Source organism: Modestobacter sp. I12A-02662, from assembly GCF_041028325.1.
GTDB lineage: Bacteria > Actinomycetota > Actinomycetes > Mycobacteriales > Geodermatophilaceae > Modestobacter.
The window spans coordinates 55719-171061 of record NZ_JABGDE010000003.1 but is presented as its reverse complement, the minus strand read 5'-3'; the positions used below and the strand labels follow the sequence as shown (position 1 = coordinate 171061).

Here is a 115343-nt window from a genome sequence, read left to right as displayed (position 1 = left end):
CGGCGGTCCGGCACCTGATGGACCGCGAGTCGGTGCGCGCCGCCCGGGCCCAGCTGACCAGCTCGCTGGCGCTCTTCGTCGTCGCGGACCTGCTGCTGGTCCACAGCGTCCTCCGGCTGACCGTCGCCGACCCCGCCCTGCTGTCGGCGACGCAGACAGGGACGATGTTCGCCCTGCTGCTGAGCACCGCCGTCGGCACCGGTCTGGCGCTGGTGCTGATCTCGGTGGGCTCCGCCGCCGACCGGCGGGTGGGGCTGCTGGTCCTGGCGGCCCAGCTGTCCGCGACAGTCGCCGGCGCGCTCTGCTCGATCACCGCCGGCCCCCGCGGGCTGCACCTGCTGGCCTCCGGCGTGAGCGTCCTCGGGCTGGGCCTGCTCGCCGTCGCCTGCTGCGGTGACCGGCCGGGCGAGGGGCGGCGGGTCCCCGCCCCCGGCACCGGCGGCTCGGAGCTGGCCGCCCTGCTCCCGCACGTCACCGCCATGCTCGCGGGCTCGCTGCTGCTGGTCAGCGTGTGGCGCACCGGCCAGCTGCACCCGTCCGCCGTCCTGCTCGGCGTGCTCGGCCTGGTCGTGCTGGCCCTCCACCAGGGGCTGTCGGGGCGGGCCCAGCGGCGGCTGACCGCCGAGCTGCAGCGCAGCGAGGCGGCGTTCCGCACCCTGGTGCGGGGCAGCGCCGACCCGGTGGTGATCCTCGACGAGGAGCTGCGCGTCCAGTGGGTCTCCCCGGCGATCACCGGGATGCTGGGCGTGGACCCGGCGGGCGCCGTCGGGCTCTCGATCGCCGACGTCGTCCACGCCGACGACACGCGCGACCTGCTGCACCCGGCGCCCGCCACCCCGGACGGGGAGGGCTCCGCGGCCAGGACCCGCACCGTCCGGGTGCGGCACGTGGACGGCCGCTGGCGGCTGGTCCAGGCCCGGGTGCACGACCTGCGCAGCGACCCGGACGTCGGCGCGCTCGTCGTCTACTGCCGCGACGTGACCCCCACCGGGCCGCGGGCCACCGATCCCGACCTCGCCGTCCTCACCACCGTCGACCCGGCCACCGGGCTGCCCAACCGCGCCGCGCTCACGCAGCGGCTGGCCGCGGTCCTGCGCGGACCGGCGCCGCACGGCACCTCACTGGTCGTCCTCGGCGTCGACGGGCTGCCCGGCTCCGGCGACGGCGCGGCCGCGCCGGTCCTCGCCGAGCTCACCACCCGCTTCGCCCGGGCACTGCGCGGCGACGACTGGCTGGCCCGCACCGGTGGGGACCAGTTCGCCGTGCTGGTGACCGGCACCGTGGCCGACGCCGAGGTGGTCGCCACCCGGCTGGTCACCGCGGTGGAGGGACAGCCCGCCGGAGGCGTCCGGCTCACCGCGGGTGCCGGGGTCACCGCCCTGGCCGCCGACGTCGACGCCGGCGAGGCGCTGCGCTGGGGGGACCTCGCGCTGCGCAGCGCCATCTCCGCCGGGCCCGGCCGGGTCCGCCGCCACTCCGACGCGCTGCACCTCACCCGGCGCCGGGAGGAGGCCCTGCGCGCCGACCTGGAGCAGGCTCTCCCCGACGGCCAGCTGCACCTGGTGTTCCAGCCGGTCGTCGACCTGGCGCTGCGGCGCACCACCTCCGTCGAGGCGTTGCTCCGCTGGACGCACCCGGTCTACGGCAGGATCTCCCCGGTCGAGTTCATCCCCCTCGCCGAGGAGTCCCCGCTGATCAACGAGGTCGGTCGCTGGGTGCTCGCCCAGGCCACCGCGACGGTCGCCGCCCTGCCGCACCCGGACCTGGTCGTGGCGGTCAACATCTCGGCGCGGCACGTGCGCAGCGGGGAGCTGGTGGACGACGTCCTCGCCGCGCTGGCCGCCAGCGGGCTGCCCGCCGGCCGGCTGGTCCTGGAGATCACCGAGTCCGTGCTCCTCGACGACGGCCACGTCGTCGCCGACCTGGAGCGGCTGCGCCGGCTGGGTGTGCGGATCGCGGTCGACGACTTCGGCACCGGCTGGTCGTCGCTGGCCTACCTGGCCGGGCTGCCGATCGACGTGCTCAAGATGGACCGGCACTTCCTCGCCGACGTGGAACACGACCGGCAGCGCCGTGCGTTGTGCGCCTCGGTCCTGCACCTGGGCACCAGCCTGGGCCTGGCCGTGGTCGTGGAGGGCGTGGAGACGGAGGCGGAGCTGCAGCTGCTGCGCGACATGGGGCACCGGTTCGTCCAGGGCTTTCTGCTCGCCCGCCCCCTGCCGGCTCCCGCGCTGGTCTCCGACCTGCCCGGACGTCCCGCGCCGGACGCCGTCCCGCCCGTGCACCGCGGTGCCGGGGGTGCGTCGTGAGCGGCCCGATGCGGCACGCCGTGCTGACGACGCTGGCCGGGCTGCTGGCCCTGGCGGCCGCGGCGGCCGGCCCCGCCGACGCCCCGTGGGGCAACCTGGTCCTCACCGCCGTGTCCGGCTGGACCGCCTGGCGCGTGCACCGGCTCACCCGCCGGCTGGACGGCGGCCACCGGCCGTGGCAGGTGCTGTCGGTCGCCTCGCTGCTCTTCGCCCTCACCAACCTGCTCAGCGCCACCGGGCTGGACGGCGAGAACGGGGGCCCGGCCACCGGGGACCTCGTCCTGGTGCTGGCCACGCTGGGCCTGTCGCTGAGCTGCGTGCTGCTGGCCGGGCACGGCACCGGCGGCCGCTGGCACGTGCTCGCGCTCGACGGCGCCACCGTGGTCGCGGCGCTCATCGTGATGGCCGACGTCCTGCTCATCGCCCCCGCCTTCCGCACCGACCCGGTCGACAGCACGCTGCTGCTCGCCTACGGCGCGTACCCCGCGTTCTCCGTCGGGCTGGCCGCCGCGCTGTGCACCGTCTCGGCCACCGCGCTGCGCCGCTCGGCCACCGCGCTGGCCGTGATGATCACGCTGCTGGGCCTGGCCTCCGCGCTGTTCTCCGTGGCCGTCGCGCAGGGCGGGCGGGCGTGGGAGCTGGCCGCGGACGTCGCCGTCCTGCTGGCCATGGTCAGCGGGGTGCTGGCCGTCGAGCTGGTCCCACCCGGCCGGGACGGCGACCCCGCCGCCAGCCGGCCCACCGTGAACCCGGTCGGCCTGGTGCTCCAGGTCGGCGCGCTCGTGGGCGTGCCGGCCACCCTCGTGGCCGCGGTCGTCTTCGACCTGCCCGTCGGCCCGGTCGCGATCATCGGCACGGCGGTCCTGCTGGGCCTGCTGGTGGTGCGGCTGTTCGACCGGATCCGGGACAGCGGGCGCATCCGCGACGACCTGCTCCGCAGCGAGGAGGACTTCCGCGGGCTGGTGGAGGCCAGCACCGACGGCGTGGCGATCGTCGACGCCGACCTGCGGCTGGAGTTCACCTCGCCGGCCGCGCGCACCCTGCTGGGCATCGACCCGGACGGCGACCGCCACCCTGGCCTGCTGGACCTGCTGCCCCCGGAGGACCGGGCCCGCGTGCTCCGGGAGCTCACCGCGGCCGGCGGCGAGGCGCACCCGGTCGTCTCCCTGCGGGTGCCGCGGGCGTCCGGCGAGTTCGGCGACCTCGAGGTCACCCACCACGAGCGGCCCGGCAGCGACCGGCGGGTCCTGCAGCTGCGCGACGTCAGCACCCGCCGGCGCCGCGAGCGCGAGCTCGAGCGGATGGCCTTCACCGACCACCTGACCCGGCTGCCCAACCGGGCCATGCTCTTCCGGGAGCTCGCCACGCTGAGCGCGGCCTCGGGCGAGCGGAGCCTGCTGGTGCTCGACCTGGACGGCTTCAAGGCGGTCAACGACACCGCCGGGCACGAGGCCGGTGACCTGCTGCTGATCGAGGTCGCCCGGCGCCTGCAGGGGCTGCTGCGCAGCGAGGACCTGGTCGCCCGGCTCGGCGGTGACGAGTTCGCCGTCCTGGTCGTCGGGGACGAGGAGGCGGCGGTGGAGGCCGCCCGGCGCATCGTCGAGGTGATCGCCCAGCCCTGCCGGGTGGGCGACCGGACCTTCATCGTCGGCGCGAGCGTCGGCGTCGCCGACGTGCAGCCCGGCGGCGGGCAGCTGGCCTTCCGTGAGGCGGGCACCGCGCTGCGGACGGCCAAGGAGGCCGGCAAGGGCTGCTGGCGGGTGCACACCGCCGACCTGGTCGGGCAGGCCGCGGCCAGCCGGGACGTCGCGTCCGCCCTGGCCGCCGGTGAGGTGCAGCTGCGGTTCGACGCGATCGCCAACGGCGACACCGGGGTCATCTCCGCGGTGCGCGCCCAGCCGGTGTGGGTGCACCCCGGGCTCGGGGTGCTGCCGGCGCCGGAGCTGTGGGCGGCGGCCGAGCGGCAGGGCCACACGGCCACGCTGCAGCAGTGGGTGGTCCGCACCGCGTGCCGCGAGGCGGTCGCGCTCGACCGGGAGCTGCTGGTGACCGTCGACCTGCCGGCCGGTCTGGTGCACGCCGACGAGCTGCCCGGCGAGGTCGCGGCGGCGCTGGCCCTCAGCGGGCTGGCCTCCTCCCGGCTGGTGCTCTCCTTCACCGAGGAGGTGCTGCAGACGTCCTCGGCCGCGCTCATCCCCGCCCTGCAGACGCTGCACGAGGCCGGGGTCCGGCTGGCGCTGGACGACTACGGCATGGGGTCCACCCTCTGGGCGCTGCTGGCCCGGGTGCCGCTGGACGTCGTCATGGTGGACATGCGGGCGCTCGACGTCCCCCGCCACCCCGAGCGCAGCCTGCAGGTGCTCACCGCGATCGAGCGCAGCGCCACCGGGTTCGGCCTGGAGACCGTGGCGACCGAGGTCGACACCCCGGAGATGCTGGCCGACGTGCGCGCCGGCGGGCTCGTGTCGATCACCGGCGCGGTGCTGCCGACCGCGCAGACCGCCGCCCAGCTGGCGGTGCTGCTCCGGCACCCGTCCTCGGCGGTCGCGCTGCCGGCGTCCCGGTCGCACGCGGAAGTCTGATGACCCGGGCGCTCGCCCGCGCCGATACTGGTCCGGTGAGCCTCCCGTCCCTGCGGTTCCTCGGCCACTCGACCGTCCGGGTAGAGCTGGCCGGCCGGACGGTCCTCACCGACCCGCTGCTCACGCCGGGGGTCGGCGCGCTGCGCCGGGTCGCCGCGGTGCCGTCCCAGGAGACGTGCACCGGCGTGGACCTGGTGGTCGTGTCCCACCTGCACACCGACCACCTGCACCTGCCGTCGCTGCGCCGGCTGGGCCGGTCCACCCCGGTCGTGGTGCCGCGCGGAGCCGGTCGCTGGCTGCGCGGCAAGGGCTTCACCGCCGTCGAGGAGCTGGCGCCCGGGGAGTCCCTGTCCGACGGCGGGCTCACGGTCACCGCCACCGAGGCCCGGCACAGCGCCCACCGCTGGGGCCCGCGGCTCACCTCCGGTCCGCACGCGCCCGCGGTCGGGCACCTGCTGCGCGGCGACGACGTCACCGTGTACGCCGCCGGCGACACCGACCTGTTCCCCGGGCTGGCCGACCTCGGCGCGGACGGCGTCGACGTCGCCCTCCTGCCGGTGTGGGGCTGGGGCCCCGACCTCGGCCCGGGCCACCTCGACCCGCTCCGGGCCGCCGAGGCGGTCCGGATGCTGCGCCCCCGGGTCGTCGTCCCGGTGCACTGGGGGACGCTCGCCCCGGCCGGCATGACCCGGCTCCCCAACCCCTGGCGCGACCGGATGCGCCGGCTGCTCAGCGAGCCTCCCCGGCGCTTCGCCGCCGCCGTGGCCGCCCACGCCCCGCTGACCCAGGTGGCGCTGACCGAGCCCGGCGCGCCGGTCGCCCTCCCCCAGCCCGGCCGGTGGCCGGCCGGGCTGCCCCGCCTCGAGGAGGCGCCGTGACCGGCGGCGCGACGGCGCTCGCCGCGAGCTGGACCGACTCCGCCTCGCTCGGCTACCCGCTCGTCTTCGGCGGTGTGCTGCTGGGCTCCATCGTCCCGGTGGTGCCGACCGGGGCGGTCGTGGGCGCCGGCGCCGCGGTCGCGGTGACCACCGACGAGCTCTCGCTGTCCCTGGTCCTGCTGCTGGCGACGCTGGCCGCCTTCCTCGGCGACGTCACCACCTTCGGCATCTGCCGGTTCGGCGGCCCGGCCGCCGTGCGCTGGGTGGCCCGGGGCCAGCACGCCGAGCGGATCGAGGAGGTGCGCGACCAGTTCCGGCGGCACGGCTGGCAGATCGTCGTCGTCGGCCGGCTGCTGCCCGCCGGCCGCATCCCCGTGCTGCTGGCCGCGGGCGCGCTGGCCTACCCCTGGCGCCGGCTGCTGCCGGCGTCCCTGGCCGCCGCGGCCGTCTGGGCCGCCGCCTACGCCGCGCTCGGGGTGCTCAGCGGCGGCATCTTCGACTCCCCGCTGCTCGCGACGCTGATCGCCACCCTGCTGGTGCTGCTGGTCGGGCTGCTGCTCAACCTGCTCCCCCGCCGCGGCCACCGCAGCGGCGAGGGCGACCCCGACCCGGACCCCGCGCCGTCCCCCGCGGGGTGCGAGCGGCCGTGACCGGGAGCCCCACGACCGGGCGGGTGCTGCGCACCGGCCGGACCCTCGCCCGGCTGCTGCTGGTCTGGGCCGCGGTCACCGGCGCGCTGGTCTGGCTGGACTCCCTGCTGAACGGCTTCGCCATGCGCGCGTGGTGGCACCCGCCGGTCGCGGCGCTGCTGCTGGGCGTCTCGGCCGCGGTGGTCTGGCCGCTGGTCATGCGCGTGGCGCTGCCGATCGCCTTCTTCACCCTGGGTCTGGGCAGCTTCCTGCTCATGGGTGCGGGCGTGCTCGCGGTCTTCTACGCCATCCCCGGTGTGGAGGTGCGCTCCTTCGCCACCTCGGTGGTCGTCGCGGTGGCGATGGCCGGGACAGCCGGGGTCATCAGCAGCGTGCTGGCGGTCAACGAGGACGAGCTGTTCTTCCGCCGGGCCCGCCGCCGGGCCACCGCCCGGCTCGTCGACTGCCCGCCCGGGGTGCTGTTCCTGCAGATAGACGGGCTCGGCCACGACGTCGCCCGGCGCGCGGTCCGCGACGGCACCATGCCCACCTTCGCCGCCTGGCTGCGCGCCGAGAGCCACGTGCTGCGGTCCTGGCACACCGACTGGAGCTCCCAGACCGGGGCGAGCGTCTGCGGCATCCTGCAGGGCTCCAACCACGACATCCTCGGCTTCCGCTGGTACGAGAAGGACCGCGACGCGGTGGTGGCCGTCTCCCATCCCGTGGACGCCGCCGAGGTGGAGCGGCGGCACTCCGACGGGCGCGGCCTGCTGGCCGGCGGGGGCGCCGGGCGGGGCAACCTGTTCACCGGCGACGCGCCGCACGTCTCGCTGACCATGAGCTCGATCGCAGTCGTGGTGCCCCGCCGCTCCCGGCGGGAACGGCGCGCCCGGGACCGGGTCGGCGCCGGCTACTACGCCTACTTCGCCAACCCCGTCAACGCGCTGCGGACGATCGTCGTCTCCCTCGTCGACGTGTACCGGGAGCTGTCGGCGGCGGCCCGGCAGCGCCGGGCCGACGTGCGGCCCCGGGTCAAGCGCGGGGGGATCTACCCGCTCACCCGGCCGGGGACGACGGTGATCTCCCGGGACGTCGTGGTCAACGCCCTGCTCGAGGACATGATGGCCGGCCGCCCGGTCGTCTACGCGGACTTCCTGGGCTACGACGAGGTCGCCCACCACTCCGGCATCGAGCGCTTCGACACCCTCGAGGTGCTCCGCAGCATCGACCAGCAGATCGGCCGGCTCTGGCGGGCCGCGCAGCTGGCGCCCCGGCCCTACCACCTGGTGTGCCTGTCCGACCACGGCCAGACCCAGGGCCAGACGTTCACCGGCCGGTTCGGCGAGTCGGTCGAGGCGCTGGTCGGCCGGCTCTGCGGCGGCCCGGGCGCGCCTGCTCCGCGGCGCCGGCTGTTCGGGTTGCGGCGGCCCGACCCGGCCGCGGACAGCCGGCGTCCGGCCGAGTCCTGGCAGGTGACCTCCGCGCTGGCCGAGGGTGGCGGGCTGATCGCCCGCCGCCTGCGGGAGCGGACCGCGCGGGCCGGCGCCCTCACCGCGGCCACCCCGGCCGCGGAGCACGGCGCGGTCGCCCGGGTGGCCCCGGGCGTCGTCGTCACCGTCTCCGGCCACATGGCGCACGTGTCGTTCACCGACGTCCCCGGGCGCGTGCCGCTGGAGACCATCGAGCGGCGCTGGCCGCACCTGCTGCCGTCCCTGGTCGACCACCCGGGGATCGGCTTCCTGCTCGTGCACTCCGCCGAGTTCGGTCCCGTGGTGCTGGGCCGGGACGGGCTGCGGCGGCTGCACACCGGTGTGGTGATCGGCGAGGACCCGCTGGCGCCCTACGGGGAGCACGCCGCCGGGCTGGTCGCCCGGGCGTCCTCGTTCCCGCACTGCCCCGACGTCGTGGTCAACAGCCGCTACGACCCGTACACCGACGAGGCGTCCCCGTTCGAGCCGCACGTCGGCTCGCACGGCGGCCTCGGCGGGCCCCAGCAGCGCGGCTTCCTGCTGCACCCCCGCTCCTTCGCCGACCCCGGGGAGATCGTCGGGGCCGAGCGCCTGCACCGGGTGCTGCGCGGCTGGCTGACCGACCTGGGGCACCCGGAGCCGGACGGCGACCGGCGTCCCTCCCGGACCCACTCGGCGGACGGGGTGGCCGCGCAGGCCTGACCTGCCGCACCGGCGGGCCTCCGCGCGGCACGCCGGACCGGTTCGCCCGACGCTTGCCGCGGAGCCCGCTCCCCGCCACCCTGTGGCCCAGGGGAGACGTGAAGTTCATGTGAACGACGCCCCGCCGACGTGCAGGAGGTGGGGCTGGTGATCGAGAGTGGGCCGATGCGACCTGATGCCCGGGCCTGGTTCGAGCACCGCACCACGTCGGCCACCTCACTGGCCGAGATCGACGTCAACGCCCTCCTGCTGGCCAAGCGCCGCGGCGGGCACCGGGTGAGCCTCGTCCTCCCGGCACGCGACGAGGAGGCCACCGTCGGCGTCCTGGTCCGCGACCTCGCCGACTGCTGGGTGCGCGCGGTGCCCCTGGTCGACGAGCTGATCGTCATGGACTCCGACTCGACCGACCGGACCGCCGAGGTCGCCCGCGCCGCGGGCGCCGAGGTCGTCGCCACCCGCGACGTGCTGCCCGGCCACGGCACGCGCCCCGGCAAGGGCGAGGCGCTGTGGAAGGCGCTGGCCGTCACCTCCGGCGACCTGGTCCTGTTCATGGACGCCGACCTGCTGGGCGACGTCTCCCACTACGTGCCCGGCCTGCTCGCCCCCCTGCTGACCGACCCGCGGGTCGACTACGTGAAGGGCTGCTACACCCGCCCGCTCACCGTCGACGGCCAGCACCGGCCCGCCGGCGGGGGCCGGGTCACCGAGCTGACCGCCCGGCCGCTGCTCAACGCGCTGTGGCCGGAGCTTGCGGGCTTCGTCCAGCCGCTGGGCGGCGAGTACGCCGGCCGCCGGTCCGCCCTGGAGCAGGTCCCCTTCGTCTCCGGCTACGGCGTGGAGGTGGGGCTGCTGGTCGACCTGCTCACCGTCTGCGGGCTCTCCGGGCTGGCCCAGGTGGACCTCGGCGTCCGCCAGCACTCGCACCAGACCGAGGAGGCGCTGGGCCGGATGGCCGGCCAGATCGTCTCCACCGTGCTGGCCCGGGCCGAGCGCGGGCGGCCGGGCCGTCGGCGGCTGCAGCCCGGCGGGCTGCTCACCCAGTTCGCGCACGACGGGCAGCGTTTCGTCCCGAGCGGCACGACGGTCGCCGTCGACGAGCGGCCGCCGCTGTGCACGGTGGCGGAGTACATGGCGGAGCGCGCCGAGATCGTCGGGTAGCACCGCGCCTCCGGGCGGTGTGCGCGGAGGGCGCAGCACCTCGGCCGGGACGCCGGGCAGCAGGTGCGGGGTCCGCAGGGCGAGGGTCGCGACGCAACCGCGGGGCACCGCCACCGGCGCGAGCGCCCAGGCCCCGACGTGGCCGGCCGCCCGCACCGGGGTGTCGACCGAGCCGGGCGGACGGCGCAGCCCCACGCCCATCCCCTTCAGCACGGCCTCCTTCTGCGTCCAGCACCGGGTGACCGCGACCAGCCGCTCCGCCGCGGGCAGCGCGGCCAGCGCGGCCCGCTCGGCGGCGCTCAGCCAGTCCTCCGTGAACGCCCGCCGGGCCTCCGCGGGATCGTGCCGCTGCACGTCCAGGCCGACCGGGACCCCCGCGGAGACCGCGACCAGCCCGACGTCCCCGCCGGCCGAGCAGGACACGTGCAGGCCGACCGCGCGGGCCAGGACGGGACGGCCGTCGACCGTCTCCAGCGGGACCCGCTCGGCCGGCAGGTCGAGCAGCCCGCCCAGGACCCGGCGCAGCGCGGCCCGCAGCAGCACCCGGCGGGCCCGCACGGCCGGCACACCGAGCTCCGCCCGGGCGCGCTCGGCCGGCGCGAGGACCGCTGCCTCCTGCTCGACGTCCCACCCCGGATCGGTCAGGTCGACCCGCCAGATCCGGAGGAGCGGGACGGACCGGTCCGCCACGCGCCGTCCCGTCAGTCGGGCCGGGGCAGGCTCGCCGCGAGCGCGGCCGCCAGACCCGGGGCGTGCTGCTGCCCGAGCATGTCGTGGTGCGCGCCCGGGACGTCGACCACCCGCAGCTGGGGCACCAGCCGCCGCCACGTGTAGAGCAGCTCGGTGAACAGCGGGATCCGGCGCCGCGCCCGGAAGTAGGTGACCGGACCGGCGTACGGGGCCGGGCGGTAGTCGTTGTACGCGGTCTCCGCGTCGGCCAGCGCCCGCTCGTCCGCGGCCGGGCGGGAGAGTCCCCGCGCGCCGGCCAGGGCCTGGGCGAGGGTCCGGTTCGACATGCCCGGCACCAGCATCGCCGCCGCGCCGGCAGCCTTGCGCACCAGCTGCTGACCCCTGGTCAGCGAGCCGTACGGCGGCAGCACGTCGACCAGGCCGAGGAAGGCCACCTCCCGCCCCAGGCCGGTGAGCAGCTGGGCCATGTGGAAGGCCACCATCCCGCCGAAGGAGTAGCCGGCGAGCAGCACCGGCCCGGTCGGGCGCTCGGCGACCAGGCGCGCCACGTGCGCCCGGGCGATCTCCGGGATCGAGCAGCTCTCGCCGTCGGGACCGAGGACCCGGCCCGACACCCCGACGACCGGCCGGGGCGTGCGGAGGTGCTCGACCAGGTACGTGTAGCTGTCGACGTCCCCGTAGGCGCCGTGCACCAGGTGGAGCGGCGGCAGCGCGACGTCGCCCGCCCGCAGGACGGGCAGCGCGGCCGGCTCACTCGACGGGGCGGCGAGCGCCCCGGTCACCCCGCGCACGGTCGGGTCGGCGAGGAACTCCTCCATGCTGATCGATCTCCCGGTCTCCAGGCGCAGGCGGCGCAGCAGGGTCATGGACTGGCGTGAGGTCCCGCCGGCGTCGGAGAAGTCGACCTCCGGGGGGACGTCCTCGCCGAGCACGTCCCGGAAGGCCCGCGCGACGACCGCGCCCAGGTCGGACCCGGCCACGGGGACCGGCTCGGGCCGCGGCGAGGGAGCGTGCGCTGCGGCCGCCGCGGCCAGCTCCGCCAGGACCTCGGGGTTCCGCAGCGCACCGGTGTTCCGCACCGGCACGCCGTCCAGCGTGTCCCGGGCCGCCCGCTCGGAGAGCTTGCCGCTGTGCGTCGTGGGCAGCCCGCTGACGGCCAGGACGACGGAGGGCACGTGCGCCGCCGACCCCTCGCGCGCCAGGACCGACCGGATGCGCCGGACCAGCGCGTCGTCCAGCGCCGGCCCCGGGCGGAGCACCACGACGAGCACGAGACGGGTGCGGCCGGGCACGGTCGGGTGCCGCTGCTCGAGGGCCATCGACTCGGCCACCTCGGGGACCCGGTGCAGGATCGACCGGATCTCCGCGGGACCGATCCGGATGCCGTCGACGTTGAGCACGCCGTCCGACCGGCCGTGCATCCGGGCGGATCCGTCCGCGTCGACCTCGATGAGGTCGCCGTGGGTCCACACGCCCGGGTGCTGGCTGAAGTAGGCCTCGTGGAATCGGGCGCCGTCGGGGTCGTCGAGGAACCCGACCGGCCGGGAGGGGAACGGCTGCCGGCAGACGAGCTCGCCCACCTGCCCGAGCACCGGGCGGCCGTCCTCGTCGAGCGCGGCGACGTCCAGGCCGAGGCTGAGCGACTGGCACCGGCCACGCCGGACCGGGGCCTCGGGGTGGCCGAGCACGAAGCAGCCCATCAGGTCCGTCCCGCCGGAGATGGACTGCAGCGGGAGGTCGCCGACGGCGTCGGCCACCCAGTCGAACTGCCAGTCGTGCAGCACCGAGCCGGTGGACAGGACGGCGCGCAGCGACCCCAGGTCGACGGCGTCCCGCGGCCGGTAGCCCTCGTCCTCGCACAGCTGCAGGTAGGCGGGGCTCGTGCCGAAGACGGTGACGCCGTGGGCCGCGACCAGCTCCCACAGCGTCCCCGGCCCGTCGACCACACCGTCGTAGAGCACGACGTGCGCGCCCACGGCCAGGGCCGAGAGCTGCCAGTGCCACATCATCCAGGCGGTCGTGGTGTGGAAGTAGAGCGTGTCCGCGCTGCTCAGGTCCAGGTGCAGCCGGTGCTCCTTCACGTGCTCCAGCAGGCACCCCCCGGTGCCGTGCACGATGCCCTTCGGCGGCCCGGTGGTGCCCGAGGAGGCCATCACCCACAGCGGGTGGTCGAAGGGCACCCGGCGCCAGGACGGCGGCGCGGCGTCGTCCGGGAGGGCGGCGACCAGGTCGGCCAGCCGGGTCACGGGGACGCCGTCCGCGGCCGGCAGCGGCAGGTCGTCCAGCAGCACCACCCGGCGCACGGTGGGGAGCTCCGCCAGCAGGGCGCCGAGGACGTCGTCCGCCCCGGCCGTCCGGTGCACCAGGAGGGTCTCCGGGCGCAGCGGGGTGAACCGGCCGAGCAGCGCGCGCGGCCCCATCGCGGGCATGGCGGTGGCGAGCGGAGCCCCCAGGGCGGCGACCGCCAGGGCGGCGACCGCGGTGGCCGGCCGGTTCGGGGCCACCGCCGCCACGGGTCCGCCGGAGCCGACGCCCAGCGCGGCCAGCGCCCGGGCGGTCCGGGCCACCAGGTCCCTCAGCTCACCGCGGGTGTACCGGACGACCGCCCCGTCCCCCTGCACGCCGGTGAGGGCGGGCCGCCCGTCGTCGACCCCGGGCAGCGGCCGCAGCAGGTTCTCCGCGTAGTTCAGCCGGACGCCGGGGAAGAACGCCGCGGTCTCGACGTCGTCGCCGGTGCGCACCGGCTCCGGCGAGCCCTCCCAGGCGAGGTCGGCCCAGTCCAGGAAGGTCCGCCAGAACTCCCGCGGCCGGGCCACCGAGAGGCGGTGGAGGTCGGCCGGCGACCCCAGCGCCTGCTCACCGGATCCGGCGAACCGCAGCCGGAAGTCGGTGAGCTGCGGGCGCCGCCCCGGGTGTCCCGCGGCCAGCGGGTGCGCCGCGATGCCGGCGCTCACGCCGTGCTCCTGCCGCGTCGAGACCACCGTCGCGCCACGGGCACCTCGCCTGACTCAGGGTCGTTGGGGGCCACAACGTAGGACCGGCCAGGTCCGCCGCCAAAGGGCAGCGGCCGGGATTCACTCAGGCGAGTGGCGTGCCGTCCAGGGCGGCGACGAGGTCGCCGGGGGTGTCGTAGAGGGCGACCGCCCCTGCGTCGCGGAGCTCGTCGTCCCCGAAGCCACCGGACCGGACGACGATCGCCGGCATCCCGGCCCGCTTGGCCGCCTCGACGTCCCACACCGAGTCGCCGACGACCACCGCCGGCGCGTCGGGCGCCGCGCCGAGCTTCTGCAGCGCGACCTGCAGCAGGTCGGGGTTGGGCTTGGTCGCCTCGGCGTCCTGGCTGGAGGTGACGGCATCGGCGATGTCCCCCGCGTCGAGCAGGTCGACGAACGCCTCGACGTGCTGCGGCTTGCCGGAGCTGGCGAGCACCAGCCGGTGCCCGCGCTCCTTGACCGCCAGCAGCAGGTCCCGGGCGCCGGGCAGCGGCGCGATCTCGTCGATCAGCTGGTCGACCTCCTCGACCCACCGCTCCCGGGCCGCGTCGCCGATCCGCTCCTCCACGTCGTCCCCGCCCAGCGCGGCGACCAGCTTGTCCCCGCCCATCCCGATCAGCCGGTGGATGCGCCAGACGGGGAAGGTCTCGCCGAGCGAGCGGAACGCCCGGTACCAGGCCAGGGCGTGCTGGTAGTTCGAGTCGACGAGGGTGCCGTCGACGTCCAGGACGGCGATCGTGGGTTCGGGCATGGGCTGGGGCTGCCCAGCCGGACGCCCGCTCACCCCTCCCGCTCCCGGCACGGCGGGCGGCGCGGGACCGGGGCGGCGGTCGGTGTCGCGGCGGGCGTCCGGCCCGGCGGTGCGGCACGATCGGACGCCATGACCGACACCGACGCCCGTGCTGCCCGCACCGGCGCACTCGGACCGGTCGCCACCGCCCCCGGTGCCGCGCCGCCGGACACCTCCGCCTGCCCCGGCTGCGGCGCCGTCCTGGTGGTCGTCCCGGGGCTGGCCGGTGCCCACCCCGGCGCCTCCGCCGGCTGCGCCGAGCTGTTCCGGGTGTCGGTACGCGGGCTGCGGGACGAGGCCGCGCGGGACGCCGGGGCCGCCGGGCTGCTGCGGCTGGCCACGACCGCGTACGACGCCCAGCACCAGGTCCGGGACGCCGTCCCGGTGGCACCCGTGCGGCTGTGCCTGCTCCTGGAGCGCGGCGACGACCCCCGCTCGGCCGCGGTGCCGGACGACCGCCTGGCCGAGGTGGCGCCGCGGTCGGTGACCCCGCCCCCGCGCTGGACGACGACGGTCGCCGACCTGGCCGCCGACCTGGACGTCGTGGACCTGCCGACCCTCGTGCGGTCCTGGGCGGGCGCGGTCTGGACCGACTGGTCGCCGGCCGCCGGGCCGCTCCGCGCCGCGGCCGGGAGGGCCCTCTCCGGCTGACCGCCGGCACCGGGACCTAGATCGTCCCCGTGGACGACGCCACGGGGGGCGGCCGTCGGGAGCTGCGCAAGGCGCAGACCCGGGCCGAGGTGCGGGCCGCCGCGCTGCTCCTCGCCACCGGCCGGGTGCTCGTCCTGGAGCACCGCCGGCTGCTGCTGGAGGGCGGCTCGGAGGAGTCCCGCCAGGCGGTCCGGCAGCTGACCACCGCGGCCCTCAGCATGGCGCAGGTGGGCGTGCAGGACCTCGCCCGGCAGCTGCTGGACCCGCCCGCCGAGCGGCCGCGCTGACCCCTCCCGGCCGGCTCAGACGTGCGCCACCGCGTCCGGCTCGATGATCGGCAGCAGCGCCTCGCGCACCAGCTGGTGGACCTCAGCGGTGGTCATCGGTGCCGCGGCGAAGCTGGTGTAGCGCTGCCACCACAGGGCCTGCAGCACCGACTCGAGCAGCCCGACCCGCGACTCCGGCAGCGGACGGCCCCGCCGCGCCTCCCGCGCGGCCAGCTCCCGTACCGCCCGCGCCAGGGGCCGCACCAGGGCCTCGTCCAGGCCCGCGCGCAGCTCCTCGTCGTGCCGGGCGGCGCCGATCAGGCTGGCGGCCGCCCGCTCGAGCCGGTCCAGCGGCCGGGTCCAGGGCTGCAGCAGCTGGCACAGGTCACCGAGCAGCGACCCGGAGTCCTCCGGCACCCGGACGAGGGTGGCGGTGCTGAGCGCGTGCCGGGCGAGCGCCGACATCGTCGGCCAGCGCCGGTAGATGCCGGCCTTCCCGGCCCGGGCCCGCGCGGCGACGCGGTCGCTGTTCAGCCGGCCCCAGCCCTCGTCGGCCAGGATGTCCAGGGCCACGGACACCAGCTGCCCCGAGAGCTCGGTGGAGAGCGGCCGGCCCGGCGAACGGGGTCCGGCCGGCTGGGCAGAGGCGTCGGTGGTGGTCACCGTGCAATCGTTCCCCAGAGAGTGGATTGACCACAACAAGTGCTCCGACGCACAGTGAACTCACATGCCGGGAACGCCCGCTCATGCACCGGCGGCCGGCTCCACGTGCGCCTTCAGACTGGCCCCGTCGTCGGAGACCCAGCCCCGCGTCCGGGCCTGCTCCACCATCCCGTCCCACTGCTGCGCCCAGCCGTCGGCGGTGGCCCTCGACTCGGCGGCCGACCGCAGGGCGGCCACGTCGAGCCAGGCGGTGCCGTCCTCGAGCCGGCCCAGGCCCGCGGCCCGCAACGCCGCGTCGGCCTCCTCGTCGGTGACCGCGCCCACGGCCATGTGCAGCCGGGTCAGGTCGTCGACGTCGGCCACCTGCACCTCCGGCACCTCATCAGCGCCCCCGATCACCTCGACGATCATCCGATCTCTCCTCCGTTCGTTGGGACTCGTGGCCGACCCTGGAAGGCCCCGTTGCAGGAGCCCACGCTGAGCCTGCGAAGCGTGGGGGGCAACGGGGTCCTTCAGACATGCCACGGGAACCTGGTGAAGTCGGCCGGCCGCTTCTCCAGGAACGCGTCCCGGCCCTCGACCGCCTCCTCCGCCATGTAGGCCAGCCGGGTGGTCTCACCGGCGAACAGCTGCTGCCCGACGAGGCCGTCGTCGACGAGGTTGAACGAGTACTTCAGCATCCGCTGCGCCGTGGGGCTCTTGGCGACGATCCGGCGCCCCCAGTCCAGCGCGGTGCGCTCCAGCTCGGCGTGCGGCACCACCTTGTTGACCATGCCCATGCGGTGCGCGTCCTCGGCGGAGTACTCGTCGCCGAGGAAGAAGATCTCCCGGGCGAACTTCTGCCCCACCTGGCGGGCCAGGTAGGCCGAGCCGAAGCCGCCGTCGAAGCTGCCGACGTCGGCGTCGGTCTGCTTGAACCGGGCGTGCTCGGCGCTGGCCAGGGTGAGGTCGGCGACGACGTGCAGGCTGTGCCCGCCACCGGCCGCCCAGCCGGGGACGACGCAGATGACGACCTTCGGCATGAACCGGATCAGCCGCTGCACCTCCAGGATGTGCAGCCGCCCTCGCGCGCCCTCGCCGGCCTCGTAGCCGTACCGGCCGCGCACCCGCTGGTCGCCGCCGGAGCAGAAGGCCCAGCCGCCGTCCTTGGGGCTGGGCCCGTTGCCGGTGAGCAGCACGCAGCCCACGTCGGTGGACAGCCGCGCGTGGTCGAGGACGGCGAGGAGCTGGTCGACGGTCTGCGGCCGGAAGGCGTTGCGCAGCTCCGGCCGGTCCAGCGCGACCCGGACGACACCGGCGTCCACGGCCCGGTGGTAGGTGACGTCGGTGAGCTGCTCGAAGCCCTCGACCGGCGCCCAGGCGGAGGGGTCGAAGATCTCCGAGACCTCGGCGCGCGCACTCACGCTGCGAACCTAGCCGCCGCCCGGTCCACCCGCTCCCCCGGCCGCCGGCCGCCTTTCCTGCTGGAATGGCGGGGTGATCCGGGTCGGGACGCTCAACCTCGCCTCCGGCCGGGACGCCGGGGGCCGGCCCCTGGACGCGCCCGCGCTCGCCGCGGCGCTGGCCGAGGTGGACGTCGACGTGCTCGCCGTGCAGGAGGTCGACGTCGCCCAGCCCCGGTCGCACTCCGTCGACCAGCCGGCGACGCTGGCCGCGGCGCTCGGCGCGGTGGACTGGCGGTTCGCCGCGACGGTGGCCGGTACCCCGGACCCCTTCCGCAGCTGGCGGCCGGCCGACCCGCCCCTGCTGCGCGGCCCGGACGACGCGCAGGCGGCCGGCCCGCACTACGGCGTCGCCCTCTTCTCCCGGCTGCCCGTGCGGCGGTGGGCGGTGCGGTCGCTGGGCGCCGGGCGGGCGCGGCTGCCGCTGCAGGCACCCGACCCGCGCACCGGGCGGTCGCGGTGGTGGTGGTTCCCGGACGAGCCCCGGATCGCCGTCGCCGCGGAGCTGCGGCCGGCCGGCGGCAGCGGGTGCACCGTCGTCGCCACCCACCTGTCCTTCGCCCCGCACACGGCGCTGCGGCAGCTGGCCCGGCTGCGCCGGTGGGCGCGGTCGCTGCCCGGGCCGGTCCTGCTGGCCGGCGACCTGAACCTGGTGGGGCCGGTCCCCGGGCGGGTGTTCGGCGCCGGCCGGCTGGTGCGCGCCCCCAGCTACCCCGCCGACCGGCCGCGGGTGCAGTTCGACCACGTGCTGGGACCGGCGTCGCTGGCGGCGCACGACCCGCGGGCGCGGCGGCTGCCCCTGGGGGACCACCGGCTGGTGACGGTGACGGTGGCGCCCGCGCTCAGGTGAGCAGCGGTCGCAGCACGGGGAGGGACGCCGCCAGGCCCGGGTGCAGCGGCACCTCCGGGAGCCCGTCCACCGGGAACCAGCCGACGCCGGAGCTCTCCTCGTCCAGCCGCAGGTCGGCCGGCTCCAGCGGGCGGGCGGGGACGGCGAGCACGGTCGTGTAGCTCCAGCCGCCGTGGTCGTCGACGGACGCTCGACCGAGGACGACGTCCTCGCGGACCAGCCCGAGCTCCTCCCCCGCCTCCCGCAGCGCACCGTCGGCCGCGGACTCCGCCGGGTGCAGCGCCCCGCCGGGCGTGCCCCAGGTGCCGCCGTGGTGCGACCAGTCCGCGCGCAGCTGCAGCAGCACCTCGGTGCCCGTGGGCCCGGGCCGGTGCAGCAGCAGCCCCGCCGCGCCGGCCAGCCCCCAGTGGCGGTGCCCGCGCCGGCACGTCGTCCAGCCGTCCGTCGGGGAACGCACCCGCCGTCCTCCCTCGTCGTCGGCGCCTGGGTCCGCCAGTCTCCCCCGTCCGGCCGGAGCTTGCGCCGCGCCGGGCAGACTGGCGGCATGGCAACCGTGCAGCTGCGCCGTTACGTGATGGAGCCGGGCCGGCTGGCGGACTTCGTGGCCTGGTTCCCCTCGCTGGTCCCGGCCCGGGAGCAGTACGGGTTCCGGCTGCTGTTCGCCCTGGCCGACGACGAGCGGGAGACGTTCACCTGGGCGGTGGCCTCCGACGGGGACGAGGCGGCGTTCCTGGCGGCGGAGGCCGAGTACGACCGCTCGCCCGAGCGCGCCCGGGTGTTCGAGACCTTCCCCGACGGGATCGCGGCCAAGGAGATCGGGTTCGCACGACCCGTGGTCTGAGCCGCTGGCAGGATGCGGCGCGCTCGACCTGACGCCCCGGAGGAGACGCCTTGACCGCACCGTCGCGGACCACCACGACCATCGCCGGGTTGCCCGCCCTGCTGGGGCAGGAGCTGGGCGCCAGCGAGTGGTTCGAGGTCACGCAGGAGCGGGTCGACACGTTCGCCGACGCGACCGACGACCACCAGTGGATCCACGTCGACGTCGAGCGGGCGCGGCGGGAGAGCCCGTTCGGCGGCCCGATCGCCCACGGCTACCTGACCCTGTCGCTGCTGACCCCCATGTACAAGCAGGTGCTGCAGGTCAGCGACGCGGTCATGGGCCTGAACTACGGCGTGAACAAGGTGCGTTTCCCCGCCCCGGTGCCGGTGGGCGCGCGGATCCGGCTGGCCGCGACGCTCACCGGCGTCACCGCGATCGCCGGCGGGCTGCAGCTGACCGTCGGCGCGGTGGTCCAGCGGGAGGGCGGCGGCAAGCCGGTCTGCATCGCCGAGCTGGTGTACCGCGTCTACGGCGCCCCGGCGCAAGGGGCCTCCTAGGCTCGACGGCGTGCGCATCGCCGTCTTCACCGGTTCCCAGCTCGGCCCGGAGTCCCACCGCCGGGCCGCCGCCGCGTTCGCCGCCGACCTGGCCCGGGCCGGGGTCGGCATCGTCTACGGCGGCGGGGACGTCGGCCTGATGGGTCTGGTCGCCGACGCGGCGCTGGCCGCCGGCGGCGAGGTCGTCGGGGTGATCCCGCAGCACCTCCTCGACGACGAGGTGGCCCACCGCGGGCTGCCCCGGCTGGACGTCGTCGCCACGATGCACGAGCGCAAGGCCCGGATGGCCGAGCTCGCCGACGCCTTCGTGGCGCTGCCCGGCGCCGCCGGGACGCTGGAGGAGCTCTTCGAGGCGTGGACCTGGGGGATGCTCGGGCTGCACGCCAAGCCGACGGCGCTGCTGGACGTCGAGGGCTTCTGGCAGCCGCAGCTGGCCCAGCTGCGACGGATGGTGGACGACGGCTACCTCGCCGCCGACCGGCTCGCGGCGCTCGGCGTGGTGCACGACGCCGCCGGGCTGCTCGCCTTCGTCGCGGGCTACCGGCACCCGGCCCGGAAGTGGACCCGGCCTCCGGCGGCCTGACCGGTTGGCGGAGGGGCGCGCTGGGCACGGGCACCCCATGCGCCTGAAGAACACCGCGGTGGCCGTCCTCATCGCCGCCAGCACCGCCCTTACCGGCTGCGCGGGGTCCAACACCGACGTCGAGCGGGGCGAGACCAACTGCGACGGCGGATCGGGCAACTCCCAGGACGAGAACTGCGCCGAGACCAGCACCCCGACCCCGGCGGACAACACCTGACCGGCCCCGCGGGCCCACGGTGGAGCACGCGGACGTGCTGGTCGTCGGCGGCGGTCCGGCGGGGGCCGCCTGCGCCGCGGCGGTCCGCCGGGCCCGGCCGGACGCCGACGTCCTGGTGCTCGACCGGGCCGGCTTCCCGCGGGACAAGGTGTGCGGCGACGGGATCGCCCCGGAGGCGCTCGACGTGCTCGCCGGGCTCGGGGTCGACGTCCCCGCGCTGACCGAGGGGTACCCCGCCGTTCCGCGGCTGCGGCTGACCGGCCCCCGCGGGACGACGGTGGAGCGGGACACCGCCCGGCCCTCGGTCGTCGTGCCCCGCGCCGTCCTCGACGGGCGGCTGCTCGCGCAGGTGCTCGCCACCGGGGTGCGGTTCGCCCGGCACACCGTCCGGCGGGTCACCGCGCACCCCGGGCACGTCGAGGTGGACGGCCGGTTCCGCGCCTCGGCGCTGGTCGGCGCGGACGGCGCGGAGTCCGTCGTCCGCCGGTCGCTGGGCGTGCCGCCGAACCGTGCGGACCGGCTGGCCGTGGCGATCCGCGGCTACGCGCCGGTGCTGCCCGGGCCGGCCGGCGTGCAGGTGGTCACGACCACCGGGCAGCGGTGGCCGGCCTACGCCTGGTCCTTCCCGCTCGGGGACGGCCGCGCCAACGTGGGCTACGGGGAGCTGGTCTCCGGCGGGGTCACCCGGTCCGGGCTGGTCGAAGGCCTGCACCGGCTGCTGCCGGGAGTGGAGCCCGCCGGACTGCGGGCGCACCGGCTGCCGCTGTCGACCGGGCGGCCGCGGGTGCCCGACGGGCGGGTGCTGCTGGCGGGCGACGCGCGCTCGCTGGTCAACCCGCTGACCGGGGAGGGCATCTTCTACGCCGTGCTGTCCGGCGCGCTCGCCGGGCGGGCGGCCCTGCACGGGGCCGGCGCCGGCCGGGTGCACCGGCGGCTGCTGGGCCGCCGCCTGGGACGGCACCTGCGGTCGGCGGCCGTGGCGGCGCAGCTGAGCCGGTGGCCGGCCCTGATGGACGCCGCGGTGCGGGCCGCCGCCGACGACCAGCGGGCGTTCGACGACGTCGTCCGGCTCGGGCTCTCCGACGGCACGCTCGGCGCGCGGACCCTGGCCGCGACCGCGCGCCGGCTGCGCTGACCCGCCGGGTGGAGGGCTCGCCTGCTGTCACTGAGCCGGGTGATCGGCGGCCCCGCCGGCACCGAACACCCGGCCATCGATGAGATGATCTCCCGGGTGCGGAGGCGGGACCGGGGACGGTGCCGCTGACGGCGCCACCGGCGCGGGGCTCCTGGGGCCCGGGCCGCCGGGATCCACGCGCGCCGGGACGGCGCGGACGCGCAGCAGACGAGGGAGGTACGGCACGGTGTCCAGCGTGCTCATCACGGGGGGTGCGGGCTTCATCGGCTCGCGGCTGAGCGCCGCCCTCCTCCGGGACGGCCACCGCGTGGACGTGCTCGACGTGCTGCACCCCCAGGTCCACGCCGACGGCGAGTGGCCGGCCGACCTCGCTCCCGCGGCCGGCCGGCACCGCGTCGACGTCACCGACCTCGACGGTCTGGAGGACGTGCTGCGCGAGGTGCGCCCGGAGGTCGTCGTCCACCTCGCCGCGGAGACCGGCACCGGCCAGTCGCTGACCGAGGCCAGCCGGCACGGCCGGGTCAACGTGGTGGGCACCACCACGCTGCTGGACGCGATGACCCGGACCGGGCACGTCCCGCAGCACCTGCTGCTCGCCTCGTCCCGGGCCGTCTACGGCGAGGGCCGGTGGCGCGAGCAGGGCGGCGAGCCGTTCTACGCGCCGGTGCGGGGCGCCGCGGAGCTGGCGCTCGGGCGCTGGGACCCGATCGGCCCCTCCGGCCCGGACGTCCCGGTGACCCCCGAACCGCAGCTGGCCGGGACGGTCGAGCCACGACCGGCCAGCGTGTACGCGGCGACCAAGCTGGCGCAGGAGCACCTGCTGCACGCCTGGGCCTCGGCGATGGGGGTGCGCCTGTCGGTGCTGCGCCTGCAGAACGTGTACGGGGCAGGGCAGTCCCTGGCCAACCCCTACACCGGCGTCCTCACCGTCTTCGCCCAGGAGGCGCTCGCCGGCAACGTCCTCGACGTCTACGAGGACGGCCGGATCCTCCGCGACTTCGTCCACGTCTCCGACGTCGTGGCGGCCTTCCGCTGCGCGCTGCGGCGGGAGGCGTCCGGTCCGCTGCTGGTCGACATCGGCTCCGGGCAGCCGACCACGCTGCTCGAGGTGGCCACGCTGATCGCCGAGCTCGCCGGGGCACCGGAGCCGGTCGTGTCCGGCCGCTACCGGCTCGGCGACGTCCGGGCGGCCTGCACCGACGTGTCGGCGGCCGGCGAGCACCTGGGCTGGGCGCCGCAGACCGCCCTGCGGTCCGGTGCCGACGAGCTGATCAGCTGGGTCCGCGGCGCGCGGGCAGCCCATGTACCGACCCGGGCCTGAGGAACGGGATCCCCGCACGCCCGTCGCCGACCGCCGTCCCCGGGGAGCAGCCGGATGAGCGGCGCGCCCGACGAGCCGGCCGCGGTCCCGCCGGGGACCGCCGGGAGGATGCGCTGGTCCGCGGTCCTGTCGCTGTGCTCCGGGGTCGTCAACCAGCTCGCCCTCCTCGTGACCGGGATCCTCGCCGCCCGGGCGCTCGGCCCCGACGGCCGGGGCACCCAGGCGCTGCTCACCCTGCTGCCGATCATGCTCTCGCAGGTCGGGACCCTCGGGCTGCCCAGCGCCGTCGTCTACTTCGTCGGGGCGTCCGGGGTGTCACCACGGAGCCTGGCCCGGCTGCTGCGCCGGCCGGCGGCCGTGCAGTCGGCCGTCGCCGCGCTCGTGCAGGTGGCGGTGCTGCTGGTCATCGCGCAGTTCTTCTCCGTCACCGACTGGGGCGCGGCGCTGGTCACCGTCGTCCTCCTGCCGATGCTGATCGCCCACGAGTACGCGACCGCCCTGATGCAGGGCCAGCACCGGCTGGTCGCCTTCCAGGTGCTGCGCAGCACGCCGAACGTGCTCTACGCGCTCGCGCTCGGCCACGTGGTCACCTCAGGGGTCGACATCGGCCTGCTGGACGTGATCGTCACCTGGATCGTCGCGCTCGCCGCCGGCACGGCGCTCTCCTGCTTCGTCGCGTGGCGCGGCCTGTCGCGCGACGGGCGGGACGGCGATGCCCGGCTGGTGGCCCGGATGCGCTCGTTCGGGCGGCGCTCCTTCCTGGGCGCCATCTCCCCGCTGGAGAACCTGCGGATCGACCAGCTCGTCGCCGGCTTCTTCCTCGGCCCGGCGGCGCTGGGCCTGTACGTCAGCGCCGCGGCGTTCACCGGGCTCACCCGGACGATGTCGCAGAGCGTCGGCGTCCTCGCCTACCCCGACGTGGCCCGCCGCCACCGGGCCGGCGAGGGCAGCGGCGCGGCGCGCCGGGGGGTGGCCTACCTGGCGCTCATCACGGTGGCGACGGCGGCGATCGCGCTGGTCGTCATCCTCACGGCGCCGTGGCTGGTGACGGTCACGTTCGGGCCCGAGTTCGCCGACGCGGCCGGCGCGGCCCGGATCCTCATCGTCGCCGGGGCGCTGCTCGCGGTGCGGCGGGTGGCCGGCGACGTCGCGCGCGGCATGGGCCGGGCCGCGGTCAACTCGTGGGCCGAGGGGGCGACGCTGGCCGCGCTGCTGATCGCCTTCCTCACCTTCGGCAACCACGGCTCGGCCGAGGCGGCCGCCTGGGCGGTCCTCGTGGCCGCGGGCTGCGGGCTGCTGGTCCTCGCCCTCCAGGTGGCGCGCCGCCCCGGCCGCCCGGCCGGGGCCGGGTCCGCGCCGGACCGTTCGACCACCGGATCACCGACCGCAGGAGAGCCCCGATGAGGGTCGTGTACCTGGCCACCGCGCCGCTCCCGTACGACACGCCCATCCTGAACGAGCTGAGCCGCCGGGTGGACCTGCACGTCGTCTACCTGGGCCGGTCGCACGCCATGTCCAGCTTCGTCGACGACTTCGGCACCCCACCGGAGTTCGACTGGTCGACCCACCGGTCGGTCTCGGTGCGGCTGCCCGGGCTGGACTTCTGGACCCAGGTGACGATCGGGCTGACCGGGAGGCTGGAGCGGCTGCGCCCCGACGTGATCATGTCGAAGAGCTGGAACCCGTTCATCCTCGAGGCGCTGGCCTGGAAGACCGTGCGGCGCCGGTCGTTCCTCATGTGGTCGGAGAGCAGCCGGTCCAGCGGGCTGCTGCGCGGGCGGGTCAGCCAGCTGCTGCGGCGGGCGGTGCTGCGGTCCTCGGACCGGATCGTCACCATCGGCTCCCAGGCCACCTCGTGGATCACCGAGGACCTCGGGGTGCCGGCGGACAAGGTGACCACCTCCTGCCTGCCCTCCGGGTTCGCCGACCAGGCGCGCAACCGGGGCCTCTACCGCCGGATCGGCCGGTTCGACCCGGCCGCGCCGCGGTTCCTGTTCGTCGGCCGCCTCGTGGCGCTCAAGCAGCTGCCCCGGCTGCTGGACGCCTTCGCGATGGTCCGGGCGGAGCACCCCGCCGCCACGCTGACGATCGTCGGGGACGGCCCGATGCGGGCCGAGCTGGAGGCCCGCGCCGGTGAGCGCGGGTCGGGGGTCACCTTCGCGGGCTGGGCGGAGGGCGACGTGCTGAGCAGCACGCTGCGGGAGCACGACGTCCTGGTCCTGCCCTCCGAACGCGAGGTGTGGGGGCTGGTGGTCAACGAGGCGCTGGCCCACGGCCTGTACGTCATCGCGACCGACGCCGTGGGCAGCGCGCACGACCTGCTGGTCACCCCGGCCGTCGGCGCCCGGGTCCCGGTGCACGACACCGTGGCGCTGGGGACGGCGATGTCCGCCGCCGTCGCCGCGCAGCGTCACTCCGACGACGAGCGCCGGGTCCGGTCGGAGGCGGTCGCCGGGTGCAGCGCGGAGCGGTTCGCCGCGGACCTGCACGAGGCGGCGCGGCTCGCCGTCCGGGGCCGCCGGTAGCTACCCGGCGACCGCCACCCGGCCGCGACCGCCGCGCTTGGCGGCGTAGAGCGCGCCGTCTGCGGCGGCGTACAGCTCCTCCAGGCCGGAGGCGTGCGACGGCGCGTGGGCGACCCCCAGGCTGGCCGAGATCGCCAGCAGGCCGCCGTCGGGCAGCGCGAGCGGCGTGGCGAGGACGGCGTCGAGCAGTTCGGTGGCGCGCCGCTCGGCGACGTCGGCCGGGCACCTCGGCAGCAGCACGGCCAGCTCGTCGCCGCCCATCCGGCTGAGCACGGCGTCCCCGGACCGCACCACCGAGCGCAGCAGCCCGGCCACGTGCACGAGGGCGTCGTCGCCGACCGGGTGCCCGTGGGTGTCGTTGATCGTCTTGAACGAGTCGACGTCCAGCAGCACCAGCGCGGTGCCCTCCGGGTGCGCCGACGGGTGCAGGGCCCCGGCCAGCGCCTCGTCGAGCACCCGGCGGTTGACCAGGCCGGTGAGCGAGTCGACGGTGGCCTGGCGCTGCAGCATCTCGACCAGCCGCTCCTGCCGTTCGCCGGCGCGCACCAGCATGGCGGCCATCGCCACCATCACGGCGCCGGAGAAGCCCAGGTCGCTGATCGCGGCGCCGGCGGGCTGGAGGTGGAACAGGACCACCCCGTCGAGGCCGAGGGCCACCGTGGTGACCAGGGCGACGGCGTGCCGGTGCAGGTTGACCCCGGCCCAGAGGACGGGGAAGGCGAGGAAGGCCTGGGCACCGGCGGAGGGGTCGCGGGTGATCCAGTTCATCCCGCAGCAGAGGACCACGCCCAGCACCGCGATCAGCAGGTATCCGCCGCGGCGGTCCAGGCGCTCGACCGGAGTCGTCCGGTAGACGATCGCCAGCAGGCCGAGCAGCGCGGACGACGCCCAGGACGACACCCTGCCGGCGGTGCTGGCGGCGTTCGGGCCGAACAGCGAGAAGACGACGAGGGTGACGGCGCAGACCAGCAGCACCAGGACGGCGGTGCGCCCGGCCGCGTGCGGATCACGCGCCCTGGCCCACCCCGGTGCCCTCATGGTGGGGGGATCGGCAGCCGGGGAGCACCGATCGCACGCGATCGACCTGGCGGGACCCGAAGGGGTGAGTGCGCCTCGCGCGCACCCGGGACCGGTCAGTCCCGACCGGTCACCAGCGGGCACCCCGTCAGGGAGGAGGTCTCCACCTCGAACCCCAGCTCGACCAGGACCTCTGTGACGACGCTGTTCATCAGCTGCTGCACCGCGGCGTCGGCGCGGGCGCCCCGCACGCGGTCCAGGCTCATCCGGTCGTGCGGGCGCCAGCTCACCAGGACGCCGCGCAGGCCGGGCGCGGGCATCAGGCACACGCCGCCGGCGGAGCGGCCGGACGCGGTCTCGTTCAGCGGCAGGCCCGCCTCGACCAGTGCAGCGGCGACCTCCACGACGAGCGTGGTGAGCGGGTCGGTGTCCGACAGCAGCGTGTCCCAGTCCTCGGGGAGCCGGTCGAGCTGCTCGCCGAGCTCGCTGAGCCAGGCCAGCTCCTGCGGCGAGGGGCGGACCGCGACGGCGCCGTCGGCACGGCGGGCGCCGAAGACGGTGACGGCCGGCAGCCCCTCCGTCACGGCGGCCCAGTCGGCGTCGACCCGGTCGACGAACGGACCGGCCAGCACCTGCGTCGACCCGTCCACCAGCCACCAGGCCGGCACGTTCCCCTGCCCCGGCGGCGGGGAGGGACGGACGGCGAGACCCACGGCCTGCGCCTGCGGCTGCGCGCCGGCGTCCCCGGCCCCCGCCGTCCCCGACCGGCGACCGGCCGGGTGGGCGTCGGTTCGCGGCGCGGCCGCGCGCTGCGGCTCACGCGTCCGGTTGCGCTCGAACTCGTACCGGGCCGTCGAGCTCGACCCGAGGGCCACCACCAACCCGGTGAAGACGAGAAAACCCAGCAACGCCACCGTCGGCCACACCAGCGATCCGCCCATGCTCACGGAAGGACTCCTCAGCACCATTCGCCGCAGCCGGGGAAGTGCTGCGGGCTGGCGCAGAAATTACGGCTCGGCACCCGCCACGCCGCCCGTTCCGGACCACCCACGATGTTGCCGTCACCGGATCGTTGCGACCGGCCCGCGCCGTGGTCGATGACCGGCCCCCGGGCCGGAGCCTTGTCGACTTGCCGCACCGATTTGCGGCTCTGAGCTGGCCTTTCGTCGGTGACCGACCGATCGGCGGGTGCGGTCACCTCCACGCCGGCGAGCCGGGCGGCGTGTCCCCCGAGACCTCGCCGGACCGGACGGGGCCACGCGGTCCTACCGTGCCGTCAGCACCGCGTCGGTGACCCGGCGGATCGCCTCGTAGCAGTTGCACGCGTGGGACTGCAGCCGCGGCCGGTCGGTGATGGTGATGACGCCGCGGGCGTAGGTGATGCAGCCGTCCTCGGCCAGGGACCGGGCGACCTCGCTGACCGACGTGCGGCGCACGGCGAGCATCTGGGCGAGGAAGTGCTGGGTGAGCTCGAAGCTGGGGCTGTCCATCCGGTCGGCGGTCATGAGCAGCCAGCGGGCGGCGCGCTGGCGGACGTTGTGGATCCGGTTGCAGGCGGCGTTGCGTGAGATCTGGGTGAACAGCGCCTGCGCCGAGCGACGGAGCATCGCCGTGAGCGGGCCGTTGATGTCGTCGATGTGCTCGCGGAAGGCCCGCGCGTCCATGGCCAGCGCCTGGCCGGGCACCTGCACCACCGAGCGTTCGGTGGGAGCGTCGGCGCCGAGGTACACCGAGATGCCGACCACGCCCTCCCGGCCGATCGTGGCGGTCTCCACCACCTGGTCGCCCCCGAGGTCCGCGACGACGGAGACCACGCCGACCAGCGGGAAGTACACGCCGGCGACGGCGCGCCCGGCCTCGTGCAGCACCCGCCCGGCGGGCAGCGGAGCTTCCGACAGGTCGGGCAGCAGAGCAGCCAGCGCGCGGTCGTCCAGACCGCCGAGGACGGTGTTGCGGCGGGCGAGGCCGGGGTCGGCTGCCACGATGGTCTCCTCCGGTGCACGCGAGCGGGGTGCCGCGACCTGTCGGCGAGGATTCGTGGTCCCTCGTCCGCGGTCGGCGCGCTCTGGGGCGGAGGCTGCCCCTGTGCAACGGGGCGCGATCATCGTGGCGCATCCCGGCGCCGACCGCCAGGGGCGCCACCTCGTTCCGACCCGCCAATGTCGCGTACCGTACACATGGCCCGCCGGGCATCCGCGGCAACGGCATGACCGGCGGTGCACACCGGCGGGGTGGCACTCCAACCACGGGGCCCCCTGTCGGCTGGGCGGTCCGGTCCTCCGCGGCCGGCCGGCACCGTATCGAGAGGACCACGCGCGTGACCGCTCCCGCGGGCCGCGCCGGCTCGGCCCGCACGCGGGCGGCGCTGGACGAACTCGGCCGGCTGAGGCTGGCCGAGCACACCCTGCCGTCACTGCTGCAGCGGGTGGTCGACCTGGTCCAGCAGGCGATGCCGGCGGGCGCCGAGGTGTCGATCACGGTGGTCCGGGGCGAGCGACCCACCACGGCGGCCGCCACCGGACAGCTGGCGGGCGACCTCGACGAGGCGCAGTACGGGCGGGGCTACGGCCCCTGCCTGGAGGCCGCGTTCGGCAGCCAGTTCACCGAGATCGCCGACGGCCGCGCCGAGCACCGGTGGCCGGACTACGTCCCGGCCTTCCTCGAGCTCGGCGGGCTGAGCGCGCTCGCCGCGCCGGTGCCGGCCGCGCCACTCGTGGCGGGGCTGAACGTCTACGCGCGCTCGGCGCGGGCCTTCACCGCCGACGACCGGTCCGCCCTGGCCCAGTTCGCCGCCTACGCCGGTGCCGCGCTGACCACCATGCACGCCCTGCAGGAGGCGCGGGAACTCGCGGCGAACCTGCGCCGGGCGATGGAGTTCCGCGCGGTCATCGAGCAGGCCAAGGGGATCCTGATCGAGCGGCACAAGCTGACCGCCGATCAGGCCTTCCGGCTGCTGGCCGACGCCTCGATGCACACCAACCGCAAGGTCCGCGACGTCGCCGAGGACCTGGTGCTCAGCGGCGAACTGCCGCCCGTGTCCCCGCCCCGTGGCACCGGGACCCCCGCTGGAGGGGAGCACCCATGACCGACCCCGACGCCGACCGCCCGGCACAGGCCCCCGTCGAGCACCTGACCCCGGCCGCGGCGGTGGACCTGGGCACGGCTCTGACCCAGATGGCCGGGCTGGTGCTGTCCAGGGAGACCGTCGACACCGCCCTCCAGTTGGTCACCACGCTCGCCGCGACCACCACCGCCGGCACGTTGGGCGCCGCGGTCACCGTCGTCGACGAGCACGGCAAGCGCTCGCGCGCCGCGTCCAACTCCGCCGTCGAAGAGGCGGACGCCCTGCAGTACGAGTACGACGAAGGGCCCTGCTTGGCCGCCTGGCGGACCAGGGAGGTGGTGCGGATCGACGACACCACCACCGACGGCCGCTGGCCGCGGTGGAACGAGGCGGTGAGCCGGCTGGGCGTGCGCTCGGTGCTGAGCGCTCCCCTGCTGGTCGGCGACGAGTCGATCGGCGCGATGAAGGTCTACTGCGAGCGGCCGCGGAACTACGGGACCCATGACGAGCACGTCATGCGCCTGCTGGCCGCGCAGGCCGCGATCCTGCTGGCCAACTCGCAGAGCCTGCAGGAGGCCCGCCGGCTCAGCCGCCAGCTGACCGACGCCCTGGCCAGCCGCGACGCCGTCGCCCGGGCCACCGGTGTGCTCCTCGCCCAGGGCACGGCCAGCGAGGAGGACGCGTTCGCCGTCCTCGCGGCCGCCGCCCGGCAGGGCGACCGTCCGGTGCTGGACGTGGCCCGCGCGCTCGTGGCCACGGTGGCCGCCCGCAACCGCGCTGCCGGCGCCCGACGCCCTCGGCCATGACCACCGGCGAACGCCACCGGCGCATGGACGCCGCCCGTGTCCGGGCGGAGCTGACCGTGCAGGACCTGTGGCTGCGGTACGTGGCGCTCGGCGGCACCGGCGACGCCTTCGACCTCGACGGCTACCTGCAGGGGCTGGTGCCGCTGGAGACCTTCCAGCAGGACGTCCTCGCCCAGGCCCTCAACGAAGCACTCGAGGACGGCTACCGCAGCTACCACGTCCCGCTGTCGTCGCACCCGGGCGGCGACACCGGCCAGGACGGCGACGATCCGCTCGACCGGCTCATCGAGCGGCTCGTCGGCGATCGGTTGCCGGCCCCTCGGGAACTGCCCGAGCCGCCCGACCCCAGCCCGACGACGCAGTAGCCCGGCCCGGCACGTCGAGGGTCCGGGCGTCCGGGATGTCCGGAGCCATCACGGACCGGAGCCATCACGGAGCGGAGGGCGTGGGATTCGAACCCACGATGGGTGTAACCCCATAGCGGTTTTCAAGACCGCCGCCATCGGCCACTAGGCGAGCCCTCCCCCGGGCGCCTCGCCGGTCCGGGGACCGCAGTGCCAGGAACTCGGAGCGCTGACGCTACCGCGCCGGCCCCTGCCGGGTCCGACGCGCCCACCGGGCATGTTCGGGCGCCTGGCAGTGTTACGGCCCGTGAAGGTCCGCGACCGGTTCTCGTCGACCTGCCGACCGATCATCGTTCGAAGGACGTCTCCTGTCTGTGACCGCCCCCCAGCAGTCCCCCGGTGCCCGTCGCCGTGAGCGCACCTCCGTGCGGGAAGCCGCCGCCCGCGACGCCGACCGCACCTCGGCCTCCGACGAGCGCACCGCCCAGCAGATCTGGGTGGACGGCGCCGCCCCGACGCTGCCGACCCGGGCCTCGCGCCCCGAGCAGGTGGTCTTCCACCTCGGCCCGACCAACTCCGGCAAGACCTACGAGTCGCTGCAGGCGCTGGCCGCCACCGGCTCGGGTGTCTACGCCGCGCCGCTGCGTCAGCTCGCCCACGAAGCCTACGCCAAGCTGTCCGCCCAGCTGCCCGAGGGCACCGTCGGCCTGTCCACCGGCGAGGAGGAGATCAACCCCCTCGCGCGCATCGTCTGCTGCACCGTGGAGAAGGCCCCGCTGCGCGGCGAGCTCCTGGTCCTCGACGAGTCGCACTGGGTGGCCGACCCCGACCGCGGCCACCACTGGGCCCGGCTGCTGCTGACCGGTGAGTACCGGGAGATGCACCTCATCTCCGCGGCAGAGGCGTACCTGCTGCTCAAGCCGCTGGTCGCGGACGCCGAGCGCGTCGAGGTGGTCAACCACGAGCGGCTGTCGCGGCTCGACGTCCTGCGCGTCCCGGTGAAGCCCACCGGCGTCCGCCCGCAGACCCTCGTCGTCGCCTTCTCCCGCAAGACGGTCTACGCCGTCGCCGCCCAGGTCGACCAGCAGCGACCCGGCAAGGTGGGCGTCCTCTACGGCGCCCTGCCCCCGGCCACCCGCCGCGAGGTCATCGAGCGGTTCACCACCGGTGAGCTCGACGTCCTGGTCACCACCGACGTCATCGGGCACGGCATCAACGTGCCGGCCACCACGGTGCTCTTCGCCGAGACGGCGAAGTTCGACGGCTCGGAGGTGCGCCCGCTGCGCACCTGGGAGGCCGCGCAGATCGCCGGCCGCGCCGGCCGCTACGGCCTGACCGGGCACGGGACGGTCGGCGTGCTGACCGGCATCCCGGGGTTGAAGCCGGCGATCGGCCTGGTGGGCGAGGGCGCCGCGGTGGCCCGCGGCGACGAGCTCAGCGACCTGCCCAAGCGGGCGCCCCGGCTGCGCCCGGAGCTCGAGGACCTGGGTGCCTTCGAGCCGGTCGACCTGCCCGAGGCGCTCACCCGGTGGATGACCTGGGCCCGCCGCGCCACCCGTGACGAGGCGATGACCGCCGACGACGTCACCAGCCTGGTGCTGCGGGTGCACGCCCTGCTGCCCCTGCTGCGCGGCCCGCTCGGTGCCGCCGGTGACCTGCGCACCGTGTGGCGGCTGGTCAACCTGGCGATCGACTACAACCCGCCGCGGCGGATCCGCTGGCTCACCCTCGCCCGCGCGGCCCTGCGGCACGCGGTCGGGCTGCCGGTGGCCGCCGAGACCGTGCTGCCCGACGTCCCCCGCGGCGGCTCGGTGGAGGACTACGAGCAGGCCGCCGCGGCGGCCCGGGACGCCCAGACGCTGCTCCGCCAGTTCCCCGGCGTCGCCGGGCTGACCAGCGAGGACGCCGCCTGGGTCGAGGAGGAGTGCGCCGAGTCGATCAGCGAGCTGCTCCCCGACGCCATCTCGGTCAGCGGCTCCAGCCGGTGCGTGGAGTGCGGGACGTCGATCGCCCCGTGGTTCACCACCTGCAAGCCGTGCAGCCACCGGCCCGCCGGCTCGGCCCGGGACCACCGCGGCGGCTCCCGCGACCACCGGCCCGGCGGGCGGCCGGCCTCCCGCTCGGGATCGCGGCAGGGCCGCCGTCCCACCCGCTCCGGCCGGGGCTGACCTGCCAAGGTGACCGCATGGGGCCGCTGCAGGGACTGAGGGTCGTCGAGCTGGCCGGCATCGGACCGGGCCCGTTCGCCGCGATGCTGCTGGCCGACCTCGGTGCCGACGTGCTGCGGATCGACCGGCCCGGCGCGGTGTCCGCGTTCGGCCCCGCCGAGCTCGACCTGCTCGCCCGCGGCCGCCGGTCGGTCGCGGTCGACCTCAAGCACCCGGCCGGCTCCGCCACGGTGCTGGCCCTCGCCGAGCGCGCCGACGTGCTGCTCGAGGGCTTCCGGCCCGGGGTCGCCGAGCGGCTCGGGGTCGGTCCCGACGCCTGCCTGGCCCGCAACGAGCGGCTGGTCTACGGCCGGATGACCGGCTGGGGGCAGGACGGCCCGCTGGCCCGCACCGCCGGGCACGACCTCGGCTACATCGCCGTCACCGGCGCGCTCGCCGCGATCGGCCGGGCCGGCGGGCCGCCGCAGGTGCCGGTCAACCTGGTCGGCGACTTCGGCGGCGGGGCGATGTACCTCGCCGTGGGCGTGCTGGCGGCGCTGCTGGAGAGCCGGGTCAGCGGCCGCGGGCAGGTCGTCGACGCGGCGATCGTCGACGGGACGGCGCACCTGTCGACCATGCTGCACGGGATGCTCGCCGCCGGGCGGTGGGAGGACCGCCGCGGGGTGAACCTGCTGGACGGCGGCGCGCCCTGGTACGACGTCTACGAGACCGCGGACGGCGGGCACCTCGCCGTGGCGGCCCTGGAGCCGGAGTTCCACGCGCAGCTGCTCGACCGGCTCGGGATCGCCGCGGACGCCCCCGACCGCGACGACCCGGCGAACTGGCCGGCGTTGCGGGCGCTGCTGGCCGGCACGATCCGGCGGCGCACCCGCGCCGAGTGGACGGCGGTGTTCGAGGGTTCGGACGCCTGCGCGGCCCCGGTGCTGACCTGGTCCGAGGCCCACGAGCACCCGCACCTGCAGGCCCGCGGCACGTACGTCGAGCGCGACGGCGTCCCGCAACCGGCACCGGCCCCCCGCTTCTCCCGCACCCCTGGCGCGCTGGGCCGGCCGCCCGCCCGGCCGGGCGGGCACACCCGGGAGGCGCTCACCGACTGGGGCGTGCCCGACGTGGACGCGCTGCTCGCGAGCGGGGCGGTCCACCAGGCCTGACGAGCCGCCGGGGCGGACGTGGCCACAACTGCCCCCCGGTGCGCGGCTCATCCGCCGACGGTGACGTCGCCCCACGGCAGCCGCGGCTCGACCCAGGGGAAGACGACGAGCAGCAGCAGCGCGCACACGGTGAGCACCAGCACGACGGCGATCGCCGTCCTGCTCGCCGGGCCGCCGGGGAGGTGGCGCCAGATCCAGCCGTACACCGTGCCGGTCAGCCTCCGGTGAGCCCGGGCGGGCCGTCGGGCGCGTCGGCCTTGCTGATCGCCGCGCCGTCGAGGACGGCGTGCACGACCAGGCGCTGACGCGCGGAGTACCTGGGGTGGCAGGTGGTCAGGGTCAGGTACGCCCCGGACGCGCTCGCGCCGGGCGCGCCGGGGGTGGGCGCGATGACGCCGACCTCCTCCGGCCGGACGACGTGCAGACCCGGGATGCCGCTCGGGTCGGCGGCGACGTCCCCGCTGGCGGGGTCCCCGAGGACCCGGTAGACGAACCAGCTGGCCGCGGTCCCCACGACGATCGGGTCACCCGGCCGCATCCGGTCCAGGTCGAGGAACGGCGATCCCTTGCCGACCCGGTGACCGGCGATGGCGAGGTTGCCCTGCTGCCCGGGCAGCGCGGTGCCCACGTAGTGACCCGGCCCCTGGGACAGCTGGTCCTCGGACGTGCCCTGCAGGACGACCCGCTGGGAGTCCTCCCCCAGCCGGGGGATGCGCAGGACCGCGACCGGCTCGCCGACCGGCGGCTCGACCAGCGCCGCGGACGCGTCGACCGGCTGCCGGGTCCAGGCCTCGTCGACCTCCTCGGCCAGCTCGTCCTGCCGGCGGTCGTTGAGCAGGTCGGTGACGTGCACCTCGTAGACGACGAACAGCAGGACGACGAGCCCCGCCGTCACCAGCAGCTCGCCGAGCCCCCGGGCGACGGCGCGCCAGAGCCCGGCCGGAGCTCGACCTGCCTGTGCCATGTGCCGTCCCCCGAGGTCCACCGGCCGTCCGGTCGGCGGTGCCGCGGGCCAGCCGCGATGCTAGGCGAAGCCTCCCGTCGACCCCGGTCGCGACGCGGGGCGACGGCGCGGAACCGTCCCCGGGCCCTCCCCCACGAGGGTCCCGCTGCCGTTCCGGGACACCCCGCGAGAGGGTGTGCGCTGTTAGCGTCCGACCTCGGACCTTCAATCCTCAACGAAGAGGTGATCCCGTGCCGCGTGCCGTCGTGACCGGCGGAGCCGGTTTCCTCGGTTCCCACCTGTGCGAAGCACTCCTGGCCCGTGACATCGAGGTGCTGTGCCTCGACAACTTCCTCACCGGGACGCCGGTCAACGTCGCGCACCTGCTGGAGCACCCCGGTTTCCGGCTCGTCCGCGCCGACGTGACCGACTACGTCCACGTGGCCGGCCCGGTCGACCACGTGCTGCACTTCGCCTCGCCGGCCTCCCCCGTCGACTACGCCGAGCTGCCGATCCACACGCTGAAGGTCGGGTCGATCGGCACGCTGCACTCGCTGGGCCTGGCCAAGGAGAAGGGCGCCCGCTATCTGCTGGCGTCCACCTCCGAGACCTACGGGGACCCGCTGGTCCACCCGCAGCCGGAGACCTACTGGGGCAATGTCAACCCGGTCGGCCCGCGGGGGGTCTACGACGAGGCGAAGCGGTTCGCCGAGGCCATGGTCACCGCCTACCGGACCACGCACGGGGTGGACACCGCGATCGTGCGGATCTTCAACACCTACGGACCCCGGATGCGTCCCCGTGACGGGCGCGCCATCCCCACCTTCATCCGGCAGGCCCTGCTCGGGGAGCCGCTGACCGTGGCCGGCGACGGCAGCCAGACCCGGTCGGTCTGCTACGTCGACGACCTCGTCGAGGGCCTGATCGGCCTCCTGCTGTCCGGGGAGAGCGGGCCGATGAACATCGGCAACCCCCAGGAGGTGACGGTCCTCGAGCTGGCCGAGCGGGTCCTGGATCTGACCGGCTCGGAGTCACCCATCACGTTCGTCCCCCGGCCCGTGGACGACCCGACGGTGCGGCAGCCGGACATCACGCTGGCCCGCCGGGCGCTGGGCTGGGAGCCCCAGGTCGACCTCGACGACGGGCTCCGGCGGACCATCGACTGGTTCCGCCGGCAGGTGGACCTGGAGGAGGAGGCGCTCGGCTGACCGTCGTCGCGGCCTCAGCGGGAACGCAGCCGGTCGGCCACCGTCACCGCCGCCGCGGCGAGGACCAGCCCGCCGAGCACGCCGACGGCGAGGCTCTGGGTGAGCGATCCGTTGACCCGCGACTCGGGCACCTCAGGCGCCTGCGTGACGACCGCCAGCGCGTTCGGGTCCTCGAGCACCCGCAGGTCGACGTCCAGGGCCGCGACCTGGTCGTCCAGCCGGCGCAGGTCGGCGTCCAGCGGCTCGAGCTGGGGAGCGAGCGAGCGCTGCACCGCCAGCCGCTGGTTCAGCAACTGCGACAGGTCGGCCGGGTCGGCCTCCGCGGCGATCACCGCGTCCAGCGCCGCGACCGGCTCGAGCACCTGCTCGCGCTGGGTCTCCACGGCGGCGCGGTCGGCCAGCAGCAGGTCCCGCAGACGGGTGGTCTCGCTGGTGTCCAGCTCGTGGCGCTGGGCGATGTAGGTGTCCGCCCACGCCTGGGCCGCCCGGGCGGCCGCCTCCGGCTCGTCGGCCTCGGCGACGAAGACCAGCGCGCTGGACCCGAGGTCGTTGCGCACCAGCATGTCCGGGCTGCCCGGCACGGTTCCCTCGGCGACCGCCCGGAACTCGTCGCTGTTCGTGTAGAGCAGCTCGGCGCCGGGCGAGCGGGTCAGCGCGTTCGCCTGGGTGCTGCCGGTGCGCGGGAACAGCTGCTGGCTGTCCTGCGTCCGCAGCAGGACCTCGGTCTGCGCGCGGTAGACGGGCGGGACCACCAGCAGCGACCCGAGCGAGGCGACCAGGACCACCAGGAAGGTGGCGAGCCCGACCCGCCAGTTCCGCCGGGCGACGGCGACGCGCTCGTGGAAGGCCTCCGTCCCGGCGTCCCGGGACCGGTGCGTCCGGCCTGCCTCGACGGGCTCGGCGTGGCTCCCCTCGCCACGGGTGGTGTCCAGCACGGAGCGGAAGCTACCTGGGGGACGCCGCTCGTCGCGGGATTTCGCCCCTCACCGTTCCCACTCGACCAACGGCCGTCCGAGCAGGTCGGCGAGCTCTGCGTTCGGTCCGGCGAACCGCCGGCGCAACGCCCTGGCGGTCTCCTCGGACAGCGGAGCGAGGGGCGCCCGGGTCTCGTTCACCCGGTTCACCAGGTGCCGGGCGCGGTAGAGCACCCGGCTTGGGACGTAGCGCGAGGCCAGTGCCCGCAGCGGGTTCCCCGGCTGCTGGACGGCGAGGAAGGCCCGGGCGAACCCCGCCGACCGCGGCACCCGCGCCTCGTTGTGGCTGCGCCCCGTGTCGGGTTCGTGGGGCGGCAACCCGGCGAGCTCGAACAGCTCGGCGCAGATCCGCAGCGGCTCGCTGCGGAGCTCCTGGGAGGTGTGGATGCGCAGGCGCTCGGGTGGCAGGACCTCGAGGAGGTCCCGCACCGCGGGGGCGTAGACGCCGTTGCCGACGTACTGCAGGTCGCGGGCCAGCGGGGGCGAGCTGACCGGCCGGCCGGCCTCGCGCTCGAGCCCCTCCTCGAACGTCGCGGCGTCCTCCCAGCCCCGGAGGCGGGCGTAGTGGAAGTGCGAGTACGCCCGGCGGACCGGGTCGCGGAGGACGGCGACGACGACCGCGGACGTCGAGTCGGCGATCCGCCGCACCGAGGCCGGGTCGTACATGGCCATGGTGTGCTTGGCGACCAGCGGAGCGTCGCCCGTGCCCGGCGGGAAGTACTTCTCCAGGGCGAACCCCCAGCCGCGCCCGAACTCCTCGGCCCGGCCGAAGAACGGCATCTCCCGGTGGACGTGGCTGCGGAGGTCGGGGTGGTCGGCGAGGTGGTGCAGCAGCGCGGTGGAGCCGCTCTTGGGCGCGCCGACGACCATCAGGCGGAGCTGGAAGGGCACCGCCGGGATGTTAGGGCAGAAACGATCCGGAACGGGCCGTTGCTGGGTTAGCCTCCTCGCTCCCCCGGTGCCCCCGCCGGGGAGGACGACGCTCGGAGGGGTGCGCTCGTGCTCGTGCCCCTGCTGGCGGTGGTCGCCTCCGCGCTCGTCTGGGTGTGGGTCTACCGCAGCACCGTGGGCCACCCCCTCGACCCGATGGCCCTGACGCTCTACTACCTCGCGCTGCAGCTCCTCGCCCGGCCGCTCACGTTCGCCCTGGGCCTGGACACCCCCTTCCCCAGTGAGCTGTTCGCCGACCGGCCGACCGGCTCGCTGGTCGTCACCGGTCAGGCCGTCGTCGTCCTGTGGCTGCTGGCGCTGTGGGCCGGCGCACGCCTGCTCCCCGTCCTGGTGGGTCCCACCACCCTGCTGTTCCCCCGGGTCCGCGCGGCCCTGGGCCCGAGGACGCTGCTCCTGGTCACCGTGGCGCTGACCCTCGTGGCGTTCGCCGTGACGGTGTCGCTGTGGGCCCGGTACGGCGGTCCCGCGGGCCTCATCGAGGCCGCGAAGGTCGACCGGGACGTCTCCGTGCGACGAGCCCTGCGGTCGGTCCCCCTGCTGGCGACGCTGTTCGGTGTCGCCGCGCTCTTCTCCGCTCCCCGCGGCGCGCTGCTCCAGCGGTCCACCGCCCTCGCCTGCGTCGTGGCGAACGGCTACCTGAGCTGGACGTGGGGTGCCCGCGACGTCGCCGTGGTGTCCGTCGTGGCCCTGCTGGCCGGCTCGCTGGTGTTCGGGGAGACCGGCAGACGGGCGGAGGGCAACTGGCTCCGGGACCGCCGGTGGCGCTGGCAGCTGCTGCTCGTGCCGGTCCTGGCGCTGGTGGTCGCGTTCTCGCTCCGGGCCGCGCGGGACTCCGTGCTCTGGGGGGAGCTGGCCCCCTCGATCGGCGGCGACCAGAGCACGGTCCGGATGGTGGCCGTGGCCACCAACCTCACCTTCTACGACTCGCTGCTGCTGCTGCTCGACGACTGGCCCGAGGAGCAGGACTTCCGCGGCGGAGCCGACTTCATCGACGGGACGGTGGCCGCCGCGCCCACGGTCCTGGCCGGCGAGCAGGAGCCGTTCCTCTCACCGGCCGCGCAGCTGGCCCGGACCTACCTCGACCGCAACAACGGCTTCCCGGCCACCGCGGTCGGCGACTGGTACGTCAACCTGGGACTGCTCGGCGTCGCGGTCGGCGGTGCGCTGAGCGGGCTGGTGGCCCGAGCCGGTCAGGTGGCCCTCCACCGGTTCCGCCGCGACCCGCTGGTCTGGGGTTTCAGCCTGATCCTGATGGTGCGGGTCTTCCCCGGCGGGGTGTGGGCCACCTCGTCGGCGAAGTGGGTCGCGATCGGGGTGCCGCTGATCGCCGTCGGCCTGCTCATCAACCTGGTGGCCCGCCGGGACGACGACGAGGACGCCGGACCGCCGCCGCCGGCGAGGCCCCCCGGCCGCCACCGGGTCGGCGCCCGGCCGACGGCGCCGGCCCGGTGAGCGCCGCGCCCCCGCGTGGCGCTCGGCCGCGGAACGCCCTGCGCCGCGACGCCACGATGGTGGCGGCCGGGCAGCTCGCCGCCGTCCTGAGCGCGTTCCTGCTGACGCTGGTGGGCGCCCGGGTGCTCCCGCCCGACGACTTCGGCGCCCTGTCGTGGGGCCTGAGCTGGCTCACCTACCTGGCGGTGATCGCCCAGTTCGGCCTGACGCAGGTCGCCACCATCGCCTTCGCCCGCGGGGACGACGGCCGCCTGCTCCGGCGGCTGCTCGTGGCCCAGGCGATCCCCCTGCTCGCCGTCGTGCTCCTGTGGCAGGGGGCGCTGGGCCCGCTCGCCGCGGGGACCGGCACACCGCCGGAGGCGTACCGGCCGCTGGTCCTGGTCGTCGCCCTCTGGCTCCCGGCGGCAGCCGTGGGACCGGTGGTGGTGAACGCGCTGCGTGCGCGGGACCGCTTCGGCCTGTCGCTGGCCTTCGGTGAGCACGTCCGCAGGGTGGTCCTCATCGGCGCCCTCCTCGCGCTCGTCGCCGCGGCGGCCGGGCCGGCCCTGCAGACCGCGCTGTGGTGGACCGTCGGCATCGAGACGGCCGTCTACGCCCTCGGCGTGCTGGTCCTGGCGCGGGTGGTCGCCCGACCCGTCGAGCCTGCGGGGGAGCCCGCGCCGACCCCCGCGCAGCTGCTCCGCTCCGGCAGCGGCTTCACCCTCGCGACGCTGGCCTCGGCCACCATCCCGCAGGCCGGCATCTGGGTGCTGGCGGCGTTCGCCCCCGTCGGCGAGGTCGCGGTGTTCGCGGTCGCCGTCCGGATCGCCGTCCTGCTCGCCGTGCCGACGGCGATCGCGATGCGGACCCTCGCGCCCCGGATCGCCGCGGCGTCGGCGGCCGGCCGGCTGTCGACGCTCGAGGGCGCGATCCGCCGCGCCGCGACCTGGTCGACCCTCGCGACCGCGCCGGCGGTGCTGGTCCTCGCCACCGCCGGGCACGTGCTGCTGCCCGCGGTCTTCGGCCCCGACTACAGGGCCGCGCTCGTGCCCTCCCTGGTCCTGTGCGCCGGCGTCCTGGTCAACGCCTGGACCGGCCCGTGCTCGGTCGTGCTGTCCCACGCCGGACACCCGCGCGTGGTCGCGGTCAGCGCGCTGGTCGCCGCGCTCGCCTTCTTCGCGCTGTCCGCCTGGTGGGCCCCCCTGTGGGGCGGCACGGGCGTCGCGGCCGCGGCGGCGGTCGCGATGGGCGCCCGCAACCTGCACCTGGCACGAGCAGCCCGTTCGACGCTGGGGATCCGTACGATCGCGCGCTTCGCGAGGAGTGGTGGATGACGCAGCCGCTGACGCCGCAGTTCCTGGTCATCGGGGCCGCCCGGTCGGGGACCACGGCGCTGTACCAGCACCTGGTCGAGCACCCCGGCCTGTTCCTGACGACCCCCAAGGAACCGCACTACTTCGCGCTGGCCGGGACGACCCCGGCCTTCACCGGCCCCGGCGACCGGCAGACGATCAACCGGCTGGCGGTCACCGATGCCGACGCGTACCGGGCGCTCTACCGGAGCGCCCGGCCGGACCAGGTCCGCGGCGAGGCGTCGGTGTCCACGATGTACTACCCGCAGGCCGTGACGCGGGTGCGCGAGGAGGCCCCCGGGGCGCGGCTGATCTGCATGCTCCGCGACCCGGCCGACCGGGCGTTCTCCGCCTACGGCTTCATGCGGACCCGCGGCTGGGAACCGTGCGAGACCTTCGAGGAGGCCCTGGCCGACGAGGAGCGGCGGATCGACGCCGGCTGGCACCACATCTGGCACTACACCGCGATGGGCCGGTACGGCGAGCAGCTCCGCCACGTGCTGGACGTGTTCCCCCGCGACCAGGTGCTGGTCCTCCGGTACGAGGACATGGTCGACGACGTCGCCGCCGTGCTCCGCCGGGTGCACACGTTCCTGGGCGTCCCGGAGCTCCCCCCGAGCGTCGCGCCGGACCCGCACCGCTCGGGCGAGCCAAGGATCAGGTTCCTCAGCCGCGTGGTGAGCACCCACCACCCGCTGAAGAAGGTCGTGTCCCCGCTCGTCCCGGTGCGCCTCCGCCGGCGTCTCCGGCGGACGATCGTCCAGCACAACATCGTGCGGAGCAGCTACGGCGACGCGACGCGACGGCAGCTGGTGGAGGGCTTCCGCGGCGACGTGGAGCTGCTCGAGCAGCTGACCGGTCTCGACCTGCCCGCCTGGCGGAGCCCGGAACGGACGACGGGCCGGGCGTGACGGGGTCCGCCGGGCACGTGCACATGACCCTGCGCCTGCCCGACCGAACCGGCGCGGCCAGGATGGCCCTCGCCTTCGGCAGCGCGCTGCGGGGGGCCGGCTTCGACCTGACCCTGGTGCACGGTTCGGTCCCGGCCGACGGGCGGAGCATCCTGCCCGACTTCGCCGCGATCGGCGCCGCCACCGTCCTCGAGTCGCGGCTGGACCGCCCCTGGGGCCCTCTGCTGGTGCCGGACCTGGCCGCCCGGGTCCGCCGGGACGCCGGCCGGGTCGTCATCGGCGTCAACCAGCGGGACCGGATGCCCGCCCTGCTGGCCGCCTCCCGCGCCGGCGTGCCCGGGGTGCTGGTGGTCGGCAACCAGCACCACTTCTGGGGGCCGCGACCGGTCGCCGCGCTCAAGCGGCGCAGCTACTGGTCCGTGGTGGCCGCGCGGACCAGCCTCGCCGTCTGCACCTCCACCGTCGTCCGCGACGAGATGACGGCCGCCGGTGTCCCCGCCGACCGCGCGGTGGTGCTCCCGAACGGCATCGCCGTCCCGCCCCCGGTCCAGCTCGCCGGCCCCGAGCGGGCCCGGCTGCGCGCGGAGATGGGAGCCCGGGACGGCGACCTCCTGCTGGTCAACGTCGGCCGGCTGGACCTGCAGAAGGGCCAGGACCTGCTCCTGGAGGCCCTCGCCCGCCCCCCGCACCCACCTCCGGTCCACGTGGCCCTCGTCGGGACGACCGACAGCGCCGGCGCCGCCCGCCGGACGGCGGAGTTCGCGGCGTCGCTGCACCGGACGGTCCGGGACCGGGGCCTGGACGGCGCGGTGAGCTTCCTGGGCTGGCGCGAGGACGTCGGCCGGCTGCTGGCGGCCGCCGACGCGTACGTGCACGCCGCGCGGTGGGAGGGCCCGGCGCTCCCGCTGGCCGTCATGGAGGCCATGGCCGCCGGCTGCCCGGCCGTCTTCCCCGACTGCTCCGGCCGCCCGCCGTGGTTCGAGCCGGGCCGGCACGGCCTGATGGCCCGCAGCGGCGATCCGGCGTCCCTCCGCCGGCGCATCGACGAGCTCGTGGCGATGTCCGGACCGCAGCGGAGCGCCCTCGGCGGCGAGGGGGCCCGGCTGATCCGGGAGCACTACACGCTGGAGGAGTGCGGTCGCGCGTTCGTGGCGCTCATCCGGGACGTCGTCGACCGAGCCGGGAGCTGAGCCGTCCCCGTCCCCGGGAACGCGCAGCTCGGAGCAGCTGGTCGTAGAGCCGCACGTGCGCGGCGACCATCCGCTCCGGCGCGAACTCCTCGACGAAGCGACGCCGCCCGGCGCGACCCAGCCGGTCGGCCAGCTCCGGTTCGGTGAGGACGCGCACCAGGTCCCGGAGCAGCTGCTCGCGGTCGCCGGCCGGGGAGAGCAGGCCCGTCTCCCCGGACACGACGACCTCGGGGACGCCCTCCACGGCGAACCCCACGACCGGCTTGGCCGCGGCCATCGCCTCGAGGTTCACGATGCCGAAGGCCTCCCACCGGGACGGCAGGGCGAGCACGTCGATCGCCCGCATCAGTTCCGCGAGGTCGTGCCGCCAGCCGGTGACGTGCACCCGGTCGGCCACCCCGAGGTCCGCGGCCAGCCGCTCCACCTCCGCGCGCTTGGTGCCGTCGCCGACGACCAGGACGTGCGCCCGGGGCACGGCGGCGACCAGCCGGGGCGTCACCGCGACCAGGTGGTCGACGCCCTTCTGCTCCTCGATCCGGCCGACCAGGGCGACCAGCAGGGCGTCCGGCGGGAGACCGAGCTCGGCCCGCAGCCGGGCACGGTCCCCGGGTCCGGCGTCGCCCGGCTCCGCCCGGCTCGAGTAGTGGATGACCGAGGTCCGGTCCGGGGGCAGGACCCGCCGGCGCACCCCGACGTCCCGGATGAAGGCCGAGCCCGCGACGGAGTGGGTGGTGACCAGCCCCAGGACCCGCTCCACCAGGCGGAACAGCGTGCGCTGCGGCTGCGGAACGGCGTCGTGGCCGGCGAAGGCGTGCACCATGTGCACGCGGACCGGCGTCCGGCACGACCACGCCGCGACCCGGCCCATCGCCCCGGCCACCGACGTGTGGGTGTGGACGACGTCGTAGCGGTGCGCGCGGATGTCCGCCCGGATCCGCCGGAACTGGCGGAGCAGCTCGACCGGGCCGTCCGGTGAGGCCTGCTTGAAGTGGCCGCTGCCGTGCGACGGCGCGTAGTCGAGGACCCGGAGACCGGTCGCCCGGATCGCGTCGTCCAGCGGACCGCCGCCGGAGAGCGCGACCGTGACGTCGAACCGGTCCGGGGGCAGGAGGGTCGCGAGCTGGAGCAGGTGCTCGGCCGACCCCCCGACGGTGATCCCGGTGAGCTGGAGGACCCTGGTCCGCCGGTCGCTCACCGCCGCGCCCCGCCGACGCTGGGCCACAGGGCCAGGTCCCGGCCGACGAGCTGCTGCAGGTCGGCGAGGTCGGGCGCGAAGGACTCCGCCAGGCGCGCCCGGGTGGCGGGGTCGACCGTCTCCCGCTGCAGGTTGGCCGACCGGACCCGTTCGCGGGACCGCTCGGGGACCAGCGTCTTGACCAGGTTCCGCACGACCGGGGACCGCCGGACCACGTTCAGCGCCCCGGCGACCGCCCGGCTGCGCGGCAGGCCGCCCTCGTTGACCCGGCGGGTCGGGTCGATGCCGGCGTCCGGGTCCACGTCGAGGAACTCCAGCACCCGGCGCAGCTGACCGGCCGGGTCGGCGGCGAACTCCTCCTGCACGACCACCAGCAGCCGGTCCCCGAAGGCCGCGGCGAAGGGCGCCAGCTGCTCGCCGTACCGGCTGAGCCGGGCGAACTGCCACATGTGGCTCCAGCCGGCCCGGGTCCGTTCCTCCTCGGCGGCCAGCCCGTCCTCGAAGCTGCCGGCATCGTGGCCGCGCGACCGGAGGTACTGCCAGCTGGAGAACGCGCGGTCGACCGGGTCGCGGAGCAGCACGACCAACCGGCAGCCGGGCGCGCAGAGCCGGCGGATCGCCGGGATCGCCGTCTGCGGATGGCACAGCGTGGTGACCGAGCCCTCGCCCCGCCGTCGCTCCGGCCGGTTCCGGAACAGCTCCCGCCACGCGGCTTCGTCCCGGATGGCGACCCGGTTGATCAGGTCGTCGTCGCCCGGGCCGGTGAACCGTGGCGCACCACCGGGGAAGGCCAGGAGGTGTGGCTCCTTCGGCGTGCACATGAACACGTCGGGGTGTTCCCCGAGGAAGGAGGTCAGGGCGGTCGTCCCGCTGCGGGCGGCACCGATGACCAGCAGATCGGGGGCTTCCGTCACCGCGCGGATGCTAACGGTATCGGCCCGCCGATGGGTCCGGGTCGAATCGCAATTCAGCGGATGACGGCCCGGAAGAAGGAATGCCAAAGGACTCTGTGTTCTTTCAAGCAGTGAGCTTTAGCATGGTCAGACCATCCCACAACGACGCGGGGTCAGCTGAATGATCGACAGCCAGCGCATCGACGAGCTCCCCGGCACCCTGCTGTCGCGGATCCCCCGGCCCCGGGCGGCGGACGCCGACGGCGGCTCGCCGGGACGTCGACCCGCCGACCGCCGCGACGATCAACTGGCACCGCTCCCCCGGGGTCCGCGAGGGGGCAGCCACCGGGGCCCCGTGGCGGCCGTGCTGGTCGGCGTCGACCTGGTCGCACTCGCGCTGCCGATGGTCTGGCGGTCCGCCCCGTCGATCCCGAGCGCCGGCTACGTCGGCGCGGCCCTGCTCCTGCTGGCCGGGTCCGGCGCCTACCGTCCGCGCCTCACGCTGTCCGCCCTCGACCACCTGCCGCACCACCTCCTGCGGCTGGGCCTGGCCCTGCTGCTGATGACGCCGCTGGCCTACACCCCGGTGTGGAACGCGGACCTCAAGGTGCACGCGCTGTTCAGCGTGCCGTGCTTCGTGCTCGGGCGGTGCGTGGGGTACGCCGGCATCCGGTGGGCGCGCCGCCGCCGCCTCGTCGTGGAGCCCACCCTCGTGGTCAACGGCGGGAAGCTGGCGATGGACCTGCTGTCGACCATGGACCAGCACCCGGAGTACGGCCTGCGCCCGGTGGGCTACCTGGCCGACTGCGCGCAGCTGGACGACCGGGCACCGCTGGGCCGGGTGGCCGACATCGACGCCGTCCTCGACGAGTTCGAGGTGCGCACGGTCATCGTCGCCTACGGCCCGACCCGTGAGCCGGAGCTGGTGTCGCTGATGCGCAGCGCGGCCCTCCGCGACATCGAGATCTACGTCGTGCCCCGGTTCTTCGAGCTCGGCATGAGCCCGAGCGGCCCGGACGTCGAGGACCTGTGGGGCATCCCGCTCCAGCGGGTGCGGCGGGCGGCGCTGCGCAGCCGCGGCCGGCACCTGAAGCGCCTCCTGGACGCCACCGTCGCCGGCACGGCGATGCTGCTCCTCTCCCCGCTCCTCGCCGCCCTGGCCGCGGCCGTCCGGCTCAGCAGCCCGGGACCGGTCTTCTTCCGGCAGGTCCGCACCGGCCGGTCCGGCCGGCCGATCTCGATCCTGAAGTTCCGCACCTTGCGGGTGGCCGCGCCGGAGCCGGGCACCGCGGACGGGACCGGGTCGACCCGGGACACGATGCACGCGCGGCGCGTGGACGTCGAGCGGCGGCAGACGCCCATCGGGTCCTTCCTGCGGGCCACCAGCCTGGACGAGCTGCCCCAGCTCTGGAACATCCTGCGCGGTGACATGTCCCTGGTCGGGCCGCGTCCCGAGGAGGCCGGCTACGCGGCCCAGTTCGCCGACTCGGTGCAGGGCTACCGAGACCGCCACCGCCTGGCCGTCGGGCTCACCGGCTGGGCCCAGGTGCACGGCCTGCGGGGCGACACGTCGATCGAGGAGCGGGCCCGGTTCGACAACCACTACATCGAGCACTGGTCGTTGTGGCGGGACGCCGTCATCCTGGTGCGGACCGTGGCCGCCGTCCTCCGGCAGGCCGTCAACACGGCCCGGCGGCCCGCCCGCCGCTGACCGGTCGGCTCCTCCGCCGGCCAACCGCCGGGAGGACGCCGTGACCAGCGACCGGGACGATGCCTCCGACGACGACGGCCCCGCCGACGACGCCCCCGCGGCGGACCGGCCCGGCCGGTCGATCGGCCCGCTGACCCGGCGAGCCGCGCTGCTGCTCGGTGGGGTCGCCGTCGCCTCCGCCCCCTTCCTCGGCAACCGCAGACGCGAGCCCGGACCCGCGGCCTCGACGGCAGCCGGGCCGACGACCGCCGAGCACACCACCGCGTCGGCGGCCGAGCCGGCGGCGCTCGACGCCCGGACCCTGGGCGCGGTCGGGGACGGCGTCGCCGACGACACGGCCGCCCTCCAGGCCCTGATCGACGGGTCGGCGGCGTCCGGCCGGGCGGGGCGGGTCCCGGCGGGCACCTACCGCTGCACCGCCGGCCTGCTGCTCCCGGCCGGCACCCACCTGCAGCTGGAGCCGGGCGCCGTGCTGTCCAAGGACTGGGCCGCGCGGCCCGGGCTGGCCAACGCGTTCCTCCGCAACGCCGACTTCGCGGTGCGCTCCAACGGGGTCCGGATCACCGGTCCCGGCACCATCGGGGCTCCCGACCACAGCCGCACCGGCGTCGTCGTGGCGCTGTTCGGCGACGACATGGCGCTCAGCGACTTCACCATCGACACCTACGCCGGCGGCCAGGCGGTCATGTTCGCCGGCGACCGGGGCCGCGTCGACCGGCTGCGCATCGTCAACAGCGCCGTGAGCACGGGTACCGGCGGCATCCGGTTCATCGGGGGCGACGACTTCCGCGCCACCGGCTGCCACGTCGAGTCCGGTGACGACTGCCTGCAGTTCGTGCCGATCGCCGACCCGGGCGCGCTGCTGTTCGACATGGACGTGCGCCGGGGCAGCTACGTCGGCTGCACGGGCGCCAGTTCCGTCGCCCGCTTCCTCGCCGCCGGCCTGGAGTGGACGAAGGGCGACACCCCGGCCATGCGCGCCTCGGTGGTCGACTGCTCGTTCACCGACTGCCACAGCAGCGGCACCGCCCGGGGCATCGTCGTGCGGAACTCCCACAGCAGCGGAGCGGTGGAGCGCCTCACCGTCACCGACTGCACGGTCGAGGTCGCCGGCGACACCGACCCGGACGTCCCCGCCCTCCGCGTCCAGGTCGACCCGGCCGCGGGCGGCGCGATCCGGGACGTGTCGTTCGTCCGGACCGACGTCCTGCGGCCGGTCACCGGCACGCTGCGGATCGAGGGTCCTGGTGTCAGCGGGCTCACCTTCGAGGACTGCACCTTCACGGCCCCCTCCGGACCGGGGAAGGTGACGGCTGTCGTGGACGAGGCCGACGCGGTGGCGTTCCGGCGGTGCGCCTTCTCCGGTCTCCCGGGCAAACGGCTGCTGGTGGCCGGGGCCTCCGTGCCCGCCGGTGCGCTGTCCGTGGAGGACTGCACCTTTTCGGACATCGCGGACGGCACGTGGGGCGTGGACCTGGCCGCGGTGACCGGAGCCCGGGTGGCCGGCTCGACCTTCCGCCGGGCGGCCGGCGCGACGACCGCGCGGGCGGTCCGGGTCGAGCCGGCGTGCAGCGGGGTCGTGGTCGAGGGCAACGACCTCACCGGTCTCACCCACCGGCAGCCGATCACCGACCGGGCCGCGGACACGGTGGTCCGGCACAACCGGGGCGGCTGAGGTCAGCGGCGGGCGCGGACGGTGCCCAGCAGGTGCTCGGTGCCCGCGGTCGCGTTGCGGACGGCGAGGTCCCAGCCGCCCGCGACCTGCTCGGTGGCCAGCAGGACCGTCGACGGCAGCAGCAGCGGCTTGCGGAAGGCGACGTCCACGTCGACCGCGTCGGGCAGCCGCCCGGACAGCGCCGCCAGCGCCCGCGCCTTGACCCACATGCCGTGCGCGATCGCCCGCTTGAAGCCGAACGCCTTGGCGGTCAGCCCGGACAGGTGGATCGGGTTCACGTCCCCGGAGACCTTGGCGTAGCGCCGTCCGGCGTCGTCGTGGACCTGCCACTGCGCGGCGATCCGGTCGAGCACGCCGACCTCGACGTCGACGTCGGCGTCCGGCGCCCCTTCCGGCGGCTGCGCTCCGCGCGCCAGGTACGTGGAGCGGCCGCGCCAGACCTCCTCACCGCCGGCCGACACCGACGCGCGCAGGTCGACCGTCGCGCCGCCGCGGTGCCGGGCGAACCGCTCGGCCCACACCTCGACGTCCAGCGCCTCCCCGACCCCGATCGACCGCACGGCCTCGATCCGGTTGCGGACGTGCACCAGCCCGGGCAGCGCCAGCGGGAACGCGCGGTCGGCCATCAGCGCCACCTGCAGCGGGAAGGCCAGCAGGTGCGGGAACGTCACCGGCAGCGCGTCGCCCAGCGGGAACCGGCACACCCGGGCGTAGTCGGCCAGCTGCGCCGGGTCGGCCACGACGCCCTCGCGGGCCAGCCGGGTGTCGGGCAGGTCTCCGCCGCGGCCGCGCGCGCTGAGGGTGGCCCGGGCGAAGAGCGCCGGCAGCGCCGGCGTCTCCGACAGGACGGTCCGCGCCATCACGCCCCCAGCACCGACTGGCCGCACACCCGCACGACCTGACCGTTGACCCCCGCGCTGCCCGGCTGCGCGAGCCAGGCGATCGTCTCGGCGACGTCCACCGGCAGGCCTCCCTGCTGAAGCGAGTTGATCCGGGAGCCGACCTCCCGGGTGCCCAGCGGCATCGTCGCGGTCATCTCCGTGACGATGAAGCCGGGTGCGACCGCGTTGATGGTGGCACCCCGGCCGGCGAACTCCGACGCCCAGGCGCGGACCATGCCGATGATCCCGGCCTTGCTGGCCGCGTAGTTGGTCTGCCCGCGGTTGCCGGCGATCCCCGACTGCGAGCTCACGCTGACCACCCGGGCGCCGGACCGCAGCACCCCGTCGGCGTCCAGCAGGGCCTGCGTGACGTCCAGCTGCGCCTGCAGGTTCACCGCCATCACCGCGTTCCAGCGGTCGGCGTCCATGTTGACCAGCAGCTTGTCCCGGGTGATGCCGGCGTTGTGGACGACGACGTCCAGGCCGCCGTGCCGGGCCTGCAGCTGCCGCGCCAGCCGCGGACCGGCGTCCGCGGCGGTGATGTCCAGCGCCACCGCCGTCCCGCCGACCGCGTTGGCCACCTGCGCCAGCGACTCCCCCGCCGCCGGGACGTCGACCGCGACCACGTGCGCGCCGTCCCGGGCCAGGACGCGGGCGATCGCGGCGCCGATGCCCCGCGCCGCGCCGGTGACCACCGCGACCCTGCCGGCGAGCGGGCGGTCGGGGTCGTCGCCGGCCGGCACCTCGGCCGCCGTGAGGGTGAGCACCTGCCCGTCGACGTACGCCGAGCGGCCGGAGAGGAAGAACCGCAGCGGGCCCGCCAGGGCTGCCTCCGCGCCGGCCGGCACGAGCACGAGGTTCGCTGTCGCGCCGTGGCGGAGCTCCTTGGCGACCGAACGGACCAGTCCCTCCAGCGCCTGCCGGGCCGCCGCCTGGGCGACCGTGGCGGCGTCGGCGGGCGGCTCGGCCAGCACGAGCACCCGGGCGCTGGGACCCAGCCGCCGCACCGCGGGGGCCAGCAGCTCGTGCGCGGCGGCCAGCTGCGCCGGGCCGGTCAGGCCGGTGGCGTCCAGGACGACGGCGGACAGCCGCTCGTCGTCCCTCCCGCCGTCCGCCCGGACCCCGGCGGCGGTCAGGACCCCGGTCACGACGTCGCGGAGCCGGCCCTCCCCGGCCGACCCGACCAGCGCCGGCCCGGGCAGCAGCGGCTGCCCCGGCTCGTACCGGCGGAGCACCGCCGGCCGCGGCAGGCCGAGCTGCCGGGTGATTGTGGTGCCGACGCCGGAGTTGGCGAAGTCGCGGTACCAATCGCTCACGTGCGGTTCTCCTTCTGAGGTCCGCCATTCCAGCTGGAAAGGCGGACCGGGGAGGAGCCTTTCCAGCTGGAATGGCGAAGGGTGGTCAGGACTCGAGGATCGCGACGACGCCCTGGCCGCCGGCCGCGCAGATGGAGATCAGGCCGCGCTTGCCCGGGCCCGCCTCGGACAGCGTCTTCGCCAGCGTGGCGACGATCCGGCCGCCGGTCGCGGCGAACGGGTGCCCGGTCGCCAGCGACGAGCCGTGGACGTTCAGCCGGGACCGGTCGATCGGTCCCAGCGGAGCGTCCAGGCCCAGCCGCTCCTTGCAGTAGGCCGGGTTCTCCCAGGCCTTGAGCGTGGCGAGCACGGTGGACGCGAACGCCTCGTGGACCTCGTAGAAGTCGAAGTCCTGCAGGGTCAGGCCGTTGCGGGCCAGCAGCACCGGCACGGCGTGGACCGGGGCCATCAGCAGCCCCTCGCCGCCGTGCACGTGGTCCACGGCGGCTGTCTGCGCGTCGACCAGGTGGGCCAGCACCGGCAGGTCGCGCGCCGCGGCCCACTCGTCGGAGGCCAGCAGGACGGCGGAGGCCCCGTCGGTCAGCGGGGTCGAGTTGCCCGCCGTCATCGTGGCGGACCCACCCGCGCCGAAGACCGGCCGGAGCGTCGCCAGCTTCTCCAGCGAGGTGTCCGGCCGCAGGTTGTCGTCCCGGGTGAGGCCGAGGAACGGCGTCACCAGGTCGTCGAAGAAGCCGCGGCCGTAGGCGGCGGCCAGGTTCTGGTGCGAGCGCAGGGCCAGCGCGTCCTGCTCCTCGCGGCCGATCTCCCACTCCTTCGCGGTGATCGCGGCGTGCTCGCCCATCGACAGGCCGGTGCGCGGCTCCACGTTGCGCGGGACCTCGGGCAGCAGCTGGCCGGGGCGGACGCCGGAGAGCGCCTTCAGCCGCTGCTGCACGGTCCTCGCGCTGCCCAGGCTGATCAGCGTGCGCCGCAGGTCCTCGTTCACCGCGATCGGCGCGTCGGAGGCGGTGTCCACGCCGCCGGCGATGCCGGACTCGATCTGCCCCAGCGCGATCTTGTTGGCGACGAGGACCGCCGTCTCGAGCCCGGTGCCGCACGCCTGCTGGACGTCGTAGGCCGGGGTGGCGGCCGAGAGCCGGGAACCGAGGACCGACTCGCGGGTCAGGTTGAAGTCCCGGGAGTGCTTGAGCACGGCGCCCGCCGCGACCTCGCCGACCGTCCGGCCCTGCAGGCCGAAGCGGGCCACCAGGCCGTCCAGGGTGGCGGTGAGCATGTCCTGGTTGCCCGCCCGGGCGTAGGCGCCGTTGGCGCGGGCGAAGGGGATGCGGTTGCCGCCCACGATCGCGGCCTTCCGTGTCTGCGGAGCCATGGGGCGCCTCCAGGACCGGGGGGAGAAGTGGCCACTTCTGCCCTGAAAGGGTTAGTGCTTGATACCGAGAGTATCAGGTACCGTTCGTAACGTGAACACGGAGACGCCGGGTCGCCGCGACCGACGGGACTCGCGGTGGGACGAGCACCGCCGCGCCCGCCGGGAGCAGCTGGTCGAGGCCACGCTGGCCGCGGTCGGCCGGCACGGCGCCGGCGTCGGCATGGACGAGATCGCCGCCGAGGCGGGGACCAGCAAGGCCGTCGTCTACCGGCACTTCGCCGACCGCAGCGAGCTGCACGTCGCCGTCTGCGCCCGGGTCGCCGAGCAGCTGGTCCGCAGGCTGCGCGAGGCCATCGGCACCAGCGAGCACCCGCGGCAGATGGTGTCGGCCGCCGTCGAGACCTACCTGGCGTTCATCGAGGCCGACCCGGAGCTGTACCGCTTCGTCGTCCGGCACACGCTGGTCGACCGGCCGATCGAGGCCGACCCGATCAGCAGCCTCTCCGACCTGATCGGCGACGAGGTCGGCGCGCTGGTCGCCGCGGCGCTGACCCGCGCCGGGGAGGACACCGCGGCCGCGGCCCCCTGGGGGCACGGCGTCATCGGCCTGGTCCGCGCCGCCGGCGACTGGTGGCTGCGCGCCGACCGGCCGATGCCCCGCGCCCAGCTCGCCACCCACCTCACCGACCTGGCCTGGGCCGGGTTGCGTGGGGTCGTCACCCCCACTGCCCCGACCGCTCCGCCCGCGCAACCGATGGAGGACTCATGACGAGCACCCCCGCCCCCCTCTCGCCGGTCGATGCCGCCCGGCTCACCGAGGTCCTCGACGGCCGCTGGGCGCACGTGCGCCGCACCGCCCGCGAGCAGCTGGGCGACGCGAAGTACGCCCCGGTCCACGGCGAGTCCATGGCCGAGGCGCGGGCGCGGATCACCCGGCTGACCGGCGACCTCGCCACCACCGGACGGGTCGCGCTGGGCTTCCCGGTCGAGTACGGCGGCGAGGGCGACAGCGGCGGCTCGGTCGTCGCGGTGGAGATGCTGGCCTTCGCCGACCTGTCGCTGATGGTCAAGGCCGGCGTGCAGTGGGGCCTGTTCGGCGGCGCCGTGCTGGCACTCGGCACGGAGCGGCACCACGCGGAGTTCCTGCCCGACATCATCAGCTTCGCCCTGCCGGGCTGCTTCGCGATGACCGAGACCGGGCACGGGTCCGACGTCCACCAGCTGCGGACGACGTGCACCTACGACCCCGCGACGCAGACGTTCGACCTGCACACCCCGCACGAGGCCGCCCGCAAGGACTACATCGGCAACGCGGCCCAGGACGGCCGGATGGCGGTCGTCTTCGCCCAGCTGATCAGCGGCGGGAAGGGGCACGGCGTGCACGCCTGGCTGGTGCCCATCCGGGACGAGCACGGCGACCCGCTGCCCGGCGTCACCATCGGCGACGACGGCCCCAAGGCCGGGCTGCTCGGCGTCGACAACGGGCGGCTGACCTTCGACCACGTGACCGTGCCGCGGGAGATGCTGCTCGACCGGTACGGCCAGGTCGCCCCGGACGGCAGCTACACCTCCGGCATCGAGAACGAGACCCGCCGCTTCTTCACCATGCTCGGCACCCTGGTGCGCGGGCGGGTCAGCGTCGGCGGCTCGGCGTCCTCGGCGACCAAGACCGCGCTGGAGATCGCCGTCCGCTACGGCGACGTCCGCCGGCAGTTCGGCACCCCCGGGGAGGACCGCGAGGTGGTCATCAACGACTACCTCGTGCACCAGCGCAAGCTGCTCCCGGCGCTGGCCAGGACCTACGCGCTGACGTTCGCCCAGGAGGAGCTCGTCTGCACCATGCACGACGTGCTGGCCGCCGACGTCCTGGACGAGAAGGCCCAGCGGGAGCTGGAGTCGCGGGCCGCCGGGCTCAAGGCGGTGCAGACCTGGCACGCCACGCAGACCATCCAGACCTGCCGCGAGGCGTGCGGCGGGGCGGGCTACCTCGCGGAGAACCGGCTCCCGGCGCTCAAGGCCGACACCGACGTGTTCACCACGTTCGAGGGCGACAACACGGTGCTGCTGCAACTGGTGGCCAAGGGGCTGCTCACCGGCTACCGGGACGCCTTCGGCTCGCTCGACGGCTGGGGCCGCGCGGCGTTCGTGGCCGAGCAGGTGCGCGAGACCGTGCTGGAGCGCACCGCGGCCCGCTCGCTGATCCAGCGGCTGGTCGACGCCGTCCCCGGCCGGGAGGACGACGTGCCCTTCACCGACCGCGGCTGGCAGCTGAAGACCCTGGAGGACCGCGAGAAGCACGTCCTCGACGGCGCCATCCGGCGGCTGCGCGGGAGCGCGGCCCGCCCGCGGGAGCGGCAGTTCGACGTCTTCAACGACGTGCAGGACCACGTCCTGAAGACGGCGACGGCGCACATCGACCGGGTGGTGCTGGAGGCGTTCGTCGCCGGCATCGAGCGGACCCCCGACCCGGCCGCCAAGGCGCTGCTCGGCCGCGTCTGCGACCTGTACGCGCTGAGCACCATCGAGGCGGACAAGGGCTGGTTCCTCGAGCACGGGCGGCTCACCCCCACCCGGGCCAAGGCGCTCACCGGGGCGGTCAACGACCTGCTCAAGGAACTGCGGCCGCACATGCGCACGCTGGTCGACGCGTTCGCCATCCCCGACGCCTGGCTCAACTGCGCGATCCTGCGCGAGGAGGAGGGCCGGCAGGAGGCCATGGCCGAGCACGACGCCGCGCTGCGGGCGACCGACCGGGAGCTCACCCCCGCCGGCTGACCCGCCTGGGGCGGCCATGCCGGCCGACATGGCCGCTCAGGGGGACGGCGGGATGATGGGTCACCGTGGAGATCATGGCGGCCGAGGCCCTGTACGTGCCGGCGGCGGTCGACCTCGCGGCGATCGTGATCGGGGCACTGACCGGTGGGCTGCTCGCGGCCCGGGAGGGCTTCGCCGTCTCCGGGGTGCTGCTGCTCGCGGTCACCGGCGGGCTGGGCGGCGGGCTGATCCGCGACGTCCTGCTCGCCGACGGCCCGCCGGTCGCGATGACCAACGCGGCCTACCTGCCGACCGTCGCGGTCACCGCGGCGGTCACCTTCTACTTCTCCGGCTGGCTCTCCCGGCTCACCGGCCTGCTGGTGGCCCTCGACGCGGTCACCCTCGGCTTCTTCACCGTGATCGGCGCGCAGAAGGCCCAGCTCGCCGGGTTGCCCAGCCCGTCGGTGGTGTTCATCGGCACCGTGACCGCGGTCGGCGGCGCGGTCATCCGGGACATGCTGCTCGCCCAGCGCGCGGACATCGTCCAGCCGGGCCCCTACAACGCGGTCGCCGCGCTGATCGGTGCCACGGTGCTCAGCATCCTGGCCGGACCGGTGGACATGCCGCCGCTGCCGGTCGCCGCGATCGTGATCGTGCTGGTCACCGGGCTGCGGCTGCTCTCCGTGTGGCGCGGATGGGAGGCGCCGGTCGCCGTCGACCTGCCCACCCGGGCCCGCAGCCGGCTGGTCCGGCACACCCGGCGCACCCGGCGCACCCGGCGGCGCAGCTGACCGGTCAGCGGTCGGCGCCGGCTCCCGGCGGGACGACGACGTCCGGCGCCGGCTCGATCCCCGGCGGCACCCGCTGCGGCCCGGCCTCGGGCGGGCGGGGCCGGTCCTGCGGGTGGATCCGGACCGCCAGCAGGGCCACGTCGTCCTCGGTGTCGGGCAGGTACATCCGGTCCAGCAGGGCGTCGCAGAGCTCCTGCAACGGCAGCCCGGTGAGCCCGTCGAGCACGTCGAGCAGCTCGGCGATCCCGGCGTCGAGGTCCCGGTCCCGCCGCTCGACCAGCCCGTCGGTGTAGAGCAGCAGCGTGCCGCCGCGGTCGACGGTGGCGACGTGGTCGGTGCGCGGGGTCGTCGGCAGCACCCCGAGCAGCAGGTCCGGGTGCGAGTCGTCGAGCAGGGTGACGTGGCCGTCCCCGTCGATCAGCACCGGCGGCGGGTGGCCCGCGGTCGACCAGCGCAGCCGGGTGTCACCGGACCGCAGCTCCGGGTCGTCCTGCTCCAGCCGGGCGACCAGGGCGGTGGCCATGGTGTCCAGGTCCAGACCGGCGCTGGCCTGGTCCAGTCCGGTGAGCAGCTCGGCGGGTGTGCCCCCGGTGTGGTGACCGATGCCCCGCAGCAGCCCGCGGAGCTGGCCCATCGCCGCCGCGGCCCGGCTGTCGTGGCCGACGACGTCCCCGATCACCAGCACGGTCGCGCCGTCGGGCTGGACGAACGCGTCGTACCAGTCACCACCGATCTCGGCCCCGGCCGCCGCCGGGACGTACCGGACGACGATCTCGCAGTGGTCCGGGGCCGGCGGCGCGGTCAGCAGGCTGCGCTGCAGCGTCTCGGCCAGCTGCCGCTGCTGGCCGAACAGCCGGGCCTGCGCCGCGGCGGCGCCGGCCCGGCGGCCGATCTCCAGCGCAGTCTCAAGCTCCGCCTCGCTGAGGGGCCCCCGGCTCGCGTCGGCGAACAGCCCCAGCGCGCCGAGGGTCCGGCCGCGCGAGACAAGGGGGACGGCGACGCCGGAGTCCGGCGCGAGCGCCCGGAGCGCGGCCCGGGCAGCCGGGTCGCCGAGCACCCGGTGGACGTACTCGTCGTCCAGCCGCGGGACCACCACCGGCCGCCCGGTGCGGACGACCACGCGGGCCGCGGCGCCCTCCCGCATGCTCGCGACCATGGTCCGGACGTAGGTGCTCAGCTCGCCCGTGCGGGCCGGGTCGCGGTGCGCGGAGGCCAGCTCACGCATGCGGCCGTGCTCGTCGGCGGCGACGACCCAGCACCAGTCACCCAGCGCCGGCACCACCAGCTCGGCCAGCCGCCGCAGCTGCTCGGGGATGTCCAGGGTCCCGGCGAGCACCGCACCCGCTTCGGCGAGCAGCTCCAGCCGCGCGTTCGCCGCCCGCATCTCGGCCACGGCGGCGTCCCGCTCGGCGTCCGCCCGCAGCCGGGAGACGCTCAGCGCCAGCTGCGCGGCCAGCGCCTCCAGCAGGGCGACGTCCTCGTCGGCGAACCGGTGCTCGTGCCGCCAGGCCGCGATGAAGCTGCCCAGCAGCCGGCCCTCCAGCCGCAACGGCAGGGCGGCCAGCGCCTGCACGCCCACCAGCTCGCCCACCTCGGCCATCCGCGGGAAGCGGGCGACCGCCTCCGCCCGGTCGGCCAGCAGCACCGGCTCCCCGTGCCGCGCGACGTACTGGGTGGGCAGCGCGTCGTCCAGCGGGAGCTCGACCCCCTCGGCGGGCAGCGCGACGTCGGCCCCGGCCTCCACGGCGTCGACGAGCGAGCGGGTCATGTGCAGGCGCAGCGTCCCGTCCGCCGGGTCGTGGACGGCGATGGCGGTCGCGTCGGCGCCCAGGACGGTCGCGCAGCCGCGCAGCCCGACGGCGGCCAGCTGCTGCATCCGGGTGGCGTTGGCCAGCTCCGCGGCCACCTCGGCGATCGCGGCGGCCCGCTGCACCGCCGCCAGGCGCGCCTCGCCCTGCTCCCGGGCGTCGGTGACGTCGACGGTGGTGCCGAGCACGCGGACGGGCTCCCCGTGCGCGTTGCGCGCCACCCGGCCGCGGGAGACGGTCCACCGCACCGCCCCGTCGGTCCGCAGCACCCGCGTCTCGACCACGTACTCACCGGAGCCGGCCATCGCGATCCGCATGGCGTCCCGCACCGCGGCGTGGTCGTCGGGGTGGATGCGCTGCGCCATCATCTCGTCCACCGACGTCAGCTCGACGGCGTGCTCGAAGCCGAAGATGGCCGCGCACCGCTCGTCCCAGAAGACGGCCCCGGTGCGCAGGTCCTGCTCCCAGATCCCGACCGAGCCGGCCTCCAGGGCCACGTCCAGCCGGGCCCGTGAGGTGCCGACCGCCGAGCGGGCCGCGGCCAGCTCCAGCTCGGCGACCACCGAGACCGCCAGCTGCTCCAGCAGCGCGGCGTCGTCGTCGGACCAGCCCCGCGGGTGCGGGTCGTACACCGCCAGGACCCCGACGACGTGCCCCGACGCGGCCACCAGCGGCGCGCCGAGGTAGGACCCGACCTGGCCGGAGACGACGGCGGGCAGGCCGGCCACCCGCGCGTCCGCGGGCGCGTCCGGCACGACGAGGGGCGCTCCCCGCCGGACGGTCAGCGCCGAGAACGCACCGGTGAGCAGTGCCCGGCCACCCACGGCGCCGGGGGGCAGCCCGTGCCCGCCCACGACGGTGTCCTGGTCGGGGAAGAGGGTGACCTTGGCGTGACCGGCTCCCACCAGCCGGGCGGCGAGGCCGGACAGCCGGTCGAACGCGGCCGGCCCGGCCACCTCCTCCATCAACCGGCGGGCGGCGGCGATGCGGTGCGGATCGGTCAGCGGGTCGGTGTCCGCCGGCACGTGCAGCGGCAGCACAGCGGACCTCCCCCTGTCTCCGCTCCACCGGAGCACCGGGGCGGGCGTCCGATACTGGCATGCCGCCGAGCGGGCGGTGCGGACCGTCGCCCGCGCCGGCCTCCCCCCTCCGGGTGGGTCCGGTCAAGCAGCCGCCCGCCGGGGTCGATCCCCGCCGTGTGACCGCGACCATGCCGAAGCACGGGGACTGCCGGCCGCTGCTGGCCGGGGAGGACGACCTGACCGTCGTCTTCCAGCCCATCGTCGACCTGGCCTCGGCCACCGTCGCCGGCTACGAGGCACAAGCCCGCTTCCCGGGCACCGCCGCCCCCGACGTGTGGTACGCCGCCGCCGCGGAGGCGGGGCTCGGCGCGGAGCTCGAGGCACTGGCGCTGCGCAAGGCGCTCGCCGCACTGCCGGACCTGCCGCCGCACACCTTCCTGACCGTGACCGTCCGTCCCCACCTGCTCGGCAGCGTCCCCGTGGCCGCCGCGTTCGCCGAGCCGGCGACGCTGCGCGGGGTCGTCGTCGCGCTGACCGAGCACCTGCCCACCCCGGACCTCGACGCGCTGCGCACGCAGACCGCGGCGCTGCGCAGCCGGGGCGCGCTGATCGCCGTCCGCGACGCCGGGTCCGGCCTCGCCGGGCTCCAGCAGCTGGCCGAGGTGCGGCCGCAGCTGGTCACGCTCGACCGCGCGCTGGTCGCCGGCGCCGGCACCGACCCGGTCAAGGCCGCGCTGGTGGAGCTGGTCGGCACCTTCACCAGCCGGATCGACGCCTGGCTGCTGGCCGACGGCATCGAGACCGCCGCCGAGCTCGCCGTGTCCGCCCGGCTCGGCGTGCCCCTGGCGCAGGGGTGGCTGCTGGGCCGCCCCACCCCGTCGTTCGCCGAGCTCGCCCCCGAGGTGGCCGCGCTGGTGCGCAGCCACGTCGCCCGGGCCCACCTCGCCGACGGCGTCACCAGCCTGCTCCGCCCCGTCCGCCGGCGGGAGAGCGACGAGGACGACGCCGTCCCGGCGCCCTGCGTGCTCCTGGACCCGGCGGGCGTCCCGGTGGAGCTCGTGCTCGCCGACCCGCGCACCGGCGCGCCGTACCGCGCCCCAGTGTCGCTGACGGTGCACCCGTCCGCGGACGTGCCCGAGACCCTGCAGCGGGCGCTGACCCGCCCGCCGGTGCACCGCTTCGACCCGGTGGTCTGCACCGACCGCAGCGGCGCCGTCCTGGGGCTGCTGCGCGTCGAGGACCTCGCCTCCGCCGCGGCGAGCCGCTGACCTCCCGGGGGCCCTGATCCCGCCCCCGGGACGCACCACCCCCTGCAGAGCGGCCCAGCCGACGGCCCCTCTGCAGGGTCCCGCCGCGAGCCTGCGAGCGGTGGGGGCAGAGGGGCCCTTCTTCAGGCGCTGGCGTCGGCGAGCCGCTGCCGCTCGTCGTCGCCGAGCCGCAGGTCGAGCATCGGCAGCAGGTCGGCGAGCTGCTCGACCGACCGGCCGCTGGCGATCGGCGCGGTGACCGTCGGCTGGTCGGCGAGCCAGCGCAGCGCCACCGCGGCCATGGTGGTCCCGTGCGCGTCGGCCACCTCCCGCAGCGCCGTCAGCACCCGGTCGCCCTTCTCCCCCACGTACTGGGCGGCCCGCTGGGCACGCGGGGAGTCGATGGTCTCCCCCGCCCGGTACTTGCCGGTCAGGAAGCCGCGGGCCAACCCGAAGTAGGGCAGCACGCCGAGGTCGTGCTCGGCGGCCACCGCCTGCAGCTCCGCCTCGTAGACCGGGCGCTCCATCAGGTTGTAGTGCGGCTGCAGCGCCACGTACCCGGTCACACCCAGCCGCTGCGCCGTCTGCAGGGCCTCGGTGAGCCGCTCCGCCGAGTAGTTCGACGCCGCGGCGTAGCGGACCTTGCCCGCCTGCACCAGCTCGTCGAAGGCGGTGAGCGTCTCGTCGAGCGGCGTCGTCGGGTCGTCCCGGTGCGCGTAGTAGAGGTCGATGTGGTCGGTCCTCAGGTTGCGCAGGGAGCGCTCCGCGGCGGCGCGGATCTCCGGCGCGGACAGCGGGTGCTCCTTGTCCCCGGGCGAGGCCTTGGTGGCCACCACCACCCGGTCGCGCAGCCCGCGCTCGGCCATCCAGTTGCCGAGGATCGTCTCCGAGGTCCCGTCGCCGTAGGACTCCGCGGTGTCCACGAAGGGGGCCTGCGTGCCGGGGACGGCGTCGTGGAAGCGGTCCAGCAGCGCGAAGGAGGTCGGCTCGTCCGCCGTCCACCCGAAGACGTTGCCGCCCAGGCACAGGTCGCTGACGTCCAGGTCGGTCCTCGGTAGCCGCGGCACGCCCCCAACGTATGGCGGCCGGGGGCGGGTCGCGCGCCGGGCCGTGGCCTTCACAGAACGTGACGATCGTGACGGATGGGGACGAAATGCCCGGGATTCCGGGGGCTCCGCTCGCCAACACCCAGGCCGGCATGGCAACGTGCGGGCGTTGCCGGCCGACGACGTGGTCGGCCGGATCCGCCCGCCGGGCTCCCGCTGCGCATCGGATGCGCAGGTCGGGGGCACAGCGGAGGCGCCGGTGGTCCACCCGGACCCCGGTGCGCGCCCGGTCGGACCGGGCGCGAGGAACGAACGGCGACCGCTCCGCACGGGGCGGTCCCGCTGAGACCACAGCGAGAGGAACCCGATGAACAAGGCCGAACTCGTCTCCGCGATCGCCAAGCGTGCCGACGTCCCGGCGTCGACCGTCGACTCCGTGATCGACGGTCTGCGCGAGGAGCTCGTCGAGGCCATCACCCGCGGCGACAAGGTCGCGGTGCCCGGCCTGCTGACCGTCGAGCGCTCGCAGCGTTCGGCCCGCACCGGCCGCAACCCGCAGACCGGCGAGTCGATCGAGATCGCCGCCTCCAACACCGTCAAGGTGACCGCCGGCTCGGTGCTGAAGAAGGCCGCCGCCGCCGTTCCCGTCGACTGAGCAAGGACCCCGTCCTCCTCACCCCTCGCCCCGCTCGGGGCGAGCCTTCTGGACGGGGCCGTTCCAGCACGTCGCCCGCCCCCGTCGCGCTCCTGGCCTCGTGCCAGGCGCCCGGCGGGGGCGCCGCTCGTCGGGGCGGTGCCCACCCTCCGCCGCAGGGCTTCGATCAGGTTCCCTGATCGAAGGCTGTCCCCCTGCACCAGCGTCGGTGCTCCAGGACAGGCGTGGACCAGGTTCCCTGATCACTCCCCGGTGGCGCCGTCGATCCGCTCGCGCAGCAGGTCGGCGTGGCCGTTGTGCCGGGCGTACTCCTCGATCATGTGCAGGTAGATCCAGCGCAGCGACACCGGACGGCCGCGCCGGGTGCCCAGCCCGACGTCGTCCAGGGACGCGTGCCCGCCGGCCAGCGCGCGGCTGGCCCCGACCGCCGCGGCGAGGGCGGTGAACTCCCCGGCGACGGCGGTCGCGGTGTCGGGCTCGTCGGGGTCGCGGCCCACGCCGTCGAAGTCGCCGTCCGGGTCGTCCTCGCTGCAGTAGGCCCACTCGACCTGCTCGCCGCCCAGGACCTCGCGGAACCACCCGGTCTCCACCTCGGTCATGTGCCGCACCAGCCCGCGCAGGCTCAGCGCGGACGGCGGCACCGACCGCTCCCCCAGCTGCTCGGGCGTGAGGCCGGTGCACTTGTGCAGCAGCGTGGCGCGGTGGAACTCCAGCCACGCCTCGACGGCGGCGCGCTCGCCGTCGAGGAACGGCGGGTCGACGCGCTCGGGGACGGCGGGGAACGGCACGGGCCGCGACCCTAGTCGGCAGCCCGACTGCAGCGCAGCACGTTCCACGTCACCGGTTCGAGCCGGACGGGATCCCCGGCCGGCACCTCGACGGGCTGCACCGCGTCCGGCCGGTCGGCGGTGTTCCGCAGGTCCGGGTCCGCGCCCCGCAGCACGCGGTGCCCGGTCACCCGGTACCCCGTCAGCGCGCCGGCCGGCTCCAGCCCCAGCGGAACGGCGGCACCGGTGGACCGGTTCGCGACGAAGAGGGTCAGCGAGCCGTCGGCGTCGTCGAGCGTCGCGGCCGCCACCACCGAGTCCACCTCCCCGTACCTGCGGGTCGGGTGCCGGGGCGACCGGACCTCGACGCGCAGCGCCTGGCCGCGCGCCCGGGCGGCGACGTCCGCGAACGGGAAGAAGGTGGGCTGCCGCCAGCTCCGCCGCGGCGATCGGATCGGCCACCGGGCCACTCGTCGATGACGCCGTCGATCCGCTCGCGCAGCAGGTCGGCGTGGCCGTGGTTGGCTGGTCGGGTGCTGCGACTGGGGGCCCTGGACGTGCCGGACGGCGGGCTGGTCGTGATGGCGATCGTCAACCGCACCCCGGACTCCTTCTACGACCGCGGCGCGACGTACGCGCTGGGAGCGGCGCTGGCCCGGGTCGAGCAGGTGGTCGCCGAGGGCGCGGACATGGTGGACGTCGGCGGGGTGAAGGCCGCGCCCGGTGAGTTCGTGTCGCCGGCGGAGGAGGTCCGGCGCAGCGTCGACCTGGTCGCCGCCATCCGGGACGCGCACCCCCGGCTGCCGCTGTCGATCGACACCTGGCGGGCCGAGGTGGCGCGGGAGGCGCTGGCCGCCGGTGCGGACGTCGTCAACGACGCGTGGGGTGGGGTCGATCCGGAGCTCGCGGCGGTCGCCGCCGAGGCCGGGGCCGGCATCGTCTGCACCCACGCGGGCGGGCTGCCACCGCGTACCCGCCCGCACCGGGTCACCTACGACGACGTGGTCGCCGACGTCGTCGCCCGGACCACGGCGCTCGCCGAGGCCGCGGTGGCCGCCGGGGTCGACCGCGAGCGGGTGCTCGTGGACCCCGGCCACGACTTCGGCAAGAACACCCGGCACTCGCTGGAGGCCACGCGCCGGCTGGACGAGCTGGTCGCCACCGGCTGGCCGGTGCTCGTGGCGCTGTCGAACAAGGACTTCGTCGGCGAGACCCTGGACCTGCCGGTCGACCAGCGGCTCACCGGCACGCTCGCGGCGACCGCGGTCAGCGCGTGGCTCGGGGCCCGGGTGTTCCGGGCGCACGACGTCGCCCCGACCCGCCAGGTGCTCGACATGGTCGCGTCCATCCGCGGCGACCGTCCGCCCACCCGCACGGTGCGCGGCCTGGCCTGAGGAAGGGCCCCCTGCCCCCCACGCCTCGCAGGCTCGGCGCGGGCCCCTGCAGAGGGGCCGACCTCTGCAGGGGCTTCCCTGCGGTTGCGAGCGCTCCTAGCCTGTGCCGCGCTGATCACCGTCCGAGCGCAGGGAGGTCCGCCATGAGCGGCCGCGTCGTGCACTTCGAGATCCCCTTCGACGACGGGGACCGGGCCCGCCGGTTCTACGGCGAGGCGTTCGGCTGGCAGCTGCAGAGCATCCCGTCGATGGGCTACACGCTGGCGACCACCGGGCCCAGCAGCGACCGCGGGCCGACCGAGCCGGGGTTCGTCAACGGCGGGATGATGGCGCGGTCGGTCAGCCCGTCGCCGGCGCCGATCCTGGTCGTCGACGTCGACAGCATCGACGAGGCGCTGGCGCGGATCGGCGAGCTGGGCGGCACCACGGTCCTGGAGAAGCAGGTGGTGGGTGAGATGGGCTTCTCCGCCTACGTCCGCGACCCCGAGGGCAACGTCATCGGCCTGTGGGAGACCGCCGGCTAGCTGTTCTGACGGGTCTCGGCCACCACCCAGGCCAGGTAGTCGGGATGCCCGCCGGCCAGCGGGAGCGCGATCACGCACGGCACCTCGTCGGGGTGGTCGGCCCGCGCCCGCTCGACGATCGCCGGCACCAGCGACGCCCGGGTGTGCAGGCCGACCCGGGCCTGCGGGTCGTCGTGCACGGCGCCGTCCCACCGGTAGACCGCCCGCACGCCCGGCTGCACGTGCCCGCAGGCGGCCAGCCGGTCCTCGACCAGCGCCCGCGTCCAGCGCGCCAGCCACTCCCCGTCCTCGGCCGTCACGACGACCTCCACCAGCTCCTCGTCAGCCATCTCCGTGCTCCTCTCACCGTCGGCCCCTCTGCAGGGGCCCGCGCCGAGCCTGCGAGGCGTGGGGGGCAGAGGGGTCCTTCATCTAGCTTCTCCGACATGGCCGCCACCGGGTTCCACACCGCCGACCAGCTCAACGACCTGCTGCCCGGCACGCTGCCGGGCCTGCTGGGCATCGTGATCGACAGCCACGAGCCGGGACGGCTCACCGCCCACCTCGAGGTCCGGCCGGACCTGCTCGCACCCAACGGCTACCTGCACGCGGCGACCGTCGTCGCGCTGGCCGACACGGCCTGCGGGCTCGCCACCCGCGCGCTGCTGCCCGACGGGTCGTCCGGCTTCACCACGATCGAGCTCAAGAGCAACTTCCTGGGCACCGCCCGGGAGGGCCGGATCGGCGTGGTGGCCACCAACGCGCACGCCGGTCGGACGACGCAGGTCTGGGACGCCGCCGTCACCAACGAGGACACCGGCCGCCCGATGGCGTTGTTCCGCTGCACCCAGTCGGTGCTCTGGCCGCGCGACTGACGCCCGACCTGCGGGTGGCCCCGGTGTGGCGCGCGCCACACCGGGTGTGAGACTGCCGGTTCCCACCCCCCGAGTCGAGGAGGACCCCGTGGCGTTGGCGAGCCGCTACCCCGATGTCGAGATCCCCGGAGTGTCCGTGCCGCAGCACGTGCTGGCCGGCGCCGCCGAGCGCAAGGACTCCCCGGCGCTGGTCGACGGGGTGTCCGGGGAGACGATCACCCGCGGGGAGCTCGCCTTCTACGTCCAGCGGCTCGCCGCCGCCCTGCACGCCCGGGGCCTGCGCAAGGGCGACGTCGTCGCGGTCTTCAGCCCCAACACGATCTGGTACCCCGTCGTCTTCCACGGCATCGCCGCCGCCGGGTGCGTGGTCAGCCCGATCAACTCGCTCTACACGCCCGACGAGATCGCCTTCCAGCTGGAGGACTCCGGCGCCAAGGTGCTGATCACCATCTCGGTGTTCCTGGACCGGGCGCTCGCCGCGGTCGCGCAGCAGCCGGTCGACGAGGTGGTCGTGCTGGACGGCGCCGAGGGGCACACCTCCCTCAGGGACCTGCTGACCAGCGACGCCCCGCCGGTCGACGTCGACATCGACCCGGCCACCGACCTGATCACGCTGCCCTACTCCAGCGGCACCACCGGGCTGCCCAAGGGCGTGATGCTCACCCACCGGAACCTGGTGGCCAACGTCGTCCAGTGCCGACCGCTGTTCGAGCTGCACGAGGACGACGAGCGCGTCATCGCCGTCCTCCCGTTCTTCCACATCTACGGGCTGACGGTGCTGATGAACCAGGGCCTCGCCTGGGGCTGCGCGGTGGTGACCCTGCCACGGTTCGACCTCGAGCAGTTCCTGCGCACCATCCAGGACCAGCGGGTCACCCGGGCCTACGTGGCCCCGCCGATCCTGGTCGCGCTCGCCAAGCACCCGCTGGTCGACCAGTTCGACCTGTCCTCGCTGCGCACCATCACCTCCGGCGCCGCGCCGCTGGACGAGTCGCTGGCCCAGGCCGTGGAGACCCGGCTGCGCCGCGGCGCACCGGACGGCGTCGTCGTCGCGCAGGGCTACGGGATGACCGAGCTCTCCCCCGTCTCGCACAGCACCCCCGAGGCCGGCCACGAGCCGCCCGGCGCCACCGGCCCAGTGCCCAAGGGGACGGTCGGCTACGCGCTGCCCAACACCGAGTGCCGGCTCGTCGACCCGGCCACCGGCGAGGACACCACCGCCGGGGAACGCGGGGAGCTGTGGGTCCGCGGGCCGCAGGTGATGACCGGCTACCTGAACAACCCGCAGGCCACCGCCGACACGCTGGACGCCGAGGGCTGGCTGCACACCGGCGACGTGGCGGTCGTCGACGACGAGGGCCGGTACACCATCGTCGACCGGGTCAAGGAGCTGATCAAGTACAAGGGCTACCAGGTGGCCCCGGCCGAGCTGGAGGCCGTGCTGCTCGGCCACCCGGAGGTCGCCGACGCCGCGGTGATCGGCGTGCTGGACAGGGACTGCGGGGACGAGCTGCCCAAGGCGTTCGTCGTCCGCTCCCCCGGCTCCGCCCTCACCGCGGACGACGTGACCGCCTTCGTCGCCGAGCGGGTCGCCCCGCACAAGAAGGTCCGGCTCGTCGAGTTCATCGAGGCCGTGCCCAAGTCGGCCGCCGGCAAGATCCTCCGCAAGGACCTGAAGCAGCGGGCCGGCTGACCGTCGGGGACTAGCGTCGGGGCATGCGTGCGGTGACGTTCTCCGAGCCCGGCGGGCCCGAGGTCCTCCAGTGGGGCGAGGTCCCCGATCCGGTGTGCGGCCCGGGCGAGGTGCTGGTCGACGTGGCCGCCAGCGCGGTGAACCGGGCCGACCTCATGCAGCGGCAGGGCTTCTACCCGCCGCCACCAGGGTCGAGCGAGGTCCTCGGCCTGGAGTGCAGCGGGGTGGTCAGCGAGGTGGGCGCGGAGGTCCCCGGCTGGGCCGTCGGCGACGAGGTGTGCGCGCTGCTGGCCGGCGGCGGGTACGCCGAGCGGGTCGCCGTCCCGGCCGGGCAGCTGCTGCCCCGGCCGGCGGGGGTGGAGCTGGCCACCGCCGCGGCCCTGCCGGAGGTCACCTGCACCGTCTGGGCCAACGTGTTCATGCTCGCCGGCCTGCGCCGGTGCGAGGTCTTCCTGGTGCACGGCGGTTCCAGCGGCATCGGCACCATGGCGATCCAGCTGGCGGTGCGGGCCGGCGCCCGGGTGGCCACCACCGCGGGGAGCGCGGAGAAGCTGGCGTTCTGCCGGGAGCTCGGCGCCGAGGTCCTCGTGAACTACCGGGACGAGGACTTCGTCGAGCGGGTCCGGGAGGCCACCGACGGGCACGGGGCGGACGTCGTCCTGGACAACATGGGCGCCAAGTACCTGGCCCGCAACGTCGACGTGCTCGCCGACGGCGGCCGGCTGGTGGTCATCGGCATGCAGGGTGGCCGCAAGGCGGAGCTGGACCTCGGGAAGCTGCTGGCCAAGCGCGGCAGCGTGCACGCCACGGCGCTGCGGTCGCGGCCCGCCACCGGCCGCGGCGGGAAGGCCGAGATCGTCGCCGCGGTGCGGCACGAGGTGTGGCCGGACGTCGAACGGGGGGTGGTCCGCCCGGTGGTCGACCGGCGGCTGCCGATGTCCCGGGCCGCCGAGGCGCACGCGCTGCTGGAGTCCAGCGGCCACATCGGCAAGGTCCTGCTGCTCCCCGACTGAGCGGCGAGCCTGAGGACGCGCTGAACGGCCCGCTTCTTCAGACGGCGTCGCGCCGCAGGGACACCTCGGTCCAGTACGACCGGGACGCTCCCGGCTCGAGCCGGCAGACCTCGCCGTCCCGCTCGGCCGCGGCCCGGCCGCCATCGCGCGACGTCGATGGCTCGATGCCGAGCACGTTCACGCCGGCCGTTGCGTCGCGCCAGAGAACGAGCATCGGGAAGGTGTCGGTGCCATAGCTGATGGCCATGGTCGCCGTGCCGTCCGGCGAGGTCACCTGGACCCCGCCGGTCGGCTCGCCCGCCGGGGTCCGGGCGTAGAGGACGCGTTCGGAGGCGGCGCCATCGGCGACGGACAGGGCCAGGGGAAAGGACTCCGCCGGCCGCCCGTCCCGGTCGCGCTCCCCCGTGATCGTCGCCGTCGACCGGACCACGGACCCCTCACCGACCAGCGGGTACCCGAGGTTCAGGTGGTGACGGAACATGTGCCCGGCCGGGGTCCAGCTCTCGTTGGACACCTCGTCGGAGATCCGCAGGGTGGGCTCCACGCAGCTGGCGAGGATGGTCCGCCGGAGGCAGAGGGTCGGCTGCCCCAGCGCTGCCTCCACCACGGTCCCGACCACCTCCACGGCCAACCCGCCGCGGTCCTCGACGAGCTGCCAGGTGACGTGCTCGGCCGGCAGGTGCCCCACCCGGCCGTGCAGGCCGTGGTGGACGCCGTCGACGGTGGACGCGGCACCGGTCGACGCCAGGCCGCAGGTGGTCAGCAGGCCGCCGCCGAAGGTCCGCACCCACCCGGACCCCTCAGGTTCGTACCGTGCCCCGTGGGCCCGTCCGCGCGGCGACCGCCAGCTCATCGCCATGCCCCCGGCATCGGCCCAGCCGATGTCCATCGCCCGGTCGAGCAGCACCTCGAACGAGACGCCCGCGGGGTTGCGCACCATGAGCACCGGGGCTCCTCGCCCCGTGCCCTCGGCGAGCACGACCCGCTCCACGCTCACCAGCTGGTCGGGCGCTCCGAGGAGGCGTCGGAGCTCTCGTGGGAGTGGCACGGACGCCGCCGGGCCCACGCGGTCAGCCCGCCCCTCGGACCTCGGCGGCGGACCGCCGCCGGGCCCCCAGCGCGATGGCGACCACGAGCACCGCCCCGGTCACCACGTACTGCCAGTAGGAGGCGATGCCGAGCAGGTTGAGCGCGTTGGCCAGCACGGCGAACAGCAGGGCACCGACGATCGTGCCGAAGACCGTCGCCCGGCCACCCCGCAGGGCAGTGCCGCCGACGACGACCGCCGCGATGACGTCCATCTCGAAGCCCTGCGCCATCGTGCCCTCGGCGGATGCCAGGCGGCCGGTCATGAAGACCCCGGCGATCGCGAAGCAGATGCCTGCGACCACGAAGACGAGCACCTTCGTCCGGTCGACGGGCATCCCGGCCAGCGTCGCGGCGCGCTCGTTGCTGCCGAAGGCCCGCAGGGTGCGCCCGAAGTAGGTGCGGTTCAGCAACAGGTAGGTCAGGACGGCGAGCACCAGGAAGACGAGGAAGGACACCGGCAGCCGCCCGACCGTCCCGGTGGTCATCTGGCGGAAGTAGAACGAGGTGACCGGGACGACGTCGCCGGAGGTCCAGATGAACGACGCACCCTGGAACAGGTACAGGGTGCCCAGGGTCGCGATGAACGGCGCGATCCGCACGTAGGTCACCAGCAGGCCGTTGAGGACGCCGAGCCCGACCCCGACCAGCAGCCCGACCAGGACGGCGACGCCGATGGTCGTGTACGGCAGGACCTTGGCGACCGCGATGGAGCTCAGCGCGATGACCCCGGCGACCGAGAGGTCGAGCAGGCCGGCGGCGATGAGCAGCGTCATGCCGCAGGCGGCCAGGCCCACGAACGACGCCTGGAAGAGGACGTTCTCGAGGTTGCCGCCGTTCCAGAACGCCGGGCGGGCCAGCCCGACCGCAGCCGCGAGGACGATGAGGATCAGCAGCAGGTACTGCCTGCCGAGGAAGCCGAGCACGGCCGGGCGGGACCCGCCTCGGCCCGGACGCTGGTCCGCGGCGCGCTGCTCGATCGGTGCCTGAGTGGTGCTCACGACGTCCTTCCTTCCAGCGCGCGCCGCACCGTCCGCCGCTGCACGCCGTCCAGGCTGAGCGCGAACACCAGCAGGCCGCCGAGGGCGACGTACTGGTAGAAGGACGGCACGTTCAGCAGGTTGAGACCTGAGTTGATCATCGCGAGCAGGAGAGCCGCGATGAACGTCCCGGGGATGTTGGCCCGGCCGCCGGCCATGCTGGTCCCGCCGAGGACGACGATCGCGATCGCCTGCAGCTCCAGCCCCGCACTCAGCGATCCGTTCACCACCCCCAGCTGGCTGGCCAGCAGGATGCCGGCCACCCCGGCCGTCGCCGCGGCGAGGACGTAGGCGCCGAGCAGGACGCGGTGCACCGCGATGCCGCTGTCCACCGCCGCCTCCGGGCTCCCGCCGACGGCCACCACGTGCTTGCCGAAGCGCATGCGCTCGAGCAGGAACCACATCCCCGCGCCGAGCACGACGGCACACAGGAAGGGGACCGGGACGCCGAGCACCGAGCCGGTCGCGAAGGACTTGTAGCCCGAGCTGGCGATGAGGATGGGGGCGCCGCCGGTGAACAGCAGCGCCAGCCCCCGGAAGACGCTCATGGTGCTGAGCGTCGCGATGAACGCCGGCACCCGGAGGCTGGTCACCAGGACGCCGTTGACCGCACCGAGGACGCAGGCGACCGCGATGCCGATCACCGCGCCGGCCAGGCCGCCCCACTCGTTGACCGACGCGGCGGCGACGCACGCGGACAGCGCCTGGGTGGAGCCCACCGACAGGTCGATCCCGCGCAGCGCGATCACCAGCGTCATGCCGTAGCCGGTGATGGCCAGGACCGCCGCGTTGACCAGGATGTTGGTGATGCTCGACCCGGACGTGAAGTTCGGGACGAACAGCAGGCCGGCCACCAGGACCAGCACGAACGGGACCACGATGCCGACGCTCTGCAGCAGCCGCTCACGCTCGGCCGCGCGCCGGGCGCGGGCCGCCGACCGGGCCCGCTCCTGGGCGTGCAGGTCGTCGGCCACGAGCGTGCTCGTGGGCGTGTGGTCAGACATGGACGTCCCCTCCGGCCACCTGTCCCACGGACGCGGCGACGATGTTCTCTTCCGTGACGTCTCGCCCGCGCAGCTCCGCGACCTGCCGGCCGGCGAAGTACACCAGGCACCGGTCCGCGATCGCGGCCAGCTCCGGGGCGTCCGAGCTGGAGACGACGACGCTCACACCGTCGTCGGCGAGCGTGCGGATCAGCTGGTAGATGTCGACCTTGGCGCCGACGTCGACGCCGCGGGTCGGCTCGTTGAGCAGCAGGACCTTGCACCCGGACAGCAGCGCCCGGCCGAAGAGGACCTTCTGCTGGTTGCCACCGGAGAGGTTGCCGATCAGCTGGCGACCGTGCGGCACACGGATCCGCATGTCCTGCCGCAGCTTCTCGAACACCGACTCCTCGCCGCGCCGGGCGGGAGCCCACCGCGCCCGTCCCCGCAGGGAACTCCGCTCGCGGGAGACCATCGCGTTCTCCGTGACGTCGAGGTGGGGCAGTATGCCCTCGCCCTTCCGGTCCTCGCTCAGCATGAACAGCCCGGCGCGGATCGCGTCCCGGCTGGTGCCCAGCCGCACCGCCGTGCCGTCGATGGTGACGGTGCCGCTCAGCGCGGCCAGGTCTCCGAACAGTGCCCGGGTCAGCTCGGTGCGGCCGGAGCCCACCAGACCGGCCAGGCCCAGGATCTCCCCCCTGCCGGCGCGCAGGGAGAACGGCGCGTCGAAGCCGCCGAGCTTGAGCTCTCGCACGTCCAGCCGCGCCGTCGCCGTCCGGTCGTCCGTGGCGGTGCCGTCGGTGGCCCGTTCGAAGGTCTGCGGACGGCGGCCCAGCATGTGCTCGACCAGCTGCGTCTCGTCCAGGCTCGTGGTCGGCGCGGTGAGGACGAGCTCGCCATCGCGCAGGACGGCCACGTCCCGGCAGATGTCGAAGATCTCGGCGAGGTGGTGGGAGACGTAGACGACCGCCTTGCCCTGCGTGGCGAGCTTCTCGACGATCGCGTGCAACCGGCGGATCTCGGCCCCGTTCAGCGCCGCCGTGGGCTCGTCCATGATCAGGACGTCGAACTCACGCGAGAGCGCCCGGGCGATCTCCACCATCTGGCGGTCCCCCACGGTGAGGGAGCTGATCAGCCGGTCCGGCTCGAGGTCCATCCCCAGCGTCTCCAGCAGGGCCGCCGCGCGCTGCCGGACCTTTCCGCGGGCCACGACGCCACCGGAGGTGAGCTCGTGCCCCAGGAAGATGTTGTCGGCCACCGACAACTGCGGCACGAGCCGGAACTCCTGGCTGACCACGCTGATGCCCGCCGCCTGGGACTCGGCCGACCCCTTGAACTGCCGGGCCTCCCCGTGCACGAGCACCGTCCCGCTGACCGGCTGCTCGATGCCGCCGAGGATGCGGATCAACGTGCTCTTGCCGGCGCCGTTCTCGCCCACCAGGCCGAGGACCTGGCCGGGGCTGAGGGACAGCGACACGCCCTTGAGGGCCCGGACCCCCGGGTATTCCTGTACGACGTCCCGTACCTCGAGGACGACGGTCATCGTTGACTTCCTCACTCTGCCGGCCAGGCGGGGACGGGCTCGCGCACCGTCCCCGCCGTGCCTGTCGTCAGCTGCCCTGGCTCGCCCGGGCCTCGCGGAACTGGGCGATGTTCTCCTGCGTCACCATCTCGACCGGGAAGTAGATGGTCTTCGCCTTCTCGTCGGAGTACCCCGGGTCCTCCCCGTTGAGCAGCGCGAGCGCGGTCTTGACCGCCTGCTGGCCCTGACCGAACGGGTCCTGCGCCACCGTGCCGCTCATGACGCCCTGCTCGATGAGGTCGAGGGCGGCGTCGCTCCCGTCGAAGCCGATGAGCGTGAACCCGTTGGCGACCGAGACACCGGCGGTCTCCATCGCGCGGGACGCGCCGATCGCGGAGTCGTCGTTCGCGGCGTAGATCACCTCGAGGTCGGGGTTGGCCGACAGCATGTCCTGGGCCGCGGTGAACCCGCCGTCCACGGTGTCGTTGCCGTCCAGGCTGGAGACGACCTCGAAGTTGTCCTCCTCGGCGAGCCGGTCGACGAAGCCGGCGACCCGCTCCTCGCCGACGACGGAGCCAGCGTGCAGCTCGATGACGCCGACCTTGTGCGTGCCCGGCGTGCCACCCAGCTTCTCGATGACGTGCTCGGCCGCGAGCTGCCCGCCCTCGCGGTTGTTGGACAGGATGTAGCCGTCGTAGTCGCCCTCGACGCCGATGTCCGCGACGACGACCGGGATCTTCTCCCCGTGCGCGGCGTCGATCGTCGACGGGAGCGCCGACGGCTGGACCGGGGTGATGACGAGGGCGGAGATGCCCTGGTTGATCAGGTCGAGGCTGCCGGAGACCTGCTCCTGCTGGGAGCTCTTCTGGTCGGCGATGACCACCTCGGCACCGGCCTCCTCGGCACCGGCCTTGACGCCTTCGGCGTACGACTGCCAGTACGGGTTCTGCAGGTCGTACACCGAGTACCCGATGGTCAGCGGGTCCTTGGCCTCGAACTCGACGGTACCGCCCTCAGCGGCTGCCGAGCTGCCCTGGTCCGATCCGCTCGCGCAGCCCGCGAGTGCGAGGACGGCGACGGCGGAGAGCGCGAACGCCGTTGTTCCTGAACGCATTTCCAACTCCCTGGCTCGATGTGCTGTGTTCCCCGAGGTCGGGGACGTGGGTGGGGACGTCGGAGGCCGGCAGGCCCCCGAGCGGTGGACGAGCTGTGACGCCGAGGACGGGGGTCAGTCGATGGCGGTGCTGAGGCGGCCGGAGTTGGCGGCCGCGGCCACGAAGCAGTTGTCGTGGAGACCCGCCCAGTCCGGCAGCGGCACGGCCTTGTCGGCGGCCTCCTCGGTGGGCTCGTGGCTGTAGGTCGAGACCTCGCGGACCACCAGGGGCACGTCCGAGTCGGGCGGGCACCGGAAGGCGTGCAGGTGCTTGCGGTGCATCACGAACTTAGGGTCACCGACCCGCAGCCGGCGGTAGCTGGTGAGCTCCGCGTAGGACTCCTCCCGCCCGGCCGGCAGCGCGACGCCCTCAGGCCACGGCTGCCCCGCGTCCATGCCGGAGAAGGACAGCACCTCGTCGTCGCCGACCTGCACCGGGTCCGCTCGGTAGAACAGCTCCATCTCCCCCAGCACGACCTCGTAGCTCTCGGTCTTGCGCTGGTGGAAGTGCGGAGGGCAGAACTTGCCGGGGTGGACGATCATGAGCTTGTCGCAGAGGCCGCTGTACTCGGCGAACGGTGCCCCGGCCGCGGGCAGGCCGTCGACGGCCGGCTCGTTGAGCGACTCGAAGATGATCATGACCTCGTAGGGCTGGCGTGACCAGAGCCCGTTCTCGAAGGCGTCGTACTGGTCGTCGCCGAAGACGATGCCCGCGCTGTCGTTCACCATCTCCGGTCGCACCGGATAGCGCAGCGCGCGTCCGAGTGCAGCGGCCTCGTTGAGCCACTCGTCGTACTCGCGCCGGGTGACGGCCTTCCTTGCCACAGGACCCTCCGTTGGGACGTCGTGGAGATCGAGCCGCGCAGGCACGGACGTGCACGCGCGGCGATGCCATCGATGGCCGCCCGGGTGCCGTCCAGGTCCCAGCGGCTCTGGTGATGAACCGGTTCATGAAGAGTGCGGCACAGACCACACCGGTGTCAAGCCGCCGGACTGACCCGGCGGCCTGGTCACCGTCCGGCGGTCATCCGCGGGGCCGGACGCGGCGGGCTGTCGCTGGACCTGCGGGCCACGAGCTCCGGCACGAACTGGAGGTGCTCCCCCGCCCCGTCGGCGTCGGCGCGGAGCAGCAGGCGGGCCGCGGCCACCCCCATCTCGAAGGACGGCTGGCGCACCGTGGTCAGCGGCGGGGCGAGGGCGGCGGCGAACTCGACGTCGTCGTACCCCACGAGGGCCATGTCCCCGGGGACGTCGATCCCGCGCGCCCGCAGCGCGAGCACCGCCCCCAGCGCGAGCATGTCGTTCGCGCACATGATCGCCGTCGGCCGGTCCCCCGCCGCGAGCAGCGCTTCCACCGCCGAGAGGCCCTCGGCGACCGTCAGGTCCGACACCTCGACCTCGACCAGCGCCGCCTGCGGGTCCAGCCCGTGCTCCCGGAGGCCGGCGACCACGCCCTCCCGCCGCTCGCCGCACCACGGGACCGTGCGTGGGCCGTTGATGAAGGCGACCTCGCGGTGTCCCCGCTCGAGCAGGTGGGTCACGGCCAGCCGCCCGCCCTCGACGTTGTCCAGGCTGACCGACGACACCGACGTCCCGACGCCCTTGCGCTCGAGTGCGACCACACCGAACCGGCGCGAGACGAACGGCGCCCAGTCCTCCGAGTCAGCCGTGATGGGCGCCAGGATCAGCCCGTCCACGCCCTGGCTCTCCAGCCCTCGGAGCAGCCGGTGCTGCCGGCGCGTCTCCTGGTGCGTGGACCCGACCACCAGCGCCAGCCCGTGCTCTTCGATCACGCTCTCGATGCCCCGGAGCACGGAGGCCCAGTACGGGTTGCCGACGTCGGGGACGACCACGCCGACCAGCTCGCTCCGCCGGCTGCGCAGCTGACCGGCAGCACGGGAGGGGACGAACCCCAGGTCCGCCATCGCGGCCTCGACGCGGGCCCGGACCTCGGCACCGACCCGGTCGGGGTTGTTCATGACGTTCGAGACGGTGCCCAGCGACACGTTCGCCAGCGCCGCCACGTCACGCACGCCGATGCTGCGCCCAGCCATGTCCCCTTGCCCCGCAGTCGGATTCTCGTCTTCGTTCCCGTGACGGGAGTGCAACGTACAGTTCCTGCCTAGATTCCCCCCCGTCCTCCGGTCTCAGCGCAGGCCGGACACCGCCTCCAGGAGGCGCTCGACCTCCTCGGCCGTGTTGTAGTGCATCAGCCCGAGCCGGACCGCGCCGCCGGTCTCGTTCACCCCGATGGCGTCGAAGAGCTCACGGGCGTAGTAGTCGCCGTCCCAGGCGCACACCCCGCGGCGGGCCAGCTCCGCGGCGACCTGGCGCGGCCGCATCCGGGCGACCGTGAACGACAGCGTGGGGGTCGTCTGCGGGGGCTCGCCGAGCACCTGCACGTGGGCCATCGCCCGCATCCCGCGGTCCAGGCGGCTGAAGAGCTCCTCCTCGTACCGGGCCACCGCCGTCATCGAGGCGGCCAGCCGGTCGCGGCGGGTGCCCGCGGCCGTCGTCCACAGCGCCGCCAGGTGGTCCACCGACGCCGCCACCCCCGCGTACAGCTCGTACGGCGGGGTGCCGATCTCGAACCGGTCGGGCACCCGGTCCGGGGCCGGCAGCAGCTTGTCCGGCCACAGCTCGGCCAGCAGGTCGGCGGAGGCCACCACCGCCCCCACGTGCGGGCCGCCCCACTTGTACGCCGACACCGCGAGGAAGTCCGCGCCGAGCGCGTGCACGTCCAGCAGGGTGTGCGGCGCCGCGTGCGCGCCGTCGACGTACACGACGGCGCCGGCCTCGTGCGCCCGCGCGGCGATCGCCGCGACGTCGGGCCGGGTGCCGATCGCGTTGCTGGCGGCGGTGACCGCGACCAGCCGGGTGCGGCGGGTGAGCAGGTCGTCGTACTGCCAGGCCGGGAGCTCGCCGGTCTCGATGTCGACCTCAGCCCAGCGGACCACGAGCCCGAACTCCTCGGCGACCTGCAGCCAGGGCCGGATGTTCGCGTCGTGGTCCAGGCGGCTGACCACCAGCTCGTCCCCGGCCCGCCAGTGCTTGGCGAGGGCGCGGGCCAGCAGGTAGGTGAGCGTCGTCAGGTTGGGCCCGAGGACGACGCCCGACGGGTGCGCGCCGGTCAGGTCGGCGATCGCCGAGCGCGCCCCCGACACCAGCGCCTCCGCGCGGGCCGAGGACGGGAAGACCCCGCCGCGGTTGGCGATCGGCACCCGCATCGCCTGGGACACCGCGCGCAGCACGCTCTCCGGGACGAGCGCGCCGCCCGGGCCGTCGGCGTGCACGAATCCGTCCGACAGCCCCGGGAAGAGGCCCCGGACGCGGGCCACGTCCAGCCGGCCCGCCCCCGATGACATGCCGGCGAGCCTATTCGGCCTGCTTCGGCCCTGGTCGGGGCGTGCTCCCTGCCACCTCGGCACCCCGGCGGCGGCTCGGGGCAGGATGGGGGGCATGACAGCACCAGGCACCGGAGAGCCGCGCCCGCACCAGGTCCTCGTGGTCGGGCCCGACGGACAGCCGGTCGCCGGCATGACCATGCCCGACGCCGGCGACCACGGGGACGGCGGCGGTGCCGGCGTGGGCGACCTCGTCGAGCAGCCCGCCAAGGTGATGCGGATCGGCACGATGATCAAGCAGCTGCTGGAGGAGGTCCGCGCCGCGCCCCTGGACGACGCCAGCCGCAACCGGCTGCGCGACATCCACGCCTCCTCGATCCGGGAGCTGGAGCAGGGCCTGGCCCCGGAGCTGCGCGAGGAGCTGGAGCGGATCACCCTGCCCTTCACCGAGGGCGAGACGCCGTCCGACGCGGAGCTGCGGATCGCCCAGGCCCAGCTCGTCGGCTGGCTGGAGGGCGTCTTCCACGGCATCCAGACGGCGCTGTTCGCGCAGCAGATGGCGGCCCGGGCGCAGCTGGAGGAGATGCGCCGCCGCGCGCTGCCCGCCGGGCACTCCGACCACGGCCCCGAGCCGCGCCCCGGAGGCGGCCAGTACCTCTGAACGCCCAGCCGGTGATCAGGTCACCTGATCGATGCTCGGGTGGGGAGACCCGGACCGGTCAGAAGCGGAAGCCGGAGACCAGCCCGTCGAGGCGTCCGGACACCTCGGCCAGCTCGTCCGCGGCCGCCTTCGAGGCCGAGACGTGCTCGGTCGTGTTCCTGGCCACCAGCGCGACCGCGTCGATGTTCTCGGCGATCTGCGCGGTGCCCGTCGCGGCCTCCCCGACGCTGCGGTTCATCTCGTTGGTCGTGGCCGTCTGCTCCTCGACCGCCGAGGCGATCGTCGTCTGGTAGTCGTTGATCGCCGTGATCACCTCGGCGACCTCGGCGATCGCCCCGACGGCACCGGCCGTGTCCTGCTGGATGGCCTCGACCCGGCGGGCGATGTCCTCGGTCGCCCGGGCCGTCTCCTGGGACAGCTCCTTGACCTCGTTGGCCACGACCGCGAAGCCCTTGCCGGCGTCCCCGGCCCGGGCCGCCTCGATGGTCGCGTTGAGCGCCAGCAGGTTGGTCTGCTCGGCGATCGAGGAGATGACCTTGACGACGTCGCCGATCGTCCGGCTGGACTCGCCGAGACGGGAGACGGTCTCGGTCGTCGTCCCGACGGCGTCCACCGCCCGGCCGGCGACGGCGGCGGCCTCCTGGGCGTTCCGGGCGATCTCGCGGATCGAGGCACCCATCTGCTCGGAACCGGCGGCGACCGTCTGGACGTTGCGGGACACCTCGCCGGCCGCGGCGGCGACCACGCCGGCCTGGGCCGAGGACTGGTCGGCGCCCACGGAGATCTGCTCGGAGAGCGCGCCCACCCGACGGCTGGCGGCGGTGAGCGCGTCCACGGCGCCGCGGAAGGTGGACATGACCTCGCCCATCGAGGCGAGCGCCGTGTTCATCGACCGGGCCATCCGGCCGACCTCGTCCTCGGACCGCACGTCGAGCCGCTGGGTCAGGTCGCCCTGCGCGACAGCCACGAAGGCGGACTCCGCCTGCGTCAGCGGGCGGGTGATCGACCGGGTCAGCTGCCAGGCGACGACCACCGCGAGGACGGCGGCGGCCGCGCAGACCAGCAGCATCGTGCGCAGGAACCCGGCGGCGACGGCGCGGGCATCGGTCGACAGCTCCTGGTTCATCGACTCCTCGAGGTCGATGAGCACGTTGATCGTCCGCAGCCACTCGACGAACAGCGGCGTGGCCTGGGCCAGCGCCTGCTGGGCGGTGCCGAGGTCACCCGCCCCCCGGGCCGTCACGATCTGGTCGATCAGGGGCAGCGTCTGCTGCTCGACCGCCTGGATGTCGGTCAGCGCCTGCCGCTCGTCGGCGCCGGCGTTGTCCGCCACGGCGAAGAGCTCGTCCATCGGGCCGGCGGAGTCGGTGTACTTCCGGGTCAGCTCCGCGATCAGGTCCGCCTGGGTCTGCAGCTGGGCGGGGGTGGTGGCCAGCACGACGTCACGCACCGCGATGGCCCGGTCGTGCACGCTGCCCCGGAAGTTGATGGCGTACCGCTGCTTGACCGCGTTGAGGTCGTTGATCGTTTCGAGCTGGCTGCTGATCGTCTCCACCCGGGCCACGCCGACGGCGGTGAGCCCGATCATGCTCATCACCACGACGAGGAACCCGAGGCCGAGCCGCTTGCTGATCGAAAGTCTGCTCAACATCGCCATCACTCGCTCCGAAACCGGGAGGGGACGCCTCTTCAGGGCGCCGATGCCGTCCTTGTCGGCCGGGGCAGGCGGCACTTGAGCCGACTGTGCCTGCTGGTGCAGATGAGGTCGTTCAGGACCGCAGGGACGCCAGGAACGCGGCGACGCCGTCCTCGTCGTTGGTGTCCGTGACGTCGGTCGCCGCGGCGAGCACCTCCGGGTGGGCGTGCGCCATGGCCACGGCCCGGCCGCCGCCCTCGCGCACCCAGTCGAAGGCGGCGACGTCGTTGGGCATGTCGCCGAAGTAGACGACGTCCTCCGGACCGAGACCGCGCGCCGCGGCCACCCGGGCCAGCCCGGTCGCCTTCGTGACGTCCCGCGCGGAGATCTCCGCCAGCGCGTCCGAGGAGGAGTTGGTGACCGTCGCCCGGTCGCCGACCGCCTCGGCGACCAGCTCGACGAACGCGTCCCGGGGCAGCTGCTCGTGCCGGGCCAGCAGCTTGGCCACCGGCTGGACCAGCATCTCCTCCAGCGTGGCGACCGCGACGCCGGGGGCGTCCACGTCCCAGCGCGGCTGGTAGACCGGCTCGTGGCGGAACTGGTCGCCGTACTCGACCGCGAACCAGGTGCCCGGCGCGCGGCGGCGCAGCTCCCCGGTGACCGCCCGCAGGTCCGCCGGCTCCAGCGGCCACTCCGCGAGGACGGCGAACTCGGTGAGGTCCAGCAGCACCGCGCCGTTGCAGCAGATCGCCGTCCCACCGCCGAGGCGCTCGCGGACCCCGTGCATCCAGCGCGGCGGGCGACCGGTGGCGAGCACCAGCGGGACCCCGTCCTCTTCCCACCGGCCCAGCTCGGCCAGCGTCACGTCGCTGATCGTCTCGTCGCTGCGCAGCAGCGTGCCGTCCAGGTCGCTCACGATGAGCGCGGGCCGCCAGTCAGACACCGGGCTCCTCCAGGGCGAGCACCGCTTCCACGTACCGGGCGACGCCGTCGACGTCCGACCCGCTGGTCCGGTCCGACGCCGCGGCGCGGACCTCCGGGTGCGCGTTCGCCATCGCCACCGCACGCCCGCCGGCCGCGGTGACCGCCGCGAGCATCGGCAGGTCGTTGGGCATGTCGCCGAAGGCCAGGACGTCGCCGTAGCGGACCCCGAAGTGGTCGAGGGCCACCGCGAGCCCGGTGGCCTTGGTGACCCCGGGCGGCAGCACCTCGATGAAGCCGAGCCCGGCGTGGGTGAGCTCGGCGACCCGCGGGTCGACCACACCGCGGGCCCGGGCGAGCAGCTCGTCCTCGCCCAGCCGGGACGAGCGGAGGAAGACCTTGAGCACCGCGCCCACCGGCAGCACCTCGTGCCGGGGCAGCAGGTGGGCCGGCTCCGGATAGGGCCAGTCGAAGCCGTGCTGCACGCGCAGCGGCGCCATCGCCTCGGCCTGCTCGGCGGCGTCCTCGACCGCGACGACCAGGTCGCCGGCGACCCGCTCGATCGACTCGATCACCGCCGTCGCGACCTCGCGGGACATGCCGACGGTCCGCAGCACCGCGTCGCGCTCGAGGTCCACCACGTACCCGCCCTGGGCCAGGACGGCGATCCCCTCGCCGTCGAGGGCGGTGCGGACGCTCTCCAGCAGCCGGGGACCCCGCCCGGTCACGCCGACGAACGGGATGCCCGCCGCCCGGCAGGTCGCCATCACCGCGCGGTTGCGCGGGCTGACCACCCCCGTGGAGGTGAGGAGGGTGCCGTCCAGGTCGGTGGCCACCAGCCGGGGCCGCCAGCCGCCCAGGCGCGCGCCGAGGTCGCCGAGGTCGACCAGCTCGTGCGCGCCCGACTCCGGCACGAAGGCGGCCCGCATCGGCTGGTCAGCGGTCATGCGGACGGGCCCGCCACGGCGGTGAGGGCCATGCCGGGGCTGAGCACCTCGTGCCCGCCCAGCCACGGCCGCAGCGCCACCGGCACGTGCACCGACCCGTCGGCCCGCTGGTGCACCTCGAGCAGGCAGGCGATCGTGCGGGCGATCGCGCACAGCGTGCCGTTCAGGGTCGCGGCCACCTGCGGCCGGCCATCGGCGTCCCGGTGCCGGATCGCCAGCCGGCGGGCCTGGAAGGTGGTGCAGTCGGAGGTGCTGGTGAGCTCCCGGTAGGTGCCCTGGCTCGGGAACCACGCCTCGATGTCGAACTTCCGGGCGGCGCTCGTACCGAGGTCCCCGGCGGCGATGTCGACCACCCGGTAGGGCAGCTCCAGCGCCTGGAGGAACTCCTCCTCCCACTGCAGCAGGCGGCGGTGCTCGGCGGCGGCGTCCCCGGGCGCGCAGAAGCTGAACATTTCCACCTTGTCGAACCAGTGCACGCGGATGATGCCGCGGGTGTCCTTGCCGTAGGACCCGGCCTCGCGGCGGAAGCAGGACGACCAGCCGGCGTAGCGGCGCGGGCCGGCGGACAGGTCGAGCACCTCGTTGCCGTGCATGCCCGCGATCGCCACCTCGGAGGTGCCCACGAGGTACAGGTCGTCCCGCTCGATCCGGTAGACCTCCTCGTCGTGCTCGCCGAGGAAGCCGGTGCCCTCCATCGCCTCGGGCTTGACCAGCGCCGGGGCCACCACCGGGGTGAAGCCGGCGGCCACGGCCCGGGTGATGGCCAGCTGGGCGAGGGCGAACTCGAGCAGCGCGCCCGGCCCGGTGAGGAAGTAGAAGCGGGCGCCGGAGACCTTGGCGCCACGCTCCATGTCGATCGCGCCGAGGGCCTCGCCGATCTGCAGGTGGTCCTGCACCTCGAAGTCGTAGGTGGGCACCTCGCCGACGGTGCGCAGCGTCACCGCGTCGTCCTCGCCGCCGGGCGGGACGTCCTCGTGGACGACGTTGGGGATGCGCAGGTGCGCGGCCCGCAGCGCGGCGTCGGCGGTGCGCTCGGCCTCCTCGGCGTCCTTCACCTGCGCGGCCAGCGCCTTCGCCTTCTCCAGGAAGGCGGGCCGCTCCTCCTTCGACGCGCCACGCACCGCCTGCGAGGCGGCCTTCTGCTCCGCGCGGAGGTCGTCGGCGGCCTTGACCGCGGCACGGCGGGCGGCGTCGGCGCCGAGCAGCCGGTCGACCAGTGACTCGTCGGCGCCGCGGGCGCGCTGGCTGGCCTTGACCCGCTCGGGGTCCTCACGCACGAGTCGCAGGTCGATCACACCGGGAATGGTAGGTGCCGCCGTTCCCGGCCCCCGCGCAGTCACGGGCACACTGGGGGCATGCGCTTCCTCGGCGACACCCGCCCGGCCCACGACCTGACGTACGCCGACGTCTTCATGGTGCCGGCCCGCTCGTCGGTCGGGTCCCGGCTGGAGGTGGACCTGACCACCCCCGACCGGGTCGGGACGACGATCCCCGTGGTGGTCGCCAACATGACCGCCATCTCCGGACGCCGGATGGCCGAGACCGTGGCCCGTCGCGGTGGTCTCGCGGTACTGCCGCAGGACATCCCGATCGACGTGATCGGCGAGGTCGTCCAATGGATCAAGGAGCGGCACCCGGTCTACGACACCGCCATCACGCTGTCGCCCACCTCGACGGTCTCCGAGGCGCTGTCGCTGCTCGGCAAGCGGGCGCACGGCATCGTCGTGGTGGTCGAGGACGGCGCGCCGGTCGGGGTGGTCACCGACGGCGCCTGCCAGGACGTCGACCGGTTCACCCAGCTGTCGGAGGTGATGACCCCCGAGCCGCTGACCGTCCCCGCCGGCACCGACCTGCCCAAGGTGTTCGAGGTGCTGTCGGAGGAGCGGGTGCACGCCGCTCCGGTGGTGGAGGGCGACCGGCTGGTCGGCGTGATCACCCGCAAGGGCGCGCTGCGCTCGGCGCTCTACCTGCCGGCCGTCAACGAGCGGGGGCAGCTGCTCACCTCTGCCGCCGTGGGCATCAACGGCGACGTGGCCGGCAAGGCCGCCGCGCTGCTCGCGCACGGGGTGGACGTGCTGGTGGTCGACACCGCGCACGGCCACCAGGAGAAGGCGATCGAGGCGGTCCGCGCGGTGCGGTCGGTGGCCGGCGCGGTGCCGGTGGTCGCCGGGAACGTGGTGACCGCCGAGGGCACCCGCGACCTGATCGAGGCCGGGGCGGACGTCGTCAAGGTCGGCGTGGGCCCGGGCGCCATGTGCACGACCCGGATGATGACCGGCGTCGGCCGGCCGCAGTTCTCCGCCGTCGAGGAGTGCGCGGCGGCCGCCCGCGAGCTGGGCAGGCACGTGTGGGCCGACGGCGGGGTGCGCCACCCCCGCGACGTCGCGCTCGCGCTGGCCGCGGGCGCGGCGAACGTGATGGTGGGCTCCTGGTTCGCCGGCACCTACGAGAGCGCCGGCGACCTGTACGACGACGGTTCCGGCCGCCGCTACAAGGAGAGCTTCGGCATGGCGTCGGCCCGCGCGGTGAAGGCCCGCACCGCCGCGCAGAGCGGCTTCGACCGGGCCCGCGCCGGGCTGTTCGAGGAGGGCATCAGCGCCTCCCGGATGTACCTGGACCCCGCCCACCCCGGGGTGGAGGACCTGATCGACGGCATCGTCGCCGGCGTCCGCTCGGCCTGCACCTACGCCGGTGCCCGCACCGTCGACCAGCTGCACGAGCGCGCGGTGCTGGGGGTGCAGAGCGCGGCCGGGTACGAGGAGGGCCGCCCGCTGCCCACCAGCTGGTGAACGCCCTGCCCGAGCCGCGGTTCGAGGAGCTGGTCGCCGAGGCCCTCGACGCGGTGCCGGCCGAGCTGATGGACCTGCTGGACAACGTCGTCGTCCTGGTGGACGACCGCCATCCCGAGGAGCCGGACCTGCTCGGGCTGTACGAGGGGTACGCGCTCACCGAGCGCGGCGCGGACTACGGGGGCGCCCTGCCGGACCGGATCATGATCTACCGGGAGGCGATCTGCGACATCTGCGAGGACGAGGACCAGGTGGCCGAGGAGGTCACGATCACCGTCGTCCACGAGATCGCCCACCACTTCGGCATCGACGACGACCGCCTGCACGCCCTCGGCTGGGCCTGAAGGAGAAGGCCGCTCCGGCCCCCACCCCTCGCACGCTCGGGGCGGGCCCCTGCAGGAGGGCCGTTCCAGCACGTCACCGGCGGGTAGCGTGACCGGCGTGCCGGAGACCCGCGGACTGCCGATCAAGATGCTGCACGACCGCATCCTGGTCGCGCGGCGCACGGAGGACGGCGAGCGGCGGTCGACCGGCGGGATCCTCATCCCGGCCACGGCCCAGGTGGCCAAGCGGCTGGTGTGGGGCGAGGCGCGCGGGGTCGGCTCCAGCGTCCGCCAGGTCAAGATCGGCGACCAGGTGCTGTTCTCCCCCGAGGACCAGCACGAGGTCGAGGTGCACGGCGAGGACCTGATCATCCTGCGCGAGCGCGACGTGCACGCCGTCGCCGCGGAGCGCATCGAGGAGCAGACCGGGCTCTACCTCTGACCGGCTGCCGGCGGCTCGCTGCGCCGGCCCGTGCCGGGGCTCGATCGTCACCGCCTCCGGGACGAGTGGGCCACGTGGGGCTGCCGGCGCCCGAGTGACGGAACGGTCCTGGGCCGGTATGTGCACCGGGTTCCTGACCACGCACACTGGGTGACTATGACGGGCCCATGGACGGAGGCGCAGGGGTCACCCCTGTCCGACGCCCCTTGCCCGTACGCGGGCCAGCCAGTGCTCCGCCTCGGCGAAGGCCGTGTCGCTCACCGGGCCCTCGACCGGCCGGCCGGGCAGTCCGTCGGCCCGCGGGTAGGAGCCGAGGAACCGGAGGTCGGCCGACACCCGGTGCAGCGCGGCGAGGGCGTCCCCCACCCGGCGGTCGGCGACGTGCCCCTCGCAGTCGATGGAGAACGAGTAGACGCCCAGCCGTTCGCGGGTCGGCCGCGACTCGATCCGGGTCAGGTTGATCCCGCGGACGCTGAACTGGGCGAGCAGGTCCAGCAGCGCGCCGGTGCGGTCGGGGACCACCGCGCTGACCGTGGTCTTGTCCGCGCCGGTCGGCTCGGGCAGCGGGCCCGGGCGCTCCACCAGGACGAACCGGGTGACCGCGCCCGGGTGGTCGGCGAGGTCGCCGGCCAGCGCCGCCAGGCCGTACCTGCGGGCCGCGATCGCGGCGCAGACGGCGGCGTCGTGCTCCCCCTCGGACACCCGGCGGGCGGCGTCGGCGGTCGAGGCGGCCGGGACGACGTCCGCCCCGGGCAGCAGCTCGGCGATCCGGCCCCGGCACTGGGCCAGCGCGTGCGGATGGCTGGCCACCGTGCGCACGCCCTCCAGCGCCGTGCCCGGCCGGACGGCGAGCACGAAGGCCACGTCGAGGAACACCTCGCGGGTGATCACCAGCGGGGCGCCGTCGACCAGGCCGTCCATGGTCGCGGGCACCGAGCCCTCGACCGAGTTCTCCATCGGCACGAGGGCCGCGTCACACTCCGCCGCCCGCACGGCGGCCAGGGCTGCAGCGACGCTGGACGCGGGCCGGGCGTCCGGGCCGGGGGCCGCGGCCGGACCGGTCAGGAGGGCGAGCGCGGCCTCGGCGAAGGTACCCTCGGGTCCCAGATAGGCGAACCTCGTCGGAGCTGTACGCAGCATCCGGCGAGGGTAGTGCGGCCGCGCCGGGTCCAGACCCCGGCGCGGGGGGAGCTGCCTCGTCACCGGCCGGGAGCGCGCGCGACGCGTCCCCTGACTGATGAGTGGAGGTGCGCGTGACCGCCGGTTCTCAGCTCGTCGAGGACGCCCGGCTGCAGTCGGCCCGCTGGCGGCTGCTGACCGCCAGCTCCGCGGAGGACGCCACCGCCTTCCAGTACGCGCTCGCCGAGGTCGCCCCCGACCTGGCCGGCACCGGCGTGCCCTGCTGGGACGCCTGGGCCGCCGCCTTCGCCGCCCGGGCCCGGCTGCTCGACGGCGACCCCGAGGGCGCGGCGGAGGACGTCACCGCGGCCGAGGAGGCGCTGGAGCGGTGCCGGCCCTCGGCCGAGCGGGCGCTGACCCTCGCCTACCTCGCCCACGTGCAGCTGGACGCCGACCGGTACGACGCCGCCCTGCACCTCTCGGTGGACGCCAGCGTCCTCGCCGAGCAGGTCCCCGCCGGCCAGCCCAGCCGGCAGCTGCAGCAGGCGCACGCCTGGCTGTCCCTGGCGCTCACCGCCCTGGACCTCGAGGAGCTGGCGGCCGCGCAGTCACTGCGGTGCGCCGCCGTCGCCGAGGCCCTGCCCGACCTGGCCGACCGCTGGCACGCCCTGCGCCTGTGCGCGCAGCAGCACGCCGAGCTGGCGCAGACCGTGCAGCGCCGCGGCGACTCCACGCGGGGGGCGGAGCTGGCCGCGGTCGCGCTCAGCAGCGCGCAGGCCGCCCGGGCGCTCCCCGTGGAGCCGTCCGACGCCGACCTGGACCTGCTCGACGTCGTCCAGGCCTGGGCGCTCACCCTCTCCGGGGAGCTGGACGACGCGCTGCCGCCGCTGCGCCGGGTCCGCCGGCACCTGCAGGACGGCGCCGCGGGCATGTGGCTGCGGGGCTACACCGACCTGGTGCTCGCCCGCCTGCTGTCCCGCCGCTGCGCCCGGGACGCCTCCCCCGGCTCCCCGCAGGGCGTGGAGGCGGTGGAGCTGCTGGTCGCCGCCTCCGGCGAGTTCGCCCGGGCCGGCGACCGGCGCCGGTACCGGCAGTCCCTCCTGGAGCTCGGCCAGGCCACCGCGGCGATGAACCGCACGGTCGAGGCGCTGCACTGGCTGGAGGGCTACCGGCACGAGACCAGGCGCGCCCACCTGCGCAGCCGCGAGCTGTGGGCGGAGCTGTTCGTCCGCCGCAGCCGGCTGCGCGAGGCGGAGCGGCAGACCGCCGTGCTGCGCCGGCACGCCCTGGAGGACGTGCTGACCGGGCTGGGCAACCGGCGCAACGCCGAGCGCCGGCTGACCGAGCTCGGCGACGCCCCGGACCTCTCCCTCGCCGTGCTGGACGTCGACGGCTTCAAGACGGTCAACGACGAGCGCTCCCACCTGCACGGGGACGCGGTGCTGCGCCGGATCGCCGAGCTGCTGCGCCAGCACTGCCGCACCGGCGACGAGGTGTACCGGTGGGCCGGGGACGAGTTCGTCGTCCTGCTGCCGGCCACCGGCGAGGCGCAGGCGGTCGTCGCCCTGGAGCGGGTGCGCGAGGCGGTCGCGGCCGCCGACTGGGCGGCGCTGGACGTCCCGGCGCCGATCACGATCAGCATCGGCGTGGCCACCTCGACGTCCGCCGGCCGGCCGCGCACCTGGCGCGAGCTGTACGACAGCGCGGACCTGCAGCTGTTCAACGCCAAGCGGGGTGGGCGCAACCAGGTGCGCGCCGAGCACGGCGGCCCGCACTCCCGCACGGCACCGCGGGCCGGCCGGCCCACCCGGGCCTCGGTCGACGACCTCGTCGCCGAGGTGCTCGGCGGCTCGGCCCGCCGTCCGGGGTGGGCGTTCGACGAGAACGAGGTCGCCCGGTGAGCATGCGCCCCGCGCGCGGGTCCACCGCGACGCCTGTGCGGCGGAGCAGCGAGGACGCCCCGGTGCCGGCCCCCGCCGGGCCGGCCTCCCTCGTGCCGCCGGCCCGTCTGCACAGGCAGGTCAGCGACGCGCTGGTGACCTGGCAGCTGGACGCCGCCGAGGCGCTGCTGCGCCGGGTCGACGGCGTGCAGTCCGCGGCCGGCGGCCGCGCCGGTGCGCCGCTCTCCTCGCTCGCCCGCGCCTGGGCCGACACGCTCCGCGCGGAACTGCTGGTCCGGCGACTGCGGCTGGCCGGCTGGTCGCTGGTCGGCGAGCCGCTCGTCGAGGGCGGCCCCGAGCAGGCCGGCTCCCTCGACCTGCACCACGACGGGGAGCCCGCCGTCTCCGACGAGGCCCCGGTCGACCGGGCCGACCGGTCGCAGGCAGCGGCGCAGGTCACCGAGGCGATCGCCCTGGTGCGCGCCGCCCGGGCGGCGTTCGACGCCCAGGACGACGACGTGCACCGGGCCGCCGGCCTGGCCCGGCACGCCCGCATCCAGCTGCTGTCCCGCCGGGTGGACCAGGCGATGGACGAGGCCGTGGAGTCGGCCAGCCTGCTGGACGCACCGCTGCCGGCCAGCCCGCTCGCGGTGCACGCGCTCAGCTCCCTGGCCGCCGTGCTGGCCGACCTGGAGCTGATGCCGCTGGCGCTGCAGTACCAGCGGCGGGCGGCCGAAGCCGCGGCGGAGCTCGCCGCCGGGGAGGCCGGCCCGGGGCCGGCCGCGCTGGCGGGTGAGGCCGCGACCCGGCTGGCCGCGCTGTGCGCGGAGGTGGGCGAGGGCCTGCTGGACGACGGCGACCCCGACGCCGGCGGGTACTTCGCCGAGGCGCGGGACCTCGCCGTCCGGGCGCTGGCCCAGCTGCCCGCGGACGACCCGGTGCTGCTCGACGCGCAGGCGGTGCACGGCTGGGCGCTGGTCGGCCTCGGCGAGCACGACGCCGCCGTGCCGCTGCTGCGCGGCGTCGTCGGCACCGCCACCTCCGTCCGGGACGGTGCCCTGCTGGCCTCCGCGGAGCTGGGGCTGGGGCGGGCGCTGCGCCGTTCCGGCGACCCGCGCGCCGCCGACGACCACCTGGCGACCGCGCTCACGCTGGCCACCGAGCACGGGCTGCCCCGGCTGCGCTGGGCCGCGCTGCGCGAGCTGTGCACGCTGCACGCCGAGCTGGACGACGCCGCCCGCGCGCTGCCGTACCTGCAGGCCTACCTCGCCGACGAGCTGGACCGGGTCGACGAACGCCGCACCCGCTGGGTGGGGCTGTTCGGCCGGCGCAAGAGCCTGCTGGAGAACGAGCGGGCGGCCCTGCAGCTGCGCCGCCAGGTCTACGAGGACCCGCTCACCCACCTGCCGAACCGCCGGTTCGCCGAGACCCGGCTCGACGGCCTGCTGTCCACCGGCTCCGCGCCGGCGCTCGCCGTCGTCGACGTCGACCACTTCAAGTCGATCAACGACGCGGCCGGCCACCCCGGCGGCGACGCGGTGCTGCGGGCGATCGGGCAGCTGCTGGTCGACGGCTGCCGCGACACCGACGAGGTGTGCCGGTGGGCCGGTGACGAGTTCGTCATCCTGCTGCCCGACACGACCGCGGAGCAGGCGGAACGGGCGCTGGAGCGGATCCGCCGCTCGATCTCCGCGCACGACTGGTCGGCCCTGGGTGTGGACGTGCCGGTGACGATCAGCGTGGGCATCGCCTCCGCCGCCCGCGGCGACGACCGGCGGACGCTGTTCGCCGCGGCCGACGGCGTCCTCTACGACGCCAAGCGGGCCGGCCGCGACCGCGTCGTCCGGCTGTCGGCGGTCACCCAGACCCGCGCCGAGGAACCCGCCGGGCAGGTCGCTCCGGAGGCGGCTGCGGCGGTGTCTAGGGTCGAGGGCGTGACCTCCTCCCCGCGCGACGCCGACCCCGACCGCGGCGGGGTGGACCCCGCCGACGACGCCGACGGCTTCGCGGCGCTGCTGGTCGAGCCGCCGGTCGAGCCGACCCGGGCGCGCGACCCGCTGGACGAGCTGTTCGGGGCGCCGCCGGCCGACGGCGCCCGGCGCGCCGAGGAGCCCCGGGGAGAGCGGCCCCGTACTCCGGAGCCCGCCCCCGAGCCGGCCGCGGTCGCGTCCCCGCAGGTCACCCCGGTCACCGGCACGCCGGTCACCCGAGAGCCCGCCCTGCCCACCGGTCCCGACGTCATCTGGGCCACCGGGCGGAGCACCGACCAGGTGCTCGGCCTGGTCCGGGAGGCGCGCCGCGAGCACCCCGACCACCCGGCCGTCGTGGTGCGGGCCAGCGCCGAGACGCTGGTCGCCCTCGCCAGCGAGCACGACGCGTACACGACGATCGACGCCGCGGCGATGGCGGCGGCCGTCGGGCCGGTCCCCGAGGCCCTGGGGCGGGTCGGCGTGCTGTGCGCCAGCAGCGGGGACACCCCGATCGCGGCCGAGGCGGCGTTCGTCGCCCGGGTGACCGGGACCGGCGTCGTCCGGGTGGACGACGTCGGCGGCAACCGCATCCGGCCGCTGCTCGCCGACCGCTCGCTGCTCACCGACGTCGACTGCCTGGTCGTGGTCGCCGGGCTCGACGCCGCCCTGGCCAGCGTGGTCAGCGGGCTGACCGAGGTCCCGGTGGTCGCCGTCCCCACGTCGGCCGCGTCGGCCGGCTCCTTCGGCGGGTTCGGCGCGCTGCTGACCATGCTCAACTCCGCCGCCCCGGGGGTCGTGGTGAGCAACATCGACAACGGCTGGTCGGCCGGGGTCTTCGCCGCCCGCATCGCCCGCCGCACCGCCCGACGCTAGGCCGGCCCCCCGCCGGAGTCCGAGGACCGGAGGTCCATCCGTGACGAGCGACAGCGAACCCCGCGACCGAGCCGAAGACCAGGCCATCGAGGAGCTCGGCAGGTTGTCCCTGCGCGAGCACTCGATGGACAGCCTCCTGCGCACCGTGGCCGACGTGGCCAAGAGCGTGCTGCCCGGGGACGCGGAGACCTCCATCACGGTGCTGGTCAACGACCGTCCCTCGACGGCGGTGTACACCGGCCGGCTGGCCCTGGACTGCGACGAGTCCCAGTACGGGCGGGGGTACGGCCCCTGCCTGCACGCCGCCAGCACCGGTGAGCTGACCGAGATCGTCGACGCCGAGCAGGAGACCCGGTGGCCGGACTACGCCCGCCGTGCCGCCGAGTACGGCAGCCTCAGCTCGCTGTCCGTCCCGCTGCCGGTCAGCGAGCACGTCCGGGTGGGCCTGAACGTCTACGCCCGCCGGCCGCACGCCTTCGACGAGCACAGCCGGTCGGTCGCGGGCCGGCTCGCGCCCTACGCGGCCGTCGCCGTGGCCAACATGCACGAGTACCAGAGCGCCCGGGACCAGGCGAGGAACCTCGAGGTCGCCCTGGAGGTGCGGGGCGTCGTCGACCAGGCCAAGGGCATCCTCATGGAGCGGCACCAGCTGACCGCCGACCAGGCGTTCCAGTTCCTGGCCCATGCGTCGCTCCACGCCGGCCGTGACCTCCACGGCGTCGCCGAGCACCTGGTGGCCACCGGGGAGGTCCTGCTCTGACGCGTGCCCGGCCGCGACCGGCATGATCACCCGATGACCATCGGGTGGCTGGACCTGTCGGCGGGCGCGAGCGGGGACATGCTGCTCGGCGCGCTGGTCGACGCCGGCGTGCCGCTGGAGGTGCCCGCCCGGGCCGTCGCGGCGCTGCCGGTCGAGCCCGTGCGGCTCACCGCGGAGCCGGTCACCCGGCACGGGCTCGGCGCGACCCGGGTGCACGTGCACGCCCCGGACAGCTCGCACCACCGCACCTGGGCCGACGTGCGCGCCCTGCTGGCCGAGGCCGCCCTCGCCCCGGCCGTGCGGGACGGGGCGCTGGACGTCTTCGCCCGGCTGGCCACGGCGGAGGGTCGGGTGCACCGCGTCGCGCCGGACGACGTCCACTTCCACGAGGTCGGCGCGCTGGACGCGCTCGCCGACGTGGTGGGCGTGGTCACCGGCTTCGAGCACCTGCGGCTGACCTCGCTGTCGGCCTCCCCGGTGGCCCTGGGCAGCGGCTCGGCGCGGGGCGCGCACGGGGTCGTCCCGGTGCCGGGGCCCGCCGTCCTGGAGCTGCTGCGCGGGGTGCCGGTCCTCGCCGGGCCGGTGCCCGCCGAGGCCTGCACCCCGACCGGCGCCGCGCTGCTGGCCGCCCGGGTCCAGGAGTGGACGCCGCTGCCGCCGATGCGGGTGCGGCAGGTGGGCAGCGGCGCCGGCGGCCGCGATCCCGCCGAGCTGCCCAACCTCGTCCGGCTGGTGCTCGGGGACCCGGTCGCCGAGCCGTCCGACGGGGTGCTGGTGGAGACCAACGTCGACGACCTCGACCCCCGGCTGTGGCCCGGCGTGCTCGGCGAGCTGCTGGCCGCCGGGGCCGCCGACGCCTGGCTCACGCCGATCCTGATGAAGAAGGGCCGCCCGGCGCACACCCTGTCGGTGCTGTGCCCGCCCGACGCGCTCCCCGCCGTCCAGGAGGTGGTGGTCGGCAGCACCTCGACGATCGGGATGCGCGTGCACCCGGTGCGGAAGGTGGCGCTGGACCGCGTGCAGGACTCCGTCGAGGTGCTCGGCGGGCGGATCGGGGTGAAGGTGTCCTCCGCCGCCGGCCGGGTGGTCAACGTCAGCGTCGAGTTCGAGGACGTGGCCGCGCTGGCCCGGGCGACCGGCCTGCCGGCCAAGGAGGTGCTGCGGGCCGCCACCGCCGCGGCGCACGCCGCGCACCCGGGGGCGTCGGCTACCCTGGGCGACCGAGAAGGGGAGTAGCCCCCCGACCGCTGGTCGACATGCTGGCGCGCTGGTGCGCCCGGTCAGCGGGCCCGCGCCCCGGCGCGGGTGGGCGAGACCTTCGACCCGAGCGGTCACCTGTCGGTGCGCCGCCGGTCGGAGGCCACCCGTGTCCCCGCCCGGCCGCGCGGAGCGGAAGAGAGCACTGTGGTCCCCTCGGTCGTCCTGGCCGCCTTCGTCCTGGTCCTGCCGGTCGAGCTGCCGGACAAGACGCTGTTCGCCACCCTCGTGCTGGCCACCCGGTTCCCGGCGCTGCCGGTGTTCGTCGGGGTGGGCACCGCGTTCGGCCTGCAGGTCGCCATCGCGGTGACCGCCGGCAGCCTGCTGTCCCTGCTGCCGGAGGCGCTGGTCACCGCCGTCGTCGCGGTCCTGTTCCTGGTCGGTGCGGTGCTGCTGTGGCGCAGCGCCACGGCCGGGCCCGAGGACGACGGGGAGGCCGCGCAGACCCGCGAGCAGACCTCGTTCCTGCGGGCGGCCGCGGTCTCCTTCGGCGTGCTGTTCGCCGCGGAGTGGGGTGACCTCTCCCAGCTGGCCACCGCGGGCCTGGCCGCCCGCTACGACGAGCCGATCTCGGTCTTCGCCGGTGCCTGGGCGGCGCTGCTGGTGGTCTCCGGGCTGGCCGCGTTCCTGGGCCGGAAGCTCGCCGACCGGCTGCCGGTGGCGATGATCCGCCGGGTCGCCGCCGTCCTCTTCCTGGTGTTCGCGGTGGTCGCCGTGGTGGAGACGGCCCGCCTCCTCGCCGGCTGAGGCCCACCCCGACGGGTCAGCGCGCCCTCAAGCCCGGGCGCCGCACTGCCGACTGCTCCCTGGACGGCCGAGGTACGGCCCTCCGACGGGAGCAGCCATGGAGACCATCCGCCTGGAGGAGTCGCCGGACGTGCCGGCGCTGACGGCCGCCGTCGTGGCCGCCCAGCGCCAGTTCGCGCAGCGCCTGCGCCAGCGCACGGTCCCCGACCCGCTGACCGGGCTGCCGGTGCGCAGCCTGCTCATCGACCGGCTGGAGCACGCCCTGGCGGCCGCCGGCCCGCACACCGGCCGGCTCGCCGTGCTGTGCTGCAACCTCGACGGCATCACCGTCCTGGAGGACCTGCACGGGACGGCGGTCGCCGACGCCGCCCGGGCCGAGGCCACCGGCCGGCTGGTGGGCACCGTGCGGCAGGGGGACGTCGTCGCCCGCATCAGCGCGCAGACCTTCGTGCTGCTGTGCCCCGGCGTCCCCGGGCGGGCCGACGCCGAGGGCATCGCCCGCCGGGTCGCCGCCGCCTTCGACGAGCCCCTGCGCCCGCGGCCCGGCACCGAGCACCGGGTGCGGGTCAGCGTCGGGGTGGCGCTGTCCGGGCACGCCTCGACCCCGGCGTCGCTGATCGCGTCGGCCAACGAGGCCATGACCCGGATCCGGCACGAGCGGCAGGGCAGCGGCCGCCACGGCTGACCCCCGCCTCCCGGCGAGTGCGCGACGAACGGGGCTTGACCCTGACGCTGCGTCAGGCTGTTCCCTCGTCCCTGTCAACGGAGAGGAGGGGCGATGAGCTGGACGGTGGGTGACCTGGCCCGGCTGGCCGGGGTCACGGTGCGCACGCTGCACCACTACGACCGGATCGGGCTGCTGCGGCCCAGCGGGCGGACGGCGGCGGGCTACCGCAGCTACGAGCTGCCCGACCTGGACCGGCTGCAGCAGGTGCTGGTCTACCGGGAGCTCGGGTTCCCCCTCGAGGAGGTCGCGACCCTGCTGGACGACCCCGACGCCGACCCCGCGGCGCACCTGCGCCGGCAGCACCGGCTGCTGCGGGACCGGCTCGAGCGCACCCAGGCGATGGTCGCGGCCGTCGAGAAGGAGATGGAGGCACGGCAGATGGGGATCTCCCTGAGCCCGGAGGAGCGGTTCGAGGTCTTCGGCGAGCACGACCCGGCGCAGTACGAGGCCGAGGTCGAGGAGCGCTGGGGCGACACCGACGCCTACCGGCAGTCGCAGCGGCGGACGGCGGCGATGTCCAAGGAGGACTGGCTGCGCGTCAAGGCCGAGGGCGACGACGTGGAGCAGCGTTTCGCCGCGGCGATGCGCGCCGGTGTCCCCGCGGACTCGACCGGGGCGATGGACCTGGCCGAGGAGCACCGGCAGCAGATCAGCCGGAACTTCTACGACTGCACCCCGGAGATCCACGCCGGGCTGGGTCGGATGTACGTGGAGGACGAGCGGTTCACCGCGCACTACGAGCAGGTCGCCCCGGGGCTGGCGCGGTACGTGAGCACCGCCGTCCAGGCCAACGCCGCCCGCCAGGGCGGCTGATCCTCCGGCGTCCCGCGCGGGCCCTGTTCCGCGCGGGACGCACGGGACGACCCTGTGGCGGGTGCCACAGGGTCGCTCTCCCGGACGGACCGGTCCGGGCCGCATCCTGGCCCGGTGGAGCGGGTGATCGGGCTGCTGCAGCGGCCGTGGGTGCAGCGCGGGGTGCGGGCGGCCCTGGCGGCCGGGCTGGCCTGGCAGGTGGCCGTGCTGCTGCCCCCGCTGCTGTCGGACCACGCGTACTACGCCCCGCTGGGCGCGGTCATCGCGGTGCACCCGACGATCGCCGACTCGGCGCGCGCCGCCCGGCGGTCGGTGCTGGCCATGCTGCTGGGCTTCGCGCTCGCCTACGCCGTGTACGAGCTGACGCGGGCGGTGCCCGACGCGCTCACCATCGGGCTGATCGTCGCGCTGTCCATCTGCGTCGAGCAGTGGCGGCGGGTGCTGCGCGACCAGGCCAGCTGGGTGAGCTTCGCGGCCGTGCTGATGATCACCGTGGGTGCCGGCGAGCCGGGACCCTACGTGCTGCGCTACGCCGGGCTGACGCTGCTCGGCGCGGCGATCGGCGTGCTCGTGACCAGCGTGCTCGTCCCGCCGCTGCAGCTCACCGCCGCGGTGCAGCGGCTCGCCACCACCCGGTCGCTGCTGGCCGGGCACCCGGCCGCGATCGCCGCGGCGCTGCGCAGCGGGCAGCTGCCGGCAACCAGCGAGTGGGCGGCCTGCGGCACCGAGCTGGACCGGTCGCTGGACCGGATGCGGTCCGCGGAGACGGTGGTGGAGCGGGCCCGGCGGGCCGACCCGCGGGCGCACCGGTGGCAGGGCACCGCGGCGAGCATCCGGGAGCAGTCCCGGGCGCTGGACCGGGTCGCCGTCCTGGTCGACGACCTGACCCTGCTGGTGGTCGAGTTCCAGCCGCACCGGCGCGGCCTGGACCGGGTGGACGAGGGCACCGGCCGGGTCCTCGCCGACGCGCTCGACGGCCTGGCCGGCGTCGTCCGCATCCCCTACCACGCCACCGACGGCGAGCCCGACGAGCGCGACGCGGCGATCGCCACCGCGGTCGCCGCGGCCGACCGGCTGACCGCGCTGCTGCGCGGCTCCACGATCGGGGACGCCGAGGGGTTCTTCGCCCTGGGCGCCGTGACCGTCGGGATGCACCGCGCGCTGCAGACGCTGGAGGCGCACGTCCGCTTCCCCCAGCCGGCCTGAGCCGATGGGCAACCGCATCGCCGAGGTCCTGGCCCCGTCCCGGCTCGGCACCGGGTTCCGCTGGCTGCTGGCCTCGTCCTGGACGTCGAACCTCGGCGACGGCATCGCGCTGGCGGCCGGGCCGCTGCTGGTGGCCTCGCTCAGCCGGGACGCGTTCCTGGTCGCCCTCGCCGCGACGGTCCAGTGGCTGCCGCCCTTGCTGTTCGGGCTGGTCGCCGGCGCGCTGACCGACCGGCTGGACCGCCGCCTCATCGTGGCGGCCGTGGACGTCGTCCGCGCCGGTGTGCTCGCCGTGCTCACGCTGGCCGTCGCCACCGACCGCGTCTCGATCGTCGCCGTGCTGGCCACGCTGTTCGTCCTGGCCACCGCCGAGGTGTTCGCCGACAACAGCTCGCAGACCCTGCTGCCCATGCTGGTGGCCCGGGAGGACCTCGCGGTCGCCAACGCCCGGCTGCAGACCGGCTTCATCACGGTCAACCAGCTCGCCGGGCCACCGCTGGGCGCCGCGCTGTTCACCGTGGGCGCCGCCTGGGCGCTCGGCGCGCAGGCCGTGGTGGTCCTGCTCGGGGCGGTGCTGGTCACCCGGATCGCCCTGCCTCCGCGCGAGCGGTCCGGCGGCCCGCGCACGAAGCTGCGGCACGACGTCGCGGAGGGGTTCCGCTGGGTGCTCGGCCACGCCGCCGTCCGGACCCTCGTGCTGACCATCACCATCTTCAACGTCACGTTCGGCGCGGCCTGGTCGGTCCTCGTCCTGTACGCCACCGAGCGGCTCGGCCTGGGCGAGATCGGCTTCGGCCTGGTCACCACCGTCAGCGCCACCGGCGGCGTGGTGGGCACCCTCGCCTACGGCTGGATCACCCGGCGGGTGACCCTCGGCGACCTCATGCGGGTCGGCCTGGTCGTCGAGACGCTGACCCACCTGGCACTGGCGCTGACCAGGAGCCCCTGGGTGGCCCTGCCGGTCTTCTTCGTCTTCGGGGCGCACGCCTTCGTGTGGGGGACGACGTCGATCACCGTGCGGCAGCGGGCCGTCCCCCAGCACCTGCAGGGCCGGGTGGGCAGCGTCAACCTCGTGGGCGTCTACGGCGGGCTGGTCGTCGGCTCGGGCCTCGGCGGTGTGCTCGCCCAGCACGGTGGGGTCACGGCACCGTTCTGGTTCGCCTTCGCCGGGTCGGCGGTGTTCGTGGTGCTCATCTGGCGCTCGCTGCGGCACGTCGCGCACGCCGACGAGCAGCCGGGCCCCGCCGCCGGCTGACCGGGCCCTATGCCCGGATGAGCAGCTCGCCGTGCATCATCCCGAGCCACCCGTCATCGGATGCGGCCCAGCGCAGCCAGGCGGCTGCGATCTCCTGCAGCTCCGCGGGCGAGGCGAGCCCGTAGTCCACCGCCTGCTCCGCGAAGGCCGACGCGGTGGCCCGGCCGGCCCAGGAGCGGCCCCACCAGGCGCGCTCGGCCGGGGTGGCGAAGCACCAGGACGACGTCGTGGCCACCGTGTCGCGCAGCCCCGCCGCGTGCGCCCAGGCGAGCAGCCGCCGTCCGGCGTCGGGCTCGGCGTCGTTGCGGCGGGCCACCCGCCCGTAGAGCGCCAGCCAGGAGTCCAGCCCGGGGTCCGCGGGGTACCAGGTGGTCGCGGCGTAGTCGACGTCCCGGACGGCGACCACTCCCCCCGGCCGGCAGACCCGGGCCATCTCGTGCAGCGCGGCGACCGGGTCGGTCAGGTGCTGGAGGACCTGGTGGGCGTGGACCACGTCGAACGTGCCGTCGGGGAACGCGAGCGCGTACGCGTCGCCCACGCTGAACTCGACGGCCACCCCGGACCGCCGGGCGAGGTCGCGGGCCTCGTCCAGCGGCGCCGGGGAGACGTCGAGCCCGACCACCCGGCCGGGGGCGACCCGGGCGGCGAGGTCCACGGTGATCGTGCCCGGGCCGCAGCCCACGTCGAGGACGTCGAGCCCCGGCCGCAGCTCCGCGGCCAGGTACGCGGCCGAGTTCTCGACCGTGCGCCAGCGGTGCGACTGCAGCACCGGGTCGGCGTGCCCGTGGGTGTAGGTGTCCACCCGGCCATCCTGCACCCGGGTCCGCAGCGGACGGACCGTCAGTCCCAGAGCGTGGAATCCAGCTCCCCGGCCCGGACGAGGTAGGCGAGCGTCCCCTCCACGGTCTCCACGATGAAACCGAACGCGGCCAGCACGTCGGCGACCGCCAGGCTCATCGTCTGCTGCGCGCACCCCTCGGCCTCCAGCCCGCGGACGTGGTGCACCGCCATGCGGTCGTGCTGGGACCAGGTGACGATCACGCCCTCGCGCGCGGGGCTGGGCGTGAGGCAGACCCCGCCCAGTGCCCGGCTGCCGGTGCGGCCGGCGCAGTCGTGCAGCGGCAGGCCGGCCTCGACGACCGCGGCCGCGAGCTCGCAGACCAGGCCGGTGAGCGGGTCGGCGTCGGAGATGTGCGTGTCCCACTCGTCGGCGAGCCGGTTGAGCTGGTCGGACAGGTGCGCCAGCCACCCCTGGTCCTCCGGGGAGAACCGGCGGACCACCGTGCCGTCGTCCATGCGCAGGCCGTATGCGAGGTCCGCGCCGGCCGGGGAGCCGCCGTTCCAGGACAGCTCGGCGATGGCGGCGTCCACCTGCGCCTCGAACGGGCCGCCCACCGCCCGGCCCTCCGCGTCGACCAGCCACCACCCCTGCTCGGTGGCCACCTTCGCCACGGCCTCCTGGCCCGAACCACCCGACACGCTCACGCGACACCCCCGACACTCGTCCGTGGCCGGTGCGCGGGAAGTCGCACCGACCGGACCGGCGCGGCGGGGTCGGGCTGGAGCCCTCGCCCGGTGCTGCACCGGTCGCCGGCCGGCCGGGTGGACCCGGTGGCCTGCTCCATGGTCATCGGCAGCGGGCACCCTGACAGCAGTTGAACCGCGCACCTTCCGGTCCCAGCTCTCCCACCTTCCCCGTGGCCCGCATCTCACCCACCGTCATCAGCCTACGGACGGTGGGTGACGAAACCGAGGCAGACTGGCTCCGTGCCCGACCAACCGCAGCTGACCATCCAGGGCTGGGCTCCGTCCGGGACGCGGGTGGCGACGCTCCGGGCCCGCGAGGACGCACCCGACGGCTCGGACGACGGCGTCCTCGAGCTCACCCCCGACCCCGACCTGCGCACGGCGCTGCCCACGGCGGCCCGCCGCCACCTGGCGCGGCAGCTGGGCTGGACACCCCGCGCCACCCCGCCGGTCCCCGTCCGGGAGATCCGGCTGGGCCCCTCGCTGCTGCCGGCGCCGGCGCGGGCGGCCTTCACCGCGCTGCTCGGCGAGGAGCACGTGGCCGACGACCGGGCCACCCGGCTCGCGCACGCCGGGGGCCGCAGCTACCTGGACCTGGTGCGCCGACGGGCGGGCGACGCGAGCGACGCCCCCGACGCCGTCCTCACACCCGGCGGCACCGACGAGGTCGCCGCGGTGCTGCGCGCCTGCAGCGCGCTGGGCGTGGTCGCCGTCCCGTACGGCGGGGGTACCAGCGGGGTGGGCGGCCTGGCCGGCACCGACGTGGACGACCGGCCGGTGGTCGCGGTGGACCTGCGGCGGCTGGACGCGGTGCACGACGTCGACGTCCCCTCGTCGCTGGTGACCGTCGGCCCCGGCATGCGCGGCCCGGCGCTGGAGACCGCGCTCGCCGAGCACGGCCTGACCCTCGGCCACACACCGGAGAGCTGGGAGTTCGCCACCCTGGGCGGGTACGCCGCCACCCGTTGGGCCGGCCAGTCGTCGACCGGCACCGGCCGGTTCGAGGACCTGGTCGCCGGCCTGACCCTGGCCACCCCGACCGGGACGCTCGAGCTCGGCCGCCCGCCCGCGTCGGCCGCCGGCCCGGACCTGCTCGGGCTCGCGCTGGGCTCCGAGGGGACCCTGGGCGTGATCACCGAGCTGCGGCTGCGGGTGCGCCCACGGCCCCGGACGACGCGGTACGAGGGCTGGTCGTTCCGCAGCTGGGCCGCCGGGCTGGTGGCACTGCAGCGGCTGGCGCGCCACGAGCTGCTGCCCGACGTCCTCCGCCTCGCCGATCCCGACGAGACCCGGGCCACCCTGCTGCAGGCTCCCGGCACGCGGGCGCTGCGCGCCCGGCTGCGGGCCCGCGGCCACGGCGCGGGCTGCCTGCTGGTGGCCGGCTGGGAGGGCCTGCCGACGCTGGTCCGTGCCCGGCGGACGGCGGCCGGCTCGGTGCTGCGGGACGGCGGCGCGACGCGGCTCGGCCGTCGGCCCGGGCGCGCCTGGCTGCGGTCCCGCTTCGCCGGCCCGCACCTGCGCGACCGGCTGCTGGACGCCGGGCTGCTGGCCGGGACGCTGGAGACCGCGGCCCCCTGGAGCGCCCTGCCCGCGGTGTACGACGCCGTCCGGGCCGCCCTGGACTCGTCGCTGACCCGGCCGGGACGCCGGCCCCTGGTCATGTCCTCGATCGGGCACGGCTACGCGACCGGCGCCTCCCTGTCGGTGACCGTGCTGGCCGACCGGGACGACGAGCTCCCGCTGCAGCAGTGGCTGACCGCCCAGCGGGCCGCCACCGACGCCGTGCTCGCCGCGGGCGGCACGCTCAGCCACCACTTCGGCGTCGGCGCCGACCACCGGCCCTGGCTGGCGCAGGAGATCGGGCCGCTCGGCGTGGACCTGCTGCGGGCGGTGAAGCGGCAGCTCGATCCGCAGCGGGTGTGCAACCCCGGCGTCCTGCTGCCCGACTGACGCTGCGTGTGGTCGTTCCCCCGATCGGGTAGCCGCACGGCATGGACTGCGCGGCTGCTCATGTCCCGGCCGGCGGATCGCCCGCCGGAGCCGTCCAGCTCGGCGAGGACGCGACCGGCCCCCTGCTGCGCTTCACCGGCCGGGTGGACAAGGAGGTCGTCCGGTCGTTCCGGCGCGGCGTCGCGCCGGCGTCCTGGCCCGCCCGGATCGACCTGACCGCGGTCACCGCCCTGGACCCCGCGGGCCTGGAGCTGCTCCTGCACCTGGCCCGCAAGCAGGCGCGCACCGGGGCGACCCTCCAGGTGATCGGTCTGGCCGGGAGCCTGCGGCCGGCGCTGGAACGGGCCGGGCTCGGCCGCCTGCTGCCCCGCCCCGGCGCCTGACCGGCCCCGTACCCCGCACCCGGGTCGGCGCAGGTCAGCGCCCCGACCCGACGGTGCGCCCCCTCGCGGAGCGGCACCGGTCACGTCGCGACCGCAGATTGTGAGCGGTAACAAGAACGTGGCGCGGATCACAACGATCCGATAACAACCGTCTCACCAGCGGTAACGCCCACGCGATCCCGTACCACCATCCCCCTCGGCGACCACGACTGAGAACGCTCACAGTGGCCGCGACGATCGAGCCCGCCGCGTTGGCCGGAGCGTCGGCAGCCTCCTTCCGGGGCCCGCCGAGCCGCCTCCCGAGCACCGCGGTCGCCCGTTCGGCACCACCACGACCAGCCGGACGGGGCTCCCCGCACGGTGTTGACCTCGACGAGGAGGACAGGTGTTCAAGAAGACGGCACTCACCGCCCTGACGGCGGCCCTGGCGCTCGGCCTGACGGCCTGCGGTGGCAGTGACGAGGGCTCATCCACCACCGGCGGTGGCGGCGGTGGTGGCGGCGGCGGCGACACCATCACCCTGGGCTTCGCCCAGGTCGGTGCCGAGAGCGGATGGCGGACGGCGAACACCGCCTCCATCCAGGAGGCGGCCGAGGCGGCCGGCATCGACCTGCAGTTCTCCGACGCCCAGCAGAAGCAGGAGAACCAGATCTCGGCGATCCGCTCGTTCATCCAGCAGCGGGTCGACGTCATCGCGTTCAGCCCCGTCGTGGAGACCGGGTGGGACGCGGTCCTGCTGGAGGCCAAGCGGGCCAACATCCCGGTGATCCTCACCGACCGCTCGGTGGACAGCGAGGACGACTCCCTGTACGTGACCTTCCTCGGCTCGGACTTCGTCGAGGAGGGCAAGAAGGCCGGCGAGTGGGCCGTGGAGAACTGGGGCGGCCAGCAGACGTTCATCGCCGAGCTCCAGGGCACCACCGGCGCCGCACCCGCCATCGACCGCCAGGAGGGCTTCGCCGACGCCATCGCCGGCACGCCGAACCTGCAGGTGGTCGCGTCCCAGACCGGCGACTTCACCCGTTCCGGCGGCCGCGAGGTCATGGAGGCGATGCTGAACTCCCACCCGGAGATCAACGCCGTCTACGCGCACAACGACGACATGGGCCTGGGCGCGATCGAGGCGATCGAGGCGGCCGGCAAGGTGCCCGGCAAGGACATCCAGATCATCACCGTCGACGCGGTGAAGGACGGCATGCAGGCACTGGCCGACGGCAAGATCAACTTCATCGTGGAGTGCAACCCGCTGCTCGGTGAGCAGCTGATGGACCTGGCCAAGAAGGTCGTCGCCGGCGAGGAGGTCCCGGCCCGGGTGGTCACCGAGGAGACCACCTTCACCCAGGAGCAGGCCATCGAGGTCCTGCCCGAGCGCCAGTACTGACCTCCCCGTTCCCGACCGGCTCCGCCGTCCGCCGCTCCTCCGGCGGACGGCGGAGCCCAGCCAGAGAGGTCAGCGCATGCGCACCACCCCTGCCGGGCCGGCGGACCCCGCGGCTCCGGGAGCCCCGTCCCGCCCGGTCGTCGAGATGTCCGGGATCACCATCGAGTTCCCCGGCGTGAAGGCGCTCCAGGACGTCGACCTGCGGCTGTTCCCCGGCGAGGTGCACGCCCTCATGGGCGAGAACGGCGCCGGGAAGTCGACCCTGATCAAGGCGCTCACCGGCGTCTACAGCTACGACTCGGGCACGGTCACCGTCGGCGGGACCGAGCGCGGCTTCAGCTCCCCGGCCGAGGCGCAGGCCGCCGGGATCAGCACCGTGTACCAAGAGGTCAACCTCTGCCCCAACCTGTCGGTCACCGAGAACATCGTGCTCGGCCGCGAGCCGCGCCGCCGGGGCTCCATCGACCGCCGCGCCAGCCGCACCCGCGCCCGCGCGGTGCTGTCCCGCCTCCACCTGGACGTCGACCCCGACTCGACCCTCGGCACGCACCCGATCGCCGTCCAGCAGCTGGTCGCCATCGCCCGCGCCGTGGACACCGACTGCCGCGTCCTCGTGCTCGACGAGCCGACCTCCAGCCTGGACGCCGGTGAGGTCGCCGAGCTGTTCCGGGTGGTCCGGGCGCTGCGCGACAGCGGCGTGGCCATCCTGTTCGTCTCGCACTTCCTCGACCAGGTCTACGAGATCTCCGACCGGATGACCGTGCTGCGCAACGGCCAGCTGGTCGGCGAGCACCGCACCGCGGACCTGCCCCGGCTGCGGCTGGTGCAGGAGATGATCGGCCGCGAGCTGGCCACCCTCGAGGACCTCGAGCGGGCGGCGGCGCACCCGGTGCCGAGCGACGCCGTGCCGCGGCTGTCCGGGCGGGGGATCGGCCGGACCGGCGCCCTCGCCCCGGTCGACCTGGACGTGCACGCCGGCCGCGTGGTCGGCCTGGCCGGGCTCCTGGGGTCCGGCCGCACCGAGCTGACCCGGCTGCTGTTCGGCGCGGACCGGGCAACCAGCGGCGAGCTCCGCGTGGACGGCCGGCCGGTCCGGCTGCGCAGCCCGAGACAGGCCATCGCCCACCGGATCGCCTTCTCCTCCGAGGACCGCAAGGCCGAGGGGGTGGTCGGTGACCTGACCGTGCGGGACAACCTGCTGCTGGCGCTGCAGGCCCGCCGCGGATGGCTGCGTCCGATCCCCCGGCGGACCGGGGACGAGCTGGTGGCCAAGTACATGGCCGCCCTCGACGTCCGGCCCGCGGACCCCGACGCCCTGCTCCGGAACCTCTCCGGCGGCAACCAGCAGAAGGTCCTGCTCGCCCGCTGGCTGCTCACCGAGCCCCGGCTGCTGCTGCTCGACGAGCCGACCCGCGGCATCGACATCGGCGCCAAGGCGCAGATCCAGCAGCTGGTCGCCCAGCTGGCCGCCGACGGGATGTCGGTGGTCTTCGTCTCCGCCGAGCTGGAGGAGGTCGTGCGCATCTGCGACCAGGTCGTCGTCCTCCGTGACCGGCACAAGGTCGCCGAGCTGGACGGGGCCACCTCGTCCGTCGACGACGTCGTCGACCTCATCGCCCGTGGAGGACGGTCGTGAACCGGCTGACCCGCTCCCCGCTGCTGTGGCCGCTGCTGGCCCTGGCGGCGCTCCTGCTGTTCAACCTCGTGGTCAACCCCGGCTTCTTCGCCGTCCGGATCCAGGACGGCCACCTGTTCGGCTCGCTGGTCGACGTGCTGAAGAACGCCGCCCCCACGCTGCTCATCGCGATCGGCATGACCCTGGTCATCGCCAGCCGGGGCATCGACCTCTCGGTCGGCGCGGTGGTGGCCATCGCCGGCGCGATCGCCTGCAACTCCCTGGTCTCCGCCCCGGACCCCACGTCCGCCGGGGCGGCGGTCGTCGCGATCAGCACGGCGCTGGGCGTCGCGCTGCTGCTGGGGGCCTGGAACGGCCTGCTGGTCTCGGTGTTCGGGATCCAGCCGATCATCGCCACCCTGGTGCTGATGACCGCCGGCCGGGGCATCGCGATGCTGATCACCGACGGCCAGATCATCACCGTCGACAACGACACCTACGGCTGGCTCGGCGGCGGCCACCTGCTCGGCATCCCGGCGCAGGTGGTGGTCGCCGGGCTGATCCTGCTGACCGTCGCCCTGCTGACCCGGCGCACCGCGCTGGGCATGCTCCTCGAGGCGGTCGGGATCAACCCCGAGGCCGCCCGGCTGGCCGGCGTGCGGTCGCGCAGCATCGTGTGGACCGTCTACGTCTTCGCCGCCCTCGCCGCGGCGGTGGCCGGGCTGATGATCAGCGCGCAGGTCACCGCGGCCGACGCCAACCGGGCCGGCCTGTTCATCGAGCTCGACGCGATCCTCGCCGTCGTCATCGGCGGCACCTCGCTGGCCGGCGGCCGGTACTCGCTGACCGGCACGGTGGTCGGCGCGCTGATCCTGCAGACGCTGACCACGACCGTGTACACCGTCGGCATCCCGCCGGACATGACGACCCTGTTCAAGGCGCTGGTCGTGATCGTGGTCTTCCTGCTGCAGGCCCCGCGGCTGCGCGCCGTCATGGCCCGCCGCCGCCGGCCCGCACCCCCGCCGCTGCCGTCGGGCGGGCTGCCCGACGAGGCCGCGGCCGTCCTCACCGGCGGCCCGGCCCTCGGCGACGACGAGCACACCCCCGCCCACGCTCCCGCCCCGACGGCCAGCGGGACCACCGGGTCCGGCCGAGGAGCCCTGCGATGACCGTCTCCGACACCCGGCCCACCGCGCCCGACCCGGCCGCTCCCCCGCCGGCCGGGCCCGGCGACCGGCGCCGCGCCTGGCAGCGCTGGCTTCGCAGCACCACCACCGGCTCCCGCACCTTCTCGGTGCTCGTCACCGGGGTGCTGCTGGTGGTGCTCTTCGGCACCGGCTCCGCCCGGTACGAGAACTTCGGCAGCCCCCAGGTCGCGCTCAACCTGCTGGTCGACAACGCGCACCTGGTGGTGCTGGCGGTGGGGATGACCTTCGTCATCCTGACCGGCGGCATCGACCTGTCCTCCGGTGCGGTGGTCGCGCTCTCGACGGTCATCGCCGCCTCGCTGCTGGAGGCGGGCTGGCCGGCGCCGGTCGCGATCGCCGTCGTGCTCGCCACCGGGGCGCTCCTCGGCTGGCTGATGGGGGCCGCGGTCCACCACCTGCAGCTGCAGCCGTTCATCGTCACGCTCGCCGGGATGTTCCTCGCCCGCGGGCTGTGCTTCGTGATCAGCGTGCCCTCGATCCCGATCCGCGACCCGTTCTTCCAGTCGATGGCGCAGGACGTCGTGGAGCTGCCCGGGAACACCTTCCTGACCTACAGCGTCTTCATCGCCCTCGCCGTCCTGGCGGCGGCCGTCTGGGTCCTGCACCGCACCCGCTTCGGGCGCACCGTCTACGCGATCGGCGGCAACGAGTCCTCCGCGGCGCTGATGGGTCTCGCGGTGGGGCGCACGAAGGTGGGCGTGTACGTGATCAGCGGGACCTGCTCCGCGCTGGCCGGCCTGCTGTTCACCTTCTACATGCTCTCCGGCTACAGCCTGCACGCGATCGGCATGGAGCTCGACGCGATCGCCGCCGTGGTGATCGGTGGGACACTGCTCACCGGCGGCGCCGGCTACGTGGTCGGGTCGCTGCTGGGGGTGCTCGTGCTGGGCACCATCCAGGCGCTGATCTCCTTCGACGGCGGTCTGAGCAGCTGGTGGACCAGGATCACCGTCGGGGTGCTGCTGCTGGTGTTCGTCGTCGTCCAGCGGCTGACCACCCGGCGAGCCCGGCCGGGGACGTGAGGCCGTTCGCGGCCGCCGGGTCGTCACCGGAGGCGGCGCGGGCGGGAGGAGGGCCCATGTCGGCACGGGCCAGCCGGCCGGCGGTGATGACCGATGTCGCCCAGCTGGCCGGCGTCTCCCACCAGACGGTGTCGCGGGTGGTCAACGGGCACCCGCACGTGCGCGAGGAGACCCGCGAGCGGGTGCTCGCGGCGATGGAGAAGCTGGGCTACCGGCGCAACCTCACCGCCCGGGCCCTGGCGACCCGGCGGACCGACACGATCGGCGTGGTCGCGTTCGACACCACCCTGTACGGGCCGGCCAGCACGTTGTTCAGCATCGAGGAGGCGGCCCGGGCGCGGGGCTACCACGTCAGCGTGGTCACCGTGCCCGACCCCGACGAGGACGCCTTCGCCGACGCGGTCGAGCGGCTGCTCGAGCAGTCGGTGACCGGCGTGGTGGTCCTGGCCCCCCAGCGCGCCCAGGTGCGGGTGATGGCCGGCCTGCCCGCCGACCTGCCGGCGGTGGCGGTCGAGGGCGGCGCGGCGCCGGGGATCCCGGCGGTGGTCATCGACCAGGTGGACGGCGCCATCCAGGCCACCCGGCACCTGATCGAGCTCGGCCACCGGCACGTGGTGCACGTCTCCGGCCGCGAGGACTGGATCGAGGCCGACGCCCGGCTGAGGGGCTGGCGCCAGGCGATGTCCGCGGCCGGCCTCGACCTGCCGCCCGTGCTGGCCGGCGACTGGAGCCCCCGGTCCGGCTACGAGGCGGGCCTGCGCCTGGTGGCCGAGCAGCCGGAGGCGACCGCGGTGTTCGCGGCCAACGACCACATGGCCCTCGGGATGCTGCGGGCGCTCGCCGAGGCCGGCGTCGACGTCCCGGGGCAGGTGAGCGTCGTGGGCTTCGACGACATGGCCGAGGCCGAGTTCCTGCGCCCGCCGCTGACCACGGTGCGGCAGGACTTCCCCGAGGTGGGACGACGGTGCGTCGACCTGCTGCTGGACCGGATCGCCGGCGGCACCACCTGGTTCGAGGGGCCGCCGGTGGTCGTGCCGTCCCGGCTGGTCGTGCGCGCCTCGACCGCCGTGCGGGGCGGGGACGGCGCCCCGCCCGCGGGGTGAGCCCGCCGGGTGGGGTGGCCGCGCCGACCAAGATCGAGCACCCTCGGAGCATGACCGCCGGGTACGAGGTGACCAGCGAGGTCGGCCGGCTGCGCACCGTGCTGCTGCACCGGCCGGGGGCGGAGCTGCGCCGGCTCACTCCGCGCAACAACGACGAGCTGCTGTTCGACGGCGTGCCGTGGGTCGCCCGCGCGCAGGACGAGCACGACGCCTTCGCCGCGGCGCTCACCGAGCGGGGCGTCGAGGTGCTGTACCTCGACCGGCTGCTGGCCGAGGTGATGGGCGTGCCCGCCGCGCGGGAGACGTCCATCGCCGCCGCGGTCGACGACCCTCGGCTGGGGGCGACCCTGCGGCACGCGACCACCGCGCACCTCGAGGGGCTGTCCGCCGAGGACCTCGCCCAGGCGCTGATCACCGGTGTCGCGCACGACGAGCTGCGCGGCGGCCGGGGGCTGGCCTACCAGCTGATGCGGCGCGGGGACTTCGTCGTCCCGCCGCTGCCCAACCTGCTGTTCACCCGCGACTCGTCGGTGTGGGTGGGGGACGAGGTGGCGGTGACCTCGCTCGCGATGCCGGCCCGCGCCCGGGAGAGCGTGCTCACCCGCGCCGTCTACACCCACCACCCGCGCTTCTCCGGGACCGAGCAGCTCTACGACGCCTCGCTGGAGCACCTGGAGGGCGGTGACGTGCTCCTGCTCGGGCCCGGGGTGGTCGCCGTCGGGGTGGGCGAGCGGACGACGGCGGGCGGCGCCGAGCGGCTGGCCCGCCGGGTGTTCGCCCGCGGGCTGGCGCACACGGTGCTCGTCGTCCCCATCGCGCAGCAGCGCGCCACGATGCACCTGGACACCATCTGCACGATGGTCGACGTCGACGCGCTGGTCATGTACCCGGCGGTCGCCGACCACCTGCAGGCCTGGACCGTCACCGCCCACGACGACCTGCCCGACGAGGCGGACACCGTGGAGCTGACCGTCCGCGGCCCCCGGCCGTTCCTGGAGGCGGCGGCGCAGGCGATGGGCAGCGACCGGCTGCGGCTCATCGACACCGGCCTGGACCCGGTGACCGCGGAACGCGAGCAGTGGGACGACGGCAACAACACCCTCGCGCTCGCCCCCCGGCTGGCGGTGGCCTACGAGCGCAACACCGTCACCAACGCCGCCCTGGAGGCAGCCGGCATCGAGGTGGTGGCGATCGCCGGGTCCGAGCTCGGCAGCGGCCGCGGCGGGCCGCGCTGCATGTCCTGCCCGGTGCTCCGCGACCCGCTGCCCTGACCCTCAGGCGGCGTGCGGCTCCGCATGGTGCCGGGCGGCCGGGTCGGCGGGCAACCGGCGGACGCCCGGGGCGGCCGAGGTCGCCTGGGCCGACACGGCTGCCCGGCCGGCGGACCACCGGCCGGCCCACGCCCGCAGGACACCGCGGGGCCCGCGGCCCGGCGTCCGTCCGCGTACGGCGAGCGCGCTGACCAGCACCGCGCCGCCGACGAGCAGCAGGTGGAGCCCGGCCCGGCCGGCGTGCACGGCTCCGGAGCCAAGGTCGGCGAGCGTCACGGCGACCAGGACGACGGTGAACGAGAGCAGGAACGGCAGCGCCCCCGCGGCCAGCCGGGGCCGGACGGCGACGACGAGGAAGCAGGCCGCCAGCCCGAGGTTCCAGGCACCGGTCTCGTGCGCCACGTGGGACGCGCCCCCGCCCAGGAACGGCGGCAGTCCGACGGCGAGCTGCCCGGCACCCACGGCCAGCAGGGTCAGCCGGAGGGCGGCGTCCACGCCGGGCCCGCGCAGCGACACCCGGCGGCGGGGCAGCCGGTCGAGCACCGCGGCGGCGACGTCGGGCACCGGGGCCGCCGGGGTGAGCCGGGCCCGGCGGGTCACCTCGGCCGCGGCCTCCGCCCAGTTCCGGCAGGCGCCGCAGCTGGTCAGGTGCTCGTCGACCCAGCGCTGCGGCACGCCCGGGGACTCGCCGTCGAGCCCGGCCGACACCGCCTCGCGGAAGGGTTCACAGGACACGCTGGCATAGTCGCCACCGACGGACACGGAGTTCCCGGAGGGTGGTCGTGGGACAGCTGGAACGTCTCGCGGCCCAGGCGGCCGCGGGCGACGTGGCGGCGCAGGCGGCGCTGATCCGGGAGACCCAGGCCGACGTGTGGCGGCTGTGCGCCCACCTGGCCGACCGGCAGGTCGCCGAGGACCTCACCCAGGAGACCTACCTGCGTGCGCTGCCGGCGCTGCGCCGCTTCGAGGGCCGCTCCGGCGTGCGCACCTGGCTGCTGTCGATCGCCCGCCGGGTGTGCGCCGACCACCTGCGCCGCCGGGCCCGCCGTCCGCTGGTCCTGGTGGGCGAGGACACCGACCTGGGCGCCCTGGTCCGCGACGTCCCGCTCGACGAGGTGGGCGGGACCGTCGCCGCGCAGGACGTGCTCGACCGGCTGGAGCCCGAGCGCCGGGAGGCCTTCGTGCTCACCCAGCTGATCGGGCTGCCCTACGCCGAGGCCGCCGAGGTGGTCGGCTGCCCGGTGGGCACGATCCGCTCCCGGGTCGCCCGGGCCCGCGCCGACCTGGTCGAGGCCCTCGTCGCCGCCGACCACCCCCGGACCCGCCGCCCCTCCTGACGGAGGGATCCCCGGCGTCTCACGGACGACGGTGGGCTTTCCACGTGCAGCCATCCGAGCCGGGCAGGTCCCCCGTCGCGACGGGGCGTTCGGGACGTGTCCGGAGCCCACCACCGTGGATGGTGATCCGTGATCCCGGCATCGCCTTGGTGGCCAGTTCCTCCTCCAGGTTGACGAGGAAGATCCGATACGCCGCCGTGGTCGGGTCCACGTCGGGGAACACGATGCCGGCATCCTCGGACGACGGAGCCAGGAGCCGAGCGAACTCCTCCTCGGGCACCTCCAGGATGATCGCCGGGTCCACGGGTCGGCCGTTGTGGGACCGCACGAGCAACGCCCCGGTCGAGCCGTCCCGCTCGAGGTGCGTTCCCTCGCCGGCGAGGTCGTCGACCAGTCGGGCCACGGAGGTCACGGGCCAACTCCTACCCCGGATCGGCGGAGCAGGGAAGCGTCAGGGGTTCTGCGCGGCCAGCCGGCGGAGGCGCTCGTTGTAGGCGGCCAGCTCCGGGTCCTCGCCGGTCCCGCCGCGGGCGATCGCCCGGTCCCGCGCCCGCTCCTCCGCCCGCGAGGCCCGGTCCTCCGACCGCGACCACTGGAAGAACACCACCGCGAGCACCAGGACCGTCGGGAACTCACCGAAGGACCAGGCGATGCCGCCGGCCGCGCCCTGGTCGTACAGCGGGTCGACCCCCCAGGACGCCGGCGGGTTCGCGTAGCTGGTGAGCAGGATGCTGCTGCTCATCATCACCGCGACGCCGAAGAACGCGTGGAACGGCGCGGGCAGCAGCAGCTCGAGCATCCGACCGCCGTACCCGGCCCGCCGCGGCCACGGGTCCACGGCGAGGATCGGGCCGAAGAACAGCAGCCCGGTCACCAGGAAGTGCAGCAGCATGAAGGTGTGCCCCGGCACGGTGCTCATCAGGTCGTCGAAGACCGGCGTGAAGTAGACGCCGTAGAGGCTGGCGACGAACAGCGGCACGGTGAACAGCGGGTGCGAGACGAACCGGCCGAGCCGGCTGTGCAGCCCGCTCAGCAGCAGCCGGCGCGGCATGCCCGCCGGCCCGCGGGACGTCGGCAGGGCGCGCAGCGCGAGCGTGACCGGGGCCCCGAGGAGCAGCAGCAGCGGGGTGATCATGGTCAGCACCATGTGCTGCACCATGTGCAGGCTGAACATGGCCATGCCGTAGGTCTGCAGGCCGCTGGCGCAGACGTGGAACAGGCTCGCGCAGCCGGCCATCCAGGCCACCGTGCGGAGCGGCCGCCACCGCACCCGGCGGGCGTGCAGCCGCCACAACCCGACCGCGTAGGCGACGGCGAGCAGGACCGCCAGCCAGGCGACCGGGGACGCCGCTCCCAGGTCGAGGGCCAGCACCCGGCCGGTCGTCGGCGGCAGCTCCGGCAGGTGCATGCCGCCGTGCTCGTGTCCCACGTCAGTTCCTCCTCGTACCGCGCCGTGCCCAGCCCACGGTAAGCGGCCGGGCCGCCCACCGTGGGCCGTACGTCAGCGCAGGGTGACCTGGCGGGACAGCAGGCCCGCGCGGGCCCGCCGCTCGTCGGCGGTCAGCGGGGTGTCGACGGCCAGCGCCGCCTCCAGCCGCGACTGCAGCTCCGTCGCGGGGCCGGCCCAGTCGGCACCCGGCACGTCGGCGGGCACGTCCCACACCGGGACGACGAGGCCCAGCGCGCGGAAGGCGCCGGCGTACCGGGTCCCCTCCCCGAGGAGCAGCTCCCCGCCGGCCGAGAGCCGGGCCAGCGCGTCGAGCAGCTGCTCCTCCGGCTCCGGCCGCACCCACCGGACGTGCGCGCGGTCGTCGCTGGGCCGGCACCAGTAGGCCGCCTCCAGGCCCGCCAGCCGGACCGTCGGCATGATCATCTGGTTGGCCTGCTCGAGCCCGGCCCGGGCGGCCGCGTCGACCTGGGCGCCCTCCAGCCAGAACCCGAAGTCCTCGTGCACGGTGACCTCGAACGGCGCGGTCAGGTCGAGCAGCTCCTGCAGCCGCGGGCCGGCGGACCCGGCGCCGCCGACCGGGCCCGGGTCGACCGGAGCGCCGGCGGGCGCCTCGAGCGCGGCGGCGAGCGCCGTCCCCAGGTCGCGGCTGACGTCGTCGGACGACGTCGCCAGCTGCACCCCCAGGAGCACCTCGCCGTTCGCGCGGACCAGGGCGGGCGTGCCACCGGGCAGCACGCTGGCCAGCGTGGCCGTGCGGCCGGAGGTGGTGGTCAGCGTGGCCGTCGCGGCCGGGACGAGCTCGCGCAGCGCCACCCAGTCGGGCTCGCCGGGCAGCCCCTCGAACGGCCGGCGGACCGGCGGTGCGTAGCCCGAGCCGTGGCAGTGCTTGTACCGGCGGCCGGAGCCGCAGGGGCACGGCGCCTTCGGGTTCACCTCGCCCGAGGCGGGGGCGGCGGGACGGCGGGTCGCGGAACGGGCCATGGGGTCAGCGTAAACAAAGGACCCCCTCGCCCCCCGCCCCTCGCAGGCTCGCGGCCGGGCCCTGCGAGGGGCCGTCTGCCGCGAGTTCGGGCGAGGTTGTCCCTGAATAGGCTCCGGGTGTGACGCTCGCACCGCCGCCGCTGGACCTGACCGACCCGGCCGTGGTGGCCGATCCCTACCCCGCCTTCGCCCGGGCCCGGGCCGCGGCGCCGGTCCAGTGGGACGAGCCGCTCGGCCTGTGGCTGGCGTTCACGCACGCGGAGGCCGACGCGGTGCTCCGGAACCGCCGCCTGGGCCGGATCTGGCGGGACGAGGAGCCCGGGGAGCGGTTGGACAGCTTCAACCTGATCCACCGCAACGCGATCCTGGAGATGGAGCCGCCGGAGCACACCCGGCTGCGCCGGCTGGTCAGCGCCGCATTCGCCCGCGGGCACGTCGAGCGGCTGCGGCCCTGGGTGCAGGAGCTCGCCGACTCGCTGGTCGACCGGCTGGTGGAGCGCTCCGGCGGCAGCACGCCGGTCGACGTCCTCTCCGGGATGGCCGAGGAGCTGCCGGTCGCGGTCATCGCCGAGCTGCTCGGCGTCCCCGCGGCCGACCGGCCGCTGCTGCGGCCGTGGTCCAACGCGATCGTGAAGATGTACGAGTACGGCCGGACGACGCAGGTCGAGGACGCCGCGGAGCGCGCCGCCGCCGAGTTCGTCGCCTACCTGCGCGACCTCGCCGCCGACCGCCGCCGCTCGCCCGGTGAGGACCTGCTCACCCACCTGGTGACCGTCCGCGACTCCGACGGCGACCGGCTCACCGAGGACGAGCTGGTCACCACCTGCATCCTGCTGCTCAACGCCGGGCACGAGGCGACGGTCAACGTGTCCGGCAACGGCCTGCTGGCGCTGCTGGAGCACCCCGGGGAGCTCGCCCGGCTGCGCGCGGACCCGGGCCTGCTGCCGACCGCGATCGAGGAGCTCATGCGCTTCGACTCGCCGCTGCAGCTGTTCGAGCGCACCGCGACCGCCGACGTCGAGATCGGCGGGGCCACCCTGCGGGCCGGCCAGAAGATCGCCGCCCTGCTCGGCAGCGCCAACCGGGACCCGGCCGTCTTCGCCGACCCGGACACGCTGGACGTCGGCCGCACCGACAACCCGCACATCACCTTCGGTGCGGGGGTGCACTTCTGCCTCGGTGCGCCGCTGGCCCGGGTGGAGCTGCAGGCGTCGTTCGGTGCGCTGCTGTCGCGCACGTCGCGGCTGGAGCTCGGCGGCCCCGCGCGGCGCCGTCCGGAGTTCGTCATCCGCGGCCTGCGGGAGCTGCCCGTCGTCCTGACCCCCTGAGCGCGCGGGACCGCCCCCGAGCACACCGCTCAGCGGCGACGGCGCGCCAGCGCCCCCTGGACCGCGGCCCGCAGGCCGGCCACCCGGCGGCGGACGCCGGCCAGCACGGCCTGCACCCCGATGGCCAGCGCGCTCGGCCCCGCCCCGACCTCAGGGGCGACCCCGGTGCGGGCGGTCTCGTCGACGGCGTCGGCGAACTGCTCGAACAACCGCTGGCTGACGTCGCCGGCCAGCGCCCGGCCGAACTGCGCGATCCGCCCGGAGAGGAAGACCGCCGCCTCGGCCACCAGCACCGTGCCCCCATCGGGTGCCGCGGTGGCCCGCAGGTCGATGTCGGCGGCCGTCCGGTTGCCGCCGGTGTCCGCTCCCTGCGCCAGCAGGCTCAGCCGGTGCCCGTCGGCGTCCCGCTCGACGATCTGCGCGAGGCCCTCGAACGCCAACCGCACGGGGCCCAGGGCGACCTTCGCCCGGCCGGCGTACCGGTCGCCGCCCAGGTCGGCGGTCATCTCCGCGCCGGGCAGGCAGCGCGCCAGCCGGTCGACGTCGTCCATCACCGCCCAGACGTCCCCAACCGGGCTGGTCAGCTCGCGCCGCACCTCGACGGTGATCGTCGGCGTCCCGGTCGGCCGGGTCAGCTCGGTCGGCGCCTGCTCCGCCACGTCGCCCTCGGGGCCGGCGTCGGGTGCCGCCGGCGCCTGCGCGGCCCCGCCGCGGCCCACCAGGGTGCGCGGCGCGCAGTTGAGCGGCGCCGGGATGCCGTCCGGGTGCGCCTCCGCGACGTCGGCCACCGCGGCGAGGATGCCGCGGTAGCCCGTGCAGCGGCAGATCACCCCGGACAGCTCCTCCGGGAGCGTCTCCGGGTCGAGCTCGCCCTCGCCGTGGGACAGCAGGTCGTAGGAACTCATCAGGAACCCGGGCGTGCAGAACCCGCACTGCAGCGCGTGGTGGTGGCTGAACGCCTGCTGCAGGGGGTGCTGCTCGTCCTGGGTGCCCAGCCCCTCGACGGTGACGACGTCGGTGCCCTCGGCCTGGACGGCGAAGACCAGGCAGGCCCGGGCGGCGTCGCCGTCGATCAGCACGGTGCACATGCCGCACACGCCGTGCTCGCAGCCGAGGTGCGTGCCGGACAGCCCCAGGTGTGCCCGCAGCGCGTCGGCCAGGTGCATCCGGGCGGGCACCGCGATGGTGACCGGCGTCCCGTTGACGGTGAAGGAGACGTCGACGAGCTCGTCGGCGGCGGCCTTCACCGGCCGCTGGGGTGCCCGGCGGGTGGTGCCGGACGTCGGGATGGTGGTCACGGTCGGCCTCCGGTGGATCGGGTGAGCGCCCGGGCGAGCTCGCGGGCGGCGAGGACGGCGAACAGCCGGCGGCGGTAGCCCTGCGAGCCGTGCGCGTCGCCGGAGGTGTCCACGACGTCCCGGGCGAGCTCCTCGGTGCCGGGGCGCAGGGCGGACTCGACGTCCGGCTCCCCCGCCGCCGCCCGGACGAGCTCGGCGACGTCCCGGGTCTGCGCGCGGTCGGAGACGCCGAACCCGCTGAGCACCGCCTCCTGCACCGCGCCGCCGGCCGAGCGGACCCGGGCGACGACGCCGGCCAGGGCGAAGTCGCCGTGCCGGCGGGCGATCTCGGCGAACCCGTACCCGTCGCCGGGGCCGGCCACCGGGAACTCCGCGGCGGTCAGGATCTCGTCGACGCCGACCGAGGTGGTCATCGCGCCCTGGAAGAACGCCTCGGCGGGGACCGTCCGTCGCCCGGCCGGGCCGGTGACCTCCAGCGTGGCGCCGAGGCAGGACGCGACGGCGGGGAGCTCCGCCCCGGGATCGGCGTGCGCCAGGCTGCCGCAGACGGTTCCCCGGCTGCGCAGCTCACGGTGGCCCACGAACGGCAGCGCGAGGCCGAGCAGGGGGACGTCGCGGGCAGCGGGGCTGCGCTCCAGCTGCCGCTGGCGGGCGGTGGCGCCGACCCGGAGGACGTCGCCGCGC

The 115343-nt window shown here is 75.4% G+C and carries 106 protein-coding genes, 1 tRNA gene and 1 pseudogene (2 of these 108 cut by a window edge); 62 read left to right on the top strand and 46 right to left on the bottom strand.

Annotated elements, in window-relative coordinates; all coding sequences use genetic code 11:
- The 6 genes from HL189_RS03640 to HL189_RS03615 all read left to right on the top strand — a co-directional run.
- A protein-coding gene (locus HL189_RS03640) for a putative bifunctional diguanylate cyclase/phosphodiesterase (RefSeq protein ID WP_369132345.1) crosses the window boundary here: on the top strand, positions 1 to 2309 show its 3' portion. It extends 358 nt beyond the left edge of the window; only the last 2309 of its 2667 coding nucleotides appear in the window; the start codon falls outside the window, past its left edge; it ends in the stop codon at positions 2307 to 2309.
- A complete protein-coding gene (locus HL189_RS03635) occupies positions 2306 to 4891 on the top strand; it encodes a diguanylate cyclase (protein ID WP_369132344.1) in 2586 nt (861 codons plus the stop codon). The genes HL189_RS03640 and HL189_RS03635 overlap by 4 nt, the downstream gene beginning before the upstream one ends.
- A gap of 35 nt (positions 4892 to 4926) precedes the next feature.
- Complete coding sequence (locus HL189_RS03630) at positions 4927 to 5769, top strand: MBL fold metallo-hydrolase (protein ID WP_369132343.1); 843 nt, start codon at positions 4927 to 4929, stop codon at positions 5767 to 5769.
- On the top strand, positions 5766 to 6419 hold the full coding sequence (locus tag HL189_RS03625) for a DedA family protein (RefSeq protein ID WP_369132342.1): 654 nt from the start codon (positions 5766 to 5768) through the stop codon (positions 6417 to 6419). Before HL189_RS03630 ends, HL189_RS03625 begins: the two co-directional genes overlap by 4 nt.
- The gene (locus HL189_RS03620) at positions 6416 to 8569 is read left to right on the top strand and encodes a phage holin family protein (RefSeq protein ID WP_369132341.1); all 2154 of its coding nucleotides are present in this window, start codon (positions 6416 to 6418) and stop codon (positions 8567 to 8569) included. Before HL189_RS03625 ends, HL189_RS03620 begins: the two co-directional genes overlap by 4 nt.
- 147 nt (positions 8570 to 8716) lie before the next feature.
- Complete coding sequence (locus HL189_RS03615) at positions 8717 to 9727, top strand: glucosyl-3-phosphoglycerate synthase (protein WP_369132340.1); 1011 nt, start codon at positions 8717 to 8719, stop codon at positions 9725 to 9727.
- Between the two features lie 174 nt (positions 9728 to 9901).
- Here the strand turns inward: HL189_RS03615 and HL189_RS03610 are convergent.
- The 3 genes and pseudogenes from HL189_RS03610 to HL189_RS03600 form a co-directional block, all read right to left on the bottom strand.
- Positions 9902 to 10150: pseudogene (locus HL189_RS03610) on the bottom strand (4'-phosphopantetheinyl transferase superfamily protein); the annotation flags it as partial.
- Between the two features lie 278 nt (positions 10151 to 10428).
- The gene (locus tag HL189_RS03605; protein WP_369132339.1) at positions 10429 to 13371 is read right to left on the bottom strand and encodes an acetoacetate--CoA ligase; all 2943 of its coding nucleotides are present in this window, start codon (positions 13369 to 13371) and stop codon (positions 10429 to 10431) included.
- Between the two features lie 124 nt (positions 13372 to 13495).
- A complete protein-coding gene (locus HL189_RS03600) occupies positions 13496 to 14161 on the bottom strand; it encodes an HAD family hydrolase (RefSeq protein WP_369132338.1) in 666 nt (221 codons plus the stop codon).
- A gap of 129 nt (positions 14162 to 14290) precedes the next feature.
- Between HL189_RS03600 and HL189_RS03595 the strand changes: the two genes are divergently transcribed.
- Positions 14291 to 14851, top strand: a complete 561-nt coding sequence (locus HL189_RS03595; RefSeq protein WP_369132337.1) for a DUF5946 family protein — start codon at positions 14291 to 14293, stop codon at positions 14849 to 14851.
- 29 nt (positions 14852 to 14880) lie between these two features.
- Positions 14881 to 15138 (top strand): hypothetical protein, encoded by a 258-nt coding sequence (locus tag HL189_RS03590; protein WP_369132336.1) that lies wholly within the window; start codon positions 14881 to 14883, stop codon positions 15136 to 15138.
- 15 nt (positions 15139 to 15153) lie between these two features.
- Here the strand turns inward: HL189_RS03590 and HL189_RS03585 are convergent, their stop codons facing one another.
- The 3 genes from HL189_RS03585 to HL189_RS03575 form a co-directional block, all read right to left on the bottom strand.
- Positions 15154 to 15780: a TetR-like C-terminal domain-containing protein gene (locus HL189_RS03585; RefSeq protein ID WP_369132335.1), complete on the bottom strand. Its 627-nt coding sequence runs from the start codon at positions 15778 to 15780 to the stop codon at positions 15154 to 15156.
- A gap of 81 nt (positions 15781 to 15861) precedes the next feature.
- Positions 15862 to 16191, bottom strand: coding sequence for a hypothetical protein (locus HL189_RS03580; RefSeq protein ID WP_369132334.1), 330 nt, complete (start codon positions 16189 to 16191; stop codon positions 15862 to 15864).
- Between the two features lie 101 nt (positions 16192 to 16292).
- A complete protein-coding gene (locus HL189_RS03575) occupies positions 16293 to 17183 on the bottom strand; it encodes a 1,4-dihydroxy-2-naphthoyl-CoA synthase (RefSeq protein ID WP_369132333.1) in 891 nt (296 codons plus the stop codon).
- A 73-nt stretch (positions 17184 to 17256) separates the two neighbouring features.
- Between HL189_RS03575 and HL189_RS03570 the strand changes: the two genes are divergently transcribed.
- The gene (locus HL189_RS03570; RefSeq protein WP_369132332.1) at positions 17257 to 18072 is read left to right on the top strand and encodes an endonuclease/exonuclease/phosphatase family protein; all 816 of its coding nucleotides are present in this window, start codon (positions 17257 to 17259) and stop codon (positions 18070 to 18072) included.
- On the opposite strand, the gene HL189_RS03565 is transcribed toward HL189_RS03570, so the two are convergent.
- Positions 18065 to 18529: an NUDIX domain-containing protein gene (locus HL189_RS03565; RefSeq protein WP_369132331.1), complete on the bottom strand. Its 465-nt coding sequence runs from the start codon at positions 18527 to 18529 to the stop codon at positions 18065 to 18067. The two genes, HL189_RS03570 and HL189_RS03565, sit on opposite strands and share 8 nt — an antisense overlap.
- An 87-nt stretch (positions 18530 to 18616) precedes the next feature.
- Between HL189_RS03565 and HL189_RS03560 the strand changes: the two genes are divergently transcribed.
- The 8 genes from HL189_RS03560 (at position 18617) to HL189_RS03525 (ending at position 25233) form a co-directional block, all read left to right on the top strand.
- Positions 18617 to 18913 carry a hypothetical protein gene (locus HL189_RS03560; RefSeq protein ID WP_369132330.1) on the top strand — a complete coding sequence of 99 codons (297 nt, stop codon included), beginning with the start codon at positions 18617 to 18619 and terminating at the stop codon, positions 18911 to 18913.
- A gap of 50 nt (positions 18914 to 18963) precedes the next feature.
- Entirely contained in the window at positions 18964 to 19452 is a 489-nt protein-coding gene (locus HL189_RS03555) for a MaoC family dehydratase (RefSeq protein ID WP_369132329.1), read from the top strand.
- A 10-nt stretch (positions 19453 to 19462) separates the two neighbouring features.
- Positions 19463 to 20035 carry a TIGR00730 family Rossman fold protein gene (locus HL189_RS03550; RefSeq protein ID WP_369132328.1) on the top strand — a complete coding sequence of 191 codons (573 nt, stop codon included), beginning with the start codon at positions 19463 to 19465 and terminating at the stop codon, positions 20033 to 20035.
- Between the two features lie 37 nt (positions 20036 to 20072).
- A complete protein-coding gene (locus HL189_RS03545; RefSeq protein ID WP_369132327.1) occupies positions 20073 to 20252 on the top strand; it encodes a hypothetical protein in 180 nt (59 codons plus the stop codon).
- Positions 20253 to 20271: 19 nt separating this feature from the next.
- On the top strand, positions 20272 to 21387 hold the full coding sequence (locus tag HL189_RS03540) for an NAD(P)/FAD-dependent oxidoreductase (RefSeq protein WP_369132326.1): 1116 nt from the start codon (positions 20272 to 20274) through the stop codon (positions 21385 to 21387).
- Positions 21388 to 21622: 235 nt separating this feature from the next.
- Complete coding sequence (locus HL189_RS03535; RefSeq protein WP_369132325.1) at positions 21623 to 22708, top strand: NAD-dependent epimerase/dehydratase family protein; 1086 nt, start codon at positions 21623 to 21625, stop codon at positions 22706 to 22708.
- Positions 22709 to 22762: 54 nt separating this feature from the next.
- Complete coding sequence (locus HL189_RS03530; RefSeq protein WP_369132324.1) at positions 22763 to 24112, top strand: lipopolysaccharide biosynthesis protein; 1350 nt, start codon at positions 22763 to 22765, stop codon at positions 24110 to 24112.
- Complete coding sequence (locus HL189_RS03525) at positions 24109 to 25233, top strand: glycosyltransferase family 4 protein (RefSeq protein WP_369132323.1); 1125 nt, start codon at positions 24109 to 24111, stop codon at positions 25231 to 25233. The genes HL189_RS03530 and HL189_RS03525 overlap by 4 nt, the downstream gene beginning before the upstream one ends.
- On the opposite strand, the gene HL189_RS03520 is transcribed toward HL189_RS03525, so the two are convergent.
- From HL189_RS03520 to HL189_RS03510, 3 genes are all read right to left on the bottom strand, one after another.
- Positions 25234 to 26271, bottom strand: coding sequence for a GGDEF domain-containing protein (locus HL189_RS03520; RefSeq protein WP_369132322.1), 1038 nt, complete (start codon positions 26269 to 26271; stop codon positions 25234 to 25236).
- A gap of 95 nt (positions 26272 to 26366) precedes the next feature.
- On the bottom strand, positions 26367 to 27191 hold the full coding sequence (locus HL189_RS03515) for a hypothetical protein (RefSeq protein WP_369132625.1): 825 nt from the start codon (positions 27189 to 27191) through the stop codon (positions 26367 to 26369).
- 324 nt (positions 27192 to 27515) lie between these two features.
- A complete protein-coding gene (locus tag HL189_RS03510; RefSeq protein WP_369132321.1) occupies positions 27516 to 28232 on the bottom strand; it encodes a Crp/Fnr family transcriptional regulator in 717 nt (238 codons plus the stop codon).
- 335 nt (positions 28233 to 28567) lie between these two features.
- Between HL189_RS03510 and HL189_RS03505 the strand changes: the two genes are divergently transcribed.
- Genes HL189_RS03505 through HL189_RS03495 form a run of 3 tightly spaced genes read left to right on the top strand, consistent with a single transcriptional unit; the run spans position 28568 to position 30485 of the window.
- Positions 28568 to 29335: an ANTAR domain-containing response regulator gene (locus tag HL189_RS03505; RefSeq protein WP_369132320.1), complete on the top strand. Its 768-nt coding sequence runs from the start codon at positions 28568 to 28570 to the stop codon at positions 29333 to 29335.
- Positions 29332 to 30120, top strand: coding sequence for a GAF and ANTAR domain-containing protein (locus tag HL189_RS03500; RefSeq protein WP_369132319.1), 789 nt, complete (start codon positions 29332 to 29334; stop codon positions 30118 to 30120). Before HL189_RS03505 ends, HL189_RS03500 begins: the two co-directional genes overlap by 4 nt.
- Positions 30117 to 30485 (top strand): hypothetical protein, encoded by a 369-nt coding sequence (locus tag HL189_RS03495; RefSeq protein WP_369132318.1) that lies wholly within the window; start codon positions 30117 to 30119, stop codon positions 30483 to 30485. The genes HL189_RS03500 and HL189_RS03495 overlap by 4 nt, the downstream gene beginning before the upstream one ends.
- Positions 30486 to 30557: 72 nt before the next feature.
- Here HL189_RS03495 and HL189_RS03490 read toward each other — a convergent pair.
- Positions 30558 to 30644: transfer RNA gene (locus HL189_RS03490), tRNA-Ser, on the bottom strand.
- Between the two features lie 194 nt (positions 30645 to 30838).
- Between HL189_RS03490 and HL189_RS03485 the strand changes: the two genes are divergently transcribed.
- Together HL189_RS03485 and HL189_RS03480 are read left to right on the top strand one after the other, a co-directional pair.
- Positions 30839 to 32632 carry a helicase-related protein gene (locus HL189_RS03485; protein WP_369132317.1) on the top strand — a complete coding sequence of 598 codons (1794 nt, stop codon included), beginning with the start codon at positions 30839 to 30841 and terminating at the stop codon, positions 32630 to 32632.
- A 17-nt stretch (positions 32633 to 32649) separates the two neighbouring features.
- Positions 32650 to 33783 carry a CaiB/BaiF CoA transferase family protein gene (locus HL189_RS03480; RefSeq protein ID WP_369132316.1) on the top strand — a complete coding sequence of 378 codons (1134 nt, stop codon included), beginning with the start codon at positions 32650 to 32652 and terminating at the stop codon, positions 33781 to 33783.
- A gap of 47 nt (positions 33784 to 33830) precedes the next feature.
- Here the strand turns inward: HL189_RS03480 and HL189_RS03475 are convergent, their stop codons facing one another.
- Complete coding sequence (locus HL189_RS03475; RefSeq protein WP_369132315.1) at positions 33831 to 33989, bottom strand: hypothetical protein; 159 nt, start codon at positions 33987 to 33989, stop codon at positions 33831 to 33833.
- Between the two features lie 8 nt (positions 33990 to 33997).
- Entirely contained in the window at positions 33998 to 34747 is a 750-nt protein-coding gene (locus HL189_RS03470) for a class E sortase (protein ID WP_369132314.1), read from the bottom strand.
- Positions 34748 to 34977: 230 nt separating this feature from the next.
- Here HL189_RS03470 and HL189_RS03465 point away from each other — a divergent pair, with 230 nt between their 5' ends.
- Positions 34978 to 35934, top strand: coding sequence for a UDP-glucuronic acid decarboxylase family protein (locus HL189_RS03465; RefSeq protein ID WP_369132313.1), 957 nt, complete (start codon positions 34978 to 34980; stop codon positions 35932 to 35934).
- A 14-nt stretch (positions 35935 to 35948) separates the two neighbouring features.
- Here the strand turns inward: HL189_RS03465 and HL189_RS03460 are convergent, their stop codons facing one another.
- Positions 35949 to 36869 (bottom strand): hypothetical protein, encoded by a 921-nt coding sequence (locus tag HL189_RS03460; protein ID WP_369132312.1) that lies wholly within the window; start codon positions 36867 to 36869, stop codon positions 35949 to 35951.
- A gap of 48 nt (positions 36870 to 36917) precedes the next feature.
- The gene (locus tag HL189_RS03455; protein WP_369132311.1) at positions 36918 to 37799 is read right to left on the bottom strand and encodes a sulfotransferase domain-containing protein; all 882 of its coding nucleotides are present in this window, start codon (positions 37797 to 37799) and stop codon (positions 36918 to 36920) included.
- A gap of 108 nt (positions 37800 to 37907) precedes the next feature.
- On the opposite strand from HL189_RS03455, the gene HL189_RS03450 reads away from it, so the two are divergent.
- The 4 genes from HL189_RS03450 to HL189_RS03435 are packed head-to-tail and all read left to right on the top strand — an operon-like array spanning position 37908 to position 42743.
- Positions 37908 to 39311, top strand: coding sequence for a hypothetical protein (locus HL189_RS03450; protein ID WP_369132310.1), 1404 nt, complete (start codon positions 37908 to 37910; stop codon positions 39309 to 39311).
- The gene (locus HL189_RS03445; RefSeq protein WP_369132309.1) at positions 39308 to 40624 is read left to right on the top strand and encodes a lipopolysaccharide biosynthesis protein; all 1317 of its coding nucleotides are present in this window, start codon (positions 39308 to 39310) and stop codon (positions 40622 to 40624) included. Before HL189_RS03450 ends, HL189_RS03445 begins: the two co-directional genes overlap by 4 nt.
- Positions 40621 to 41553, top strand: a complete 933-nt coding sequence (locus HL189_RS03440) for a sulfotransferase (RefSeq protein ID WP_369132308.1) — start codon at positions 40621 to 40623, stop codon at positions 41551 to 41553. Before HL189_RS03445 ends, HL189_RS03440 begins: the two co-directional genes overlap by 4 nt.
- Entirely contained in the window at positions 41550 to 42743 is a 1194-nt protein-coding gene (locus tag HL189_RS03435) for a glycosyltransferase family 4 protein (RefSeq protein WP_369132307.1), read from the top strand. The genes HL189_RS03440 and HL189_RS03435 overlap by 4 nt, the downstream gene beginning before the upstream one ends.
- Here HL189_RS03435 and HL189_RS03430 read toward each other — a convergent pair.
- The gene (locus HL189_RS03430; RefSeq protein WP_369132306.1) at positions 42709 to 43938 is read right to left on the bottom strand and encodes a glycosyltransferase; all 1230 of its coding nucleotides are present in this window, start codon (positions 43936 to 43938) and stop codon (positions 42709 to 42711) included. The genes HL189_RS03435 and HL189_RS03430 overlap by 35 nt on opposite strands.
- Entirely contained in the window at positions 43935 to 44852 is a 918-nt protein-coding gene (locus HL189_RS03425; RefSeq protein ID WP_369132305.1) for a sulfotransferase, read from the bottom strand. Before HL189_RS03425 ends, HL189_RS03430 begins: the two co-directional genes overlap by 4 nt.
- Before the next feature lie 160 nt (positions 44853 to 45012).
- Here HL189_RS03425 and HL189_RS03420 point away from each other — a divergent pair, with 160 nt between their 5' ends.
- Complete coding sequence (locus HL189_RS03420; RefSeq protein ID WP_369132304.1) at positions 45013 to 46542, top strand: exopolysaccharide biosynthesis polyprenyl glycosylphosphotransferase; 1530 nt, start codon at positions 45013 to 45015, stop codon at positions 46540 to 46542.
- Between the two features lie 40 nt (positions 46543 to 46582).
- The gene (locus HL189_RS03415; protein ID WP_369132303.1) at positions 46583 to 48217 is read left to right on the top strand and encodes a glycosyl hydrolase family 28-related protein; all 1635 of its coding nucleotides are present in this window, start codon (positions 46583 to 46585) and stop codon (positions 48215 to 48217) included.
- 2 nt (positions 48218 to 48219) lie between these two features.
- On the opposite strand, the gene HL189_RS03410 is transcribed toward HL189_RS03415, so the two are convergent.
- From HL189_RS03410 to HL189_RS03400, 3 genes are all read right to left on the bottom strand, one after another.
- Positions 48220 to 49077 (bottom strand): MaoC/PaaZ C-terminal domain-containing protein, encoded by an 858-nt coding sequence (locus tag HL189_RS03410; protein ID WP_369132302.1) that lies wholly within the window; start codon positions 49075 to 49077, stop codon positions 48220 to 48222.
- On the bottom strand, positions 49077 to 50414 hold the full coding sequence (locus HL189_RS03405) for a 3-oxoacyl-ACP reductase (RefSeq protein WP_369132301.1): 1338 nt from the start codon (positions 50412 to 50414) through the stop codon (positions 49077 to 49079). The genes HL189_RS03410 and HL189_RS03405 overlap by 1 nt, the downstream gene beginning before the upstream one ends.
- 85 nt (positions 50415 to 50499) lie before the next feature.
- Positions 50500 to 51783: an acetyl-CoA C-acetyltransferase gene (locus HL189_RS03400; RefSeq protein ID WP_369132300.1), complete on the bottom strand. Its 1284-nt coding sequence runs from the start codon at positions 51781 to 51783 to the stop codon at positions 50500 to 50502.
- Positions 51784 to 51874: 91 nt separating this feature from the next.
- Between HL189_RS03400 and HL189_RS03395 the strand changes: the two genes are divergently transcribed.
- From HL189_RS03395 to HL189_RS03385, 3 genes are all read left to right on the top strand, one after another.
- Complete coding sequence (locus HL189_RS03395; RefSeq protein ID WP_369132299.1) at positions 51875 to 52552, top strand: TetR family transcriptional regulator; 678 nt, start codon at positions 51875 to 51877, stop codon at positions 52550 to 52552.
- Positions 52549 to 54558 (top strand): acyl-CoA dehydrogenase, encoded by a 2010-nt coding sequence (locus HL189_RS03390; RefSeq protein WP_369132298.1) that lies wholly within the window; start codon positions 52549 to 52551, stop codon positions 54556 to 54558. The genes HL189_RS03395 and HL189_RS03390 overlap by 4 nt, the downstream gene beginning before the upstream one ends.
- A 74-nt stretch (positions 54559 to 54632) precedes the next feature.
- A complete protein-coding gene (locus HL189_RS03385; protein WP_369132297.1) occupies positions 54633 to 55328 on the top strand; it encodes a trimeric intracellular cation channel family protein in 696 nt (231 codons plus the stop codon).
- 4 nt (positions 55329 to 55332) lie between these two features.
- Here the strand turns inward: HL189_RS03385 and HL189_RS03380 are convergent, their stop codons facing one another.
- Positions 55333 to 58176 (bottom strand): SpoIIE family protein phosphatase, encoded by a 2844-nt coding sequence (locus HL189_RS03380; RefSeq protein WP_369132296.1) that lies wholly within the window; start codon positions 58174 to 58176, stop codon positions 55333 to 55335.
- A gap of 158 nt (positions 58177 to 58334) precedes the next feature.
- Here HL189_RS03380 and HL189_RS03375 point away from each other — a divergent pair, with 158 nt between their 5' ends.
- Positions 58335 to 59426: an EAL domain-containing protein gene (locus HL189_RS03375; protein ID WP_369132295.1), complete on the top strand. Its 1092-nt coding sequence runs from the start codon at positions 58335 to 58337 to the stop codon at positions 59424 to 59426.
- Positions 59427 to 59548: 122 nt separating this feature from the next.
- Here the strand turns inward: HL189_RS03375 and HL189_RS03370 are convergent, their stop codons facing one another.
- The gene (locus HL189_RS03370; RefSeq protein WP_369132294.1) at positions 59549 to 60472 is read right to left on the bottom strand and encodes an aldo/keto reductase; all 924 of its coding nucleotides are present in this window, start codon (positions 60470 to 60472) and stop codon (positions 59549 to 59551) included.
- A gap of 346 nt (positions 60473 to 60818) precedes the next feature.
- Between HL189_RS03370 and HL189_RS03365 the strand changes: the two genes are divergently transcribed.
- Complete coding sequence (locus tag HL189_RS03365) at positions 60819 to 61106, top strand: HU family DNA-binding protein (RefSeq protein WP_222267688.1); 288 nt, start codon at positions 60819 to 60821, stop codon at positions 61104 to 61106.
- Between the two features lie 242 nt (positions 61107 to 61348).
- Here HL189_RS03365 and HL189_RS03360 read toward each other — a convergent pair whose 3' ends face one another.
- Together HL189_RS03360 and HL189_RS03355 are read right to left on the bottom strand one after the other, a co-directional pair.
- Positions 61349 to 61894 (bottom strand): DinB family protein, encoded by a 546-nt coding sequence (locus HL189_RS03360; protein WP_369132293.1) that lies wholly within the window; start codon positions 61892 to 61894, stop codon positions 61349 to 61351.
- Positions 61895 to 61905: 11 nt separating this feature from the next.
- Entirely contained in the window at positions 61906 to 62343 is a 438-nt protein-coding gene (locus HL189_RS03355) for an alpha-L-arabinofuranosidase C-terminal domain-containing protein (RefSeq protein WP_369132292.1), read from the bottom strand.
- Between the two features lie 63 nt (positions 62344 to 62406).
- Here HL189_RS03355 and folP point away from each other — a divergent pair, with 63 nt between their 5' ends.
- Positions 62407 to 63267: a dihydropteroate synthase gene (folP, locus tag HL189_RS03350; protein ID WP_369132291.1), complete on the top strand. Its 861-nt coding sequence runs from the start codon at positions 62407 to 62409 to the stop codon at positions 63265 to 63267.
- A 143-nt stretch (positions 63268 to 63410) separates the two neighbouring features.
- Entirely contained in the window at positions 63411 to 63791 is a 381-nt protein-coding gene (locus HL189_RS03345; RefSeq protein WP_369132290.1) for a VOC family protein, read from the top strand.
- Here the strand turns inward: HL189_RS03345 and cutA are convergent.
- Entirely contained in the window at positions 63788 to 64120 is a 333-nt protein-coding gene (cutA, locus tag HL189_RS03340) for a divalent-cation tolerance protein CutA (RefSeq protein WP_369132289.1), read from the bottom strand. The genes HL189_RS03345 and cutA overlap by 4 nt on opposite strands.
- Before the next feature lie 96 nt (positions 64121 to 64216).
- Between cutA and HL189_RS03335 the strand changes: the two genes are divergently transcribed.
- The 3 genes from HL189_RS03335 to HL189_RS03325 all read left to right on the top strand — a co-directional run bounded on the left by HL189_RS03335 (position 64217) and on the right by HL189_RS03325 (position 67351).
- Complete coding sequence (locus HL189_RS03335) at positions 64217 to 64645, top strand: PaaI family thioesterase (RefSeq protein ID WP_369132288.1); 429 nt, start codon at positions 64217 to 64219, stop codon at positions 64643 to 64645.
- Between the two features lie 88 nt (positions 64646 to 64733).
- A complete protein-coding gene (locus HL189_RS03330; RefSeq protein ID WP_369132287.1) occupies positions 64734 to 66338 on the top strand; it encodes a 4-coumarate--CoA ligase family protein in 1605 nt (534 codons plus the stop codon).
- Positions 66339 to 66361: 23 nt separating this feature from the next.
- Complete coding sequence (locus HL189_RS03325) at positions 66362 to 67351, top strand: NAD(P)H-quinone oxidoreductase (protein ID WP_369132286.1); 990 nt, start codon at positions 66362 to 66364, stop codon at positions 67349 to 67351.
- A gap of 37 nt (positions 67352 to 67388) precedes the next feature.
- Here HL189_RS03325 and HL189_RS03320 read toward each other — a convergent pair whose 3' ends face one another.
- The 8 genes from HL189_RS03320 to HL189_RS03285 all read right to left on the bottom strand — a co-directional run bounded on the left by HL189_RS03320 (position 67389) and on the right by HL189_RS03285 (position 76500).
- Complete coding sequence (locus HL189_RS03320; RefSeq protein WP_369132285.1) at positions 67389 to 68348, bottom strand: aldose 1-epimerase family protein; 960 nt, start codon at positions 68346 to 68348, stop codon at positions 67389 to 67391.
- A 73-nt stretch (positions 68349 to 68421) separates the two neighbouring features.
- Positions 68422 to 69438 carry an ABC transporter permease gene (locus HL189_RS03315; protein ID WP_369132284.1) on the bottom strand — a complete coding sequence of 339 codons (1017 nt, stop codon included), beginning with the start codon at positions 69436 to 69438 and terminating at the stop codon, positions 68422 to 68424.
- Entirely contained in the window at positions 69435 to 70481 is a 1047-nt protein-coding gene (locus tag HL189_RS03310) for an ABC transporter permease (protein WP_369132283.1), read from the bottom strand. The genes HL189_RS03315 and HL189_RS03310 overlap by 4 nt, the downstream gene beginning before the upstream one ends.
- Positions 70474 to 72003: a sugar ABC transporter ATP-binding protein gene (locus tag HL189_RS03305; RefSeq protein WP_369132282.1), complete on the bottom strand. Its 1530-nt coding sequence runs from the start codon at positions 72001 to 72003 to the stop codon at positions 70474 to 70476. Before HL189_RS03305 ends, HL189_RS03310 begins: the two co-directional genes overlap by 8 nt.
- Positions 72004 to 72070: 67 nt before the next feature.
- Entirely contained in the window at positions 72071 to 73096 is a 1026-nt protein-coding gene (locus HL189_RS03300) for a substrate-binding domain-containing protein (protein ID WP_369132281.1), read from the bottom strand.
- 114 nt (positions 73097 to 73210) lie between these two features.
- A complete protein-coding gene (locus HL189_RS03295) occupies positions 73211 to 73960 on the bottom strand; it encodes a hypothetical protein (RefSeq protein WP_369132280.1) in 750 nt (249 codons plus the stop codon).
- A 185-nt stretch (positions 73961 to 74145) separates the two neighbouring features.
- Positions 74146 to 75189: a LacI family DNA-binding transcriptional regulator gene (locus HL189_RS03290; RefSeq protein WP_369132279.1), complete on the bottom strand. Its 1044-nt coding sequence runs from the start codon at positions 75187 to 75189 to the stop codon at positions 74146 to 74148.
- Positions 75190 to 75282: 93 nt separating this feature from the next.
- A complete protein-coding gene (locus HL189_RS03285; RefSeq protein ID WP_369132278.1) occupies positions 75283 to 76500 on the bottom strand; it encodes a cysteine desulfurase-like protein in 1218 nt (405 codons plus the stop codon).
- A gap of 94 nt (positions 76501 to 76594) precedes the next feature.
- On the opposite strand from HL189_RS03285, the gene HL189_RS03280 reads away from it, so the two are divergent.
- Entirely contained in the window at positions 76595 to 77140 is a 546-nt protein-coding gene (locus HL189_RS03280) for a bacterial proteasome activator family protein (RefSeq protein WP_369132277.1), read from the top strand.
- A 58-nt stretch (positions 77141 to 77198) separates the two neighbouring features.
- Here HL189_RS03280 and HL189_RS03275 read toward each other — a convergent pair whose 3' ends face one another.
- The 4 genes from HL189_RS03275 to serS all read right to left on the bottom strand — a co-directional run bounded on the left by HL189_RS03275 (position 77199) and on the right by serS (position 81939).
- Positions 77199 to 78797: a methyl-accepting chemotaxis protein gene (locus HL189_RS03275; RefSeq protein ID WP_369132276.1), complete on the bottom strand. Its 1599-nt coding sequence runs from the start codon at positions 78795 to 78797 to the stop codon at positions 77199 to 77201.
- Between the two features lie 112 nt (positions 78798 to 78909).
- On the bottom strand, positions 78910 to 79719 hold the full coding sequence (locus HL189_RS03270; protein WP_369132275.1) for an HAD hydrolase family protein: 810 nt from the start codon (positions 79717 to 79719) through the stop codon (positions 78910 to 78912).
- Positions 79712 to 80644 (bottom strand): HAD family hydrolase, encoded by a 933-nt coding sequence (locus tag HL189_RS03265; RefSeq protein ID WP_369132274.1) that lies wholly within the window; start codon positions 80642 to 80644, stop codon positions 79712 to 79714. Before HL189_RS03265 ends, HL189_RS03270 begins: the two co-directional genes overlap by 8 nt.
- Positions 80641 to 81939 carry a serine--tRNA ligase gene (gene serS / locus HL189_RS03260; RefSeq protein ID WP_369132273.1) on the bottom strand — a complete coding sequence of 433 codons (1299 nt, stop codon included), beginning with the start codon at positions 81937 to 81939 and terminating at the stop codon, positions 80641 to 80643. Before serS ends, HL189_RS03265 begins: the two co-directional genes overlap by 4 nt.
- Before the next feature lie 60 nt (positions 81940 to 81999).
- Here serS and HL189_RS03255 point away from each other — a divergent pair, with 60 nt between their 5' ends.
- From HL189_RS03255 to HL189_RS03245, 3 genes are all read left to right on the top strand, one after another.
- Positions 82000 to 83433 (top strand): GuaB1 family IMP dehydrogenase-related protein, encoded by a 1434-nt coding sequence (locus HL189_RS03255; protein ID WP_369132272.1) that lies wholly within the window; start codon positions 82000 to 82002, stop codon positions 83431 to 83433.
- Entirely contained in the window at positions 83430 to 83777 is a 348-nt protein-coding gene (locus HL189_RS03250) for a metallopeptidase family protein (RefSeq protein ID WP_369132271.1), read from the top strand. Before HL189_RS03255 ends, HL189_RS03250 begins: the two co-directional genes overlap by 4 nt.
- Before the next feature lie 97 nt (positions 83778 to 83874).
- The gene (locus HL189_RS03245) at positions 83875 to 84198 is read left to right on the top strand and encodes a co-chaperone GroES (RefSeq protein WP_369132270.1); all 324 of its coding nucleotides are present in this window, start codon (positions 83875 to 83877) and stop codon (positions 84196 to 84198) included.
- A 186-nt stretch (positions 84199 to 84384) separates the two neighbouring features.
- Here the strand turns inward: HL189_RS03245 and pheA are convergent, their stop codons facing one another.
- A complete protein-coding gene (gene pheA, locus HL189_RS03240) occupies positions 84385 to 85338 on the bottom strand; it encodes a prephenate dehydratase (protein WP_369132269.1) in 954 nt (317 codons plus the stop codon).
- Positions 85339 to 85451: 113 nt separating this feature from the next.
- On the opposite strand from pheA, the gene HL189_RS03235 reads away from it, so the two are divergent.
- The 9 genes from HL189_RS03235 (at position 85452) to HL189_RS03195 (ending at position 96805) form a co-directional block, all read left to right on the top strand.
- Positions 85452 to 87218, top strand: coding sequence for a diguanylate cyclase (locus HL189_RS03235; protein ID WP_369132268.1), 1767 nt, complete (start codon positions 85452 to 85454; stop codon positions 87216 to 87218).
- A 62-nt stretch (positions 87219 to 87280) separates the two neighbouring features.
- The gene (locus tag HL189_RS03230; RefSeq protein WP_369132267.1) at positions 87281 to 90040 is read left to right on the top strand and encodes a diguanylate cyclase; all 2760 of its coding nucleotides are present in this window, start codon (positions 87281 to 87283) and stop codon (positions 90038 to 90040) included.
- A gap of 40 nt (positions 90041 to 90080) precedes the next feature.
- A complete protein-coding gene (locus tag HL189_RS03225) occupies positions 90081 to 90800 on the top strand; it encodes an ANTAR domain-containing protein (RefSeq protein WP_369132266.1) in 720 nt (239 codons plus the stop codon).
- A 33-nt stretch (positions 90801 to 90833) separates the two neighbouring features.
- A complete protein-coding gene (gene larC, locus HL189_RS03220) occupies positions 90834 to 92036 on the top strand; it encodes a nickel pincer cofactor biosynthesis protein LarC (RefSeq protein ID WP_369132265.1) in 1203 nt (400 codons plus the stop codon).
- A gap of 168 nt (positions 92037 to 92204) precedes the next feature.
- On the top strand, positions 92205 to 92804 hold the full coding sequence (locus HL189_RS03215) for a TMEM165/GDT1 family protein (protein WP_369132264.1): 600 nt from the start codon (positions 92205 to 92207) through the stop codon (positions 92802 to 92804).
- A 97-nt stretch (positions 92805 to 92901) separates the two neighbouring features.
- Positions 92902 to 93489 carry a diguanylate cyclase gene (locus tag HL189_RS03210; RefSeq protein ID WP_369132263.1) on the top strand — a complete coding sequence of 196 codons (588 nt, stop codon included), beginning with the start codon at positions 92902 to 92904 and terminating at the stop codon, positions 93487 to 93489.
- A gap of 93 nt (positions 93490 to 93582) precedes the next feature.
- Positions 93583 to 94344, top strand: a complete 762-nt coding sequence (locus HL189_RS03205) for a MerR family transcriptional regulator (protein WP_369132262.1) — start codon at positions 93583 to 93585, stop codon at positions 94342 to 94344.
- A gap of 114 nt (positions 94345 to 94458) precedes the next feature.
- A complete protein-coding gene (locus HL189_RS03200) occupies positions 94459 to 95550 on the top strand; it encodes an aromatic acid exporter family protein (RefSeq protein WP_369132261.1) in 1092 nt (363 codons plus the stop codon).
- A 4-nt stretch (positions 95551 to 95554) separates the two neighbouring features.
- Positions 95555 to 96805: an MFS transporter gene (locus tag HL189_RS03195; protein ID WP_369132260.1), complete on the top strand. Its 1251-nt coding sequence runs from the start codon at positions 95555 to 95557 to the stop codon at positions 96803 to 96805.
- 7 nt (positions 96806 to 96812) lie between these two features.
- On the opposite strand, the gene HL189_RS03190 is transcribed toward HL189_RS03195, so the two are convergent.
- Positions 96813 to 97607 (bottom strand): methyltransferase domain-containing protein, encoded by a 795-nt coding sequence (locus tag HL189_RS03190; RefSeq protein ID WP_369132259.1) that lies wholly within the window; start codon positions 97605 to 97607, stop codon positions 96813 to 96815.
- A 38-nt stretch (positions 97608 to 97645) separates the two neighbouring features.
- Positions 97646 to 98257, bottom strand: coding sequence for a hypothetical protein (locus tag HL189_RS03185; protein WP_369132258.1), 612 nt, complete (start codon positions 98255 to 98257; stop codon positions 97646 to 97648).
- Between the two features lie 315 nt (positions 98258 to 98572).
- On the opposite strand from HL189_RS03185, the gene HL189_RS03180 reads away from it, so the two are divergent.
- The 8 genes from HL189_RS03180 to HL189_RS03145 all read left to right on the top strand — a co-directional run bounded on the left by HL189_RS03180 (position 98573) and on the right by HL189_RS03145 (position 108265).
- Positions 98573 to 100282, top strand: a complete 1710-nt coding sequence (locus tag HL189_RS03180; protein WP_369132257.1) for an FAD-binding oxidoreductase — start codon at positions 98573 to 98575, stop codon at positions 100280 to 100282.
- A gap of 41 nt (positions 100283 to 100323) precedes the next feature.
- Positions 100324 to 100665, top strand: a complete 342-nt coding sequence (locus tag HL189_RS03175) for a lipid asymmetry maintenance protein MlaB (RefSeq protein WP_369132256.1) — start codon at positions 100324 to 100326, stop codon at positions 100663 to 100665.
- 385 nt (positions 100666 to 101050) lie between these two features.
- Positions 101051 to 102046 carry an ABC transporter substrate-binding protein gene (locus HL189_RS03170; RefSeq protein WP_369132255.1) on the top strand — a complete coding sequence of 332 codons (996 nt, stop codon included), beginning with the start codon at positions 101051 to 101053 and terminating at the stop codon, positions 102044 to 102046.
- 76 nt (positions 102047 to 102122) lie between these two features.
- Positions 102123 to 103682: a sugar ABC transporter ATP-binding protein gene (locus HL189_RS03165; RefSeq protein WP_369132254.1), complete on the top strand. Its 1560-nt coding sequence runs from the start codon at positions 102123 to 102125 to the stop codon at positions 103680 to 103682.
- Positions 103679 to 104830 (top strand): ABC transporter permease, encoded by a 1152-nt coding sequence (locus tag HL189_RS03160; RefSeq protein ID WP_369132253.1) that lies wholly within the window; start codon positions 103679 to 103681, stop codon positions 104828 to 104830. Before HL189_RS03165 ends, HL189_RS03160 begins: the two co-directional genes overlap by 4 nt.
- Positions 104827 to 105891: a galactofuranose ABC transporter, permease protein YjfF gene (yjfF, locus tag HL189_RS03155; RefSeq protein ID WP_369132252.1), complete on the top strand. Its 1065-nt coding sequence runs from the start codon at positions 104827 to 104829 to the stop codon at positions 105889 to 105891. The genes HL189_RS03160 and yjfF overlap by 4 nt, the downstream gene beginning before the upstream one ends.
- Before the next feature lie 56 nt (positions 105892 to 105947).
- Positions 105948 to 106994, top strand: a complete 1047-nt coding sequence (locus HL189_RS03150; protein WP_369132251.1) for a LacI family DNA-binding transcriptional regulator — start codon at positions 105948 to 105950, stop codon at positions 106992 to 106994.
- 50 nt (positions 106995 to 107044) lie between these two features.
- The gene (locus tag HL189_RS03145) at positions 107045 to 108265 is read left to right on the top strand and encodes an arginine deiminase (protein WP_369132250.1); all 1221 of its coding nucleotides are present in this window, start codon (positions 107045 to 107047) and stop codon (positions 108263 to 108265) included.
- Between the two features lie 3 nt (positions 108266 to 108268).
- Here HL189_RS03145 and HL189_RS03140 read toward each other — a convergent pair whose 3' ends face one another.
- Positions 108269 to 109000 carry a zf-HC2 domain-containing protein gene (locus HL189_RS03140; protein WP_369132249.1) on the bottom strand — a complete coding sequence of 244 codons (732 nt, stop codon included), beginning with the start codon at positions 108998 to 109000 and terminating at the stop codon, positions 108269 to 108271.
- A gap of 47 nt (positions 109001 to 109047) precedes the next feature.
- On the opposite strand from HL189_RS03140, the gene HL189_RS03135 reads away from it, so the two are divergent.
- Positions 109048 to 109602 carry a sigma-70 family RNA polymerase sigma factor gene (locus HL189_RS03135; protein WP_369132248.1) on the top strand — a complete coding sequence of 185 codons (555 nt, stop codon included), beginning with the start codon at positions 109048 to 109050 and terminating at the stop codon, positions 109600 to 109602.
- Positions 109603 to 109621: 19 nt separating this feature from the next.
- Here HL189_RS03135 and HL189_RS03130 read toward each other — a convergent pair whose 3' ends face one another.
- From HL189_RS03130 to HL189_RS03120, 3 genes are all read right to left on the bottom strand, one after another.
- On the bottom strand, positions 109622 to 110014 hold the full coding sequence (locus HL189_RS03130; RefSeq protein WP_369132247.1) for a hypothetical protein: 393 nt from the start codon (positions 110012 to 110014) through the stop codon (positions 109622 to 109624).
- A 39-nt stretch (positions 110015 to 110053) separates the two neighbouring features.
- Positions 110054 to 111031, bottom strand: coding sequence for a cytochrome c oxidase assembly protein (locus tag HL189_RS03125; protein ID WP_369132246.1), 978 nt, complete (start codon positions 111029 to 111031; stop codon positions 110054 to 110056).
- Positions 111032 to 111103: 72 nt separating this feature from the next.
- Positions 111104 to 112033, bottom strand: coding sequence for a DUF5926 family protein (locus HL189_RS03120; protein WP_369132245.1), 930 nt, complete (start codon positions 112031 to 112033; stop codon positions 111104 to 111106).
- Positions 112034 to 112152: 119 nt separating this feature from the next.
- Between HL189_RS03120 and HL189_RS03115 the strand changes: the two genes are divergently transcribed.
- Positions 112153 to 113361 carry a cytochrome P450 gene (locus HL189_RS03115; protein WP_369132244.1) on the top strand — a complete coding sequence of 403 codons (1209 nt, stop codon included), beginning with the start codon at positions 112153 to 112155 and terminating at the stop codon, positions 113359 to 113361.
- A gap of 29 nt (positions 113362 to 113390) precedes the next feature.
- Here the strand turns inward: HL189_RS03115 and HL189_RS03110 are convergent, their stop codons facing one another.
- Both HL189_RS03110 and HL189_RS03105 read right to left on the bottom strand, forming a co-directional pair.
- On the bottom strand, positions 113391 to 114659 hold the full coding sequence (locus tag HL189_RS03110) for a 2Fe-2S iron-sulfur cluster-binding protein (protein WP_369132243.1): 1269 nt from the start codon (positions 114657 to 114659) through the stop codon (positions 113391 to 113393).
- A protein-coding gene (locus HL189_RS03105) for a xanthine dehydrogenase family protein subunit M (protein WP_369132242.1) crosses the window boundary here: on the bottom strand, positions 114656 to 115343 show its 3' portion. It continues 194 nt past the right edge of the window; 688 of the gene's 882 nt are visible here — the last part of the coding sequence; its start codon lies beyond the right edge, outside the window; the stop codon is at positions 114656 to 114658. Before HL189_RS03105 ends, HL189_RS03110 begins: the two co-directional genes overlap by 4 nt.

Bases quoted from the DNA above. Each gene is read 5' to 3' on its own strand.
- HL189_RS03600 (WP_369132338.1), bottom strand. From the start codon at position 14,161: ATGCCCGAACCCACGATCGCCGTCCTGGACGTCGACGGCACCCTCGTC.
- HL189_RS03595 (WP_369132337.1), top strand. From the start codon at position 14,291: ATGACCGACACCGACGCCCGTGCTGCCCGCACCGGCGCACTCGGACCG.
- HL189_RS03580 (WP_369132334.1), bottom strand. From the start codon at position 16,191: ATGATCGTCGAGGTGATCGGGGGCGCTGATGAGGTGCCGGAGGTGCAG.
- HL189_RS03560 (WP_369132330.1), top strand. From the start codon at position 18,617: ATGGCAACCGTGCAGCTGCGCCGTTACGTGATGGAGCCGGGCCGGCTG.
- HL189_RS03545 (WP_369132327.1), top strand. From the start codon at position 20,073: ATGCGCCTGAAGAACACCGCGGTGGCCGTCCTCATCGCCGCCAGCACC.
- HL189_RS03530 (WP_369132324.1), top strand. From the start codon at position 22,763: ATGAGCGGCGCGCCCGACGAGCCGGCCGCGGTCCCGCCGGGGACCGCC.
- HL189_RS03525 (WP_369132323.1), top strand. From the start codon at position 24,109: ATGAGGGTCGTGTACCTGGCCACCGCGCCGCTCCCGTACGACACGCCC.
- HL189_RS03520 (WP_369132322.1), bottom strand. From the start codon at position 26,271: ATGAGGGCACCGGGGTGGGCCAGGGCGCGTGATCCGCACGCGGCCGGG.
- HL189_RS03515 (WP_369132625.1), bottom strand. From the start codon at position 27,191: ATGGGCGGATCGCTGGTGTGGCCGACGGTGGCGTTGCTGGGTTTTCTC.
- HL189_RS03500 (WP_369132319.1), top strand. From the start codon at position 29,332: ATGACCGACCCCGACGCCGACCGCCCGGCACAGGCCCCCGTCGAGCAC.
- HL189_RS03495 (WP_369132318.1), top strand. From the start codon at position 30,117: ATGACCACCGGCGAACGCCACCGGCGCATGGACGCCGCCCGTGTCCGG.
- HL189_RS03480 (WP_369132316.1), top strand. From the start codon at position 32,650: ATGGGGCCGCTGCAGGGACTGAGGGTCGTCGAGCTGGCCGGCATCGGA.
- HL189_RS03470 (WP_369132314.1), bottom strand. From the start codon at position 34,747: ATGGCACAGGCAGGTCGAGCTCCGGCCGGGCTCTGGCGCGCCGTCGCC.
- HL189_RS03440 (WP_369132308.1), top strand. From the start codon at position 40,621: ATGACGCAGCCGCTGACGCCGCAGTTCCTGGTCATCGGGGCCGCCCGG.
- HL189_RS03420 (WP_369132304.1), top strand. From the start codon at position 45,013: ATGATCGACAGCCAGCGCATCGACGAGCTCCCCGGCACCCTGCTGTCG.
- HL189_RS03410 (WP_369132302.1), bottom strand. From the start codon at position 49,077: ATGGCGCGGACCGTCCTGTCGGAGACGCCGGCGCTGCCGGCGCTCTTC.
- HL189_RS03400 (WP_369132300.1), bottom strand. From the start codon at position 51,783: ATGGCTCCGCAGACACGGAAGGCCGCGATCGTGGGCGGCAACCGCATC.
- HL189_RS03390 (WP_369132298.1), top strand. From the start codon at position 52,549: ATGACGAGCACCCCCGCCCCCCTCTCGCCGGTCGATGCCGCCCGGCTC.
- HL189_RS03385 (WP_369132297.1), top strand. From the start codon at position 54,633: ATGGCGGCCGAGGCCCTGTACGTGCCGGCGGCGGTCGACCTCGCGGCG.
- HL189_RS03365 (WP_222267688.1), top strand. From the start codon at position 60,819: ATGAACAAGGCCGAACTCGTCTCCGCGATCGCCAAGCGTGCCGACGTC.
- HL189_RS03345 (WP_369132290.1), top strand. From the start codon at position 63,411: ATGAGCGGCCGCGTCGTGCACTTCGAGATCCCCTTCGACGACGGGGAC.
- cutA (WP_369132289.1), bottom strand. From the start codon at position 64,120: ATGGCTGACGAGGAGCTGGTGGAGGTCGTCGTGACGGCCGAGGACGGG.
- HL189_RS03335 (WP_369132288.1), top strand. From the start codon at position 64,217: ATGGCCGCCACCGGGTTCCACACCGCCGACCAGCTCAACGACCTGCTG.
- HL189_RS03325 (WP_369132286.1), top strand. From the start codon at position 66,362: ATGCGTGCGGTGACGTTCTCCGAGCCCGGCGGGCCCGAGGTCCTCCAG.
- HL189_RS03310 (WP_369132283.1), bottom strand. From the start codon at position 70,481: ATGTCTGACCACACGCCCACGAGCACGCTCGTGGCCGACGACCTGCAC.
- HL189_RS03305 (WP_369132282.1), bottom strand. From the start codon at position 72,003: ATGACCGTCGTCCTCGAGGTACGGGACGTCGTACAGGAATACCCGGGG.
- HL189_RS03300 (WP_369132281.1), bottom strand. From the start codon at position 73,096: ATGCGTTCAGGAACAACGGCGTTCGCGCTCTCCGCCGTCGCCGTCCTC.
- HL189_RS03290 (WP_369132279.1), bottom strand. From the start codon at position 75,189: ATGGCTGGGCGCAGCATCGGCGTGCGTGACGTGGCGGCGCTGGCGAAC.
- HL189_RS03285 (WP_369132278.1), bottom strand. From the start codon at position 76,500: ATGTCATCGGGGGCGGGCCGGCTGGACGTGGCCCGCGTCCGGGGCCTC.
- HL189_RS03280 (WP_369132277.1), top strand. From the start codon at position 76,595: ATGACAGCACCAGGCACCGGAGAGCCGCGCCCGCACCAGGTCCTCGTG.
- HL189_RS03275 (WP_369132276.1), bottom strand. From the start codon at position 78,797: ATGGCGATGTTGAGCAGACTTTCGATCAGCAAGCGGCTCGGCCTCGGG.
- HL189_RS03265 (WP_369132274.1), bottom strand. From the start codon at position 80,644: ATGACCGCTGACCAGCCGATGCGGGCCGCCTTCGTGCCGGAGTCGGGC.
- HL189_RS03255 (WP_369132272.1), top strand. From the start codon at position 82,000: ATGCGCTTCCTCGGCGACACCCGCCCGGCCCACGACCTGACGTACGCC.
- pheA (WP_369132269.1), bottom strand. From the start codon at position 85,338: ATGCTGCGTACAGCTCCGACGAGGTTCGCCTATCTGGGACCCGAGGGT.
- larC (WP_369132265.1), top strand. From the start codon at position 90,834: ATGACCATCGGGTGGCTGGACCTGTCGGCGGGCGCGAGCGGGGACATG.
- HL189_RS03210 (WP_369132263.1), top strand. From the start codon at position 92,902: ATGGAGACCATCCGCCTGGAGGAGTCGCCGGACGTGCCGGCGCTGACG.
- HL189_RS03205 (WP_369132262.1), top strand. From the start codon at position 93,583: ATGAGCTGGACGGTGGGTGACCTGGCCCGGCTGGCCGGGGTCACGGTG.
- HL189_RS03195 (WP_369132260.1), top strand. From the start codon at position 95,555: ATGGGCAACCGCATCGCCGAGGTCCTGGCCCCGTCCCGGCTCGGCACC.
- HL189_RS03175 (WP_369132256.1), top strand. From the start codon at position 100,324: ATGGACTGCGCGGCTGCTCATGTCCCGGCCGGCGGATCGCCCGCCGGA.
- HL189_RS03165 (WP_369132254.1), top strand. From the start codon at position 102,123: ATGCGCACCACCCCTGCCGGGCCGGCGGACCCCGCGGCTCCGGGAGCC.
- yjfF (WP_369132252.1), top strand. From the start codon at position 104,827: ATGACCGTCTCCGACACCCGGCCCACCGCGCCCGACCCGGCCGCTCCC.
- HL189_RS03150 (WP_369132251.1), top strand. From the start codon at position 105,948: ATGTCGGCACGGGCCAGCCGGCCGGCGGTGATGACCGATGTCGCCCAG.
- HL189_RS03145 (WP_369132250.1), top strand. From the start codon at position 107,045: ATGACCGCCGGGTACGAGGTGACCAGCGAGGTCGGCCGGCTGCGCACC.
- HL189_RS03120 (WP_369132245.1), bottom strand. From the start codon at position 112,033: ATGGCCCGTTCCGCGACCCGCCGTCCCGCCGCCCCCGCCTCGGGCGAG.